The 115343-nt window shown below is 72.9% G+C and carries 74 protein-coding genes and 2 pseudogenes (1 of these 76 running past the window's edge); 33 read left to right on the forward strand and 43 right to left on the reverse strand.

All coding sequences use genetic code 11. The annotated features are described in order from the left end of the window. Positions 1-99 precede the first annotated feature (99 nt). From ACWEQL_RS01340 to ACWEQL_RS01380, 9 genes are all read right to left on the reverse strand, one after another. Positions 100-2289, reverse strand: a complete 2190-nt coding sequence (locus ACWEQL_RS01340) for a bi-domain-containing oxidoreductase (RefSeq protein ID WP_452148059.1) — start codon at positions 2287-2289, stop codon at positions 100-102. Between the two features lie 152 nt (positions 2290-2441). Then, positions 2442-4376, reverse strand: coding sequence for an asparagine synthase (glutamine-hydrolyzing) (asnB, locus tag ACWEQL_RS01345; protein WP_452148060.1), 1935 nt, complete (start codon positions 4374-4376; stop codon positions 2442-2444). A gap of 3 nt (positions 4377-4379) precedes the next feature. After that, positions 4380-5906: a Wzz/FepE/Etk N-terminal domain-containing protein gene (locus ACWEQL_RS01350; RefSeq protein ID WP_452148061.1), complete on the reverse strand. Its 1527-nt coding sequence runs from the start codon at positions 5904-5906 to the stop codon at positions 4380-4382. Further along, on the reverse strand, positions 5903-7270 hold the full coding sequence (locus ACWEQL_RS01355) for a Wzz/FepE/Etk N-terminal domain-containing protein (RefSeq protein WP_452148062.1): 1368 nt from the start codon (positions 7268-7270) through the stop codon (positions 5903-5905). The genes ACWEQL_RS01350 and ACWEQL_RS01355 overlap by 4 nt, the downstream gene beginning before the upstream one ends. Next, positions 7267-8487, reverse strand: a complete 1221-nt coding sequence (locus tag ACWEQL_RS01360; protein ID WP_452148141.1) for a glycosyltransferase family 4 protein — start codon at positions 8485-8487, stop codon at positions 7267-7269. Before ACWEQL_RS01360 ends, ACWEQL_RS01355 begins: the two co-directional genes overlap by 4 nt. 109 nt (positions 8488-8596) lie before the next feature. Beyond that, a complete protein-coding gene (locus ACWEQL_RS01365; protein WP_452148063.1) occupies positions 8597-9913 on the reverse strand; it encodes a nucleotide sugar dehydrogenase in 1317 nt (438 codons plus the stop codon). Positions 9914-9986: 73 nt separating this feature from the next. Further along, a complete protein-coding gene (locus ACWEQL_RS01370) occupies positions 9987-11516 on the reverse strand; it encodes a sugar transferase (protein ID WP_452148064.1) in 1530 nt (509 codons plus the stop codon). Positions 11517-12629: 1113 nt separating this feature from the next. Beyond that, complete coding sequence (locus ACWEQL_RS01375) at positions 12630-13127, reverse strand: GNAT family N-acetyltransferase (protein ID WP_452148065.1); 498 nt, start codon at positions 13125-13127, stop codon at positions 12630-12632. After that, positions 13124-14476, reverse strand: a complete 1353-nt coding sequence (locus ACWEQL_RS01380; RefSeq protein WP_452148066.1) for a DUF6271 family protein — start codon at positions 14474-14476, stop codon at positions 13124-13126. Before ACWEQL_RS01380 ends, ACWEQL_RS01375 begins: the two co-directional genes overlap by 4 nt. 621 nt (positions 14477-15097) lie before the next feature. On the opposite strand from ACWEQL_RS01380, the gene ACWEQL_RS01385 reads away from it, so the two are divergent. The 3 genes from ACWEQL_RS01385 to ACWEQL_RS01395 are packed head-to-tail and all read left to right on the forward strand — an operon-like array spanning position 15098 to position 17812. Then, on the forward strand, positions 15098-15499 hold the full coding sequence (locus ACWEQL_RS01385) for a WXG100 family type VII secretion target (protein WP_452148067.1): 402 nt from the start codon (positions 15098-15100) through the stop codon (positions 15497-15499). A gap of 4 nt (positions 15500-15503) precedes the next feature. Next, on the forward strand, positions 15504-17252 hold the full coding sequence (locus ACWEQL_RS01390) for an alpha/beta hydrolase (protein WP_452148068.1): 1749 nt from the start codon (positions 15504-15506) through the stop codon (positions 17250-17252). Next, a complete protein-coding gene (locus ACWEQL_RS01395) occupies positions 17249-17812 on the forward strand; it encodes a hypothetical protein (RefSeq protein ID WP_452148069.1) in 564 nt (187 codons plus the stop codon). The genes ACWEQL_RS01390 and ACWEQL_RS01395 overlap by 4 nt, the downstream gene beginning before the upstream one ends. A 64-nt stretch (positions 17813-17876) precedes the next feature. Here the strand turns inward: ACWEQL_RS01395 and ACWEQL_RS01400 are convergent. Next, positions 17877-18008 (reverse strand): annotated as a pseudogene (locus tag ACWEQL_RS01400) (exodeoxyribonuclease III); the annotation flags it as partial. A gap of 184 nt (positions 18009-18192) precedes the next feature. Here ACWEQL_RS01400 and ACWEQL_RS01405 point away from each other — a divergent pair. Next, positions 18193-18954: a zinc ribbon domain-containing protein gene (locus tag ACWEQL_RS01405; RefSeq protein WP_452148070.1), complete on the forward strand. Its 762-nt coding sequence runs from the start codon at positions 18193-18195 to the stop codon at positions 18952-18954. Positions 18955-19205: 251 nt separating this feature from the next. Here the strand turns inward: ACWEQL_RS01405 and ACWEQL_RS01410 are convergent, their stop codons facing one another. Beyond that, a complete protein-coding gene (locus tag ACWEQL_RS01410; RefSeq protein WP_452148071.1) occupies positions 19206-20024 on the reverse strand; it encodes an MBL fold metallo-hydrolase in 819 nt (272 codons plus the stop codon). A 78-nt stretch (positions 20025-20102) separates the two neighbouring features. On the opposite strand from ACWEQL_RS01410, the gene ACWEQL_RS01415 reads away from it, so the two are divergent. The 3 genes from ACWEQL_RS01415 (at position 20103) to ACWEQL_RS01425 (ending at position 25553) form a co-directional block, all read left to right on the forward strand. Next, on the forward strand, positions 20103-20747 hold the full coding sequence (locus tag ACWEQL_RS01415) for a helix-turn-helix domain-containing protein (protein ID WP_452148072.1): 645 nt from the start codon (positions 20103-20105) through the stop codon (positions 20745-20747). Positions 20748-21004: 257 nt separating this feature from the next. Then, a complete protein-coding gene (locus ACWEQL_RS01420) occupies positions 21005-21328 on the forward strand; it encodes a trypco2 family protein (protein WP_452148073.1) in 324 nt (107 codons plus the stop codon). A gap of 4 nt (positions 21329-21332) precedes the next feature. After that, entirely contained in the window at positions 21333-25553 is a 4221-nt protein-coding gene (locus ACWEQL_RS01425) for a trypsin-like peptidase domain-containing protein (RefSeq protein ID WP_452148074.1), read from the forward strand. Positions 25554-26598: 1045 nt separating this feature from the next. On the opposite strand, the pseudogene ACWEQL_RS01430 reads toward ACWEQL_RS01425, so the two are convergent. The 3 genes and pseudogenes from ACWEQL_RS01430 to ACWEQL_RS01440 all read right to left on the reverse strand — a co-directional run. After that, positions 26599-27165: pseudogene (locus tag ACWEQL_RS01430) on the reverse strand (ATP-binding protein); the annotation flags it as partial. Between the two features lie 95 nt (positions 27166-27260). Continuing rightward, a complete protein-coding gene (locus ACWEQL_RS01435; RefSeq protein WP_452148075.1) occupies positions 27261-30905 on the reverse strand; it encodes a WGR and DUF4132 domain-containing protein in 3645 nt (1214 codons plus the stop codon). Positions 30906-31129: 224 nt separating this feature from the next. Continuing rightward, complete coding sequence (locus ACWEQL_RS01440) at positions 31130-31279, reverse strand: hypothetical protein (RefSeq protein WP_452148076.1); 150 nt, start codon at positions 31277-31279, stop codon at positions 31130-31132. A gap of 110 nt (positions 31280-31389) precedes the next feature. Between ACWEQL_RS01440 and ACWEQL_RS01445 the strand changes: the two genes are divergently transcribed. After that, positions 31390-32115 (forward strand): SMI1/KNR4 family protein, encoded by a 726-nt coding sequence (locus tag ACWEQL_RS01445; protein ID WP_452148077.1) that lies wholly within the window; start codon positions 31390-31392, stop codon positions 32113-32115. 31 nt (positions 32116-32146) lie between these two features. On the opposite strand, the gene ACWEQL_RS01450 is transcribed toward ACWEQL_RS01445, so the two are convergent. From ACWEQL_RS01450 to ACWEQL_RS01465, 4 genes are all read right to left on the reverse strand, one after another. After that, entirely contained in the window at positions 32147-32545 is a 399-nt protein-coding gene (locus tag ACWEQL_RS01450; protein ID WP_452148078.1) for a hypothetical protein, read from the reverse strand. Beyond that, positions 32542-33390 carry an IS5 family transposase gene (locus tag ACWEQL_RS01455; RefSeq protein WP_452148079.1) on the reverse strand — a complete coding sequence of 283 codons (849 nt, stop codon included), beginning with the start codon at positions 33388-33390 and terminating at the stop codon, positions 32542-32544. The genes ACWEQL_RS01450 and ACWEQL_RS01455 overlap by 4 nt, the downstream gene beginning before the upstream one ends. A gap of 329 nt (positions 33391-33719) precedes the next feature. Next, positions 33720-35177, reverse strand: a complete 1458-nt coding sequence (locus ACWEQL_RS01460) for a UvrD-helicase domain-containing protein (protein WP_452148080.1) — start codon at positions 35175-35177, stop codon at positions 33720-33722. 7 nt (positions 35178-35184) lie between these two features. Continuing rightward, positions 35185-37182 carry an AAA family ATPase gene (locus ACWEQL_RS01465; RefSeq protein ID WP_452148081.1) on the reverse strand — a complete coding sequence of 666 codons (1998 nt, stop codon included), beginning with the start codon at positions 37180-37182 and terminating at the stop codon, positions 35185-35187. 723 nt (positions 37183-37905) lie between these two features. On the opposite strand from ACWEQL_RS01465, the gene ACWEQL_RS01470 reads away from it, so the two are divergent. The 5 genes from ACWEQL_RS01470 (at position 37906) to ACWEQL_RS01490 (ending at position 49471) form a co-directional block, all read left to right on the forward strand. After that, complete coding sequence (locus ACWEQL_RS01470; protein ID WP_452148082.1) at positions 37906-41388, forward strand: hypothetical protein; 3483 nt, start codon at positions 37906-37908, stop codon at positions 41386-41388. Positions 41389-41676: 288 nt separating this feature from the next. After that, on the forward strand, positions 41677-43080 hold the full coding sequence (locus ACWEQL_RS01475; protein WP_452148083.1) for a hypothetical protein: 1404 nt from the start codon (positions 41677-41679) through the stop codon (positions 43078-43080). Next, positions 43077-43874 carry a hypothetical protein gene (locus ACWEQL_RS01480; RefSeq protein WP_452148084.1) on the forward strand — a complete coding sequence of 266 codons (798 nt, stop codon included), beginning with the start codon at positions 43077-43079 and terminating at the stop codon, positions 43872-43874. Before ACWEQL_RS01475 ends, ACWEQL_RS01480 begins: the two co-directional genes overlap by 4 nt. Before the next feature lie 9 nt (positions 43875-43883). Then, complete coding sequence (locus tag ACWEQL_RS01485) at positions 43884-48395, forward strand: hypothetical protein (protein WP_452148085.1); 4512 nt, start codon at positions 43884-43886, stop codon at positions 48393-48395. Positions 48396-48400: 5 nt separating this feature from the next. Next, positions 48401-49471, forward strand: a complete 1071-nt coding sequence (locus ACWEQL_RS01490; RefSeq protein WP_452148086.1) for a Wadjet anti-phage system protein JetD domain-containing protein — start codon at positions 48401-48403, stop codon at positions 49469-49471. A gap of 233 nt (positions 49472-49704) precedes the next feature. On the opposite strand, the gene ACWEQL_RS01495 is transcribed toward ACWEQL_RS01490, so the two are convergent. After that, positions 49705-50508 carry an exodeoxyribonuclease III gene (locus tag ACWEQL_RS01495; protein WP_452148087.1) on the reverse strand — a complete coding sequence of 268 codons (804 nt, stop codon included), beginning with the start codon at positions 50506-50508 and terminating at the stop codon, positions 49705-49707. 280 nt (positions 50509-50788) lie between these two features. Here ACWEQL_RS01495 and ACWEQL_RS01500 point away from each other — a divergent pair, with 280 nt between their 5' ends. Then, positions 50789-51562: a GntR family transcriptional regulator gene (locus tag ACWEQL_RS01500; RefSeq protein WP_452148088.1), complete on the forward strand. Its 774-nt coding sequence runs from the start codon at positions 50789-50791 to the stop codon at positions 51560-51562. A 125-nt stretch (positions 51563-51687) separates the two neighbouring features. Here the strand turns inward: ACWEQL_RS01500 and ACWEQL_RS01505 are convergent, their stop codons facing one another. After that, entirely contained in the window at positions 51688-54456 is a 2769-nt protein-coding gene (locus ACWEQL_RS01505; protein ID WP_452148089.1) for a helix-turn-helix transcriptional regulator, read from the reverse strand. 207 nt (positions 54457-54663) lie between these two features. Here ACWEQL_RS01505 and ACWEQL_RS01510 point away from each other — a divergent pair, with 207 nt between their 5' ends. Next, a complete protein-coding gene (locus ACWEQL_RS01510; RefSeq protein ID WP_452148090.1) occupies positions 54664-55158 on the forward strand; it encodes a GNAT family N-acetyltransferase in 495 nt (164 codons plus the stop codon). Between the two features lie 87 nt (positions 55159-55245). On the opposite strand, the gene ACWEQL_RS01515 is transcribed toward ACWEQL_RS01510, so the two are convergent. Beyond that, positions 55246-56421: an ROK family protein gene (locus ACWEQL_RS01515; protein WP_452148091.1), complete on the reverse strand. Its 1176-nt coding sequence runs from the start codon at positions 56419-56421 to the stop codon at positions 55246-55248. Positions 56422-56996: 575 nt separating this feature from the next. Here ACWEQL_RS01515 and ACWEQL_RS01520 point away from each other — a divergent pair. Then, positions 56997-57620, forward strand: a complete 624-nt coding sequence (locus tag ACWEQL_RS01520) for a class I SAM-dependent methyltransferase (RefSeq protein WP_452148092.1) — start codon at positions 56997-56999, stop codon at positions 57618-57620. Between the two features lie 101 nt (positions 57621-57721). Then, entirely contained in the window at positions 57722-58189 is a 468-nt protein-coding gene (locus ACWEQL_RS01525) for a GNAT family N-acetyltransferase (protein ID WP_452148093.1), read from the forward strand. A gap of 31 nt (positions 58190-58220) precedes the next feature. On the opposite strand, the gene ACWEQL_RS01530 is transcribed toward ACWEQL_RS01525, so the two are convergent. The 5 genes from ACWEQL_RS01530 to bioB form a co-directional block, all read right to left on the reverse strand. Continuing rightward, positions 58221-59930 carry a hypothetical protein gene (locus ACWEQL_RS01530; RefSeq protein WP_452148094.1) on the reverse strand — a complete coding sequence of 570 codons (1710 nt, stop codon included), beginning with the start codon at positions 59928-59930 and terminating at the stop codon, positions 58221-58223. A 165-nt stretch (positions 59931-60095) separates the two neighbouring features. Continuing rightward, positions 60096-60470, reverse strand: a complete 375-nt coding sequence (gene cutA / locus ACWEQL_RS01535; RefSeq protein WP_452148095.1) for a divalent-cation tolerance protein CutA — start codon at positions 60468-60470, stop codon at positions 60096-60098. Between the two features lie 64 nt (positions 60471-60534). Then, positions 60535-61278, reverse strand: coding sequence for a dethiobiotin synthase (gene bioD / locus ACWEQL_RS01540; RefSeq protein WP_452148096.1), 744 nt, complete (start codon positions 61276-61278; stop codon positions 60535-60537). Continuing rightward, on the reverse strand, positions 61275-62576 hold the full coding sequence (locus tag ACWEQL_RS01545; RefSeq protein ID WP_452148097.1) for an adenosylmethionine--8-amino-7-oxononanoate transaminase: 1302 nt from the start codon (positions 62574-62576) through the stop codon (positions 61275-61277). Before ACWEQL_RS01545 ends, bioD begins: the two co-directional genes overlap by 4 nt. A 26-nt stretch (positions 62577-62602) precedes the next feature. After that, on the reverse strand, positions 62603-63883 hold the full coding sequence (gene bioB / locus ACWEQL_RS01550; protein WP_452148098.1) for a biotin synthase BioB: 1281 nt from the start codon (positions 63881-63883) through the stop codon (positions 62603-62605). Between the two features lie 260 nt (positions 63884-64143). Between bioB and ACWEQL_RS01555 the strand changes: the two genes are divergently transcribed. Beyond that, complete coding sequence (locus ACWEQL_RS01555; RefSeq protein ID WP_452148099.1) at positions 64144-65013, forward strand: hypothetical protein; 870 nt, start codon at positions 64144-64146, stop codon at positions 65011-65013. 376 nt (positions 65014-65389) lie between these two features. Here the strand turns inward: ACWEQL_RS01555 and ACWEQL_RS01560 are convergent, their stop codons facing one another. After that, positions 65390-67882 carry a DEAD/DEAH box helicase gene (locus ACWEQL_RS01560; RefSeq protein ID WP_452148142.1) on the reverse strand — a complete coding sequence of 831 codons (2493 nt, stop codon included), beginning with the start codon at positions 67880-67882 and terminating at the stop codon, positions 65390-65392. Positions 67883-68216: 334 nt separating this feature from the next. Between ACWEQL_RS01560 and ACWEQL_RS01565 the strand changes: the two genes are divergently transcribed. The 3 genes from ACWEQL_RS01565 to ACWEQL_RS01575 all read left to right on the forward strand — a co-directional run bounded on the left by ACWEQL_RS01565 (position 68217) and on the right by ACWEQL_RS01575 (position 70601). Continuing rightward, complete coding sequence (locus ACWEQL_RS01565) at positions 68217-69416, forward strand: 8-amino-7-oxononanoate synthase (protein ID WP_452148100.1); 1200 nt, start codon at positions 68217-68219, stop codon at positions 69414-69416. A gap of 247 nt (positions 69417-69663) precedes the next feature. After that, positions 69664-69999, forward strand: coding sequence for a hypothetical protein (locus ACWEQL_RS01570; RefSeq protein WP_452148101.1), 336 nt, complete (start codon positions 69664-69666; stop codon positions 69997-69999). Further along, positions 69996-70601, forward strand: a complete 606-nt coding sequence (locus ACWEQL_RS01575; protein ID WP_452148102.1) for a hypothetical protein — start codon at positions 69996-69998, stop codon at positions 70599-70601. The genes ACWEQL_RS01570 and ACWEQL_RS01575 overlap by 4 nt, the downstream gene beginning before the upstream one ends. A 73-nt stretch (positions 70602-70674) precedes the next feature. On the opposite strand, the gene ACWEQL_RS01580 is transcribed toward ACWEQL_RS01575, so the two are convergent. From ACWEQL_RS01580 to ligD, 3 genes are all read right to left on the reverse strand, one after another. After that, entirely contained in the window at positions 70675-71547 is an 873-nt protein-coding gene (locus ACWEQL_RS01580) for an aminoglycoside phosphotransferase family protein (protein WP_452148103.1), read from the reverse strand. Positions 71548-71824: 277 nt separating this feature from the next. Beyond that, positions 71825-72475: a GNAT family N-acetyltransferase gene (locus ACWEQL_RS01585; RefSeq protein ID WP_452148104.1), complete on the reverse strand. Its 651-nt coding sequence runs from the start codon at positions 72473-72475 to the stop codon at positions 71825-71827. Between the two features lie 185 nt (positions 72476-72660). Next, positions 72661-73668 carry a non-homologous end-joining DNA ligase gene (gene ligD / locus ACWEQL_RS01590; RefSeq protein WP_452148105.1) on the reverse strand — a complete coding sequence of 336 codons (1008 nt, stop codon included), beginning with the start codon at positions 73666-73668 and terminating at the stop codon, positions 72661-72663. A gap of 181 nt (positions 73669-73849) precedes the next feature. Between ligD and ACWEQL_RS01595 the strand changes: the two genes are divergently transcribed. The 4 genes from ACWEQL_RS01595 (at position 73850) to ACWEQL_RS01610 (ending at position 87884) form a co-directional block, all read left to right on the forward strand. After that, positions 73850-74911, forward strand: coding sequence for an ATP-dependent DNA ligase (locus ACWEQL_RS01595; RefSeq protein WP_452148106.1), 1062 nt, complete (start codon positions 73850-73852; stop codon positions 74909-74911). Between the two features lie 457 nt (positions 74912-75368). Then, positions 75369-78671: a non-ribosomal peptide synthetase gene (locus ACWEQL_RS01600; RefSeq protein WP_452148107.1), complete on the forward strand. Its 3303-nt coding sequence runs from the start codon at positions 75369-75371 to the stop codon at positions 78669-78671. A 301-nt stretch (positions 78672-78972) separates the two neighbouring features. Further along, entirely contained in the window at positions 78973-84639 is a 5667-nt protein-coding gene (locus tag ACWEQL_RS01605) for an amino acid adenylation domain-containing protein (RefSeq protein WP_452148108.1), read from the forward strand. Then, positions 84636-87884, forward strand: coding sequence for an amino acid adenylation domain-containing protein (locus ACWEQL_RS01610; RefSeq protein WP_452148109.1), 3249 nt, complete (start codon positions 84636-84638; stop codon positions 87882-87884). The genes ACWEQL_RS01605 and ACWEQL_RS01610 overlap by 4 nt, the downstream gene beginning before the upstream one ends. Positions 87885-88005: 121 nt before the next feature. On the opposite strand, the gene ACWEQL_RS01615 is transcribed toward ACWEQL_RS01610, so the two are convergent. Both ACWEQL_RS01615 and ACWEQL_RS01620 read right to left on the reverse strand, forming a co-directional pair. Next, positions 88006-89355 carry a serine hydrolase domain-containing protein gene (locus ACWEQL_RS01615; protein ID WP_452148110.1) on the reverse strand — a complete coding sequence of 450 codons (1350 nt, stop codon included), beginning with the start codon at positions 89353-89355 and terminating at the stop codon, positions 88006-88008. Positions 89356-89465: 110 nt separating this feature from the next. Beyond that, positions 89466-92963 (reverse strand): AMP-binding protein, encoded by a 3498-nt coding sequence (locus ACWEQL_RS01620; RefSeq protein ID WP_452148111.1) that lies wholly within the window; start codon positions 92961-92963, stop codon positions 89466-89468. Positions 92964-93473: 510 nt separating this feature from the next. Between ACWEQL_RS01620 and tdh the strand changes: the two genes are divergently transcribed. The 3 genes from tdh (at position 93474) to ACWEQL_RS01635 (ending at position 97050) form a co-directional block, all read left to right on the forward strand. Next, positions 93474-94502: an L-threonine 3-dehydrogenase gene (tdh, locus tag ACWEQL_RS01625; protein ID WP_452148112.1), complete on the forward strand. Its 1029-nt coding sequence runs from the start codon at positions 93474-93476 to the stop codon at positions 94500-94502. Between the two features lie 60 nt (positions 94503-94562). Next, positions 94563-95756: a glycine C-acetyltransferase gene (locus ACWEQL_RS01630; protein ID WP_452148113.1), complete on the forward strand. Its 1194-nt coding sequence runs from the start codon at positions 94563-94565 to the stop codon at positions 95754-95756. A gap of 382 nt (positions 95757-96138) precedes the next feature. After that, complete coding sequence (locus ACWEQL_RS01635; RefSeq protein WP_452148114.1) at positions 96139-97050, forward strand: LysR family transcriptional regulator; 912 nt, start codon at positions 96139-96141, stop codon at positions 97048-97050. A gap of 60 nt (positions 97051-97110) precedes the next feature. Here the strand turns inward: ACWEQL_RS01635 and ACWEQL_RS01640 are convergent, their stop codons facing one another. The 4 genes from ACWEQL_RS01640 to ACWEQL_RS01655 form a co-directional block, all read right to left on the reverse strand. Further along, a complete protein-coding gene (locus ACWEQL_RS01640) occupies positions 97111-97791 on the reverse strand; it encodes an HAD family hydrolase (RefSeq protein ID WP_452148115.1) in 681 nt (226 codons plus the stop codon). A gap of 73 nt (positions 97792-97864) precedes the next feature. Continuing rightward, on the reverse strand, positions 97865-98344 hold the full coding sequence (locus ACWEQL_RS01645; RefSeq protein WP_452148116.1) for a DUF5709 domain-containing protein: 480 nt from the start codon (positions 98342-98344) through the stop codon (positions 97865-97867). Between the two features lie 88 nt (positions 98345-98432). Beyond that, a complete protein-coding gene (locus tag ACWEQL_RS01650; RefSeq protein WP_452148117.1) occupies positions 98433-98780 on the reverse strand; it encodes a hypothetical protein in 348 nt (115 codons plus the stop codon). 106 nt (positions 98781-98886) lie between these two features. Then, a complete protein-coding gene (locus ACWEQL_RS01655; RefSeq protein WP_452148118.1) occupies positions 98887-99867 on the reverse strand; it encodes an SDR family NAD(P)-dependent oxidoreductase in 981 nt (326 codons plus the stop codon). 415 nt (positions 99868-100282) lie between these two features. On the opposite strand from ACWEQL_RS01655, the gene ACWEQL_RS01660 reads away from it, so the two are divergent. Next, positions 100283-101050, forward strand: a complete 768-nt coding sequence (locus ACWEQL_RS01660; protein ID WP_452148119.1) for a YhjD/YihY/BrkB family envelope integrity protein — start codon at positions 100283-100285, stop codon at positions 101048-101050. A gap of 164 nt (positions 101051-101214) precedes the next feature. Here ACWEQL_RS01660 and ACWEQL_RS01665 read toward each other — a convergent pair whose 3' ends face one another. The 3 genes from ACWEQL_RS01665 to ACWEQL_RS01675 form a co-directional block, all read right to left on the reverse strand. Continuing rightward, positions 101215-102483, reverse strand: coding sequence for a sugar ABC transporter permease (locus tag ACWEQL_RS01665; RefSeq protein ID WP_452148143.1), 1269 nt, complete (start codon positions 102481-102483; stop codon positions 101215-101217). A 53-nt stretch (positions 102484-102536) separates the two neighbouring features. Next, complete coding sequence (locus ACWEQL_RS01670; protein ID WP_452148120.1) at positions 102537-103316, reverse strand: ATP-binding cassette domain-containing protein; 780 nt, start codon at positions 103314-103316, stop codon at positions 102537-102539. Between the two features lie 128 nt (positions 103317-103444). Next, positions 103445-104560 carry a substrate-binding domain-containing protein gene (locus tag ACWEQL_RS01675; protein ID WP_452148121.1) on the reverse strand — a complete coding sequence of 372 codons (1116 nt, stop codon included), beginning with the start codon at positions 104558-104560 and terminating at the stop codon, positions 103445-103447. 445 nt (positions 104561-105005) lie between these two features. On the opposite strand from ACWEQL_RS01675, the gene ACWEQL_RS01680 reads away from it, so the two are divergent. Then, positions 105006-105140, forward strand: coding sequence for a hypothetical protein (locus tag ACWEQL_RS01680; RefSeq protein ID WP_452148122.1), 135 nt, complete (start codon positions 105006-105008; stop codon positions 105138-105140). Positions 105141-105650: 510 nt separating this feature from the next. Here the strand turns inward: ACWEQL_RS01680 and ACWEQL_RS01685 are convergent. From ACWEQL_RS01685 to ACWEQL_RS01700, 4 genes are all read right to left on the reverse strand, one after another. Continuing rightward, positions 105651-108620 (reverse strand): poly(A) polymerase, encoded by a 2970-nt coding sequence (locus ACWEQL_RS01685; RefSeq protein ID WP_452148123.1) that lies wholly within the window; start codon positions 108618-108620, stop codon positions 105651-105653. Beyond that, positions 108620-110425, reverse strand: a complete 1806-nt coding sequence (locus ACWEQL_RS01690) for an RNA ligase family protein (protein WP_452148124.1) — start codon at positions 110423-110425, stop codon at positions 108620-108622. Before ACWEQL_RS01690 ends, ACWEQL_RS01685 begins: the two co-directional genes overlap by 1 nt. Before the next feature lie 182 nt (positions 110426-110607). Further along, positions 110608-112434 (reverse strand): vWA domain-containing protein, encoded by a 1827-nt coding sequence (locus tag ACWEQL_RS01695; RefSeq protein ID WP_452148125.1) that lies wholly within the window; start codon positions 112432-112434, stop codon positions 110608-110610. After that, complete coding sequence (locus ACWEQL_RS01700) at positions 112431-113495, reverse strand: ATP-binding protein (RefSeq protein WP_452148126.1); 1065 nt, start codon at positions 113493-113495, stop codon at positions 112431-112433. The genes ACWEQL_RS01695 and ACWEQL_RS01700 overlap by 4 nt, the downstream gene beginning before the upstream one ends. 287 nt (positions 113496-113782) lie before the next feature. Between ACWEQL_RS01700 and ACWEQL_RS01705 the strand changes: the two genes are divergently transcribed. The 3 genes from ACWEQL_RS01705 to ACWEQL_RS01715 all read left to right on the forward strand — a co-directional run. Continuing rightward, complete coding sequence (locus ACWEQL_RS01705; RefSeq protein ID WP_452148127.1) at positions 113783-114208, forward strand: VOC family protein; 426 nt, start codon at positions 113783-113785, stop codon at positions 114206-114208. After that, positions 114208-114621, forward strand: a complete 414-nt coding sequence (locus ACWEQL_RS01710) for a hypothetical protein (RefSeq protein ID WP_452148128.1) — start codon at positions 114208-114210, stop codon at positions 114619-114621. The genes ACWEQL_RS01705 and ACWEQL_RS01710 overlap by 1 nt, the downstream gene beginning before the upstream one ends. 196 nt (positions 114622-114817) lie before the next feature. Continuing rightward, positions 114818-115343: the 5' portion of a LysR family transcriptional regulator gene (locus tag ACWEQL_RS01715; protein ID WP_452148129.1), read on the forward strand. It continues 365 nt past the right edge of the window; 526 of the gene's 891 nt are visible here — the first part of the coding sequence; its start codon is at positions 114818-114820; its stop codon lies off the right edge, out of view.

The following is a 115343-nucleotide window of genomic DNA, read 5'->3' on the forward strand; positions in this document are numbered from 1 at the left end:
GGCCGGCCAGGGTCAGGAAGCTGTAGAGGAAGTTCGCCCCGAAGAGCATGTCGAGGCCGAAGGAGATCCCGAGGACGATCAGCCAGAACGGCTTGCCCATCACGGCCTCGCCAGCGTCACCGGCGCGCCGCCGGCCAGGGAGGCCTGCACCGCGAGGGTGGCCGCCGTGGTGGCGACCAGCGACTCCAGCGGCACCGGCATCGGCCCGCCGGTGCGCACGGCCCTGACGAACGCCGCCAGTTCGGCGCACTGGCCCTTGTCCCGGGCCTTGGGCAGCCGTGAACTGACCCACCGCTTCGGGCCGTGCACCGAGGCGCGGACGAAGTCGTCGAGCTTCAGCACCTTGCCGTCCGCGAGGAGGTCCAGCGTCTCCTTGGGGAAGCCCGGCGCGCCGGTGGTGACGTAGCTGATGGTGGCGGTGGAGCCGTCCGGGTAGCGCAGCACCACCTGGAGGTCGTCGTTGCCGGGCGAGGCGACCGCGTACACCGAGACCGGGTCGGCCTCCAGCAGCCAGCTCGCCGTGTCGACGAAGTGCCCGCCCTCGCCCTCGAACCGGGTGCCCTCGGTGCCCTGGCGCAGGTACCAGCTGCCGTCCTGCAGCCGGCCCGCGTTGACCAGGTAGCGCAGGCTCGCCGGGCCGGTCCGGACGCCGAGGCGGGTCTTCGCCTCCCGCAGCAGCGGCGCGAACCGGCGGTTGAAGCCCACCTGCAACCGGTCGTTGCCGGACTCCTCCACCGCCGCGAGCACGCCGGCCAGTTCGTCCTCGGTGAGGGCCAGCGGCTTCTCCACGAACACCGCCTTGCCTGCGAGCAGCGCCCGGCGGGTCAGTTCGGCGTGCGAGCTGTGCCGGGTGACCACGAACACCGCGTCCACCGAGGGGTCCCCGAGAACGGAGTCCAGATCGGTGGTCGCCCGGGCGAAGCCGAACTTCCGCTGCGCGTTGGCCGCGGACAGCGCCGTCGTGGTGACCACCGCGGACAGCGCGACCCCGTCGCGCCCCGACAGGTGCGGCAGCAGCATCGACGTCGCGTAGTTCCCCGCGCCGACGAACGCCAGCCGCACGGGCGACGTGACGGACCGGGCCGGGGCCGGCGTCGCGGTGCCGCGCCGCACCTGGGGCACCGCGATCTCCGGGGCGCTCCGTTCCGTCTCCGTCTCCCCGGCGGGCCCGGGGTAGCGGAACAGCACGGCCACGGCCTTCAGGTCACCGTCCTTCAGCCGCTGGTACGTCTCGACGGCGTCGTCGAAGTCGGCGACGTGGGAGACCAGCGGCTCCACGTCGACGCGGCCGCGGGCGAGGAGGTCGAGGAAGCACGCCAGGTTGCGGCGCTCCGTCCAGCGCACGTAGCCGATCGGGTAGTCGCGCCCCTCCAGCTCGTACTCCGGGTCGTAGCGCCCGGGGCCGTACGAACGGGAGAACCGGACGTCGAGCTCCTTCTCGTAGTACGCGTTCCACGGCAGGTCCAGGCGGCACTTGCCGATGTCGACGACCCGGCCGCGGTCCCGGCTCAGCCGGGCGGCCAGCTCGACGGGCTGGTTGCTGCCGCCGCCGGCGGCCAGGTACACCTGGTCCGCGCCGTGTCCGTCGGTGAGTTCGGCGACGGCGGCCTCCACGGCCGTGGAGCCGGGATCGCCGCAGGCCACCGCCCCCAGGCGCTCGGCGAGCCGGCAGCGCTCCGGGTCGGGGTCGGCCCCGACCACGCGGACCCCCGCGGCGGTGAGGAGCTGCACCACCAGCTGGCCGATCAGCCCGAGTCCGATGACCAGCGCCACCTCGCCGAGCTGCGGCTCGCCCTGGCGGACGCCCTGCAACGCGATCGACCCGACGGTGCCGAACGCCGCGTGCCGCGGCGCGAGGCCCTCCGGCACCCGGGTGTAGAGGTTCTTCGGCACCCAGTTCAGCTCGGCGTGCAGGGCGTGCTCATTGCCGGCGCAGGCCAGCAGGTCGCCGACCTTCACGTCGTCGACCCCGGCGCCGACCTGCTCGACCACCCCGCACAGCGAGTAGCCCAGCGGTGTGTACGAGTCCAGCTTGCCCATCACCTTGCGGTAGGTCGCGGGCAGCCCGTTGGTGGCCACGCTCTGCATGACCTTGGCCACCTGGTCCGGACGCGAGCGGGCCTTGCCCAGCATCGACATGCCGGCCTCGGACACCTTCATCAGCTCGGTCCCGGTGGATATCAGCGAGAAGGCGGTGCGGACCAGTACGCCGCCCGGCTTGCACCCCGGCACGGGCACGTCGAGCACCGCCAGCTCGCCGCTCTTGTAGTTCTGTACGACCTGTTTCACCGAAATCCCCTTGTTTCCGAGCCGTCTTCTACGCCGCCGAGCGGGTGCCCCGGCCGGTCCTACGCCGCCGAGCGGGTGCCCCGGCCGGTCCTACGCCGCCGAGCGGGTGCCCCGGCCGGTCCTACGCCGCCGAGCGGGTGCCCCCGCCGGTCCTACGCCGCCGAGCCGGTGCCCCGGCCGGACCCGGAGGTCGCGTCGCGGTACCAGTACTCGAGGGTCAGTACGTGCCAGAGGTGCTTGGAGAAGTCCTGCTGCCCGGCGGCGTCCTCGGCGACCATGCGGGCGAGCGCCTCGCGGCGCAGGAGCCCGGAGTTGACGAGCACGCCGTCGTGCACCACCTCGCGCACCAGCGGTGCCAGGTCCCGGCTCATCCAGGCCCGCAACGGGGCGCTGAACAGGCCCTTGGGCCGGTACACGATCTCCCGGGGCAGGACCGAGGTCGCCGCCTCCTTGAGGACGGCCTTGCCCTGGCGTCCGACGATCTTGCGGTCCCCGGGCACGGCGAACGCCGCCCGGACCACCTCGACGTCCACGTACGGCACCCGGACCTCGGTCGACGCGGCCATGCTCGACCGGTCGGTGTACGCGAGGTTCAGGCCCGGCAGGAACATCCGGGCGTCGCCCAGGCACATCCGGTTGACGAAGTCGTCGAGGTCGTTGTCCCGGTAGACGTCCGCGTGCTCGGTCAGCACGTCGTCGACGGTCCCGGCCAGGTCCGGATCGACCAGGGCGAGCAGGTCGTCCCGGTCGTACATGGTGTAGCTGCGCCGGAACGCGGTCTCCTCCGGCAGGTCGGCGAAGGAGAGGAACCGCTTCGCGAACCGCACCGACCGCAGCCCCCGGCGGGCCGTGGCGACCGGCATCCGGTCCACGGCCGCGGACAGGCCGCGCCGCAGCGGCCGCGGGACACGCTGGTAACGCAGCGCCAACCGGTTGGCCAGGTGCTTGCGGTACCCGGCGAAGAGCTCGTCGGCGCCCATCCCCGAGAGCAGCACCTTGACCCCGGCCTCCCGGGCGGCCGAGCAGATCAGGAAGGTGTTGATCGCGGCGGGGTCGCCGATCGGCTCGTCCAGGTGGTACGTCATCCGCGGGAGCAGGTCGAGGACGTCCGGGGCGATCTCGATCTCGTGCAGGTCGACGCCGAACCGCCCGGCCACCTGCCGGGCGTAGCGCAGGTCGTCCGGCATCGCCTCGAACCTGGCGTCCTCGGCGCGGAACCCGATCGTGTAGGCCGAGATCCCCGGGTGCTCGCGGGCCGCCAGCGCGGTCAGGTAGCTGGAGTCCAGCCCGCCCGACAGGAAGGTCGCCACGGGTACGTCGGCCAGCAGGTGACGCCTGGTCGACTCCTCGACCACGGCGGCGATGTCCGGCAGCTCCCCGGCCCGGGCCCGCTCCCGGCCCTCGGCGGCGACCTCCCGCAGATGCCAGAACCGGCCGCTCTCCACCCGCCCGTCGGGCCGGCACCGCAGCCAGCTGCCCGGCGGCAGCTTCTGCGCCTCGCGGAACGCGCAGCGCGAGTCCGGCACCCAGTAGTACAGCAGCGAGGCCACCAGCGCCGCGTGGTCCACCTCCAGCGACCCGCCGGTCGCGGCGGCCAGCGCCTTGAGCTCGGAGGCGAACACCAGGCCCTCACCGCGCCGGATCAGGAAGAGCGGCTTGATGCCGAGCTGGTCGCGGGCCAGCACCAGCTCGCCGGTCCGCTCGTCGAAGATCCCGAACGCGAACATGCCGCGCAGCCGGGGCAGGCAGTCCGTGCCCCAGCGCCGCCAGGCCTCCAGCAGCACCTCGGTGTCGGAGGTGCCGCGGAAGCGCACCCCGGCGGCCGACAGCTCGGCCCGCAGCTCCGGGGCGTTGTACAGCTCGCCGTTGTACGTCAGGACGAGGCCGTCCGAGGCCATCGGCTGGGCGCCGGTCTCGGACAGGTCGATGATGGCCAGCCGGCGGTGCCCCAGGTGCACCTCGCCGTCGCCGACGGCGTGGCAGTACCGCCCGGCCCCGTCCGGGCCCCGGTGGGCGAGGGTGTCGGTGAGCAGGTCGGTCACGACCTTCCCGTCCGGCCATCGGTACGCGCCTGCGATGCCACACATGTGCTACCGCACCTCCTGGTCACTGCCCGGGGCCCGTGCGGTCCCCATCGGTCGTCGTTCCGTCCGCCACCGGCCCGTCCCGTTGCGCAGGGCCGCCTCCCCGCCCCGGCCGCGCGCCGGTGTGCGCGGCCCGTCCCACAGCGTGCCGTCGGTGCGGTCCCGCGGATCGGGGTCGATCAGCACCACACCGATCACCTGGACGTCCTGGTCGGCGAGTTGCCGCGCCACGGTGTGCAGCCACGCCGTGCTGCCGTGCCCGGCCCGGACGACGAGCACCGTCCGGGTGCCGAGGTGCCGCAGGTCGGTCCAGGCCGTACCCGGCGCCACCGAACCGATGCCGAGCCGGCGCTCCGGGCCCTCCGCCGCCGCGGGCCCGCCGCCGGCCACGGCCGGCTCACCCGCCTTCGGGCCGCGCCCGGCGAACCGGGGGACGGGCAACTCGTCGACGAGGACCACCGGCCCCTCCTCCTCCCACGCCTTCGCGAGGTCCCGGGCGATCGAACCCGTGCTGCGCGCACAGCCCAGCTCCAGCAGCGACACCGGCTCCGCGGAGCCGCGCACGGTCCGGGCCAGGGTCGTGGTGAGCCTCGCCCGCGCCGCCCGGGCCCGTCGGCCCCGCCACCGGCCGGCCGGTCCGCCGGGCACCCGGCGCAGCTCCGCGATGACCGAGGCGCCGAGCCCCTCCGCGACGTCCCGGCGCAGCACGGGGCGGTCCGCCACCACGCTGCCGACCGCGGCCACCACGAGCCCGACGACCAGGCCGAGGACGAACCCCATCCCGGCGTCGGTGGCGACGGTCACGATCCGGGACTGCCGCACCGCGCGCGGGGCGTCCACGATCTGCGTGCCGGCCACGAGCCGGGGCATGCCGACCCGCGCCTCCGCGGCGCGCTGCCCGAAGTCGGTGATCCGCGAGGTGAGTTCGGCCCGGCTCGCGAAGAGCGACTCCAGGCTCGCCGGCGCCTTCGACCCGCTCGGCGCGGCGCCGTCGCCGATCGCCTGGTTGACCTGGGCGAGCTCCTCCCGCAGACGGTCCCGCTGGTCGAGCAGGGCCTTGGCCTGGGCCTCCGCGGTCTCCCGGATCCGCCGCACGTGGTCCGCGATGAACGCCTCGGCCAGCGCCTCGGCCCGGGCCACCGCGTCCTTCTCACTGCGAGCCGTCACCGTGATCTGCAGCACCGTGTTGGTCAGGCCGAGGCCCGTGTAGTCCTTCAGGAAGTCCTCCGGCCTGTCCGTGGACCCGACGGACTGCAGCGCCTTGCCGGCGATCCCCGTGGTCTGCAGCAGGGCGACATCGGTGCGGATCAGCGTTCCGGGGTCGTTCGGCTGGTCCTCCTGATGCGCGACCAGCACCTTGACCACCGCGGTCGGCGGTGGCGGCTGGAGGACCGCCAGCGCGGTGCCGGCCAGCAGCCCGAGCACCGCCAGCGCGGACCAGAGGCGGCGGCGCCTGCGCACCGCGACCACCAGCGCCTGCAGGTCCACCAGCGGCGCGGCCGCCGGCACCTGCGCAGTCGTACGCGTCGTCACCCCGTCGCACTCCTCGCGTCGTCGTCGCCCACCGGCACCGGCCCGGCGCCGTCCGGACCACCGTCGGCCGACCGCTTCCGACCGGCCCGGACCACGCCGGCGACAACGGCGCCGACGACCTCGTGCCCCGCGTCCGCACACGCCTCCGCGATGCCGGCGAGCTCCGCCGCCGTCCAACTGCCCGCACTGAGCACGACCAGCGCACCGGACTCGCCGTCGCGGTCCGGCACCAGCGGCCGGGACATCGAAACCCCCACCACCCGCAGCAGCGGATCGCCCCCCGCCTCGGCGACGAGCCGCTCGGCCGCCCGGCCCGCCGTCTCGTCGCCGTCCGGGACGACGGCCAACAGCGGCCGGGGGGCCGGCAGCCCGTCCCGGAGCCGCTCGCACACCCGCCGGTAGCGGACCCGCCGACCGGCCTCGTCACCGGCCGCGCGCGGGGCCGGCAGGTCCCACCGGACGTCGGTGCCCAGCAGCCGGTGCACCAGCGCCATCGGGCCACGGCCCCGGGGCCGCCGCGCGGGCCCTTCACCGGGCACGTCGACGGTGCCGAGCAGCACCGAACCCAGCGCCGCGGCGATCTCCGGTTCGGTACGCGGCCGGCGGCTCATCCGCGCGGCCGTGAGATGACCGATCACCCCGAGCAGGAGGAACGCCGCCGCCCCGCCCGCGACGAGCTGCGTCCTCGTCGGCGGCGCCTCGCCGGCCGGCCGGACCGCCGGACCCATGACGACCAGGTTGACCGCCTTGGTCGCGGCCGGGTCGACCTGGTCCAGCTTCTTGACGGCGTCCTGCAGCGCGGTGCGCAGCTTCACCAGCTCGGTACGGGTCTGCACGCCCTCCACGCTCTGCCCCGGAGCGGCCGCGTCGGCCAGCTCCGTGATCCGGCGGCTGACCTGGAGCACCATCTGCCGCAGCGCCTCGGGCTGCGCCGCCGCGGGGTCGGTGCCGTCGCCCGAGATCCGCGCGGCGAACGCGACGAACTGCCGGGCCACCTGGTCGGAGAGCTGCTGCGCGCGCTCCGGGGTCTCGGCCGTACCCGAGATCTTGATGATGTTCCCGTCCGCGGCCGCGGCACTCACCCGCTCCCGCAGCTCGTCACCGCCGACACCGCTCCAGCCCAGCGCGGCGGCCGTACGGTCGATCACCACCGAACTGGTCGCGATCTCCGCCTGGGTCATCAGCTCGCGGTCCTGCCACGCCCCCGGCAGCAGCACCGAGGCCGACGTCGTGTACCGCGGCGGAGCCAGCACGGAGACGCCGAGACCGAGGAGCGCGCCCACCACGGTGAGGAGGGTGAGCAGCCGCCAGCGCCGACGGAGGATCCGGCCGACCGTGACCAGGCGTATCGTGTCGTCGCTCAACGGCGCGGCCTTCTCCCCGCCCGGCCCCGGACGCCCGCCGCCACCGGAGCGCGGTCACGGCAGGCGGCCTCGTAGGCGGCGAGCAGCGACCGCTGCGAGTTGCGCCAGGAGAGCGGCCCGCCGATCCGCTCCTGGCCGAGCTTGCCCATCCAGGCCCGCTTCTCCGGATCGTCCATCAGCTGCGCCACGAGCGCGGCGAACGCCGACTCGTCGTCGGCCGGCGCGTAGACGGCCGCGTCACCGGCGGACACCCGCGCCTCCCGGAGATCGAACGAGACGATCGGCCGGCCCATCACCATGTACTCCAGGACCTTGTTCATGGTCGACACGTCGTTGAGCGGATTGCGCGGGTCGGGGGAGAGGCACACGTCCGCGGTGGACAGGTAGCGCACCAGGTCGGCGTCCGGAACGCGCCCGGTGAACTCGACCTGCTCCGAGAGCCCGAGCCGCCGGGACAGCTCCACCATCGCGTCGAAGGTGTCGCCGCCGCCGACGAACACCGCGTGCCAGTCGGTCCGCCCGAGCTCATCGCGCAGCTTCGCCAGCGACCGCAGGGCGTAGTCGACGCCGTCCTGCGGGCCCATCACCCCGAGGTAGCACAGCAGATGGGGCTTGCCGCGCTTCAGCTCCGGCTCCGGCGGCACCGGCCGGAACCGGTCGGTGTCCGGCGCGCTGCGCACCACGAAGACGTCCTGTGCCCGCCGGCCGCCACGGCGCAGCGCGACGTCCCGGTAGCTCTCGTTCGTGGCGAGCACCACGTCCGCGGCCCGGTAGGTCATCCGTTCCAGCGCGCACACGGCGCGGTAGAGCAGGTCCTCACCGCGGTCGAACCGGGAGAGGTACAGCTCGGGCACCAGATCGTGCTGGTCGAAGACGAACCGCGCACCGCGCCGCTTCAGCCACAGCGCCGGCAGGAACAGCAGGTCCGGCGGGTTGCAGGCGTGGACCACGTCGACCGGACCGACCCTGCGGGCCAGCCGGGCCGTGTGCCACAACGCCGATCCGTACTCCCGCAGGTAGCCGGCCGGCCCGCCGGTGGCCGCGCGCAACGGGTAGCGGTGGATCCGCACCCCGTCGATCACCGCCTCCGCCTCGGTGTCCCGCTTGCTCCCCCGCGGACAGATGACGTCGACCGTCCAACCCGCGTCGCGCAGCGTCGTGCACTCCTGCCACACCCGCCGGTCGAACGGCACCGACAGGTTCTCCACCAGGATCAGCGCGCGACGTTCCCGCCCGTCGCCGCCGGCCGTGTCCTTGACCGCCGTGTCACCGACCGACGTGTCCTTGTTCGCCGTGTCACCGGACTCCGTGTCATCGAACGACGTGTCACCAGGCAAGGCCCATGTACCCCGGTTCGGTCCGGCGCGCCTCGGCGTCGGGAAGGCGGACGAGATCGACGATCACCGGGCCGTCACCCTGGGGCAACGCCGACAGCACGGCCGGGTCCCTGGTCCCGATCACGCACACCTCGGCGTGGTCGAGCACCTCGTCGGCGGAGTCCGCGAGCAGCTGCGCCAGGTGCGGCAGCCGGGTCTCGATGTACTCGCGGTTCGCGCCGAGCAGCCGGGAGAGGTTCACATTGGGGTCGTAGATCCGCAGGTCGTACCCCTTGCCGTGGAGCCGCTCCGCCAGTTCGACGAGCGGGCTCTCCCGGAGGTCGTCGGTGCCGGGCTTGAAGGACAGGCCGAACAGGCCCACCCGGCGCCGGCCGGCACGCTCGACCAGATCCACCGCGCGCTGCAGGTGGTCGGAGTTGGAGGGCAGCACGTGGGAGAGGATGGGCACCGAGACGTTGGCCTGCCGCGCCGCGTGGACCAGACCGCGCAGGTCCTTGGGCAGGCAGGAGCCGCCGAAGGCGAAGCCGGGCCGCAGGTAGGCGGGGCTGATGTTCAGCTTCCGGTCGGCCAGGAACACGTCCATCACCTGGTGCGAGTCCACCCCGAGCGCCTGGCACACCGCGCCCAGCTCGTTCGCGAAGCCGATCTTGAGGCCGTGGAACGCGTTGTCCGCGTACTTGATCGCCTCGGCCGTCGGCACCGGCACCCGGAACACCTCTCCGGGCAACCCCTCGTACAGCGCCGCGACCACATCGCCGCTCGCCGGGTCGAGCTCGCCGATGACGGTCTTCGGCGGGTCGAAGAAGTCCCGCACGCTCGTGCCCTCGCGCAGGAACTCCGGGTTCACCGCCACCCCGAAGTCCACCCCGGCCGTGCCGCCCGCGTACTTCTCCAGGATCGGCACCAGCAGGTTCAGACAGGTGCCGGGGAGCATGGTGCTGCGGAACACGACGGTCTGCCGACCGCCCCGCTCGGCCACCGCGGCACCGATCTCCTCGGTGACCCGCTCCAGGTAGGTGGTGCACAGGCTGCCGTTGGACTCCGACGGCGTGCCCACGCAGACCAGCGACACGTCGCTGCCCGTGATCGCCTCGCGGACGTCGGTCGTGGCACGCAGCGCACCGGTCCGCACGACCTCGGCGATGAGCTCGCCGATCCGCTCCTCGACCACCGGGGCCCTGCCCTCGTTGACCAGGTCGACCTTCACCTGGTTCACGTCCACCCCGATGACCTCGTGACCCAGGCTGGCCAGGCACGCGGCCGACACGCAGCCCACGTAGCCGAGCCCCAGGACACTGACCCTCATGACCCGTTCCTCCCCTCGGACCGGCCCTTCCGGCCGGCCGTCCGCGCGCCGATCACACGACGCCCCCCACGCATCAGTAGGCCCCCTGCCCCTGAAGCACCGCACGCAAGGTCTTCCACAAGATCACCGTGTCCAGGGCGAGCGACCAGTCCTCCACATACCGCAGGTCCAGCCGGACCGCCTCCTCCCACGGCAGGTCGCTGCGCCCGCTGATCTGCCACAGGCCCGTGAGCCCCGGCTTGACGAGCAGCCTCCGCCGGATGTCCGGGTTGTACGCCGCGGACTCCTCCGGCAGCGGCGGACGCGGACCGACCAGCGACATCGAGCCGGTGAGCACGTTCAGGAGCTGCGGGAGCTCGTCGAGCGAGTACCGGCGCAGCACGCCCCCCACCCGGGTCACCCGCGGATCCCGGCGGAGCTTGAACAGCGGGCCCGCGCCCTCGTTGCGGTCGGCCAGCTCGGCCCGGGCCAGGTCGGCCCCGACGACCATGGTGCGGAACTTGACCAGGGTGAACTCACGGCCGTCCTTACCGACCCTGCGCTGCAGGTAGAACGCCCCGCCCGGACTGTCCGCCAGCACCAGCAGCCCGACGGCCACCATCAGCGGCGCCGACACGAGCAGCAGGAACGCCGCACCCAGCCGGTCGACGACCTCCTTGACCACCCGGCGGCCCCCGGTGAAGGTCGGCATGCTGACCCGCAGCATCGGGATCCCGAGCACCGCGTCGACGTGCAGCCGCGGGCCGGCCACCTCCATCAGCACCGGGGCCACGACCATCTCGGCGTCGCCGCCCTCGAGGTTCCAGGCCAGCCGCTGCAGCCGGTCCGGTGACCAGTGCTGGTCCGGTGTGATCGCGACGACCCGGTAGCCGTCGCGGCGGACGTGGTTGGCGACGTCCGTCAGCCGGCCGACGACCGGCACCCCGTCGAGCCGGTCACGGCCGTGCCCGAGCCCGTACGGCGTGCACACCGCCTCCACCCGCCAGCCGAGGTGCGGGAACTTGCGGGTCCGGGCGATCAGGTCGCGCACGGTGGCCGGGCTCCCGGCGGCGAGCACCGGGCGCAGGCACCGCCCGTCCTTGCGCTGCTTGTGCAGCCACAGCCGCAGCAGATACCGCTCGGTCATGGTGACCAGCGTGATCGCGGGGATCGCGACGAAGATCCAGAGCTTGATGTTGTGCGAGGTCAGGGCGATCCCGCCGAGCGCCAGCACGACGGCCGCCGTGAACAGCGAGCGTCCGAGCCGGCGGAACTCCTCGGCCCCCTGGCCGAGCACGGCCGGAGCCCACGACCGGGTCATCGCCAACGCCCCCAGCACCAGCAGCTCGGTGAAGAAGGCGAGAATTCCCCATTTCTCGTGCCAGTCGGCCGCGTCCCGAACCCCGAAGAAACGGCCTATCGCCCCCACCACGAAAGCGGTGGCCACGGTATCGCTGAAGATCACAATACGGCGGTACTGCTGCTCCCAATCACTCGCGGGACGCCTGATCCTTCCGTCCACCGGACGCCCCCGCGCCGGCAGGAACGGGCTGACCAGCTCTCCCTCCCCCTGCTTCACGGCCCCCTCCAGGTCGGCAGTGGGTTCGACGTGCTCGCTCCACACGGTTCCTCCCCCCGGGAGGCCTGCGCCTCCCGCACTCTTCCTCCCCTCGGGAGGCCCCGCCTCCCGTGCCGCGCTGTTCCCACCTCCCCGGGGCCCGCCCCCGCGCATGGCAAAACCGGCCCCTGCAGCGCTACGTGAACATCCCACCCCGGGTGTCGGCCGACCCGTACGTCCCGCCGGAGTCCCGAGGTGCGTGGGAAACCGTCGACGGTCGCTCTCCACACTCGAGGCCCCGGCTCGGGTGCCGAGAAATCGATCACCCTCACATCCGCGGCCGGGAACACGCTTTCTGGCCGGCCGCAGCGTCGGACCTGTCGATCCTGATTCGCCGCCTCGCACCCAACTGTGGTGTGCGAAGCGGAAATCAATCTAGAGCATCGGGGCCGTTCCGAGGGGACGATGTGTGAAACGCGTGCTCGATATTTGGACTTGATCCGCCGAACCGTTTCGGAGTGGGATTTCTGGGGCGGAGGGTGTGCATTGTGGCGTGTGATGCGGGAGTTTTCCGGGCTGCCGGTACCGGCGATCCCGAGGCGTCCCACCAGCGCCGGCCGGGCGGTGGCCGGGCTGTGGGTGGGGTACGGCCGGGCTGTGGGCGGGGCGCAGACGAAGCACCTGTCCGCCGAGGCCGCGGGACAAGGGTGCGTGCGGGGCGGCGCGGGATCCGGCGAACCGCACCGCGCAGACCCCGGGGGCGCCCCGGAGCGGCCGCGGCGGGCCGCCCCGGGGCGGTGCCCTGTCCGAAAACGTTCACCCGTCCGAGCGCGGACGGCGCGGGCGGGGTCGCCTGCCTGGGCCGAGGTGCCGCCGGCGGCGAAGTGGACGCGAGGGCTCCAGCGGCCGACATCCTCACCTGCGCGGGCAGGTACCTGACGAACTCGGTGCTCTCGTCGATGAGTTGGCAACCGGTCGGCGGTGTTCGGCGCGGGGGAGGGCGGGTCGGGGTGGCCGGGTCGGCGCCGGGCGAGCGGCGCGCCTCCGGCCGGGCGGCTCGCCTTCGGCCGGGGGCGCGCAGGGGACGCGTACGGCCGGTGCCGCGGACGCGTACGCCGGGGGCGCCGTGTCACCGGCGCACCCCGGCTCGGTGGCGATCCGTCCAGGCGCCCCCGGAGGTCAGCGCACCGGCATCGACATGTAGACCGCGCGCCGCCCGTAGGACGCGGGGACGGCCACCTCCCGGTGCGCGCGGTAGCCGATGAGCCGCAGCAGGATGTCCGCCCCGCGCACCGCGACCATCGAGATCCGCTCGAAGCCCAGCTCCTGCGCCCGCACCCGGAAGTACCGCATGAACTCCAGCGCGACCTCCCGGCCGCGCAGGTCCTCGGCGATCACCAGGTCGTGCACGTGCAGGTTGCCCGACTCGAACGCGGCGTCCTCCGCCCGGGCGAGGTCCGGGCAGCGCAGCGGCGGGTACGGCAGGCTCAGCAGGTAGCCGCGGACCGTGCCGCGCTGCTCCAGCACGAAGCAGGTCCCCGGCGAGCCGAGGGCGCGGGACTGCAGTGCCTCCCGGCCCTCGGACAGGCCGTCGGCCGCGTAGGCGTCGTGTTCCAGCGCGACCACGGCGTCCCAGTCGTCGTCGGCCAGCTGCCGTATCAGGAGGTCCTCGTTCATCCGGCCGCCCTGACCGTCCCGTCCGCGCCGTCCGGCCCGTCCGCGCCGGGGTGCAGGCCCTCCGCGCGGGCGGCGGCCACCATCCCCGCCCAGGCCTCCACCAGCACCGCCCAGCGCTCGGCGTCCTGCCGCGCCTCGTCCAGGAGCCGCTGCCGCTGCCCGGCCACCACGTCCGCGAGCTCGGTGTACTTGCCGCCCAGCTTGCGGTAGGAGCGGTCCAGGACGTCCAGGCAGTGCTCGTTCCCGGCCCGGTCCCGGTCGACGCTGCCCCGCACCAGGCCGAGGATCGGCTCGACCCTCAGCCCGTGCCGCTCGTCCAGCAGCCCGCGACCCAGGTCGATCATGCCGCCGTAGACCGGGTACAGGTACAGCATCGAGAGCAGGAACTTGACGAACCGCATCTGGTAGGAGAGGAAGCCGGCGCCGGTGCGGCGTTCGGGCGTGTAGTAGTTGACGATGTGGCGGTTGTGGACGACGCCGGGCAGCCGGGAGTGGACCAGGGCGTGCAGCAGGGCGTAGTCGCTGCCGATGGTCTCGGTCGAGGGCAGCAGCGGCAGCACCTCGTAGGCCCGGTGGTCCAGGGCGATGTTGCACATGTAGACGTCCCAGATGTCGGGTACGCCGATGACGGATTCGTCGGTGCCGAACGGCTCGGAGCCGGCGCCCTTGAAGGACACGTCCACCATCGCGTCCCTCTCCTCCTCCGACCACACCGGCGGGGTCCACAGACGCACCACGTCGCGGTAGACGGCCGGGTCCAGCTCGTGGATCTCGCCGATGTCCACGTTGAGTTCGCCGATGAAGGAACCGCTGACCAGCATCACCGGCTTGTCCGCGTCGGCCGGGTCGAGCTCGGAGCGGGACACACCGGCCACCGCCTCGCCGGCCGGGCGGCCGATCGAGAGCAGCTCGTGGTGGATCGGGAAGACCTTCCGGCCGTCGACGACCTGGAAGTCGGCGTCGTCGTTGCGCAGGTGCGCCGAGGTGCAGCCCAGGGCGGCCGCGCCCAGGAAGAGCCGGTTGACGCAGGACCCGTACGCGACGGCCCGGGGGAGCATCAGGTCGAGCAGCAGCTCGGGATCGTCGGCCCCGGAACGCTCGGCCACCCGGCGCAGGAACTCCCGCTGCCGCGTCTCGCCGAGGTGGTGGACGAACACGCCGGGAGTGGGGGCCAGTGAGGCCACGGCCGCCGCGTTCTTCGCGAACCCGGCGTCGCCGGTGGTGTCGAGGACGAGGAGGTGCACCTCGACCCCGAAGTGCTCGACGGCGTAGGCCGCCTCCTCGGCGAGGTCCACGATGGTGCCGGGGCAGGGGCGCATGGTGGGCAGGGCGAGGCAGACTCGTTGCATGGTGTGCGATTCTCCGTCGGATCGTCAGATGTGTTGTCGTGCTCGTTGGTTGAGCGATCGGCCGATGTCCTGAGCGGCGGCTCCGACCGGCCCGTCGCGCCACATCGGGCCCGCCCGGCCGGTCGGCGGGGCCGGACGGATCCCGCGCGTGCGCAGGCTCCGATCGATCGTCGGATCCATGCGCCCGTGCGGGATCAGGGCATGCCAAGGCCGTACGGATCGCTCAAAGCCGCAGTGGAGTCGTCGAGTTGAGGGGATGGCGGTGTCCGTTCCGGGTCCGCCGCACTCCGCCGGACTCCTGTGGATCACCTTGCTCCACCACGGTGGACTAGACCAACTTCGGTGTCAACGGCGTGCTTTCAGGGATCGGCCGGCGCCCGTCGACACTGCCCGATCGGGCAGGCGCCCCTGCCCTCGCGCGGACTTCGCCGCGCTCGCCGCCCGCGTCCCGGTCGGCGACGGCGGCTCACCTGCGCGTCCGGCCACCCGGTCGAGGGGTGACGCTCACCGCGCCCCCGCGCGTCGGACGATCTTCCTCCACATCGCATCCGTTAGCATGCATGTTCGGTATTCGGACACGCGGGCCGGCCGATGGCCGGTTCGAACGCATGGGGGGCATGCATGGCAGATCCTGACGCCGGCTTGCAGTTCAAGGTCAATCCGGCCGAACTGGACGGCTGCGGACAGAGCGCGCAGCACATCGGGGGTCTGATACCGGGTGAGACGTCGAAGCTCGCGGAGCCGTGCAACCAGGCCGCCGGCACCCTGCGGGGCTGGCTGACGGCCGCCGCGGTGCGCGACTGCGGCGCCAACTGGAAGACGCTGCTGGACAAGCTCGCCGGTGACATGGGCGACGTCGGCACCAAGCTCGCCACGACGGCCACCTACTACCGTCAGGTCGAGAAGGACATCCACCAGAGCTTCCGGAACCCGGCCGCGCCGCTCCCGGACGCGCCGGACCCGTTCGGCACGACGTTCGTCCCGGGCCCGGTGAAGCCGGCCGGCGCGAAGGCGGCGGAGTAGCCCGGTGGACATCAAGACCCTGTACGACGCGAACGTCATCAACATCATCACCGCGAAGAACGCGTTCGACGCGCTCCACTCGGCCTTCGGCCGGCACATCGAGTCCTGGCAGCACGAGGTCTCCGACCGGCTCGTCAACTCGCACTGGACCGGCACCGCGTCCGACCACGCCCAGGCCCGCATCCGCTTCCTGGGCACCGAACTCCAGTCCGCGAAGCAGGAACTGGGCCTGGTCAGCAAGGCCCTGCAGGACGCCTTCGACGGCTTCGCCGCCGCCCAGGCGCACCTGATCGGCGCCCTCGACGACGCCAAGGCCCAGAAGCTGACCGTGGCCGCCGACGGCGGGATCACCTGGGATAACGACCCGGGCTCCGCGAACTTCGCCGGCACCGGCGCCGAGGGCCGGGCCAAGCAGATCCAGGCCCGGATCACCGCCGCGCTCAACGAGGCCGACCACGCGGACCGGACCATCAGCGCCCGGCTCGCCCACCTCGCCACCAACGCGAGCAACGGCACCGGCCTCGACTCCGCCACCGCGAAGGCCGACACGGACGCCGCCGACGCGCTCCAGCGGATCCCCGCCGCCGGCACCGACCCGAACGGCGTCAAGGCCTGGTGGAACGGCCTGACCGAGGCCCAGCAGCAGCGGATGGTCCTCAACCACCCGGAGCAGCTCGGCAACCTCGACGGCATCCCCGCCGCCGCCCGCGACCAGGCCAACCGGACCAACCTCAAGAACCTGATCCGGGAGCGCCAGCGCCAGATCGACGCCCTCGGCCCCGAGCCGAAGCGGTACCTGGGGTACTTCAGGGGCGAGCCCGTCATCAACCCCGAGTACGAGAAGTGGAAGGACAGGCGCGAGGCCCTGAAGGAGAAGCTCGCCGGCTTCCAGACCATCCAGGACCGGCTCGACGGCAAGCTGGACGGTGGTGCGGGCGGGCCGGGCTCCAACCCGCCGCTGCTGTTGCTCGGGATCGGCGAGCAGGGGCAGGGCCGCGCGATCGTGTCCTGGGGCGACCCGGACAAGGCGCGGAACGTCTCGTCCCTGGTGCCCGGGCTGAACAGCACCGTGTCCGGCGCCGCAGGGGGCGACACCATGACGGCGAAGCGCATCTACGACGCCGCGGTGAAGAGCGCGGGGGACAACAAGGAGACGCCGAGCGTCGCCTCCGTGTTCTGGCTGGGGTACGACGCGCCGCAGCTGGACGGCCCCTCGGTGCTCATGCAGGACCGGGCGGAGGAGGGCGGGGCCGCGTACAACAAGTTCCTCACCGGACTCCGGGCCACCCACGAGGGCGCGCCGGCCCATATGACCGCGCAGGGCCACAGCTACGGCTCCCTGGTGGTCGGGAAGGCGACCCAGCAGCCCGGCGGCCTGCCCGTCGACGACATCGTCCTGGTCGGCAGCCCGGGCGTCGGGGTGGAGAAGGCGAAGCAGCTCGGGATCGGTGCTGACCACGTGTACGTCGGCACCGCCAAGAACGACCCCGTCGCGGCCGCGCCGTCCCCCGGGATGCTCATCCCCGGCTGGGCCGCGGTCGAGGCGATCACGAATCCCGACGGGTCGTGGCACGGCACGGACCCGGCGAGCGAGAGCTTCGGCGGGCAGCGCTTCTCGGTGGCGGACGGGACCATGGGCGACTCCCACGACAACTACTTCGGGAAGCACGGCAAGGGCGGCGACTCGCTCTCCAACATCGGGAAGATCGTGAGCGGCCACGGGTCCACGATCACCAGGGAGGACCCGAGGTGAGGGCCGCCGTCCGGCGCACGGCCGTGCCGGCGGTGCTGCTGGCGCTCCTGGCCGGCTGGTACGCCTGGCCGGAGCCCGAGGAGCCCACCGTGCCGGTCGAGCAGGCGCAGCACCGGATCGAGGCCGAGCTCGCCGACGTCGCCGGGGCCTTCCACCCGGGGCTCCAGTGGGCCGCGCCGCGGTACGGGAGCGACCCGGAGCTGACCGGACTCTGCGGCACGTCCGGGTGCAGGAGGACGGGCCGGTCGGAGATGAACGCCAAACAGGCGGCCCGGGTCCGGATCACCTCCGGGCGTGATCAGGAGCCGCTCGACATCGTCCAGGCACTCTGGACGGGCAAGGGCTACCCGGTCGCCCGCAACAAGGGCTCGGTGGAGGTGAAGGGCCAGGGGTTCACCCTCTGGTTCGCCGTGGGTGTGAACGGGTGCGCCGAGGTGTGGGCCTCGGTGTTCAACGTCACCGACATCGGCGATGACAACCGGCACGGCGGGTTCGGCCAAGGACCGCCGGACCACTCCGCCCAGTGCGCGACGGCCGACGACCCCTACTGGTCGCACTGACACCGGGCGCCCGCCCCGCCCGACCCCCTCGGGCCGGGCGGGCGCCGGGCCACGGGGTCGGGACTCAGCGCTCGTAGTGCACCGTCACCGGGGCGTGGTCGGACCAGCGCTCGGGGTGGGTCTCGGCGCGTTCGACGTAGGCCTCGGTGGCGAGGGCGGCGAGGCCGGGGGTGGCGACCTGGAGGTCGATGCGCCAGCGGATAGACGTCTTTTGTAAAAGGTCCACCCGTTCGAGTGCAGGTTGTTCGAGGGTGCCCGCTGGCCCGGGCGGTAGGGGACCTCCTGTGAGCATCATGACGTCGTTGGTGCCTGTTCGGGCGGTGGTGGGTTCGCGTGTTTCGGATACGCACGGGGACGAGGGCAAGGTCTCGCCGGCGACGATGGGCCTGAAGCTGACCGGCCGCTCGGTGAGGGCGCGCAAGGTCGCCCGGGACGCGAAGGGCCTGCCGATCCGGAGGGCCAAGCCGCTGTTCACCGAGGAGGAACGGGCGGCGGTCCAGGTGGCGATGGACGAGCGCGCGATCACGACGGAACGCTCGAACGGCGCCTCGCCCTGGCTCGGCGTTGCGCACTGCGACCGCTGCGGCGACCGGTTCTACCGGCAGGTGAACCTCGCCAAGAACGGCAAGGTCTACGAGTACTACCGGTGCGCGAAGACGGCCGGCAAGCCAGCCTGCAAGGGCCGGTCCGTCAAGGGCGAGCGCGTCACCGCGGTGATCGCCGCCCTGGCGGAGCGCCTTGCCGGGCTGGCGATGACGGTACGCAGGTTCATCCCCGGCGAGGACCACACCGAGCAGCTCAACCATGTCACCCAGGCCATGAAGGATCTCCGCGAGGAGAAGCGCCGGAACCTGTTCGACTACCCCGGCGGCGACGACGAGTACGCCGAAGCTCTCGAAGTCCTCGGCGACGAACGCCGCCGCCTCGCCGCCCTCCCACAGCGCCCCTCCGCCTGGGTCGAGGTCGAGACCGGCCAGACCTTCGTTGACGCCTGGGCCCAGGCCGACCAGGAAAGGCGCCGCCAGCTCCTCCTCGGCCTCAAGGCCCGCCTCTACATGACACCCACCGTCGAAGGCTGGTACCTGCCCGCCGAACTCGAAGCGCGGGTTGGACGGCTGGAACGCGCTGGCAGTACGGCGTAGGTCGGGCGCGCCGCGATCGATTGGACGGCCTGCCTACAAGCCCGCCGCTCCAGCAGCCAGGGAGACCGGGAAGCGGGCCCGCCTCCTCGCGTCAACCCCACTCCGGGCACGCCGCCGCACGGGTGACCAACCACCCGTCACCGCCCGGCCACCGTGACCCCCGCGGCGGGTGCGGGGAAGACTGCCAGCCCTCCAACGGCAAGGTCTCCATCGACGGCTGACCCCCGCTTGCGCGGGGAGGGCGGGATCGGTCAGCCGATCGGTGGTGCGAGGTACTCCAGCGCGTAGCCGTCGCCGGAGGGGGTCACGCGGGCGATGCCGGGTGAGTCGAGGTGGGCGCCGGCTACGTAGTGGTGGGGTCGGGTCAGTTGTTCGAGGAGGGCCGCTCGCGCGGTGCGGGCCTGGGTCTGGTTGCCGTCGAGCTCCCAGGACACGTTCGGCTGGTCGAATTGGAGCGTGGGGACGTGGACGGTGTCGCCCCACGCGAGGAGGTGGCCGGTGCTGCTCCTGATGTGGTAGACGGTGTGGCCGGGAGTGTGGCCGGGGGTCGGGACCGCGGTGGTCCAGTCGTTGATCGCGACCTTCTGCGATACCGGTACGACCCGGTCGCGAATCGGCGCGAGCCGCCCGGTGAACACCGAGGTGTCGCCCTCGCCGATCCATACGCGCTCGAGTTCGGCGAACGCCTCCGAACCGTCCGGCGTGATCAGCCCGCTCACGTGGTCTGGGTGGTTGTGGGTGATGGCCACATCGGTGATACGCGCGGGGTCGATTCCCGCTTCGTCGAGCGCCTCGTAGATCAGTCCCATGGTCGGGTCGTGCCAGTTGTCGGACGCGCCGGTGTCGATGAGGACCGACCGCGTGCCGTCGGTGACGAAGAAGGCGTTGACCGACAGCCGCAGGTTGCCGCCGACCAGCGGGACGGCGGCCGGCAGCACATCCAGCGCGCACCCGTCCTCGTCGCGCAGCCGTGTCGGCGGCATGTCGATGTACCCGTCTCGCAACGAGACCACCTGCAGGTCGCCGAATTCGAACGTGGCATGGTGCCGGCCACTCGATATCAAACGCATGAACCGCTCCGTGGTGTTGGGCGCACGCCGCGCGTCTCTGATAGAAGATCAAATCTTCTTTAGGAGAAACCTTACACTGTGGGCAGCGAGGCACACATCGATTTGAGGAGCACGGTGGTCGGGCAAGACGGAAGAGCGGCCGAACCGCGGGGCGGTGACGACCTGGCCGGCGCATTCGGCGGCAACGTGCGGCGACGCCGTGAGGAGGCGGGCCTGACGCTGGAGCAGCTGTCCGCACAGTCGTCGGTCAGCCGGGCGATGCTGTCCAAGGTCGAACGCGGCGAGAAGAGCCCGACGATCGGCGTCGCGTCCAGGATCGCCCACGCGCTCGACGCGTCGCTCTCGGAGCTGGTCGGTGCGCCGGCTGCTGCCACGTCCGGTGTGGCCATCGCCATGCGCAAGAACGACCGCCCCGTCTTCCGTGACCCGGAAACCGGTTTCGAGCGGCACATCGTGTCGGCGGCCCCGGGCGCGGGACGAGCCGAGATGGTCGTCCACTACCTCCCCGCGCAGGTCTCCACCGGGCTGCTGCCCGCGTACCCGCCGGGTACGGAGAAACAACTCGTGGTGCTGAAAGGCACCCTCACCGTGGCGATCGGCGGGATCACCGAGACCCTGGGCACAGGCGACTCCCTGTTCTTCCAGGCCGATGCGGACCACGGCTTCGCCAACCGGACGAATGCTCCCTGCGAATACATCATGGTCATCTCGCGCAGGACCTGATCGGCCGCCTGACGCTGCCGCGACAGGCGGAGGCGCTCCCGCGCCGGGCGGCCACCGGCCGACGGCGCGGCTCTGCCTGAGGTGGCACGACGGAACGGCACGGGCGCGGTGCGTCCTGCGGATCGTCGGCCCGGGGGCCGAACTGGCGGGTGAGCACCACCGATGACGCGCCACGGGGGCACTCCGCAGGCCCGCAGCGCCCTCGGTAGGATCCCCTTAGCGGCATCGGTAGCAGTGCAGATGAACGAGGGGGATACGTGATCGAGTTGGCCGAGATGATCGCAGCACTGCGGGGCGAGCTCAATGCCGCGATCGCGGGCGGCGACGGGCAGGCGGTGCGCTTTGAGCTCGGCACGATCGAGATCGAGGCGACCGTGGCCGTGGAGAAGGCGGCTGGCGCTAACGGCAAGGTCCGCTTCTGGGTTGCCGAGGCAGGCGCCGACGGCAAGCTGACGCACACCCGGACCCAGAAGATCACCCTCACCTTGCAGCCCGCCCTGGTCTCCGGCGGCGCCCCGGCCCCAGGCGGCGTCCGGGTTCCGGTGATGATCTCCGGCGCTGAGGTGGATCGGGAGCGCTAGGTAGATGACGGGGCTTCAAGTCGAGCGGGTCGCCGAGGTCATCGTTGAGCTCACCGGTGGTGCTCGTCGGCGCGGCTCGGGATACTTGGTTGCCCCTAGAAAGGTCCTCACGGCCGCGCACGTTGTCGTGGACGCCACCTGCGTCGAGGTGCGGTTCGACGCCGACCGCCCCGACGAGCGGACGATTGAGGCACGGACGGTCTTCGCCCACTGGGGCATCGACCTCGCCGTACTGACACTCGCGGAACCCGGCGGCGACGGCACGGTGTCCTACGGCCGGGTCGGCGAGCACGACGCACCCCTGTACTGCAGCGCGGCGGGCTTCCCCCGCTTCAAGCTCCGCAGGGACCCCGACGGCACCGGCTACCGCGACCTGGAACACGTCCAGGCGATCTGCTCCCCACTCGCCAACCGCCGCGAAGGCACCCTCGACCTACGGGTGGCAGCCCCCGCCGCCACCCCGGACGGCTCCCCCTGGGAGGGCATGTCCGGGGCCGCCGTCCTCAGCAACGGGCTCCTCGTCGGGATCGTCCGCGAGCACCACCTGAGCGACGGCCGAGGGCGGCTCGCCGCCAGCCGGGTGGACCGCTGGGTCGAACACCTCGGTGCGAGTGAACTCGACGCCCTGTCCGGGCTCCTGGGCGCCGCGATCGACCCCCTCCAGCTGCCTGACGCGAGCCACGCGGCCGTGGCGGGTCGACCCGCCGCCGGCCTGCGCGCCCTGCTCCACGACCTGGTCCCGGACCGACTCGACGACCGGGCCGCCGAACTCGCCGAACTCGTCGACTTCTGCGCCGGCGCCGAACCGTACCGCTGGCTTCAAGGACCGCCTTGGTCCGGCAAGACCACGCTCGCCGCCTGGTTCGCGCTGTACCCGCCGCCAGGCGTCGTCCCGGTCTGCTTCTTCGTCACCTCTCGGCAAGTTGGCCAGACTGACAGCGCCGACTTTACCGAGCAGATGATCCGTCAACTCACGCCACTCACCGGTCAGAATGCCGATCCGGGTAGCGCGCCGGTCGACCGCGACTGGCAGCGCCGGCAGCTACTCCGCGACGCGGCGGCGCGCCTGGCTCGCGACGGCGCCACCCTTCTGCTGGTCGTTGACGGTCTCGACGAGGACCGGTCCGCGCGGTCCAGCATCGCCGCACTGCTCCCAGAGCGCCCGCCTGCGAACGTCCGCGTTCTGGTAACCAGTCGCTCCAGCCCCGGCCTTCCCTCCGACGTCCCCGGCGGCCACCCACTGCGGCACTGCCCAGTCACCCGGCTCGTCGCCACCGCCTCCGCCCTCGGCGTCGAGCACGACGCGCGCCACGAACTCGGCCAGGCGCTGGCAGGCGACACCGTGGACCGCGAGATCCTCGGTCTGCTGACCGCCGCCCGCGGCACCCTGACCATCGCCGACCTGCGCGAGCTGACGGGGCGTGAGCAGTTCGTGGTGCGCGCGCGGCTGGACAGCCCGTTCGGCCGGATCCTGCGCGAACGCGGCGAGCGGGCCGGGGACTCCTTCGTGCGCGGATACATGTTCGCGCACGAGACGCTGTTCGCCGCTGCCCTCGACACCTTCGGGCCGGACCTCGAGCCCTACCGCGAGCGGATCCACGCCTGGGCCGAGCGCTACCGCGCCGCAGGCTGGCCGCCGCAGAGCCCCTGGTATCTGCTGCGCCAGTACGGCCGCTTGGCTGTCAGCGAGCAGGACGCGCCGCTGGCCACCGACCTCGCCACCGACCCACGCCGCCACGACCGGCTGCGCGCGGTGACCGGCAGCGACCAGCCAGCTCTTGCGGAGATCGCCGCGGTGCGGCAGCTGATTGGCCGCCAGGTCACGCCGGACCTGGTGAGGCTGGCCGCTCTCGCCGCCGCTCACGGGCTGGTGTCCCGTCGCAACAGCGCGACGCCACCCGAGGTGCCCGTGATGGTCGCTCGCCTGGGGCAGCCGCGCCGTGCGGAGGGTCTGGCGCGCAGCATGACCGGTCCGGGGCGGCTGGACGCACTGGTCGGTGTGGCGCAGGTGCTGGCCGAGGCCGGCGACGGACGGGTGGGCGAGTTGGTCCGTGAGGTCCAGCGGCTGGCTGCGGACGTGGGGCCCTACGACCCGCCGTCCGAGGCCCTCTACCGGCGCGACCTGCTCGCCGCGGGTGCCGTCGCACTGGCCACCGCGGGCGAGGGAGTGGCGGCCTTCGCGCTCGTGGCGGCGGCGGAGGAGGAGGTGTTCCCGTGGAGCGAGTACGAGTCCGAGGAGGAGGCCGAGCACCTGGTGCCCGGGCTCAAGCTGCGGCGGGGGGATTTCAGAACCGCGCTGTCCCTGACCGCTGTGGCCAAGGCTCTTCGACCGTTCGATCCATGTCTCGCCGAGCAGGCGCTGGCCATCGCCGAGGCCACGCTCGAGGACAAGCCGGTGGTCGCCCGGATCCGCCTCCTGGCGGCCCTGGCCACTGCCCATGCCGAGGCCGATCCGGCGCGCGCCACGCAGCTGACGGAGCGTATCGACCAGGAGGTCGCGCTGGCTCTCGACACAGCGCTCCTTCAGCACAGCCCGTCGTTCGACCTCGCGTGGGCAGCCGACGCTCTCCTCGCGACACATCCGGTGGCCGCCGCCCGACTGGCCCGCGCCGCGGCCGAGCTCGCGACGGCGTCGCTCCAGCCGTCGGACGTGTTCGACAGTGACCGTATGCTGTCCTTCCTGAAGACGCTGATCCGCACCGGTCAGGTCGCCGAAGCCGAAGAACTCGTGGGCCGGATCGCTACCGACGAACTGCTCACCGAGCGGGTTCGCCGGGCGGAGGGAACAGGCTCCTATTCTCTGACGCACTGGCTGGCGCCGATGTGGGCATTGGTCGCCGAAGGCTGGGCTTGGGCGGGTGTGCGAGAGCGAGCCCAGACGGTGGTCAAGAACGCTTTCGCGCCCGGCCAAGCACCAGCGGAGGTCCTCGCCCAGGTCAGCCGAGCCTTCGCAGAATCCGGGGACCTCCGGGAAGCCAGCCGCTGGGCCGAGCTGATCCCGGACCCCAGGCAACGGGCGAGGGCGCTCTGTGCGATGGCGGAGCACACCCTCGTCCAGGACTGGGAGCAGGCGCTGCGACTCGCGGAGGAGGCGCTTCAGGCGTCCTCTCGGACAGCATCCCGCGATCACGACCGGCTGGCCGATCAACGGCAGGCGGCACTGACGGACGCGCTGGCCTCCTGCGGAGACTTCACCGCAGCCCGCCGTGAAGCTCAGTCGATCGCCGGTCCGTTCGAGCGGGCTTGGGCACATGCGGCGGTGGCGGTCCGGCTCCACGAGAGCGGTGACGACTCAGGCGCCGACGAACTCGTCGGCCAGGCCTGGCGAGACCTTGAGGACGACACCAACGGGTCCGGCGGGAGGAAGCGTGCCGAGGCGCTGATGACGGTGGGGGAGGCCCTTGCACACCTCGGGCCGTCGACCCGGCTGACCACGGTCCTGGACCTGTTGGCGGGGGGCGAGCACTGGGCTTCCCGCGGGTTCGTTGCGGCGCTCCGGTCCCACGATCCCGATCGGGCCCGCGCCCTCCTGGACGGCTACGAACACCAGATCGGGGAAGCCGAGGATCCCGGAGTCGAGATCGCCCGCTGCGTCGATTTCCTCGCAACGGTAGGGCGGCTCGACCCGCCGCGAACGCAACGCGTGCTGGACATGCTGTGGCAGGCCGCCGATGACGGTGATCCGATCTTCGGCCTTGCGCTCTGGCGACTGTCCGACCCCTGCTACCTGGCACTGGCCGGTCTGCTCCTGCAGCGCGACTTCCCGCAGCGGGCGCGCCGACTGCAGGAGCACGTCGACGAGTACTTGTCCGGCTGCGGGGCGGACAGCTTCGAGCCGCAGTTGTTCGGGACACTGGCCCTCACCCATGCCGCACACGGGCATTGGGCTCAGGCCGAGGACTGGGTCGAGAAGGTGTGGGAGGCTCCCGAAGACTGGGCCGCCACTAGGTGCGCGCTGGCGGTGACCATCGGTGGGCTCCGCGGGTCGGCGCTGACGACCCCGTTGATGGCCGACGGCTGGCTCAAGCAGGTCCGGTTCTGCATAGAGGCGTTCGCACCCCTGTCCCCGGTGGACGACACCTGCCTGGCCCGCGCCCGGAGCCTGCTGACGGACGTAATGCTCAGCGACCACTGGCACCATGCCCTGCCCGCCCTAGTCGATCTGGTCCCCGAGGCAGTCCTGGCTGTCCGCGACGTCGTCCTTGACCACCGCAGCCGGGCCTGAGAAGAGCGGTGCGCACGTCGCCCAGACCATGAAGGATCTCCGGCAGGAGAAGCGCCGAGGCCTGTTCGACTACCTCGGTGGCGATGAGTACTCCGCAGCCCTCGAAGTCCTCGTCTGTGAACGCCGGGCGGGGTCTTCGCCGACCTGGGTGCGAGCCGATCAGGAACGCCGCCGCCAACTGCTGATCGGCCTCCACAGTCTGGCTCTACATGACGCCGGCCATCGAAGGCCGGTACCGACCCTTGAGCTCGAGCATCGGCGGGACGAGAGTGGGCGGAAATTGGCAAAGTCTCACGGCACAAGCTGTGTACGGACTGCTGAGGCTCCGGCTCGGCTGTCCGATCCGATGTCGCCAGGCACCTCGTCGCGATGGCTCAGGCGCACGCGAAGCGCGAGGGCAGGGGTTGCTGGTCATCCGCTCCTGGTCCTCGAACGGCCCGTCGATGGCGAGTGGTTCACTGACTGGGGCCGGCCCTTTGCGTGATCTTCCGCGTGGCCATCCGTCGCTGCAGGCGCTTGACACGAAGGCTGAGCAGGCCGGTCTCGGCAGGGCCGAGATCGGTACGTGGCGCGCCGCGGTCAGTCTCTACGTGCTGCCGTGGCGCGTCGCGGAACAGGAGACGCGTGCCGCTGTGGTCGAGCGTCTCGGGCTGCTGCCTGCTGCCTGCTGCCTGCTGCAGCGGAGGCGGTGGTGCTGGCCTTGCGCAACGCCGTGGCAGAGCACGCTGACGCCAACGCGGCAACCAGCCGGCCAGAGACGGCAGGGCTGAGCCGAACGGGCATCGGCCGAATCGTGACGGAGGTCGCGGAGACCATCGACCGCACTTCGCTGGAGGAGGCGCTAGCCGAGGGGCTCTGTGAGCCGGTGGACTTCGACCGGCCGCTGCAGTCGGCCGGATTCTACGAAGGTGTCGATGTGCAACCCGATCACATCGCCGCCGGGCTGCCCGCGCCGAGACTGGGGCCAACCGGGCAGGTCACGGCAGCGGTGGACCGAGGCCAGAGCGTGCTCGTGACCGGTCCTGCGCCACGTCCGCGCAGTCCTTCGCCGACCGGCGGTGGCGATCACGTTGAAGCCCCGCTCGGCGAAGACCATGCCCTCCGGTCCGTCCAGTTCGGGGATCGCGACCACCCGCTCGGAGAGCAGGGACAGCAGCGAGTCCTGCACCTCCAGCGAGCAGCGGGTGATCTCCTCGAACCTGACCAGCCGGCCCTCGGCCATGCCGCGCAGCATCGGCGCGGGCACCAGCGAACGGGTGGAGGGGCCCTCCGAGACGAGCAGGGCGTAGTTCCACGAGTGCTTGATCTGGTCCTCGGTGGTCGCCACACCGCCCTGCACGGTCAGCCGGTACGTGCCGCTGACCGCCGCCGCGATCAGCTCCGACAGCAGGGACTTCGCGGTGCCCGGCTCACCGACCAGCAGCAGGCCGCGGTTGGTGGCCAGGGTCACCAACGCGCGCTCGACCAGGGCCGGGTCGCCGACGACCTTGCGGGCGATGCCGGCCGTCCCGTCGCCGACGATGAACCGGCGGGCCGCGCGCAGGCTCGGCTCTCAGCTCGGCGGGTGGTGGTCGCGGTCCTCGGCGCGCAGCGCGGCCGGCTCCTCGGCGATTCAGACCTCGGCGGGCGGTCGCCGGCGATCCTCCTCGGGGGTGGTCGTGGTCACGGCAGCCAATCCCACGTGGTCGTCGGAGAGGTGGCGAGGGGTCACAGCGTGGTCAGTTCGGTGAGGTCGGCGATCACCTCGGAGGCGATCACCGGGTCGAGCTCGGCGAAGGTCGGGAAGGTGCGGTTGTGGGTCCAGTAGTCGCCCGGGCGCCTGTCGAGCCACACCGTTTCCAGCCGCTGCTCGGGGTAGGAGTCGAACATGCCGACGGCGATGCCCTCCTCCGGGGCGATCACCACGTAGAGATCGGGCCCGACCCGGCGGGACAGCCAGCGCTCGACGCCGTTGTCCTCGGCCTCGCCGCGCCGCCAGCCGAGCCGTTCCATGCCGACCAGCCGGACGGTGGGCAGCACCGGACCGTTCTCGAAGCGGGTCAGGCGGTGGCCGGCCCGCTCCTCGTCGGTCAGCGCGTACACCGGGCGGCCGAGCTGATGGAACGGCTGCAGGATCTCGTAGTCGGCGAACAGCTCCGACCAGTCGGCGAGGCCGTCGTCGAGCAGGAGCGGGTGCGCCAGCCGGACGGAGGCCGTGGCCGGCAGCGCGAACGCCTCGTCCCGGACGTCCGCCAGGGTGCGGTCCTCGGCGACGCGGAACGCCGTCACCGTGCCGGCCGTCTCGGACAGCCACACCAGGCGGCGCACCAGGTGCCACAGCAGCGGATGCCCGACGAAGAGCTGGTCGAACTCCTGCGCCGTCCACGAGCGTCGGGTGACCATCGCCTCCTCCAGGCGGCGGATCTGGTCCCCCGCCACCGTGCGGACGTCCTTCTTGAGCGCGGCGAAGCGCTTGCGCTCGGCAGGCGCCAGCTCGGCGTCGTCCCGCGCCCCCGGGGCGGGCAGGTCCTTGCGGCGGGCGCCGTCCGCGTCCAGCACGTACGGCTTGAGCTGCTCGTCGAAGCCGACCGTGAACGTCCGGGTGCCGTAGTCGATGACGGTGGTCCCATCAGCGTCCAGCCCGAAGTCCGGAACCAGGCGGTCTGACAGCTGATCCCCGGTCAGGCCGAGACCGGCCGCCACCTCGGAGATCTTCTCCTGGGCCCGGGTCTTGAGCGCCTTGAACTTCACTCGCTGTGCGATGCCGTGCAGGTGCAGCAGGGCCACGTCGGTGCCGATGACGGCCAGCACCTCCAGGCCGTCCACCGCCCGGTGGTGCGCCCCCTCGCCCGGCCAGGCGCGGAGCACCGGCGTCAGTCGGCGGACCGTATCGTCGTCACCGAACCGGCCGAGCGCGTGCAGTGCCCAGCCGTCCTGGGCCGGCATGCCGGCCAGCCGCCACTGCTCGAACACCGCCCAGCAGAACTCCGTCAACGACCGCGGCTCGCACAGCAGGGCCACCTCGTCGAGGCCCGGGTAGAACGCCTTGGGCGCGGACAGCGCGAGCATGGTGAGTACGTGCCGCACCGCGTCGGCGGGCAGGGCGCCCTCGCCGCCGCGCAGCAGCAGTTGCGGCAGCATCACCGGTTCCGTCCAGTCGCAGGGCGGGGACAGCTTCGCCGGGAGCGCGGTCACCAGCGGGTCGGCCGACAGCAGTGCACCCACGGCCTCCTCCGCCTTCGGCCCGTACTCGGCGGCCACCACGCGCACCGCCGCCGCGCCGTGTGCCTCGGCGATCACCCGCAGGGCCTGCTCGGCGCCGTGCCGGGCCGTCCCGGCCTTCCCGAGCGCGGAGGGCACCAGCAGCCGGGCCGCGTCCATTCCGTGCCGGGTGAACCAGGAACGCGCGGTGCTCCTAGCCGACTTGAGGCGCACCAGCCAGTCCGCCATGGCCTCGGCCACCCGGGCGTCCAGGTACGGAAGCAGCAGGGGCGCGTGCGTGGCAGGGTTCCCCATCGCTGCGGCCCGGATCGGTTCGACGGCGTCCGTCCCGAAGCGGGCGGCGACCCGGCGCAGGGAGTCCCCGGAGTGCCAGATGCGCTCACCGGCGCGCCACTGCGCGAGCAGGGGCCGGGCCAACTCCTCGTCGCCGTACGCGAACAGTGCGAGCTCGGCGTGCTGTCCGCCGCGCAGCCGCGCGTCGTGGGGTTGCCCGATCCTGGCCCGGATCGTGGCCGCGATCCGCTGCCAGTCGTCGTCAGACCAGCTCGTGTACCAGGACTCGGAGGTCGCCGCCCACGTCTCGCGCTCACCCGGCAGCCACCGCATCTGCGGTTCCCGAGGCGCGCTGAGGCCGGTCAACACGCGGGGCTTGCCGGCGGAGCGCGGCCGCGTCCACGGCGGGCTGGTGAACAGCTCCGGCAGCGAGTCGGGGCCGACCTCCGGCACCCGCTCGCCGAGGTCGGTGAGCGGCTCAACCAGGGCCGCCTGCTCCGGCGTCAGCTCCGGCAGCAGTTCGAGCGCGGTCGCGCGGTGGACGGCGACGTGGCCGGTGAGGAGCTGCCGGGCGAGCTGCTGCGCGGCCGGGTCGGTGGAGGCCGCCGCGGCCTCGGCGAGCAGGCGCAGGGCACGCCGGGGGAAGCGGCGCAGACCGGCCATGAGGGCGGCGCGGGTGGACTTGATGCCGTCCTGCTGGGCCAGTAGCCCCCGGAAGCCCTCGTCGGAGGGGAGCTCGGCGAGCGCGTCCAGGATCCGCTTCTTGCCGTCCTTGTGGTGGTAGCTGGTGGTCAGGTCGTGCAGCATCACCGGTGCTGCGTCGCCGCCGAGGCCCTCCGCCACGGTCGCGATGATCTCGGTGGACCAACCGTCATAGCCCAGGCTCGGCAGCGGGGGGAGCTTCTCCAACGGTTCCGCCGAGGAGAGCGAGCACAGCAACATCGACCACTCGACGGCGGCCAGACGGGAGCTCGACGCGACGCACTCCTCGACCCAGGCGGTCTCGGACGGCACCAGGTACGCCGCCACCACCAGGCGGGTCAGGCTGTTGCGGCAGCCCGCCAGGGCCTCGACCGCCGCGCGGTGGGTCTCCTCGTCGCAGGCCGCCAGCAGCGACCGGACCCGGTCCGCGGCGGGACGGTACCCGCCGTGCCTCTGGTCGGCCCCGCGCCGGACGCGGGGGTGGACGGACCTCTGGTGGATCCAGTCGGTCTCGACAGCCGTCGTGAACAGCTCGACGGTCGCCCTGGCCGCGAACGGCAGGCCGAACTCCGCCACCCAGGCGTCCACGGCCACGCGGACCCCGTTGTTGCTGCGGTACGAGAACACGGAGGCGAGCACCGCCGCACCGAGCGGGTCCCGGCTGCCGGACTGGTGGGCGCGGGCGGCCGCGACCAGCTCCGGGTCACTGCGCTCCGAGGTGAGCGCCTGCTCCAGCCAGTCACCCATCTGCCGTAGCCCGTCGCGGTACGAGGTCACCGGCTCCTTCCCCAGCGCGGACGGCTTCCGGGGAATGCCGCCCCGGCGCGGGATCAGGGCCCGACGCCAGGCGTCCGGCATGACGAAGACGTCCTCGTCCTCGGGACCGGCGGCCTCGGCCGTGGGCGCGGACACGCCGGGCTGCGCCAAGGGCACAGGATCCGCCGCCGCACCCGGCTCCGTACCCGCCCCCGCACCGATCTCGCGGTAGCCCTTGCGCTCCTTCTCGGCGATCACCTTGGCGAAGTGCGCCTGCGCCTCCTCCACGGTCGGGAACGCCTTGACCTGCTCCCGCCCGTTCGTACCGGACCGCCCGTACCGCACGGTCACCGCGACACCGTCGACCGCGGCCTCCCAGAACTTGTCCGAGCCGCCCTCGACGAACTCCCAGCGCCGCACAGCCCCGCCCCTCTCCTCGCACTGATGATCAGGAGGCGAACGTTAGCGAGTCCCACCGACAAGTCCCCGGCCGACCACCCCCGCACTCACCTTCCGCCGAAGTCACCGTGTGCCGGCGCCTCGTGCCTCAGCGAGCGACGTACACGCCCTGAACGTATCGCCGGCGTCGATCAGTGACTGAAGCCACGTCTCGGCGTCGTCCTCCCGCGCGTCGGGGGCGTGGCTCAGGTAGAGGGCGTGGAACGCGGCCCGTACGCCGGGGCCATACGGGCGCCATCGCCGCAGACGTAGACCTGGGCCCCGGCTTCGAGCAGGGACCAGACCTCCTCGCCCTCCGCCGCGATGCGGTCCTGGACGAAGTGTGCGCCCGTCACCTAGGGGTCGAAGTAGGGAGGCAGGGGCTCGCAGGGAGCTCCTGAGACCCTTGATCACTCCCGTTATGAGAGGGCGGTTCGTGAGCCTTTGAGTGTTCTGTCGTCGCCTGATGGTGTGGGTGCGGGCGGAATCCGATGGCCCGCGGCCGGTGGCCCGATGGGGTTGCCCGCTTCGCTCCCACCCGTTCCGGCTCCGTCTTCACTGTCGGAGAGAACTCGTAGGCTGGTCAGCACACCAAACGACCGGAGGTTCTGTGTCCAGCCACCCTGGCGTACGCGCGCTGTCAGGCCTGCTCGCGCCATGCAGGCAAAGCAGCGAAGGAGCCCCTCATGATGTGGCCGGAGTAGCAGAAGCTGAACGGCGGCTCGGGATACGGCTGCCCTCGGACTACATCGCCTTCATAGAGACCTACGGAGCTGGCGGGATTGGCGGAGACCCGCTGTGGATACCCCCGCCATACCGCGCATCCGGAGGCGACAGTGTGGTCGACATGGCCGAACTCTTCTGGGAACAGGCCCCCGAGTTCTACTCCCGTTGGCTACCTGCCGAAGTAAGTGCCGACATGCTGCTGCGGTGGGGCTTCATAGAGGATGGCACTCACCTGTTCTGGCTGATGACAGGCAACGACAGTGACGCCTGGCCCATCGCCGACCTCTACGAGGACGGCGGCCCCCTCACCGTCCACGAAGACGGGTTCGCCGCCTACGTGCGACGCTGGTGCACCCCTGCCGCCGGCCTCACCGAGGAAGCGATGCAATTCATACATTGGCGCGAATACAACCACCTCATGGACCAGGGCCTCAACCCCTCTACAGGTCTCCCCTGGGCTATCTGAACGGGATTGCTGCGTCGCGAAATTCGGCTGGCTACTGCTTCCTGGTGAAGCTGCCGGTGTCGGCCTCGGTGAGGATGTCGAGCTTGACCAGGCGTTTCAGCTTGGCGCGGGTGCCTTCGATGTTCTTCGGCAGCGGATCGTGGTCGAGGGCCTCGCAGACGTCGGGGGCCCGTAACGGTCCGGTGGCCTCGTTGAAGGCGGCGAGGATGCCGCGGTAGTCCGGGTGCTCGGGCAGGTCCGGCGGGGCGGCCGGGAGCCGGTCCGCGAGTGCGGTGACGGTCTTCCGTGTGATCGCGAGGTGTTCGAGGTGGATCTCGGCCTCCCGCAGCCGGCCTTGCAGTTCATCGATCTGCGTGCGGAGGTCGTCGGCCAGGGCCTGGGCGGCGTGTTCTTGGATGTCGAGTGCGTCGAGCAGGGGCTGGAGGTTCACGCCGTCACCGCTTGGAGTTCGCGCCAGGTGGGCGTGCTCGCGCCGGTGAGGCGCCGGGCCATCACCTGGGTCATCGCCCAGTGGACGCGGGAAGCGGAGGAAGACGGGCGGTGCTCGTAGTCGCGGACCAGGCCCCGGTGCAGTATCAGGATCCCGTAGGTCTGCTCGACCCTCCAGCGTTTCGGCTGCGGGACGAACCCCGTCTGGTGCGGGTTGCGTTCGACGATCTCGACGTCGATGCCCAGGGTGGCACCGTACGCGACGACCTGCTTCTTGAAGCCCTGATCGACCAGGGCCTTCTCGACGGTGCCGCCGGTGTTCTCGGCGACCTGCTCCAGCAGGGCGATGCCCGCGGCGTTGTCGTGCGTGTTCGCGGCCAGGACGACGACGGCGATGACCAGGCCCAGCACGTCCACGGCCAGGCCCCGCTTACGGCCCGGCACCCGCTTCGCCGGCTCCCGTCCGGTCGTGGAAGCGGGCACCCCGGCGGCCACGTGGACACTCTGCGTGTCCAGCACCACCAGGGTCGGGTCCTCTAATCGGCGGGCCCGCTCACGGACCTGGCAGCGCAGGACTTCATGGATGACCTGGTCGGTTCCGTCGTCCCGCCACGCGGCGAAGTAGTAGTACGTCGCGCTCTTCGGCGGTAGATCGTGCGGGAGGTAGGCCCACTGGCAGCCGGTCCTGCTCTGGTAGAGGATCGCGTTCACGATCTCCCGCATCGCATAGGAACCCTGGTGGCCGCTCACCGAGCGATGGCGGTCCTTCCACACTGTGAGCACCGGCTCGATCAACGACCACTGCTCGTCCGACAAGTCGCTCGGGTACGGCTTGCGTTCACTCACCCCACCACCCCAACAGACCACCGGCCCCGAGCGGGTGGACTCCGCCCCAGCCCACACCATCAGGTGACAACAGAACCGGTTAAATACTCACGAACCTCCCTCTGAAGACTGGGCCAGCGCCCGATGTCGAGTGGCGCTATTGTCATCCTCACGGCCTGCCTGTATCTCGCCGCAGCGATTGGCTGACCCCACACGTGCACGGAGGAGATCGCCATTCGCATCCACCTCGCAGATTCCGGCTGTTCCCAGCGCGGGCGGACGGGCTGGCTGAAGCTGCCGCTATGACTCCCGTGCCGGACCGTGAGTAGCAGGGAGGTTCCTCGTGCGAGTCATACGCCGAGGGTTCGATGGCGCGCCCGTGTGAGTGCCACGTACAGCTTGCGGTGGTCCTCGTTGTCGTGGTCCAGGCCGCTGTGTAGGGCCCGCGCGTCGCTTTGGTCGAGACTCACCGCGACGGTATCCCATTCACGGCCCTTTGCCTGATGGGTGGTCAGGCCCAGGATAAGCTGCCCGGATGGGTGGGAGAGGCGTGCGCGGAGGTGCCGGAGGCGGTCGATGTGGTCGGGATGCCTACGGGGCATTGTCACCAACGACTCGCTGGCGATCGCAGCTGTGAGGCTCTTGAGCACGGCGGGGAGGTCATCGGTACTGGCGAGGGCGGAGAGTACATTGTCCAAGCGTGGTTCCAGACGGGCGCGCGCTCTGTCGTCAAGTCGAAGCGTGGCAGCGGCGTCGCTGGCGTAGGTGGCGCGTTCACCGAAGGCGCTGCGGGTGAGTTGATTGAGCAGCAGAGTGGAGGCGGCCTCCTGGGGGTTGCCGCTGGCGGAGCGGAAGGCTAGGGGTAGCACGCGAGAATCGGTGTCCCACAGAGGCTTCCACTGGCGAGCGAGGACGGCATCTACGCCGTCCAGCGCCCCGCCAGGCACGGCGGTGGAGGCACCCTGGCGCAGCCTGGTGGCTAGGCGCCCCTGCTCGGGGGTGCGCCACCGGAAAGAGGCGGTCAACTCTAGGGCGGTCAGACCGGCTGTCTGGATGAGGATGGGGACCAGGTCGGGGCGCGCTCCGCGGAAACCGTACAGCGCCTGCCAGGGGTCGCCGACGACGGTGATGTGCAGGCCAGCGCGGGCGGCGAGTTCGACCACGGCCAGGTCCAGGCTGTTGGCGTCGAAGATCTCGTCGACAATCAGGGCTCGCGTTGTTTTGGCGAAGTAGTCGACCAGGCGGTCGGCCACTTCCGGGATACCAAGGGCCAGTTCGAGGATGGTGCGCACGTTGCCGTGGGTGCACCGGCCCTGGTGGACGGCGGTGTCGAAGTCTTCTTGAGTGAGGTGGTTACCACGGCTCGGCCGGTAGGTGTATGCGGTGACGACGTGGTCGCTGTCCAGTTCCACGACCGGTTCGCGGGTGGTGTAGCGGGTGACGTAGTGAGCCTTCCAGGTGTCCAGGACCTCTAAGTCGGTATGGCCCGAGGGCCAGTACAGCGTCTTGCTACGTAGGAGGTGGGCAAGCAGGTCGTAGATGATGGTATCGAGGGTGACGATGCGGTGCGGGGGGTTGATTGCGGCTCGGCCCCAGGTAGCGAGGACCCGGGCGCGCAGTTCCGAGGTTGCGGAGCGAGTGAAACTGACCGCGACCACGGCGCGTGGGTCACCTGTGACAGTGAAGCGCTGCCCGCCGAAGCGGTATGCGGACACGGTGGTCTTGCCAGAGCCGGGGGCGGCTTCGATGTAGATGCGCGGCAACGGCGTACCTGCGGCGATGAGCTGTTCGTGGGTCAGCGCGTCCACGCCCGCGTCAGCCACGGCGGTCGCCCAGCTCGTGGGGGCCGCCACGCGGTGGGGTCTGCCAGAAGTTGTCCGGGGGCATCCGGATGTCGCCCCCGAAGTCCGTGCCCTTGGGCGGAGTGTTGTCGCCCGCAGCCGGCGGCGTGTCCTGCGGGGCTGGGGGTGCTGGGTACAGGAAATCGAACATTGCATGAAGGTGCTCCGGGACTGCCGGGGGTGTCGCGCTGGAGTTGGCATCGGCCAACTGCTGGGCGAGCGCGAGGGCGAACTCCGCCTTGCGCTTGGCCCCGGCGCCGGCGGGGGTGGCGGGGATGTCGCCATTGGCTTTGCGGGCGCTGCGGAACAGGGCGTTGACGGTCTCGGGGGTGAGCTGGTCGGGCGTGGGGATGCCGATGTCGTCCAGGGCTGCGGCGATCAGCTTCTCATTGCCGTTGGTGATGGCCGGCTCAAGAGTGGGGTGGCTGATGAAGGCCGCAGCGACGTCGGGGTCGTGCGCGTTGATCCAGTCCGGAGAGGTGGGGGTGGCGTCGAAGGCCTTGTCGCTGTCGCGCAGGACGGCGAGCTTGGTGCAAAGTTCCTCGCCGCGGGTCGCCAGCAGCCGCACGGCCCAAGGACCGACCTTGGTGCCCATAGCGACGATGCTCAGCGCGTCGACGAAGGCCTGTTTGTCCAGGTCCGGTCCAGCCCACGCCTTAGCGAACTCGCGCAGGACCGCCACCTCGGTGACGCCTTCGACCAGCACGAGGCGTTCCGCAAACAGGGCCGCGGACCGGCTGGTGTCCAGGTGGAGCCGGGCCATCCGCAGTGTCTTGTCGCGCTCGACCATCTGCAATGTGGCGATGGAGCGGCAGACCCGGCGTCCCTCCGCAGTCCGGCGCAGCACGACGATCTCCTCGGGGCGGGCGGAGGTGATGACGTCGGTGGCGTGGCTGGACAGCACAATCTGCAGTTCGGGCCGCTGTGTTGTGACATTGCGCAGGTAGCGGACCAGGGCATGCTGCAGCTGCGGATGCAGATGAGCCTCGGGCTCCTCGATGACCACGGTGGCGTGGAAGGGGTCTGGGGGGAAGAAGGAGTCCTCGGCGGAGTCTGCCTCGGCCTTGGCCTGGACGAGCCGGGCGCGGGCCTGGCGGGCGGCGGCCTCCTGGGCCGCCGGGTCGGTGGCGTCCTCAGGTTCGGCGGACGCGGTGTCAGTATTGGGGGCGCCGGTGGCGCGCTTCGCCGGGTCCGGGATCGCAGCCAGGGTCACGGCGATATGCAGGAGGTTGACGTATCCCAGCCCGGAGACCTCCAGCGGGCGGGCGTGGCCGCGACCCTCGATCACGGCGAGCATGAGTTCGAGAACACGCGCCAGGTAGGTGTCGTCGACGACCTGACCGCGTACGTAGGGCCACTGGTGGCTGACGCCGGCCGACAGCGCTGAGAGGTGCGCGCCTATACGTTCCTCGACGGCCGCGATGATGCCGTCCTTGGCAAGGTCCTCCAGCAGGTGCGAGGCGCGGGCACGCAGCGGTACCAGGCTCCGGCTGCCGTCCAGGCGCTCCTGCTGGGCGCGCAGCAGTTCGATGAGTATCCGCACTTCGCGTCGCGCGAGTTCGTCCAGCGGGTTTCGCCAGGCGGGCAGGTAGAGAAGTTTGAACGGGTCGAGCTTGTCGAGCGGTCCTTGGATCTGTTTGGTCTGCGCACTGACAGTACCGAGGCTTCGGCTCAGGGAGGAACTCCACCGCTGTGTAACGCTACCGGGCGACCCGTTATGTATGTGGTGCAGTTGCCGCCCGAGGGCGCCTTCGGCGGTCAGGTCGTCGGCCAGGGTGTACTCGACATTGATCTCACGCTCGCCACCGCCGAGCGTGGTCGCACTCATACGCGGAAGGAAGGGGAAGCGGCTGGGGTGGGCCAGGTAGAGTGCGTCGGTCAGTGTGGTCTTCCCTGCACCGTTCGCGCCGATCAGCACGCTGAAGCGGCCGGGCAGTTCACAGTCGATCTCCGAGTCGGCGCTGGCGCGCATCCCCCTGACTCTCACCCGGCTCAGATACACGCGGGGCGCTCCTCTCCTTGTAGACCCAGCAGTCTGTCCTATCATCATGGGCCGTACTGACAATCAAGATACGAATGCTCGTGCCGAGCGTCGCTCGGCCGTCGAGGGCCGGCTGAGCGGGTTCCGCCAAGGCGAAGCGGGCGTCCAGCCCCTTGCGTTCGAGCATGGCCCGCAACGGGCAGGTGGCGGTGGGACCGCTGATCTGTCCGCGCCGATGCCCGGGCAGGGGCGCTCCCGCTCACTGCCCGGGCATCCCCGGGTACGGCGCATGACCGGAGCAGCGTCGGGGGAGAGGACGAAGTCAGTGCGTACGGGTCCACCACTGGACCACTACCAGGACGATGGAGCCGCTTGAGCCAGCCAGGCTGAGGACGGCGCGGCGTACGGCTTCGCTCCATGCTGACGGGCGGTGGAAGGGGTGGGCCCGGGCCCGGGCGCGGGTACGGGCTTGGGGCGGTCGGCGGTGATCATCCACGGCGGAACTCCTCTGACAACGTACGGAGATGACTTGCCGGGCCCGGCGTGGGGTCAACAGTGCCGTCGATCGGGTGGATGTCCGGATGGTTCCGGGCGGAACGGGTGTGACCGCGTACTACGCTGCTGGTCAGCGAGCAGGTTAGACGGGTGCGTTCCCGCCCGTTCCGGGCGGGAACGAGCCGGGCGGGCGGGGTTTTGGAAAGGGGGCCAGCTGTCGTGGGATCGCAGCGCCAGCAGTTGTACGACCGGTTGAGGGGGCTGCGCGAGCGGGCGGAATCGGCCCGACGCGCGGCGGGGGAACAGGGCACCCAGACCGATGCGCAGAGTTGCGTGCGACGCTCGCGCAGGCCGGGCGCCGAACGGTTCTCAGGCAAGCGGATCAGCGACTGGGCACCGAAGACGTCCGACGGCTTCAACGTTCCCCAGTCCGGCACGGACGATCAGGTGCTGGCGCTGATCTCCGTGTGGTCACAGTGGGCCGGTGAGCCGTGGAACGAGCGCAACTGGCGCGACCACCTGGAACGCGCCCGTGACGAACAGGTGCAGGGGCGGCGCGACCAGCTTCAGGGCTCGACCTCCACGCAGGATGATCCGTCGCCGGCGTTTCAGGGTGCAACGGTGGAACAGCTCCAACCCTCCGCTCTGGAGATCCACGGAGCCGCGGTTCCCGTCTCAGCAGTCGGGACCTACCCGTGGTTGACCCCCTACCTCCCTCGCGAGCACGACGCAGTACTGCGCCAGGTGATGGCCCCGACACTCGACGGTGGCCCCTCGGTGCTGGTGATGCTGACCGGCGGTTCTTCCACGGGCAAGACGCGTGCTCTCTACGAGGCGCTCGGCGACCTCGCTCCCAATAGGCCGCTCCTGCGCCCGTCGACGGCAGCCGATCTGCTCGCGATCGCGGAGAGAAGGCTGATCACAGCCGGGGCGGTGCTGTGGCTCAACGAGACCCAGCGCTTCCTAGACGGCGACGAGGGAGAGGCAGCTGCGGCCCGTCTGCGAGTACTCCTCGAACAGCAGCCCGGCATCGTGGCACTTGGAACGATGTGGCGGCAACCTCACTGGGAGAAGCTCGTTCAGCAAGGTCTGCCGGGAGACCCGCACGGCCAGGCTAGGGCACTTCTCAAGGGCGGATCCATTCGGCGGATCCAGGTCCCGGGCGAGTTGTCGAAGCGAGACCAGGAACGCTGGAGCGACCTTGCTCAGCGACATGGTGACCTGAGGATGACTCATGCGCTGAGGGCCGGAGCTGCCGATGGTCTCGTGGTCCAGCACCTCAGCGGCGGACCGGAGCTTCTGGATGCATACCTGCAAGGTCCTGATGCCACCTTCAGTCACCAGGATCACGCACTGGTCACCGCCGCGCTCGACGCCCGGCGCCTTGGCCACCACATGCCCCTTCCCGCTGGTCTGCTCAGGGACGCGGCAGACGGAGCCCTAACCGCCCGACAGCGAAGCTCCGACCCGCACTGGGGCCTCCGCGCCCTTCACACGCTGAGCACCGGCGAACGGGCAGACGGCAGCCGCATCGACGTGCGTGCCCCCCTTACCCCGCTCGTCGCCCTACGTGCCCGGTCGGGAGCCGCCGCCCTCTTCACGCCAGCCGACTTCCTCGACCAGCACACCCGGGCCGCACGCGTCGAGCAACTCGGTACGCGATCGCTCTGGGCGGCCCTGGCCGCCCACACGACCCACCCCGACGACCTCGACCGCCTCTTCGAGGCCGCATGGCGACGCGGACTGTACAAGCAGGCCATCGCGCTGGGACGAAAGGCCGTTTTGGCCGGGCGATCGCGGGTGCCGGCCACCCTGGCCCTTCGGCTCGACGGCCCGCTCGATCCTGATCGACGCGGCGCTCTGTGGATCGCGATGCATGCGGACACCGAAAACGTGGGAGGCGTACGAGAGCTGCTGGTCGCGCTCCGGCGGACGTCTACGGAGGCCTTCGACCTGCTGGCCAGCCGGGCCGTCAGCCATACCGACACGGGGAACGTCAAGGCAGTAGCGGAGCTCGTCTCGGTGCTCCGGATGGTCGAAGCCTGGCCCGCCATGGATGAACTGGCCGAACGATGCGGAACCGACGCCGGGCTCGTCAGCGACCCGGGGATCCTCGGGAAACTTGTCGAGGAACTGAAGGACGCGAGCCGTGCGGTGACGGCAGAAAGGCTCGCAAACCACGCCGCCGCACATGCCGACCTCACCGACCTGCAGGCTGCCGGTGATCTGCTGCGGTCCGCGAGGACCGTCGGCGCGGATGGGGCCGCCGCCGTCCTGGCCGATCGCCTTGCCGCACACGCGCGCCTGGTCGACCCCGCGCTCCTCCCACACCTGCTGCGGGACCTCTGGGACGCTGGCGAAGAACGGGCCGCCAGGGAACTGCTGGCACGCGATCCAGGCGGACATGTCGACATCACGGACACCCCCGCTCTGGTCGCCCTCCTGGACGTGCTCTACGCCATGGGGGCGGTCCAGCAGCTCGCGGCACTGCTTGGCCGTGATCCGGTCACTCGCGCAGACCTAGGCGATCCGGCTTCCGTGGAAGGCCTGTGGACGGTCCTCCGAAAGGTCGGGGCGGAGCCGGCCCTGGCCATACTGGCCCGGCGCTCGGCCGAAGAGGTCGACATCAACGACGTCGTCGCCGTCACCCGCCTCCTCTCCGAACTGTGCGAAACCCCCTCGAAGCCCGGGTTGGACGTCCTCCTGGCGCGCTCTCCCGCCGCGCACGTCGACCTCGCCGCAAGCGACGACCCCTACGAGGTCGACGACCTGCTGAGGACGTTGAAGCGGGCCGGGGCGATGGCGGACGTCGACACCCTGGCACGACGGATGGTCGCTGACGCCGACCTCGAAGACCCGGACGAGGTCAGCTGCGTCTCGGCGACGCTGCGCGAGGTCGGCGCAGAGCGCGCTCACGACGCCTTGGTCGACAGAGTCGTCGGCGTCCTGCAGACGAACGGCCCCTTCTACCAGCTGTTGAACCTGAAGAACATCGGCTCGAAGCAGACCATCGACAGGGTCGCCCTCCACGTGGCCGCCCACGCGGACCTCTCCGACCCGGAGGCTGCCTACCTGCCCACCATGTTGTGGGACCTCGACGCCCAGGACGCTTTGCACATCCTGCTGGCCCGAGGGCCGGCCGACCACGTCGAACTCGACGGGCCCGATGCCGTCGAGCGCGTCTCCGAGCTGATGAGAGTCCTCGATGCGCTCGGGCACACGGACGCGGCCCACACGCTCGCCAACCGGGCCTGCGAACGACTGGACCCGACAGAGGCCTTTCCTGTAGCCGAGGCCTTGAGCGTGATGCGTGAGATCGGCGCTGAGCCGGCCGCCCATGCACTGGCCCGCCGTGCCGCCCGGCAATCCGACCTGCGCTGGGCGTTCGGCACCGCGAGCCTGCTCGACGAAATGGATGATCTCGACGCGGACGAAGCAGTCCAGGACCTGCTTCGGCGCGACCCGGCACACCAGGCCGAGCTCAACGTCAATCACCACCACGAAGAGTGGTCGACCGTGAAGTCACTGCACGAGACCCTGAGGTATTTGGGGACCGACGCTGCCGCGGACGTCCTCGAACGCCGGGCTTCGAACGCAGGCCTCGCGCCCCCCAACAGTTGGTCGGTCTACGGCCGCGAGACCGACGGACTGCCCGCGGCTCCCTGGACGTGGGACGACATCGCCCCCCAAGGCGAGGGGTGAGCCTTCTGCGGCACCGGTCACGATCCCGGAGCGGACCCGCGCGGGCTTCCGCTGGCGAGGCGTGGGCGCCCTTTTCTAGCCACGGGATGCCTGTTTCAGGTCCGGGATTCGCCGAACGACCGGCAGCTTGTTGGTGCCAGGGGCTACCGTCTGAGCGTGGCTGCTGGACAGGCGCTCTTGGATAATGGGTTCGCGCACCGCATGAAGGCGTTGGCGTGCACTGCACCTCTACATGATCTCGATGGGCGGAAGTCGGCAGTTCAGGCTGCTGACTTTACGGTCTATCAGATGAGCGAGCTGGCTCTGCACGCGATCGATCTTGTAACCCTCGCGATGGACTTCGATGCTGGCGCTTCCCCGGAGCGCGTCGTTGCAGACTTGTCGACATTCGCGGCCAGGCAGGTCCCGGAGCGCCCGACGGGCGAACACGCGCGGGTCGCTCGATGGGTGCTTGAGAACCTGATCAATGTCGGCTCGGCCGACCGTGGCTTTCGTGCCGTCTACGGCCTGACCGGAGCGGATGGCCACTACGAACGTCGAGACTTCGACTTCAAGCTGCTGGAGGAGGTCCCGGGGGCAGACGGTGACATCTACTTGCGGGCCTCAAACGAGGCAGTCAACGTCCTCGTCGGCGCGCTCGAGATCGACATCGAGTCCGCGCAGATTGCGGCGGACATACGCCTGGAAACGTTGATTCGCCGCGGTCGGCTGTCCGACGCGCAGGCTGCTGCGCAGGCCGCTCGCTATCGCACGATCCAGTACGGCGAGATGCTGCGCCAGCGGCTCGAGGCAACCAGCCGCGACGTCCGCTCTGTGGACTGGCTGGCCAGCATGCCGGACTTCATCGCAGAGGCACTGGAACACATCGAGGCGCGATACAAAGCCGAGAACGCCGTCTTGGTGAACATCACAGATGTGCGCGACACTGCTGAAACTCCCCTGCGAAAGCAGCAAGCCGCAGCGCTGGTAGAGATTGTGCGTGACTGCCTCCGACGCCATGAGCAACTCCAGGCCGGACTGCAGAACGCTGGGCGGCGGTTCCGAGCAGAGCAGGACCGCCAGACGTTCGCGCCGCAGTCCACACGGGCTGACATCGATCTGCACGCCCAGTTGCTCCAGCCTGTCCTGGCATTGCCGGTACACGATGCCGACGGCGTGTTGAGCACGTTCTTCACCCGCGAGGCCGGCCTGACGATACCGCTGGCGCTACGCCTGGTCGACCTCTTCACCGCATTGGTGACACCACCGATCGAGCGGGAACTGCTGGGCGGGGAGATCGAGGAGCCGGAACTGTCCGACGAGCCGGAGCCTCCGGCCTTTCCGGATGAGTGCTATGACCATCTGGAGGGAATCCTGGACCTGGACCCGGAGGCGCCGCGGCGTCTGTCCGGCCTGCTGGAGGAGGCCCGAGAACTGCACCCAGAACTGCCGCTCCTCCTGGTAGTTCGGGTGCTGGCGCTCGCGGCGCAGGAGATCGGCCCAGCGAGGCGGCACGGCGCAGAATCGGTCCTCATTGCTGTCGACGACGGCACGGTCTTGGAGGACGACGAGTTCGCAGGCACTGACCTACTCGTCGCTCGAGCCGTCCTGGGACCGCCCCGGGATCTGGAGGAGCACTCTCACATGGGCGGAGCCCGGGCAGACGATCCGAGACTCTCCCTCCCCTCGATGCGTGAAAGGGGTGCGGCATGAGTAGTACTGAGACGACCGCTGACGCCAACCGTCTCTTAGCGTTTGGCTTGCGGCCCAAGATGGTTCCATCGCGGGACGAAGAGTACCGGCGACTCGTGCAGCGATTCCGTACTGACGACGAGTTCGCGGCCGTGACGGCTGCTGCCGCCAACGGACTGGGTCTGGTCATTCTTGAAGTGACCGAGCGCACTGGGATCGTGGCCGCGTCGCTGGACGACAGCGTCTTTGCTGTCCGGATGGGCGAATATGCGCGCCGAACCGGTGGCGAGGGCAAGGCACATGAGCGAGTCCTGCACGCACTGGCGCACTTGGGCGCCGCTACGCTGGCCTTCCCTCGTCCAGCCGACCTTGCCGACGATTCATACCTGGGACGAGTCACGGTCGAAGGCGTCGAAGCATTCGTGCGCGAGGCGGCGAACCGGCTCGCGGAGAAAGCAGTTGAAGAGGGCGAGAACACCGACCCCTCCAGTGGCCGCCCAGGGCTGGAGGCGGTGTGGCGAGTCTACGTGCGCCGGGCCCGTACCGGGGCAACCGGAGACAGGCGCAAGCTGTACAGCTCGACGACCGGCATCGTCGGAAAGGCGCTCACCTTTCTGGCAGATCAAGGCCTTCTGGTCCGCACCGGAGATGACCGTGGAGGCACCTACCGGACCACTCCGCGCTATCGGGCACAAGTGCGGGAGGCTGGCGCGGTCATGTTCGGTGAGTTGCTGGAACTGGGTATCACTGAAGTCACCGACGGAACAGGAAGCTTGGCTGTCGAGTGGGCTCCTGAAGACGTAACGAGGCTGTGAGAGGGCGCTGTGTACGAGCTGAACCGGGTCCGACTGTTCGGCATGGGACCGCGAGGAGCGCGCTTCGGTGACGTCGTGCTGGACCTGTCCGGAGTGGGAGCGCCGATCGGCAGCGGAAGCCTGTTCGAGGCGCCGCCGCGCCGGCCGAGTCCCTACAGCCTGCTGATGCTTGAGAACGGTGGGGGCAAGAGCGTTCTACTGAAGCTGGTGTTCTCAGTGATGCTGCCTGGCAAGCGCAACACGCTGGGGGGTTCGTCCGATGTGCTCGAGAAGTTCGTCGTCGGCGAGGAGGCTGGGCACGTCGTTCTGGAGTGGATGCACGTGAAGTCGGCCGAGCGGGTGATCACGGGAAAGACGTATCAGTGGCGGCGGACGAGTAACCGTGACGGTAGCAAGTTGGGTGAAGCCTGGTGGTCACTGCGCCCTGGGACCGACGTCGAGTTGGACACGCTGCCATTCACCCGCGATGGACGTCGGCTTCGGATGGACGGCTTCAAAGAAGCACTGGAGGAAGTCGACCGCGTACACCCGGCGACGCAGCTGGCTTGGCTTGGCAGCAATCAGGGCGAGTGGGTCGATCATCTGCGCAGCCTTGGCATCGAGCCCGACCTGTTCTCCATCCAGCGACGGATGAACGCCGACGAGGGCGATGCCGCGAATGCATTCCAGTTTAAGAGCAGCAAGGAGTTCGTCGACTGGCTGCTGATGGTTGTGCTGGACCCAGCGGACGCGGTCAGCGTCGCCGAGAACTTTGACAGCTACACCGTCAACATCGGCGACCGGGCAGCCATGCTGCTGGAGAGGGAGTTCACCGAGGGTGCAGTTTCGGCCTTGCGGCCTGCCGGTGAGGCACACAGCAAGACGGTCACGGCACGGGCGAAATTGGAGCAAACAGAGCTCGCCGCAAGGGACTTTGTCGCCGCGGTCACTGCACGGCGCCTCGCAGAGCAGGACGAGGCCCAAGCGCTCGGAACCGCGCATTCATCGGCTGCCACGGAGGCCAGTGCGCGCGAGAGCGATCGCGACCGGGCACGAGACGCGGTCAATGAGATCCGCAGGCAAACACTGAGCCTGGCGCTCGCGCTCGCCGAGGACGACCACGAGACCGCGGGGCGAGAGCAGGCTGCGGTCGACAGGGAGCTTGCTGCCTGGGCCGCATGTGAGGCAGTTCAGGTACGAGATCAGGCAGTCGCGGACGCACAAGCACTGGCCCAGCGCTTGGCTGATGCAGAAGAGGGCGCGCGGCCGGCCCTTGCCGCGCGTGATGCTGCTGCCGCGGGGCTTCTGGCGAAGCTGCACGATGAGGTGGACAAGGCTCGAACTGACGCCATGGCGCAGGACAGAGCCGCCGCGCAGTTCAAGAAGGATGCCAAGCGGGCAGATCAGGACCGCACTGACGCCTTGGTGGCTGAAGAACGGGCTCGCAGCGGGCGGAAGTCCGCCCTGGAGGAGGTCGCTGAGATCGGCCGGGAGGTCGAGCGAGCCACGATCGACGGACTCCTGTCCGCTGGTGAGGACGTGCCCACGGCAGCAGCCGCAGCGCGCGCAGAGGCCACCAGGCTCGCCACGGCACTCACGACTGCGGAGACGGACAGTAACACCCTCGTCAGCAGCCTCGAGTCAGCAGACGCTCTCGCCCGCCGGACCACCATCGAAGTGGCGCGCCTCGAGCAGCAGCGGGACGGGAAGGCCCAACAGCTACAGGACGTGACTGATCGAGCGATACGCCTGGGCGCCGACGATGTCATCCTTGCCGCACTCGCAGCCGCCACGGTTGACGCAAACACACTGGACGCTTCCGCGGACGCACTCGCAAGCCAGCTTGCTGACGACATTGCCACACGTGAGGAGCGTCTGGACGCGCTTCGCGCTGAGCAACGCGAGGACCAGAGGGTGCTCAACGCCCTTGGCAACGGTGGATTGCTGCCGGCCCGAGCGGAAGTGGACGCCGCCGTCGAGGTCCTGCACGCAGCTGGGATCGCTGCGCATCCAGGCTGGCGCTACCTGGCGCAGAACGCGCCCACAGGCGAGCGCGCCACCCTGGTGGCAACCCACCCCGAGCTCGCCGATGGGATCGTCCTCATCGACTCCGCTCAGCTGCCAAAGGCGCGCGTCGTACTGGAGACCGCGCGACTGCTCCCGACGGCCGCCATCACCGTTGACTCTGGCGCGACGTTGCTCATCGGAACCGAGCAAGCAAGCAGCCGCTACGTAATCGAGCCGAACCCAGCCATGTTCGACGAGGACGCCGCCGAGCTGCGCCGACTCGAGCTACGGGAGGGCATGGCTCGCCGCGGTGACCAGATCACGCCGATGACGAAAGCCCTGCTCCGTACCCGTGACGTCGTGGCCGAGCTGGCCGCCTGGCGGCGAGCTTGCCCAGCAGGCAAGCTCGCCGAACTGGCCGAAGAGGTTACGACCTCGGAAGCCCTCGTCGAGACCGCCAAAGAACAGCAAGCCACAGCGGAAACCGAGGCCAGCACCCTGCGGGAACGCATCTCTGAGAGCACGACCCTCACCACCGCGCTGCGCGCCGCAGAGCGAGCAGCCGCAGAGACGGCAAACGCTCTCGAACAGCTCGCCGCCCGGGTAGAGCGTGCCACCATCGCGCAACGCCGCGCCACCGAGCACCAGCAGACCGCAGAGGCGTCCCACCGCAAGGCCACTGACGCGAAAGCGGTGTGGGAACGCGCGTTGGAACAAGCGGAAGAGGCGGCTCGGGCCGCGGAAAACTCGCGCGACCGCGCCTCGCGGTACCTCGCTGCGGCGGAAGAAGTCGTCACCTCCAGTGGCGAAGTGAGCTCGACAGTGCCGAGCGAGAACCTGTTGACGCTACGACAGGTCTACGCCGCTGCCACTGATGCCTACCGCAAGGTCGAGGTCGGCCACGATCTCCGCGCAGAGGCCGAACGGGCTGCCACCGAGGCCGCCCGCCGTCGCGGCGAAGCCGAACGCCTCCCGCCCGACCTGCTGACCGAAGCCGAACAGCTGCTCGCCACTGCAGCCGGCGCCGACCGCGCCGGCCGGGAAGCAGCCATCGCAAGGGCCAACCGAGAGAAGGAGCGGCTCCGGACGGTACTCAGCACCGCAGCCGAACGAGTCGGACAACTGACCAGTGAGCTAAGCCAAGCGAGCCCCGCTGACCGAGACCGCAACGTATGGATCGTCCTACCAGATGAGCGCCGGCCCACCACGGTGCAGCACGGCTATCAGCTACTGGAGGAAGCGCAGGCCCAGCAACGTGACGCGCAGGAGGCCCTCGACAATGCAGTGCGGCACACCGCTGACCTGCATGACAAGGCGCAGAAAGCCGGAGATTCTGCCCGAGACTTCCGGGAATCGCTCGTCGCCCTCGAGGCCGGCCTCGACGACAGCGCAGCCCACCCGACACGCCAAGCCGCTACGACAGAGAAGGCCACCGACACGGTCGCGCCCTACGACAAGTCTGTGGAGACCGCACGAGAGCAAGCCCAACACCTCAGGAGCTCCCTACGCGATGCACGTGCCGCAGAGGCAGCTGCCACACGAGAGCTCCACAGCCTCATTGACGCGGTGGTCCGCTACGCCAGCGAGCCGCGCTTCGAAGCAATGACGAACGCAGCCCGACGGGCAATCATCAGCCTCGGGCGGGAGCACCTGGGCGTCCGTGTCGCTGAATTCGCCGACCAGCTCGCGCAACGCCTCGCCACACTGGACACGGACCTCGACAGCGCAAGCAAGCACCGCAAGCTCATCGTTGACCGGCTCGCCGCACTGACCGAAGGCGCCCTGAAGACGCTGCGCACAGCATCACGACTGTCCCGCCTGCCCTCCGGCATGGGCGAATGGGAGGGAAAGGAGTTCCTCCGCGTCCGCTTCGCGGACCCAGATCCAAGCCTGCTCGTTGCACGCATCGGTGAGCTCGTCGACGAACTCGGCGCCGCCACGGCGAACCGGAAGCTCGGCAACCGCGGCAGCGCCTCGAAGCGTGACGGCATGACTCTGCTCTTGCGATCGGCCGAGGCAGCCGTGCCCAAGGGATTCACCGTCGACGTGCTCAAGCCGGACGCCGTACTGCGGGACGAACGGGTGGCGGTCGAGCAAATGAATGACGTGTTCTCCGGAGGGCAAGAGCTCACTGCCGCCATCATCCTCTACTGCACCATGGCGGCACTTCGAGCCAACGAGCGAGGCCAGATGCGGACCCGTCACTCCGGTGTTCTCTTCCTCGACAACCCAATCGGCAAGGCGAGCGCCACCTATCTCCTGGACTTGCAGCAAGGCGTGGCCGCCGCGTTGGGCGTCCAGCTCGTCTACACGACTGGACTGTCCGACGACAGGGCCCTCGCGGCCTTCCCCTTGTGGATCCGCATGCGCAATGACGCCGACCTGCGCGCCGGACTGAAGTACATCCGGGTCGCTGAGATCGTCCGTGCTCAACTGCCAGACCCCTTTGACGCCCCCGACGTCGGCAGCCCGACATCAGCACCAGGAACCATCACAGCCGCCCGGGTCTACCGCCGGATGGCGACCACAGAATGAGCAGCGTGATCGCCGGAACCGACCATTCAGACCCACTACCTGCCAGAGCAGTTCGGCTTGCAGCTGCGCTGGAGGAGTGGCCACGACGCACCGTTACCCTCGCCGAGGTGTGGGATCTGTACGCAACAGCCGACCCCGCTTCAGCCATGCGCCCAACCCGACGTGCCGAACTCGCCACCACTCTCGAGGCGCTCACCGCGGCCCGTTTGATCACTTGCTCGCGAACCCGCGACACCTCAGCGACGCCAGCGCTGCCGACCAGGCTCACCCTGCCGAGCGCGCAACCGTCGCCGACGGCCGCAGTACTGGCACGCACCATCGCCTGGCGTCCGGAACTCGCCTGGGCTACCACAGCGAGGCTGACACTCGGACAAGTCGAGGTGTTGCGAGCGGTAAACGTCTGGCTACGCGACCGCGGCGGCGACGACGACAACGCGCCGCTGCGGGAACGCTCCCTCGAAGTGTTCGGATACGAGAAACGCCTTGACACACTGCTAGGTACGTCGCTGTTCGCCCCAGATCGACTCAGTCTGACTCTGCTACGCACATTCCGGTCCCGTCCACCGCTGTCGACCCGCCGCGTTGGAGACGGCCCGGTCATGCTGGTTGTGGAGAACGCGGACACCTTCGACACGCTGAGCCGGGTGCTGACTGACGCACCTTGCGAGGTGGGATGGATCGCATGGGGAGCAGGCGCGGCCTTCGAGGCCTCGGTGGCCTCGATCGCCGACCTGACCGAGGTGAGGCACGTCGCCTACTTTGGTGACATCGATGCGGACGGACTACGCATCCCGACCAGCGCGAGCGCGACCGCCGCGCGAGATGAACTGCCCCCAGTTCGGCCAGCAACAGGGCTTTACCAATTACTCCTTCAGGAAGGTGTGCCGCAACCCGGACAATCACGGCTCTCCCAGGACAAGGCCACGGAATTGGCCAGTTGGCTCGGCGAGCCACATGCGAGCCAATCCGCCGCGCTCCTTACCCGAGGGTGCCGGCTTGCCCAAGAGACAGTCGGCAAACGGCTCCTTCTGACTGCTCCACAGTGGCGCGACGGGCTGCACTGGCCCGCTCCGTAACCGTGTGACCGTTCCCGTTGGATGCCTTCCTTGGGGTGGCTGCCGAAACCGCATCCTCCTGAGCTGACCACACCCTCCGTCACCACCGATTACGGAACAGAGCCGTTCAATGGACAGACCCCAGTAGGTTGATCCCGTAGGCGCGCCCAGAGGCCTTCCTTCGCCAAGGCCGTGACGGTCGAGACGTCTGGGCGGAGCTCCCAGCTCCTGAGGAGCCCCGCCGTGGAGAGCTGTCAGAACTGGTGGTCGAATACCACGGTCACCGGTGCGTGGTCGCTCCAGCGCTCGGCGTGGGATGCGGCGCGTTCGACGTAGGCCTCGACAGCCCTGTCGGCCAGGACTTTTGTACAAACACTTAGGTCAATCCTCCAGCCCGAGTCGTTGTCGAAGGCGCGGCCGCGGTAGGACCACCAGGTGTAGGGGCCGGTGCGGTCGGGGTGGAGGGCGCGGACGACGTCGACGTAGCCGGCCTCGTCGTAGAGCTCGGTGAGCCAGGCACGCTCCTCGGGGAGGAAGCCGGCGGCCTTCTGGTTGGCCTTCCAGTTCTTGAGGTCCTCGGGGCGGTGGGCGATGTTCCAGTCGCCGCAGACCACGACCTCGCGGCCGTCGGCGGCGGCGCGCGCACGGAGTTCGCGGAGGTGGACCAGGAACTCGGCCATGAAGCGTTCCTTCTCCTCCTGGCGTTCGGTGCCGACTTCGCCGGAAGGGAGGTAAAGGCTGGCGACGGTGAGTCCGGGAAGGTCGATTTCGGCATATCTGCCCGAATTGTCGAATTCCTCGGAGCCGAATCCGATCGCCGAACGCGAGGGTTCCTGCCGGGAGAGGACGGCGACGCCGGCCCGGCCCTTGGTGGCGGCCGGGGCCCACAGGGTGTGCCAGCCGTCGAGGTCGCGCAGCTCCACGGGCAGCTGGGCGGGCTCCGAACGGACCTCCTGGAGGCAGATGACGTCCGCCTCGGTGGCGGCCAGCCACTCCAGGAAGCCCTTCTTGGCGGCGGCCCGGATTCCGTTCACGTTCACACTCGTCACCACGATCACCCGGGCAGCCTACCGAGGCCGGGTGGCGTGCCCGGGTGCGACGCGGCGGCGTGTCCGGGGTATGGACTGTCGTGAACGTGACATGAATCCCCGGGGATCGCCGGGAACCCGTGTCATTGGTCTTGACCATCTCCCGATAGAGCCCCTAGGGTCACTTACTGCAAGGACCTTTAATAAAGAAGGACGGATAAAGTCCGCTCTCCCACCTGCCGCAACAGCGGACAGCGGGTCGGCTCCGCCCTCCTTTCGGCACGGCGGACGATTCAGGGTGGAGGACACGGTGGGGACGACAGGACAACTCACGGCCGTACCGGAGCCGAAGTACTGGCACCTGCGCACGGTGCTGCTCCGCGCCATCGACACGGAGTTCTCCACCGGTCAGGTGCTCCCCAACGAGCGTGAGCTCTCCGCCCGCTTCGGCGTCGCCCGGGCGACCCTGCGCCAGGCCCTCGACCAGCTGGAGCTGGAGGGCCGGCTGGTCCGCCGCCGCGGCATCGGCACCCTGATCGCCGCCCCCCGGGTCGGCGTGCCCGTCAGCCGCCACGACGAGGGCTGGCCGGGCACCGCCCGCAGCCAGTCCTGGCGCACCGTGGACTGCACCACCGCCCCCGCCACCCCGCAGCTGGCCCGTACCCTGGGCGTCGGCGAGGGCGCGACCGTGCACACCGTCCGCCGGGTGCGGATGGTCCAGGGCGTCAACATGGCCACCGAGTCCCTGCACGTGCCCGCCTCCGCGCTGCCGCACCTGCCGGGCTTCCGCGCCGAGAGCGACCGCGCCCGCTCGGTGCTGCGCCAGCTGGAGCGCCTGGAGGTCGACGGCGAGTCCCGCTCGGTCGAGCTGGGCGTCGCCGAGGCCGCCGAGGCCGCCCTGCTGGAGCGCCCCCCGGGCTCGCCCGTCCTGGTGATGACCACCCAGTACGCGTCCGCCGGCCGCCTGGTGGCCGTCGCGGTCTCCACCTACCGGGCCGACACCTGCAAGCTCACCTTCGGCGAGACCGGCCTGGTCGAGGTCACTCCGGTCGGTGCCGACGCCCCGGTGCGCAGCGCCTCCTGAGCGGAACCCCTTCGAGCCACTCCGGAAACCCCTCCGGTACGGGCCCGGGCACTCCTCGCGAGTGCCCGGGCCCTCGCCGTTCCCGGGTGGGCCCTCGCCGTTCCCGGACGGGGAAGCGGGTGGCGTCAGGGGGCGAGCGCCCCGGCGAGCTGGTCGCGGGAGGTGACGCCGAGCTTGGGGAACGCCCGGTACAGGTGGTGCCCGATCGTGCGGGGGCTGAGGAAGAGCTGCGCGGCGATCTCCCGGTTGCTGTGACCGGCCGCGGCCAGCCGGACCACCTCGCGCTCCTGCGGGGTGAGCCGGCCCAGCGGGGTGCCGGTGGCGCTGGTCGCGTCGATCACCTCGCCGGTGCCGCGCAGTTCGGCGCGGGCGCGCTCCGCCCACGGGCGCGCCCCGATCCTCTCGAAGGCCTCCAGGGCCTCCCGCAGCACCCGCCGGGCGTCGGACCGGCGACGGCGGCGGCGCAGCCACTCCCCGTACAGCAGCCGGGTCCGGGCGAGTTCGAGGCCGCCGCCGGCGCGCTCGCCGTGGGCGACGGCGGCCTCGAAACGCTCCTCGGCGTGCTCGTCCGGACCGGTCAGGGCCCGGCAACGGGCCGCCAGGGCGAGGGCGGCGGGGCCGCCGGCCAGGCCGGCCCACCGCTCGACGCGTTCGACGGTGCCGGGTCGGGCCGCGCCGGTACGGGCGGCGGCCTCGACCAGGTCGGGCAGCAGGAAGGCGGGCAGTACGGCCGGCCCGTCCGGGTGCCGGTCGGCCCGGTCGAGCCGGTCGAGGGCCGCGGCCGACTCGCCGGCGCCCAGGTGGGCGAGGGCGAGGGAACGGTGCGCGTGGGCGGCGGCCGCGCCGAGGTCGTGCCGTCGCGCGTGGTCGAGCGAGGCCTCGGCCAGTTCGCGGCAGCGCTCCTCGTCGCCGTCGACGGCCGCGCAGGCGGCGAGGGTCGCGCGCAGGTAGCACGCGCGGTGGTCCAGGTCCGCGTAGACGGCGATCCGCAGGCCCTCCGCGGCGGCGGCGGCCGCCGGTTCGAGCGCGCCGAGCGCGAGGTGGGACTCGGCGAGCAGGTGCAGGCAGGTCGCCTGCCAGCCGAGCAGGCCGTGGGAGCGGCAGTGGGCGAGCAGCAGTTCGGCGAGCTCACGGGCGAGCGCGTGCTCGCCGAGGGTGAGCACGGCGTGGGCGGCCAGGAAGCGCTCGCTGAACAGCGCACCGGGATCGCGCGCCGCCCGTTCGAAGCGGTCCGCCGCGACGGGCTCGTCGCCGTACAGGGCGGTCAGGGCGGTCAGGGTGGTCAGGGCGGTGAGGGTGCCGGAGTCACCGTCGGGCGGGGTGGCGGCCGGGATCCGGGCGCGGACGCGTCCGATCAGGGCCGGGTCGCCCGCGGACTGGGCGGCGTGGAACGCCTCGACGAGGATCGCGTGACCGGCGCCGTCCGCCGCGAGCAGGGCATCGCCGTCCGCCGCGAGCAGGACCTCGACGGCCCGCTCCGCCGAGCCCGCGTTGAGCTCCAACGCGGCCCGCACCCGGGCCAGTTCGGCGATCCCGCCGCCCGGCCCGCCGGCCCCGGGGGCCAGCGCGCCGGAGTCCTCGCCGCGGCGCAGCAGCGCGGCGACCCGCTGGAACTGGCCGGCGTCCGCGGCCGCCTGGGCCGCGGCGACCAGACGGCGCCGGCGGGCGGCCGGCTCCGGGCTCAGCTGGGCGGCGCGCTCATGGGCGGCCGAGGCGCTCGCCATGCCCTGCCGGCCGGTGGCGCGTTCGGCGGCGAGGTCGAGCTCCCGGGCCACCGCCTCGTCCGGGCCGGTGGCGGCCGCCGCGCGGTGCCAGGTCCGGCGGTCGGCGTGCCCCGGGCCGGCCAGGGTGTCCGCCAGGGCCCGGTGGGCGGCGATCCTGCGGACGAGCGGGGCACTGCGGTACGCGGCCGCGCGCACCAGCGGGTGGCGGAACGTCAGGGAGCTGCCGTCCAGGCGTATCAGCCCCGCGGTCTCGGCGGCCTCCAGGACGGCGGGGTCGAGGACGGCGGTACCGAGGGCGGCGGCGTCGGAGGTGGGGGCCTGCGCCGCGCGCAGCACGACCGCCAGCTCACCCGTGTCGTCGGCGGCGGCGACCAGCAGCGCCGCCCGGGTCCGCTCCGGCAGCAGCTCGATCCGGGCACCGAAGGCGGCCCGCACCCGGGCGGAGGGCGTGGGGTCACCGGGCCCGGCCGGCAGCGGGCCGAGCAGCCCGGCGCGCTGCTCCTCGCTGAGCGACCGGGGCAGCTCGATCAGCGCCAGCGGGTTGCCGCCCGCCTCGGCCGCGACCCGGTCCCGTACGTGCGGGGGCAGACCGGCACCCGTGTGCCCGTCGAGCAGCGCGGTCACGGCGGCCCCGTCCAGGGCGTCGAGCCGCAGTTCCGGCAGGCCGAGCGGACGCGGCTCGCGCATCGCGAAGAGCATCACCACGCCCTCCGCGTCCAGCCGGCGGGCGGCGAAGGTCAGCGCGTCCAGCGACGCCTGGTCCACCCACTGGGCGTCGTCGACCAGGCAGAGCACCGGGTCCTCGCCCGCGTACTCCGACAGCAGCGTCAGAACGGCGAGTCCGGTCAGGAAACGGTCCTGCCCGGCCGGCGCGGCCAGCCCGAACGCCGCCCGCAGCGCGGCGGCCTGAGGCTCCGGCAGCCGGGCGAGCCGGTCCAGCGCGGGACGCAGCAGCAGGTGCAGGGCGGCGAAGGGGAGTTCGCTCTCCGCCTCGATGCCGGTGGTGCGCAGCACCCGGGCCGCTCCCGGGTCGCCCGCCAACTCGTCCAGCAGCGCCGTCTTGCCGATACCGGCCTCGCCGTGGATCACCAGCGCCCCGCTGGTACCCTCCACCGCGCGCAGGAGAAGGCTTCTGAGCTGGCCGGATTCCGCGGCCCGACCGTAGAGCATCCGGCGAGTCTAGCGGCGCGGCCGTACACGTCCGAACGCCCCCGTCCACCGCGACCTGCGAGCGCGGCCACCCGCGATGACGTACGGCCCGCCGGTCGCGTTGGGTCATGATGACCGATTCGCGGACGGCGGCCCCGCGCCTACTGTCGTACCCGTTCGCCCCGGCCGGCACCGGCGGGGCGCCGACGACCCTGGTACGGAGTGGATATGACCTCGTTCAGCATCGACGCGGCCCGGCTGCGACTGCGCCCCTACACCCCCGAGGAGGCCGGGCGGGTGGCCGCCGGCACCGAGCGGGCGGGCGACTGGAGCCCCGGGTTCCCGCGGGAGGACGACCGCGACGTGGCGCGGATGTACCTCGCGGCACCGGACGGCGAGCCGCTGTTCGGCCCGCTGCAGATCGTGCTGCTCGGCAACGACCTGGTGATCGGCGGCATCGGGTTCTTCGGCCCGCCGGACGAGGAGGGCACCGTGGGCCTCGGCTACGGCGTCGCGCCCGAGGTGGAGGGCCGCGGCTACGCCACGGAGGCGCTGCGGGCCCTGCTGCAGCGGGGGTTCGCCACGGGCCGGGTCCGGCGGGCGATCGCCGACACCGACCACGACAACCTCGCCTCGCAGCGGGTCCTGGAGAAGGCGGGCCTGGCCCGGGTCTCCTCCGACGAGCGCCTCCACCACTACGCCCTCACCCACGAGGGCCGCTGAAGCCGACGCACCCGGGAGGGCGGGCGGGCCTGCGGCGCAAGCCCCCAGGCGGCCGGTGTGTGGACGAACGGGCCAGCGGCGGCCGGACTACCGGCCGCCGCCCGCCGGCGGGTCGACCGCGAACAGCTGCTCCTCCACGTGGTCCAGCGCCACCCGCAGCGCTCCCATCGCCACCACCTCGGTGCCGAGCGCGGCCAGCGCGACCTCCGGCGCGCGCAGGGTGAACCGGGCGAGGCGCTCGCGCAGCGGCTCCAGCACGCCGTCCAGACCGGCCGCCCAGCCGCCGACCACCACCAACTGCGGGTCTATCGCCAGCACCAGCGCCGCCACGTCGTGCACCAGCCGGGCCAGGAAGCGGTCCATCGCCACCCGGGCGACCTCGTCCCCCTCGCGGGCGAGGCGCAGCACCCGGGCCACCGCCGCCTCGTCCAGCGGGTCGAGCGGCTTGCCGGTGGTGGACAGCAGCCGCTCGGGGGAAACCTCCTGGCCGAGCAGGTGCAGGGCGCCGATCTCGCCGGCCGCGCCGCCGTACCCGCGGTGCAGCCGGCCGTTGATCAGCGAGCCGGCGCCGGGGCTGAGCCCGGCCATCACGAACACCACGTCGTCCGCGCCGACCGCCGCGCCCTGCCAGTGCTCGGCGATGGCGGCCAGGTTGGCGTCGTTCTCGATGAGCACCGGGCAGCGGAACGAGCGCCGCAGCCGGGCGCCCAGGTCCAGGCCGGTCCAGCCGGGCATCGCGGTGCCGAGCTGGACGGTGCCGTCCCGGTCGACGATGCCGGGGGTGCCGACGCCCACCGCCCACAGGTTGTCGCGCGAGATGCCGGCCTTGCGCAGCACCTCGGCGACCACGGCGCGGACCGCGGACAGCCGCTCCTCCGCGTCCAGGGTCTCCTCCACCGGCTTGAAGTGAGTGCCCACCACCTCACCCGTCAGGTCGGCGAGGATCACCCGGACGTCATGCACGTTGATCTCGATGCCCAGGATGTGCCCGGCCTCCGCGCGGAACCGGAACCACCGGGCCGGCCGCCCGCGCCGCCCGGTGCCGCCCGCCCCGCCGCCGTTCTGCGGCTGCTCCACCTCGGCGACCAGGCCGGTCTCGACCAGACCCTCGATCACGCCCTCGACCGTCGGCCGGGACAGTCCGGTGTCCCCGACCAGCTGAGTGAGGGTCACCGACTGGCCGGCCCGCAACGCCCGGAGCGTGACCGCCGCGTTGATCCGCCGCAGCAGTGAGGAGTCTCCTCCGGTGAGCCGATCCGCCAAGACGCTGCCCTTCGCCGTTCGCGCGACAGCTCTGGCGCGCGGTCCGATGCCGCGGACGCCGCCGGAGGACGTGCCCGGTGCGCCGAGTGCACCACACTGGGCACACCCTGACGCACCCGCCGCCCCGGAGGGCCCGCGAGAGTCCGCCGCCCGGAACGCGGCACGGCAGCGCTGGACCGCCTGGGCCGTGGCCGGGGGCATGCCGGATGCTACCCGGGCCCGGGCCCGGCGGGCGAGCATCTTCGCAGCTCACCCCGGCTTCGGTATCGAAATGGTACGCGGCGGGTGGCAGTGCGTGATCCGGGGTGCAATCCGCCGAAATCGACCAGGTACGGAGGACCCGTGAGCGGCCGTGGAATCGGGCGCCACGGCGGGCCGCGGGACGGCCCCAGGGGCGGCCGGGGTGCGGTCGGGGACAGCTGGGGGGACGGGCGGAGCAGGGCGGGCGGAGGGGAGACCGGAGGGGAGACCGGAGGGAGGCGGAACGGCTGCCGGAATCGGTCTATGCTGCGGGCATGCCGAGTGATGTTCGTACCCTTCGTCCTGGCTCAACCGTATTGTCGGACAAGGACTTTGTGCACGGGAGCACCCGCCTGGCCGCCGTGCCGTTCGTCCCCGAGGTCCGGCTGCACATGGCGGAGGACGCGATCGCCCTCTGGGAGACCACCGAGTCCGAACGCGGCGAGATCGGCCTGCCGCCGCCGTTCTGGGCCTTCCCGTGGGCCGGCGGCATGGCCGTCACCCGCTACGTCCTGGACCACCCCGACCTGGTCGCCGGCCGCAGCGTGCTCGACCTGGCGGCCGGCTCCGGACTGGTCGGCATCGCGGCGGCCCTGCGCGGCGCCGCCTCCGTACGGGCCGCCGAGATCGACGCCTACGCGGTGGCCGCCATCGCCATCAACGCCGAGGCCAACGACGTCCGCGTCGACGCCGAGGTCGCGGACCTGCTCGACGGCGACGGCGCCCCCGCCGAGGTCGTGCTGGCCGGGGACGTGTTCTACGAGCGCGAGATGGCCGCCCGCTTCCTGCCGTTCCTCCGGCGGGCGCAGGCGCGCGGCGCCACGGTGATCGTCGGCGACCCGGGCCGGGCGTACCTGCCGCGCGAACGGTTCACCGCGCTGGCGGTGTACGAGGTGCCGACGGTGGCCGACCTGGAGGACGCCGACCGCAAGCGCACCACGGTGTGGCGTCTGAGCTGAGCCGTCGTCGGTGGCTGCGGCCTGTCGCCTGTGGCCTGTGGCCGTTTCGACGGGTGAAATTCCCGGCGGGCCCGGCGGCGCCGCTGGTAGACAACCGGGGCATGAGCGAACGCATCACGCTGCGCCCCGCGCGCGCCGACGAGATCCCCGCCGTACTCGCCTTCTGGGCGTCCTCGGCCACCGGCACCAGCATCACCGACGACGCCGAGGGGGTGGCCGCGCTGCTGGCGCGCGACCCGCAGGCGCTGATCCTCGCTGAGCTGACGACGGCGGAGGCGAGAGAAGACCCGGGTGCCGGGGCCACGCTCGTCGGCACGGTCATCGCCGGCTGGGACGGCTGGCGCTGCCACCTCTACCGCCTCGCCGTCGACCCCGGCCACCGCCGCCTGGGCATCGGGCGCGCCCTGCTGGCCGCCGCCGAGGAACGGTTCGCCGCCCTCGGCGGCCGGCGGGCGGACGCCATGGTGCTCGACGACAACGAGGTGGGCCGCGGCACCTGGCGGGCCGTCGGGTACGGGCCGCAGCCCCAGTGGACGCGCTGGGTCAAGCCGCTGCCGGAGCACGGCTGACGTCCTGGAGCCGACGGCCCGGCGGGGACTTCTAGGGGGAGGCCGCGCCCGTGCCCGTGGACGTCGGTGAGACCGGTGACGAGGTGGGTGAGGCCGGCGTGGGCGAGGGTGACGCGGGCTTCGGCCCGACCTGGAGGCCGATGACATGTCCGTCGGCCGTCAGGAAGTACTGCAGTCCGGCGTAGCCCGGGGTGACCAGGATGCCCTGGGTCATCTTCGGGAACTGGCTGGAGCGGGCGAGCTCGTCGCCGCTCGCGGCGTCGCGCCACACCACCTGTTCCGTCTCGTACTTCTTGAGCCCCTGGAAGAACTTCACCGGGATGTCCGTCCCGATCAGGACCCGCTGGTCCTTCGGCCCGATCAGAGTGGTGAAGCTGAGCGTCGTCTGGTCCTGCGTCCACGCGACCGACAGCGTGCCGTCGGTGAGGTCGATCCCGGCGAGCTTGCCCGCGCCGGCGTCCATCGCGTACACCCGGTTGTTCTCCGGGTCGACCGAGACCATCGACGGGATGAAGCTGTTCTTGGTGCCGCTGGTGGCGAACGGCTGGACGTTCGCCACCTTGGACGAGTCCGCCTGGTCCACCGCGACCACGCTCATCGGGGTCGGGGTGGGCTTCCCGCCGTTGGTCATCGTGACGACGTAGTCGTTGATCACGGCCATCGCGGACGCCGCCGTCTGCCCGTCCTGCAGGTAGGGCACCGGTCCCCAGCCGGGGTCGGCGGCGAAGGTGCCGCCCTGGTAGGTGTAGCGGTAGAGCTTGGTCGCGCCGGGCAGATAGATGGCCGGGGTGCCGTTGAGGACCGTCGTGGTGACGCGGCCGCCCATCATCTCGGGCAGCGTCACCTGGGACAGCACCTGGAGGGTCTTCGGGTCGATCGCCACCATCACCGACGGCGGCACGGCCGTCGGATCGGGGCAGTTCAGGAAGGCGCTGAACCCCTGCTCGGTGCAGCCGGGCTGCCGGTTCACCGTCTTGGCGATGATGGTGCCGTCGGGCAGCGCGTCGTAGCCGTTGTAGGCGGTGTCCCGCGGGGCCGACAGGCCGGTGGGCAGCGTCGTCCGGGCGAGGACGGTGCCGGTGGCCGGGTCGATCCGGGCGATGTGGTAGCCGTAGACCACCACCAGGCTGCCGTCCGCGAGGGTGTTCAGCACGCCCGGGTAGTTCCACTCGTCGGTCGCGTCGGTGTTGATGAGCACCCGCCGCCACACCTCGTTGAAGGTGCCGGGCTCCACCCGGGAGACGAACGAGCCGGACGCCGCCGGGTCGTCGCCGTAGCCGCCGCCGTAGACGTAGAGCTCATCCGGCCCGCGGTCCACGATGTTGTACGGCGTGACGTAGACCTGGTCCGAACCGTGCGCGAAGACCTGGTTGTCCGACGACGCGCCCAGGAAGTGCGCGCAGGCGTACAGGTGCGTGCGGGCGGAGTCGTGCACCTCGAAGGCGGCGATGGTGGGGAACCACGGGGCGTTGCCCTCCGCCGTGGCGCAGGACTGCTCGCCGGGGATCAGCGAGGGGTCGCCGACCAGCGGGCCGCCTGCGGCCGACTCGTCGGCGGGCACCGAGGCACTGGAGCGGGAGGTGACCGGGCCCTTGCCGGAGTCCGAGCCGGAGCAGCCGGCCAGGGCGAGGAACAGGGCCGTCATCACCGCCGCCGGTCGGCGGAGGGGCAGCCCGTGGACGGGCAGCCGGAGGGCGTGCGGTCGGCGGACGGGTAGCCGGAGAACGGGCAACCGGGGCATCGGCGGCTTCCTCACGTCGCGCGGGGCACCGGCGAGCGGACCGACCGGCACCTGATCGACGGACAGCCTGACAGCGCCGCCCCGGCCCGCCCGGGCTGACGCGCCGGACGGCCCGGCCGACGGGACGGCGGGTCACCCGGGTGGGCGCCGGCCCCCGGACCGGGGCTACGCCGGGCCGGGCCGCGCCGGGCCGGTGTCCGCCGGACCGGTCTCCGCGGCGACCCAGGCGAGGTAGTCCGGGGAACCCGCGATGACCGGCACGGCGACCACCTCGGGCGTGTCGTAGTCGTGGCGCTCGCTCAGGAAAGCGGTCAGCGGACCGGTGAGCTCGGCCCGGGTCTTGAGGTCGACCCGCCACTCCGCCTCGTCCCGGACCTCGCCCTCCCACCAGTACACCGACCGCACCGGGTAGCACTGGGCGCACGCCGCCAGTCGCTCCCGTACCGCGGCACCGGCCAGCTCGCGGGCCTTGGCCTCGCTCTCGTGCGTCGTGGTCACCACCACGAACTCGGCCCCGGTCCGTGACTCGCGCTTCGTCATGCCCGTGAGCCTATCCGCGCCGGTGCCGCGTCGGGCGGGGCGTGCGGTGACGGAGGCGGCCGCGTCAGGCGGGGTGCGCCGCGGCGAAGGCGGCCGCGTCCCAGTGGCCGTGCAGGGCCGGGGCCAGCGAGGCCAGCGCCAGGGCGGGGAAGTCGGCCGCGCCGGCCGCGCCCTCCGGCAGGGCGCCCAGCAGCGGGGCGCCGGCGGCCTCGGGCAGGTCGGCGAGGTTGCAGCGGGAGGCGAGGTCCGCGGCGGCGGGCCAGGAGCCCACGATCACGCCCCACAGGTCGAGCTTCCGGGCGTGCAGCGCCTCCGCGGTCAGTGTGGTGGTGTTGAGCGTGCCCAGTCCGGCCGAGGCGACCAGCAGGAACCGCGCGTCCAGCCCGGCGTCCAGCACGGCCCGGGCCTGGTCGGCCAGCGTCCGGCCCCGGTCGTCGTAGCGGACCAGCAGCCCGCCGGCGCCCTCGACCAGCACCAGGTCGTGACCGGCCGCGAGCCGGATGACCTCGGCGGACACCTCGTCGGGGGACAGGAACGGGAGCCCCGAGCGCCGGGCGGCCCTCTCCGGGGCCAACGGCTCCGGGTAACGGGCCAGCTCGCTGACGGTCAGCCGGCCGGTGGGCCCGCCCGCGTCGGCGAGCCGGACGACCTCCGCGGCGTCCCCGGCCTCGCCCGGGCCCATCCCGGTCTGCCCGGGCTTCAGCACGGCGACCCGCAGGCCCGCCCGCAGCGCGGCCGCGGCCACGGCGGCCGTGGCCACCGTCTTGCCGACCTCGGTCCCGGTGCCGGTCACGAACAGGACGCTCATCCGGCCACCGCCGCCGCCGTCACACCGGCGCAGATCCGCGCCACGTCCTCGTCGCCGCTGACGTACGGCGGCATGGTGTAGATCAGGTCGCGGAACGGGCGCAGCCACACGCCCTGCTCCGCCGCCGCGTGGGTCGCGGCCTCCATCGACACCGGGTGGTCCAGCTGCACCACGCCGATCGCGCCGAGCACCCGGACGTCCCGGACCCCCGGCAGCTCGGCCGCGCCCGCCAGCCCGTCCCGCAGACCGGCCTCGACGCGCTTGACCTCCAGCGTCCAGTCCTGGCCGAGCAGCAGCTCGATCGAGGCGTTGGCGACCGCCGCGGCCAGCGGATTGCCCATGAACGTCGGCCCGTGCGCCAGGACCGGCATCTCGCCGCGGCTGATCCCGTCCGCGACCTCGGCGGTGCACAGCGTCGCCGCCATCGTCAGGTAGCCGCCGGTCAGCGACTTGCCCAGGCACATCACGTCCGGCGAGACGCCCGCGTGGTCGGCGGCGAACAGCGCGCCGCTGCGCCCGAACCCGGTGGCGATCTCGTCGAAGATCAGCAACACGCCGTGCCGGTCGCACAGTTCGCGCAGCATCCGCAGGTAGGCGGGGGAGTGGAAGCGCATCCCGCCCGCGCCCTGGACCACCGGCTCGACGATCACGGCGGCCAGCTCGTCCGCGTGCCGCTCCATCAGTTCGTCGAACCGCGCGGCGTACTCCTCGTCGAGCGGCGCGTCGAAGCCGGCCGGCGGCTGCGGCGCGAACAGCTGCCCCGGCAGCACCCCGCCCCACAGGTGGTGCATGCCGCCCTGCGGGTCGCACACCGACATCGGGTGGAAGGTGTCACCGTGGTAGCCGCCGCGCCAGGTCAGCAGCCGGCGCTTCTCCGGGCGGCCCACCGACTGCCAGTACTGCAGGCACATCTTCATCGCGACCTCGACGGCCACCGACCCCGAGTCGCCCAGGAACACGTGCCGCAGCGGCTCGGGGGTGATGTCCACCAGCGTCTTCGCCAGCCGGACGGCGGGCTCGTGGGTGAGCCCGCCGAACATCACATGGCTCATCCGGCCCAGCTGGTCCCGCACCGCCTCGTCCAGGACGGGGTGCCCGTACCCGTGGATCGCCGCCCACCAGGACGACATCCCGTCGACCAGTTCACGGTGCCCGGCGACCGGCTCGGCGAGCCGCAGCCGCACCCCGGACGCGGACTCCACCACGAACGGGGCCACGGTGCCGGGCATCGGGCCGTACGGGTGCCAGACGTGCGCCCGGTCGAGGGCGAGCAGGGACTGCGGGGACAGCTGGGCCATCGTGCGTGCTCCTCCGGTCGGTTCCGTCAGGCGTTCGGGGCCAGCTCGGTGCCGGCACCGCGGCGGCGGACCCGGACCAGGTCACTGCGCAGCTCGTCGTTGTCGTGGGTCACCGGGGCGAGGGCCGGTCCGCCGCAGGGGCCGCAGCCGCCCGCGCCGTGGCCGGTGGTCTCGGCCCCCGCGTCCGTGCCCGCCTCGTCGTCGGAGCCGGAGTGTCCGCCGCAGGGGCCGCAGCCGCCCGCGCCGTGGCCGGTGCTGGTGTCGGCGCCGGTGCCGCACCCGCCGGCCGTGGCCGCGACGTCGGCCCGGTGCCGGGGCAGGGTGGCCTCGCCGGCGCCCTCGACCTCGAAGCCCGCGTCCTTGATCATGTCGAGGTCGGCCTGGCCGGCCTGGCCCTCGCTGGTCAGGTAGTCACCCAGGAAGATCGAGTTGGCGATGTGCAGGCCCAGCGGCTGGAGGGAGCGCAGGTGCACCTCGCGCCCGCCCGCGATCCGCACCTCGGTGTCCGGGTTGACGAAGCGGACCATCGCCAGGATGCGCAGGCAGCGCTGCGGGGTGAGGTTCCACTCCTGGGCCAGCGGGGTGCCCTCGAACGGGATCAGGAAGTTGACCGGCACCGAGTCCGAACCCAGCTCGCGCAGCGCGAACACCACGTCGACGAGGTCCTCGTCGCTCTCGCCCATGCCCGCGATCAGGCCGGAGCAGGCGGACAGGCCCGCGCCGTGCGCCTTCTGCACGGTGTCCACACGGTCCGCGTAGGTGTGGGTGGTGGCGATGTCGCCGTAGGTGCCCTCGGAGGTGTTCAGGTTGTGGTTGTACGCGTCGACACCGGCCGCCCGCAGACGCTCGGCCTGGTTGTCGGAGAGCAGGCCCAGGCAGGCGCAGATCTCGACGGCCGGGTCGGCGTCCTTGATGGCGGCCACCGTGTCGGAGACCCGGTCGATGTCCCGGTCCGTCGGGCCGCGGCCGCTGGCGACCAGGCAGACCCGCTTGGCGCCGCCGGCGACACCCGCCCGGGCGGCCTCGGCGGCCTGGTCCGGCTTCAGCCAGGTGTACTTGAGGATCTCGGCCTTGGAACCCAGCCGCTGCGAACAGTACGAGCAGTCCTCCGGGCAGAGCCCGCTCTTCAGGTTCACCAGGTAGTTGAGCTTCACCCGGCGGCCGAACCACTGCCGGCGAACCCGCCCGGCGGCCGCGACCACGTCCAGCAGGTCGTCGTCGGTGGTGGCCAGGACGGCCAGCGCTTCCTCCCGGGTGGGGATTTCGCCACGCAGGCCCTTGGCGGTGAGGGTATCGAGCAGATCCATGCGCCCGATCCTGCCTGCTGCCCGTCCACCGGCGCCAGAGGGAACCCGCCAGAAGATCCGCCGGAGGATGTGCGAGTTGTCACAGTGTCGCCGCAGACCGTAGTGGCGCAGGTCACGTCCCAGGTCACGCGTGCCGCGGGGCCGCTCCCGGCGTGCGGGAGGGGGTGGCGGCGGGTCGTCGTTCCGGGGCGGCGGGCGGTGATCGTTCCGGGGTGGCCCACGTGATCCGGGCCACCCGTTCGCTGCATAGAATCTCCGCCATGACGACGCAGGGGGACCGCACCCCGCCACCGGCTGACCAGGGCACCGACGAGCCGTCCGGGGCGTACGAGCCGTCCGGGGCGTACCGGCCCAGGAGGATCGGCCGCCCCCGACGGACCGTCGCCTGGCTGGTCGTGGTCGGCGTGGTCGCGGCCGGCGGCTGGATCATCACCCGCCCGCACCCCGGCGACTGGATACCCGGGCTCGGCCCGTCCAGCAAGGACGCCGCCAAGACGCCCCTGGTGATCGGCACCCCGCCGCCGCGGACCGTCACCGAACCCGAGAGCCTCAACGTCGACGCCTACTTCCCCGCCCAGCGGCTGATCGAGGTCGGCGCCTACAAGGGCAAGCGCTCCGGCGCCCGCCAGGGCCAGGACTGCGCCGAGGCCCTCCAGGACCGCAACCAGGACCCGCTGCGCGACAGCGGCTGCCAGGGCTACCTCTCCGTCAGCTTCACCGGCGTGGACAAGCCGGTGCTCAGCAGTGTCACCGTGCTGCGGTTCGCCGACGAGACCGCCGCCGCCAAGGCCGCCGAGGCGCTCAAGGCCAAGCCCGGTTCGGTCGCCTTCATCCTCCCGGACGCCACGCCGGCCCCCGCGCCGAGCGCCGGTGCCACCGCCAAGCCCGGGACGGCGCCGCGGATCGAGGCCGTCCGGCACTACGTGACCGTCGCCAGCTCGCGCTTCGCCGAGAACCAGGCGAGCCCGAGTGCCGGCGCCACCACCGCCCCGGCCACCCCGGCTGCCCCGGGCACCCCGACCACTCCGCTCGCCGTCCCGCCCAGCCCCCCTGCCGCACCCGAGCAGCCGCTGGAGGACGCCACCCGTGCGCTCTCGTACTCGGCGGGGGCTCCGTTCATCTGGACGTGAGGGGTGCGCGGGTGCGGGTGCGGGACGTGAATGGTGGCGGGTGCGTGAGCGTTCACTGATCCGTGAATGGTGCTGTTCGGGCAAATGGTGATGTTTGGGTGAATAGTCCTGGATCGGTGAATGGTCTCGGATTGGTGAATGGTGGCGTGGCCGTGAGCGTTCGTCGAGGCGTGAGCGTTCGCCGACGTGTGAACGGTGCCGGGAGCGTGAGCGATACCGGAAGCGTGAACGGCGCCTGATACGCGAGTGATACGCGAGCGTGGACAGGCGCGTGAACGGCGACAGGTACGCGAACGGCGAGGCGGCCCCGGTCATCCGGGGCCGCCTCGCCGTTTCGGTGTCGGTGCCGTTTCGGTGTCGGCGCGCCTGGGAGGGCTCAGCCGCCGAGGCGGTCCACCGCGGTGACCCGCACGACCGCGCGGCCCTCCTCGTCCGAGCCGTACAGGTCGACCTCGGCGCTGATGCCCCAGTCGTGGTCGCCCTCCGGGTCGTCGAAGATCTGCCGGACCCGCCAGGCGGAGTCCTCCTCCTCGATGATCAGCATCTTCGGGCCGCGCGCGTTCGGACCGGTGCCCAGGTCGTCGTACTCCTCCCAGTACCCGTCCATGGCGTCCGCCCAGCGGTCCGCATCCCAGCCGTACTCGCCGTCCAGCTCGGCGAGCGCGTCGTAGTGCTCCAGCGCGCACAGCTCCACCCGGCGGAACATCTCGTTGCGCACCAGCACCCGGAACGCCCGCGCGTTGGCCGTCACCGGCGCCGGCTTCGCGTCCAGCGTCACCTCGGCGGCCTGCGGCTCGGTCGGGTTGGCCAGCTGCTCCCACTCGTCCAGCAGGCTGGAGTCGACCTGGCGGACCAGTTCGCCCAGCCAGGCGATGACGTCCTTGAGGTCGTCCGTCTTCACGTCCTCGGGGACGGTCTGCTCCAGCGCCTTGTACGCGCTCGCCAGGTAGCGCAGCACGATGCCCTCGGTGCGCGCCAGCTCGTAGAAGCCCACGTAGTCGGTGAAGGTCATCGCGCGCTCGTACAGGTCGCGGATCACCGACTTCGGCGCCAGCTGGTGGTCGCCGATCCACGGGTGCGCCCGCCGGTAGACCTCGTACGCGTGGGTGAGCAGCTCCTCCAGCGGCTTCGGGTACGTGATCTCCTGGAGCCGCTCCATCCGCTCCTCGTACTCGATGCCGTCGCGCTTCATCTCGCCGACGGCCTCGCCGCGCGCCTTGTTCTGCTGCGAGGCGAGGATCTGGCGCGGGTCGTCGAGGGTCGCCTCGACCACCGAGACCACGTCCATCGCGTACGAGGGCGAGGTCGGGTCGAGCAGCTCGAACGCGGCCAGCGCGAAGGTGGAGAGCGGCTGGTTGAGCGCGAAGTTCTCCTGGAGGTCCAGGGTCAGGCGCACGATCCGGCCCTCGGAGTCCGGCTCCGGGAGCCGTTCGACGATGCCGCCCTCCAGCAGCGAGCGGTAGATGGCGATCGCGGAGCGGATGTGCCGGCGCTGCGCCGCGCGGTCCTCGTGGTTGTCGGTGAGCAGCTTGCGCATCGCCTCGAAGGCGTTGCCGGGCCGCCCGATCACCGACAGCAGCATCGCGTGGCTCACCTTGAACCGGGAGACCAGCGGCTCCGGGTCGGCGGCGATCAGCTTCTCGAAGCCCTCCTCCGTCCAGCCGACGAAGCCCTCCGGGGCCTTCTTCCGGACGATCTTGCGCTTCTTCTTCGGGTCGTCACCGGCCTTGGCGACGGCCTTCTCGTTCTCGATGACGTGCTCGGGCGCCTGGGCGACCACCTGGCCGACGGTGTCGAAACCGGCCCGGCCCGCGCGGCCCGCGATCTGGTGGAACTCCCGGGCGCGCAGCGTGCGCACCTTCACCCCGTCGTACTTGGACAGGGCGGTGAACAGCACCGTGCGGATCGGCACGTTGACGCCGACGCCCAGCGTGTCCGTCCCGCAGATCACCTTCAACAGACCTGCCTGGGCGAGCCGTTCGACCAGCCGTCGGTACTTGGGCAGCATGCCCGCGTGGTGCACGCCGATGCCGTGGCGCACGTAACGGGACAGGTTGCGGCCGAACTTGGTGGTGAAGCGGAAGTTGCCGATCAGAGCGGCGATGGCGTCCTTCTCCGTCTTCGAGCACATGTTGATGCTCATCAGCGACTGCGCCCGCTCCACCGCCTCCTTCTGGGTGAAGTGCACGACGTAGACCGGTGCCTGACCGGTCTTCAGCAGCTCCTCCAGGGTGTCGTGCAGCGTGGTGCGGCGGTACTCGTAGAACAGCGGCACCGGGCGGGTCGCCGAACGGACCACGGTGGTGGGCCGGTCGGTACGACGCGTCAGGTCCTCCTCGAACCGGCGGACGTCGCCCAGCGTCGCCGACATCAGCAGGAACTGCACCTGCGGCAGCTCCAGCAGCGGGATCTGCCAGGCCCAGCCGCGGTCCGGCTCGGCGTAGAAGTGGAACTCGTCCATCACGACCTGGCCGATGTCGGCCCGGTCGCCGTCCCGCAGCGCGATCTGTGCCAGCACCTCGGCCGTGCAGCAGATGATGGGCGCGGTCGGGTTGACCGACGCGTCACCCGTCATCATGCCGACCTGCTCGGTGCCGAACACCTTGCACAGGTCGAAGAACTTCTCCGACACCAGCGCCTTGATCGGCGCGGTGTAGAAGGTCCGCTTGCCCTCGGCCAGCGCCGCGAAGTGCGCGCCGGCCGCCACCAGGCTCTTGCCGGAGCCGGTCGGCGTCGCCAGGATCACGTTGTTCCCGGAGACCAGCTCGATCAGCGCCTCCTCCTGCGCCGGGTACAGCGTGATGCCGCGCTCCTCCGCCCAGGCGGCGAACGTCTCGTACAACGCGTCGGGAGTGGCGGGCTTCGGCATCAGGTCAAGGAGGGTCACCTGCCCATCTTGCCTGCTCCCGCACACCCCGGGCAAAGCTGGGGGCGGCCGCCGGGACGCCGGGGGGCGGTGGGGGGTGGTGCGTCCGGGGTGGCTCGGGGCTGTTCGGGGCGCTCGGCTTGCTCGGGACTGCTCGGGGCCGGGCCGGGGTTGCTCGGGGTTGTCCGGGGCTGCTCGGCGGGTGACCACCCGTGCCGGGTGGCGTTTCGAACCGGTCGTCCCGGGCAGCGGCTCGGAACACGACGAAACAGCGTGATCGAGTGTGTGCGCAGCCGCACATTGCCCGGCCGGTGCGGGGCGTGCCAGAGTGCGGACCATGGCCCACAGCACCGCTCCCGGTACGTCGTCGCAGCACACCACCGCCCCGGAGGCCGTCTTCGACTGGCTCGACGAGGCCGCCGAGCTGCGGGCCGGGGCCGGCCTCACCCGGACCCTGCGCAGCCGTCCCGCCGAGGACCCGGTGCTGGACCTGGCGAGCAACGACTACCTCGGTCTGACCCGGCACCCGGCCGTGACCCGGGCCGCCGCCGACGCCGCCCTGCGCTGGGGCGGCGGCGCCACCGGCTCCCGCCTGGTCACCGGGACCACCGCGCTGCACACCGAACTGGAGCAGGAACTCGCCGAGTTCTGCGGCGTCGAGGCCGCCCTCGTCTTCTCCTCCGGGTACGCCGCCAACCTGGCCGCGCTCACCGCGCTCACCGACCCCGACACGCTCATCGTCTCGGACGCCTACAACCACGCCTCGCTCATCGACGGCTGCCGACTCGCCCGCGCCGACGTCCACCGGGCCCCGCACGCCGACCCCGGCGCCGTACGGCACACCCTCGCCGAGCGCGCCCAGCGACGGGCCCTGGTGGTCAGCGACTCGGTGTTCTCCGTCGACGGCAACGCCGCACCCCTCGCCGCACTCGCCGACGCCGCCCGGGCCCACGGCGCCGCACTCCTGGTGGACGACGCGCACGGGCTCGGCGTCCTCGGCCCCGGCGGCTCGGGCGCCCTCGCCGCGGCCGGACTGACCGGACACCCCGACGTCGTCGCCACCGTCACCCTCTCCAAGTCGCTGGGCTCCCAGGGCGGCGCCGTCCTCGGACCGCGCCGGGTCGTCCGCCACCTCGTCGAGACCGCCCGCACCTTCATCTTCGACACCGGCCTCGCACCCGCCGCCGCCGGCGCCGCCCTCGGCGCGCTGCGCCTGCTGCGCGCCGAACCGCACCGCGCCGACCGCGCCCGCGAGGTGGCCCGCCTCCTCTCCGAGCGCCTCACCGCCGCCGGACTGCGCGCCAGCACCCCGGACGCCGCCGTGGTCTCGGTCCTCGCCCCCGGCCCCGAGGCCGCCGTCACCTGGGCCGCCGACTGCCGCCGCGCCGGGCTCGCCGTCGGCTGCTTCCGCCCGCCGTCGGTGCCGGACGGCATCTCCCGGCTGCGGCTCACCGCGCGCGGCGACCTGACGGACGCTCAGATCTCCGAGGCGGTAAGGATCCTGGCGGCCACCGCGCCGGTCGGTGGAACGGCCTGAGCCGCGCCGGCCGGCGTGCGCCCGTCCGACCGGGTGGCCCATGCGGGCCCGTTCGACGGGTTGACGGCGCGGGCCCGTTCGAATGGCTGACCTGAGCGGGCTGCCTGACGGATCGACCGGCGCGGGCGGGTGAGGGTGCGCCGGTCCGGGGGCGTGAATGCCCCCGGTCGAAACCGCCCGTCGGTGTCGCGCGTCCCACCGGGTGGTAGGTGACGGGCGGCGACACGCGTGACGGCGGGGGTGGCTGATGGACCCGGACATCCGGCGGGCACTGGTGGTGGCACTCGGCCTCCTGACGGGTGGGCTGCTCCTCTGCGGCCTGGGCGGCTGGGGCGCGGTGGCCGCCGGTGAACGGCTCTGGTACACGGCCGGCCCGCTCGGCACCCGACTGTTCCAGGGCGCTCTGGCCCTGGGTTCCCTCGCGGTCGCCGCGACGGGCGGCTACCTCGTCCTCGCCCTGGCCCGCCCCGTCACCCGGACCGCCCGGCCCGAGAACATCGCCGTCGGCACCGCGATCACCCTGGCCGGCTGCGCCCTGCTCGCCCTCGTCGCCGCACTGATCAGCTCCGGGCTCGGCCGGTGACCGCGGCCACCGCGGTGCGGATCGTACGGTTCACCCGGTCGGCCGTGCTGGCCGCCGCGGCGCTGGTCTGCCTGGCCCTCGTGGTCCCGGTCGTGCTGGGCGCCGGCGCCGACCTCCCCCACACCACCCGGCTGGTGGGGACCCCGGGACTGATGAGCGTGGAGCAGTGTGCCCCGGACCGGTCCGGCACACCGGCCGGGGAGTGCGCGGGTGGCTTCCGACCCGACGAACCCTGGGTGGGGGAGACGGTTGCCGCCTTCGTGTACGTCGAGCTCGTGCACGCCGAGCTCGTGCACGTCGATCCGCGGGTCGAGGTCGGCGCGCGGATACCGGTGCAGTGTGAGGGCGCGTACTGCCACCGGGTCGGACCGGGCGGACCGGGCGGGACGGCTCGGGCGCTGATGCTGCCGACGCTGTGCCTGGCGCTGGTGTCGGTGGGCGCGATCCTGTCAGGCCTGGCGTCCCGGGGTTTTGCCTTCGGGCGGGTCACGGCCTTCCGGGCGAGGGCCCGGGGCGCGGGTGGGCTCTGTCTGCTGCTGGGGCTGTTCGGGCCGATCGTGCTCGGGCTGCTGGGCGCGCTGCTCCTGAGCGTCGGGTGGTGAACGTCGGGTGGTGAACGTCGGGTGGTGAACGTCGGGTGTGTGGGCGGCAGGCCGGTGCCGGGTGGGGCCGGCCCTAGCCCTCCAGGCCGGCCAGTTCCCACAGGAACCCCGTCCGCTCGTCCCGGCGGCCGGCGGCCGCGCGCGGGACGGCGACCACGGGCGCCAGGGCGCGGCACCAGGCGAGCACCCGGTCCGGGTCGGCGCCGGGGACGAGCGCGCACAGCTCCGCGATGCGACGGTCGAGGGCATCGCGGCCGGCGATGCCCTCGATGGCCCAGTCGACCAGGTCGAAGTCCGGGTCGCCGAGCGCCGGGCGCGGGTCGATGGCCACCGGACCGGCCGGGCCGGCGAGGACGTTGGCCGGGTGGAGGTCGCCGTGCACCAGCGCGAGCGGACCGGAGTCCGCCAGCTCCAGCGCGAACGCGCGGACGCGGGCGGGCACCCGGCCCGGTGCGCGGCGCTCGGTGAGCCCGTACAGGAAGTCGACCCGCTCGCGCAGTGGTCGCAGGATCGTGGAGTCGGCCGGCGGGGTGGCGGCGCGAAGGTCGGTCAGCAGGTCGCCGAGGTCGGCGGGCTGCCAGCCGCGCTCGCGCAGCAGCGTGCCGGGGCGGACGTCCGCGAGCAGCAGCGCGCCGGCCTCCGGCTCGTACCCGAGCAGGCCGACCACGGAGGGTAGTCCGGCCCACGTTCCGAGGGCGGTCGCCTTTTCCGCGGCCACCGTGGCGTCCGGGGTCAGCTTCAGCCAGGCGGCGGTGCCGTCCACCCGCGCGCAACGGAACACCTGGGCCGTCCCGCCGCCGCCGGACGCCAGCACGGTGAGGCCCCAACGGTCGGCGAGGCCGGCGACCAGCTCGGGCAGGGCGTCGCACCACGCTTCGGCGGACGGGCCGAAGCGTACGGCCAGGCGGGTGCGGACGTCGGCGGGGACAACGAGGTCGATGTTCACGCTTGGGCTTCCATTCACGCTTGCGTTGCCGTTCACGCTTGCGTTGCCGTTCATGCCTGCGTTGACGTTCACGTTCGCGTCATCGTTCACGTGAATGCTCATGTTGGTGTGATCGTGAATGTTGCCGTTCACGTGAATGCTTCCATGGCCATGAACATTCGCGTGATCATGAACGCTCGCATCCCGTCCCCGTCCTCGTTCCCGCCGGTGCCTCCGTTGCGGCTCCCGCTCCCGCTCCCGCCCCGGCTCCCGCTCCCGTCCCCGCTCCCGCCCACAGTCACGGCCGCCCTGCCACGAGCTGGACCTCGGCGCCGACCGGGCGGAACCCGGCGACCTGGAAGGCCCGGACGCTGGTGGCGTTGCCCGGTGCCTGCTGCGACCAGATCCAGTCGCCGTCCGGCAGGACGTGCCGGGAGCTGAGGGCCAGGGCCCGGCCGAGTCCCCGGCCCCGCGCCTGCGGGTCGACCTCGATCGAGCACTCCCAGCGGCCGGCCACCCCGCGGCCCAGCGCCAGGACACCGCCGGGCACCGCCCAGGCACGGACGTCGTCCCGGTAACGCAGCGCACGGGCGATCCGCGGGTGCTCCGGGTCCTCGATCGGCTCCAATGCCAGCGGCGGGTCGCCGGGCAGCCGTCCGGCGACGGTGACCATGTCGATGTTGCCGACGGTACGCCCGGTGCGCGCGCCGAAGGCGGTCAGGAACGGGAGACAGAGCGGCGCCGCGAGCGGGTCCGACGGCACGACGGCCAGCGTGGTGCGTACCCACTCCGGGTCCTCGTCGGTGAAGACCACGGCGTGCGCCGAGAACGACATCACCCCGACGTCCCGCGCCGACGGCTGTGGCACCACGGTCACGGTCCCGTCAGCCGGCGGGTACAGCCCGCCCGCCGCGTCCAGGAGTATCTCCCGCAGTCCGCGCTCGCTCATCCCCGTGCCCCCGGTCCCCGCCGCTCCCGCGCGCAAGTTCGCGCAAGATCGATTCTGCCCGAGAGTCTAGGCGGGCCGCCCGCGCTCGACGCGCCCGGGCCACCTCTCCACCCGGACCCCGCCTCTCCACCCAGGTCACCCCCTCCACCCAGGTCACCCCCTCCACCCGGGCCTCCCCCACCGGCTCACGTCCTGCGGGCCCGGCTCGGCTGGACGCGGGCCGGTTCGCCGGCAGCCTTGGGGTGGTCGGGCGGGTAGGGGAGTTCGCCGAGGCCCTCGTCGTGGGTCTGGCGTTCGTACAGCTCCAGCAGCGCTTCCAGGCCGAACGCCTCGCCGTCCATCCCGGCCTGCAGGTCGCCGACCTCGGCGAAGCGGGCGGGGACGGTGCGCAGGTCGAAGTCCTCGGGCGAGGCGTCGTCGAGTTCCTCCCAGTGCAGCGGTGTGGAGGCGGTGGCGCGCGGTCGGGCGCGCAGCGAGTAGGCGGAGGCGATGGTGCGGTCGCGGGCCATCTGGTTGTAGTCGACGAAGATCCGTTCGCCGCGCTCCTCCTTCCACCACGCCGTGGTGACCTTGTCGGGCATCCGCTGTTCCAGTACCCGGCCGAGTGCGATCACGGCGTGGCGGGCGTCGGTGAAGGTCCAGCGCGGTTCGAGCGGGACGTAGACGTGCAGGCCGCGCCCGCCGGACGTCTTCGGCCAGCCGCGCAGCCCGAATTCGTCGAGCACGGCGCGCAGTTCGTGGGCGGCGCGGACGGCGTCGTGGAAGTCGGTGCCGGGCTGCGGGTCGAGGTCGATGCGCAGCTCGTCCGGGTGGTCGGTGTCGTCGCGGCGGACCGGCCAGGGGTGGAAGGTGAGGCAGCCGAGGTTGGCCGCCCACAGCACGGCGGCCGGTTCGGTGGGGCAGATCTCGTCGGCGGAGCGTCCGCTGGGGAAGGCGATCCGGGCGGTCGGCAGCCAGTCGGGCAGGCCCTTGGGCGCCCGCTTCTGGTAGAAGAACTCGCCCTCCACGCCGTCCGGGAAGCGTTGAAGTGTGGTCGGCCGGTCGCGCAGCCCGCGCAGCACGCCCTCGGCGACGGCCAGGTAGTACTGCGCGACGTCGAGCTTGGTGAAGCCGCGCTCGGGGTAGTAGATCTTGTCCGGGTTCGACAGCCGTACGCTGCGCCCGGCGACATCCAGTTCCACGGCCGATCCCATGCCTCTCACGCTAAGCGTGTCGCGCCCGCCGTGCGCCCCGGCATCCGCCGAGCGAGCCGTGTGCGCCCCGGCATCCGCCGAGCCCGGCGTGCGCTCCGGCGCCGCACAGGCTCCCGCCCCGGTACTCGCTCGCCGCGCGCCCCGGCGCCGTGCGGGTGAGGATCGGAGCCATGGAGGAGCCATGGACCTGCCCGTGATGCCGCCGGTCTCCCCGATGCTGGCCAAGTCGGTGGCCGAGATCCCGCCCGGTATGCAGTACGAGGCCAAATGGGACGGCTTCCGGAGCATCGTCTTCCGTGACGGGGACGAGGTGGAGCTCGGCAGCCGCACCGGCAAGCCGCTGACCAGGTACTTCCCCGAGCTGGTCGAGGCGTTCCGGCGGGAGCTGCCGGAGCGCTGCGTGCTGGACGGCGAGGTGGTGATCGCCCGGGACGGCCGACTGCGCTTCGAGGAGCTGCTGGAGCGCATCCACCCGGCGGCGTCCCGGGTGCGCACCCTGGCGGAGCGTACGCCGGCCTCCTTCGTGGCCTTCGACCTGCTCGCGCTCGGCGACACCTCGCTCCTGGAGGAGCCGCTGTCGGCGCGTCGCCCGGCTCTGGTGGAGGCCCTCGCGGGCGCGGGCGACCCGGTGTTCACCGCGTCCGCCTCCACGGACCGCGAGCTCGCGCGGACCTGGTTCGAGCAGTACGAGGGCGCCGGGCTGGACGGGATCGTGGCCAAGCCGCTGGACCAGCCGTACCGGCCGGGGGAGCGGACCATGTTCAAGGTCAAGCACGGGCGCACCGCCGACTGCGTGGTGGCCGGCTACCGTGAGCACAAGAGCGGTCCGGTGGTCGGTTCGCTGCTGCTGGGCATCAACGACGACTCGGGCCGGCTGCAGCACGTGGGCGTGTGCGCCGCGTTCTCGATGGCCCGTCGCCGTGAACTCGTCGAGGAGCTGGCGCCGTTGCGGATGGACGACGTGTCGGGACACCCGTGGGCCGCCTGGGCGGAGGAGTCGGCGCACGCGGACGCCCGGCTGCCCGGTGCGCAGAGCCGCTGGACCGGCGGCAAGGACCTCTCCTGGGTGGCGCTGCGCCCCGAGCGGGTCTGCGAGGTGGCGTACGACCACATGGAGGGGAGCCGGTTCCGGCACACCGCGCAGTTCCGCCGCTGGCGGCCGGACCGGACGCCGGGAAGCTGCACCTACGCGCAGCTGGAGGAGCCGGTTTCGTACGATCTGGCCGAGGTGTTCGGGCGTTGACGAACTGTCAGAACCGTCACGGATGATCACGGTTGGGGTGGATCGGGCCGGGCGTCCTCGCAGGTTGGGCGCGTACATGGCGATCGATCGCCGCGGGTGGAGAAGCCTTGACGGGGCATGGGGGTTGTGCGAACCTCTCGGCAGGTCTGGACCAATGGCCTCCGTTCGCGGGGGCCCCGGCCGGCGAGGCGCGTCAGGGGGGTGAACCTGGGGCGCCCGGCGGCGCCGGGCCGTCGCGGCCGTCGGCCGGCCACGGGGGAGGGCCGGAGTCCTCCCGTCGGCCCTCGCAGTCACCGAACCCGGTTGCCGCGGCCCGCCGTCAGCGCCCGAACCCCGGTGCGAGGCGACGAACCCCGTGTGCGGCGAACGGTGCCCGCCGACCCAGGGCGGCCACGCGCGTCCCGTCCCGCCGCACGCCCCCGCCCGCATCCCCTCCGACGTCCGAAGCGAGCCGCAGATGCCCGAAGTCCTTCCCGCGTCCGACCCCGTCCCGGCCTCACCCGCCCAGCAGGGGATCTGGCTGACCGAGCGGCTGGGCCTCGCCCGTGAGGCGTTCCACATGCCGCTGCGGATCACCTTCGAGCGGGTGGACGCCGACGTACTGGCCGATGCCGTACGGATGGTGACCGAACGTCATCAAGCCTTGTCCGCGCGGCTGGTGGAGCGCGAAGGCCGGGTGTGGCAGGAGCCGGCCGACCGGCGACCCGAGCTGCTGGTGCTCGAAGCGCACGACCGGGGCGAACAGTTGGAGAAGGTGCTGGAGGAGGAGGCGGCCCGGCCGTTCGACCTGGAGAACGGGCCGCTCGCCCGCTTCACGCTGTACCTCGGGCCCGACGGCTCGGCCGAACTGCTGGCCGTCGTGCACCACGCCGTGTTCGACGGCAACTCCAAGGACGTCCTGGTGCGGGACCTCGCCACCGCCTACCGGGGGCTGCCCCTGCGTCCGCCCGCCCTCGGGTCCACGGCCGCCCCCGACCCGCGGGTCGTCCGGGCCGCCGCCGACCACTTCGGCCCCCGCTGGGCCGCCGCCACCGCGCCCGTCCTGCCCGGCGTCGCCCGCACCCCCACCGCCGCGGGGCCGGGCGAGAGCGTCGACCGGCGCCTGACCGGTCCCGAGTACCGGGCCCTGGTCGCGGCCGCCGAACGCACCGGCGTCACCGTCTTCGAGTTCCTGCTCGCCGCGCTGCACGGACTGCTGCGCCGCTACGGCGGCGAATCGGTGCCGGTCTCCGTCCCCTTCTCCACCCGGTCTCCCGAACTCGCCGACGAGATCGGCGTGTTCGTCAACGAGTTGCCCGTCCACCCGCCCGCCGCGACAATCGCCACGAAGACCTCCGCGACGGACGTCGCGACGGACGACGAGGTGACCTTCGCCGCCTTCGCCACCGCCGTACGGGCCGAACTGCGCGCCGGTTACCCGTACCGTGCCGTGCCCTTCGGTACGGCCGTCGGCGGGCTCGAACCCCGGGTCGGGCTGGCCCCCGTCTCGCTCGGCTACCGCCGGCGCGGCCCGGTACCCCGCTTCACCGGCCCCGGCGGGGGAACGGCCGGGGTCCACTGGGCCGTTCACAACCGCACCGCCCGCAACACCCTCCACCTCCAGGTGGTCGACACCGGCGACGCCCTCGACCTCGGCCTCCAGTACGACCCGGCCGTCCTCGCGCCCGACGCCGCCCGCCGGACCGCCGGCCACTTCGCCAACCTGCTGGCCGGCGCGATCGCCGCGCCCGACACCCCGCTGGCCGACCTCCCGCTGCTGGACGCCGCCGAGTTGCGCGCCGTCACGGTCGTGCCGAACGCCACCGTCCGCGCCTACCCGGCCGGGCTCACCGTCCTCGACCTGGTCCGCGAGCAGGCCGCCGCCACACCCGGGGCGATCGCCGTCAGCGCGGCCGACCGTCGGTACACCTACCGCGAACTGGTGTCCCGTGCGGACGAGTTGGCCGGCGTCCTGCGCGCCGGCGGGATCCGTCCCGGTGACCTGGTCGCGTTGCACCTCGACCGGACCGCCGAGCTCCCGGCCGCCCTGCTCGCCGTCCTCGCCGCCGGCGCCGCCTACCTGCCGCTCGACCCCGGCTACCCGGCGCAGCGGCTCGCCCTGGTGCTGGAGGACTCCGGCGCCGTCCTGCTGCTGGCCGACCGAGAACCCGCGCCCGGGGTCGCCGCCGTCGCGCCCGCCGTGCTGCGGCTGCCCGGGGCGGCGGACCGTGCCGCCGAGCACCCGGCCACCGCCGAGCCCCCGGTCACCCGGACCGATCCGGGCCCCGGGGACACCGCGTACGTCCTCTACACCTCCGGTTCCACCGGCCGCCCCAAGGGCGTCGTGGTCGGCCACCGGGCACTGGTCAACCTGCTCACCTCCTTCGCCGACCGCCTCGGCTCCGGTCCGCAGGACGTCTGGCTCGGCCTGACCTCGCTCTCCTTCGACATCTCCGCGCTGGAGATCTACCTCCCGCTGATCACCGGCGGCCGTCTGGTGATCGCCCCGGACGGGCTCGCCGTCGACGGTCCCGGCCTGCTCGCGCTGATCGCCGAGGAGGGCGTCACCCACGCCCAGGCCACCCCGTCCGGCTGGCGGGTGCCGCTCACGGCGGCCGGCACACCCGCCCCCCGGAACGGCCCGCGGGACGCCCCGCAGGACGGTGTGGGGTCCGGTCCGGCGGACGCCCTGGCCGGGGTGACCGCCCTGGTCGGCGGCGAGGCACTGCCGCTGCCGCTCGCCCGCGAGCTGCGCGCCCGTACCGCCCGGCTGTTCAACGTCTACGGGCCCACCGAGACCACCATCTGGTCCACCTGCTCCGAGGTCCCGCCCGCCCCGAACCGCGTCGGCATCGGCCGGCCGATCTCCAACACCCGCGCCTACATCGTCGACGCACGCTCGCGGCCGACCCCGCTCGGCATCCCCGGCGAGCTCCTGCTCGGCGGCGACGGCGTCGCCCAGGGCTACCTCGGCCGGCCCGAGCTGACCGCCGAGCGCTTCGTCCCCGACCCGTACGGGCCGCCCGGCGCCCGGCTGTACCGCACCGGCGACCGGGCCGTCTGGACGCCCGAGGGGGAGCTCGACTTCCTCGGCCGGATCGACGACCAGGTCAAGATCCGGGGCCACCGGATCGAACTCGGCGAGATCGAAGCCGCCCTGCTGGGGCACCCGGCCCTCGCCCAGGCCGCCGTGGCGGTCCGCGAGGAGGGCGACGGGGAGCCCTTCCTGGCCGGCTACCTCGTGCCCGCCCCGGGCTCCGCCGCGCCGGCCGCCGCCGAGCTGCGCGAGTACCTGCGCCGCACCCTGCCCTCGGCGATGGTGCCGCAGCGCTACCAGGTGCTGGACCGGCTGCCGCTCACCCCGAACGGCAAGCTGGACCGCCGGGCGCTGCCCGTACCGCCGCGCGAGACCCCGGCCACCGCACCGCGCGAGACCCCGGCCGCCGCGCCGCAAGCCACCCCGGCCGCGGCCACGGTGGCGACGGACGCGGTCCCGCACTCGACCGGCACCGCCCCGATGGTGCAGGAGGTCCCCGCACCGCCGGGCGCCACCGGGGACGACGGGATCACCGAGACGGTGCGGCAGATCTGGGCCGAGATCCTCGACCTGCCCGAGATCGGCCCCGAGGACGACCTGTTCGACCTCGGCGGCCACTCGCTGACCATCATCCGGATCGCCGCCCGGATCCGTGACGCGCTCGGCGTCGAGCTGGACTTCGACCTGTTCTTCGACGTCCCGACGCCCGCCGGTATCGCCGCAGCCGTCCGCGAGCGCCTCTGACACCGTCCGGACCGGCGGTCACCGGCCTCCCGGAGCCCGGAGCCCGGTGGCCGCCGGTCCGGCCCCGCGCCCGACCTCGACCTCGCCCCGCTCACCCGGGGCGGGGCAAGGCCGGCCAGCACCCGCATCCGTGGGCCCGGACCCATGCCGGTCCCGCAAGCATCCCGGTCCCGCAACCATCCCGATCCCGCCGCCGCCCCGGGCGCGCCCGTCCCCGGCCCGCACCCGCCGCCCGGAGCGGCCACCGCCCCGGGCCGCCACCCGCCCGCCTCCCCTCCCGTCCGCCCCGAACAGGAAACCGATGACGGATATCCAGGACCCGCCCGCCGACTGGTCCGCCACCAAGCGCGCGCTGCTCGCCCAGCGGCTGCGCGGGGCCACCGCGCCCGCCCGGGTGGTCGAGCCCCGCCCGTCCGGCAGCCGTCCGCCGCTCTCCAGCGGCCAGGAACGGCTCTGGTTCATGGACCAGTTCTCGCCCGGCAGCACCGCCTACGCGCTGGCCCCGGCCCGCCGGATGCGCGGCCCGCTGGACCGCGCCGCCCTGGACGCCGCGCTCACCGACCTGGTGGCCCGCCACGAGGGCCTGCGGATGACCTTCCGCACCACCGAGGGCGGCACCGCCGAGGTGCGCGTCGCCGACCCCGCGCCCTTCCCCGCCCGCTTCCTGGACGTCTCCGCCGGCCCGGACCCGCAGCGGCGGGCCGCCGACGAACTCGGCGCCGTGCTCGCCGAACCCTTCGACCTGGCCGAGGGGCCGCTGCTGCGCGCCCTGCTGATCCGGATCGCCGAGGACGACCACGTCCTCGCCCTGGTGATGCACCACATCATCTGCGACGGCTGGTCCATCGACATCCTCAACCGCGAACTGGACCTCCGCTACGCCCATCACGCGCACGGCACCCCTGGCGAACTGCCTCCCTTGGAGGTGCAGTTCGGCGACTACGCGCGCTGGCAGCGGGAGCGCCTGGAGAGCGGAGCGCTGGCCGCCTCGCGCGCCCACTGGCAGACCGAGCTGGACGGCGTCCCCGCCCTGGAGCTGCCCACCGACCGGCCCCGGCCGCCGCTGCTCACCTTCGACGGCGCCGCCACCGAGTTCCACTGGGACGCCGAACTGGCCGCCCGTGTCACCGAGTCGGCCCGCGCGCACGGGGCGTCCCCGTACATGGTGCTGATGGCCGCCTTCCAACTGCTGCTCGGGCGGCACGCCGGGCAGCGGGACTTCGCCGTCGGGTCCGCCGTGGCCGGCCGACTCCACCGCGAACTGGAGGGCGTGGTCGGCGCGTTCGTCAACATGCTGCCCATCCGGGCCCGGCTCTGCGCCGACCTGACCTTCGGCCGCCTGGTCGGCCGGGTCCGCGAGACCACGCTCGACGCCTACGCGCACCAGGAGGTGCCGTTCGAGCAGATGGTGGGCGACCTCGCGGTGGAGCGCGACGTCAGCCGCTCCGCCGTCTTCCAGACCACCTTCGCCTTCCAGAACTACGGCGACCGTTCCGCGACCACCGTCCCGGACGCGGGCGTACCCGAATCGGAGGGCTTCGGCTACCGGGCCACCACCACCCACGCCGACCTCGCCCTCTACATGCGGGAGAAGAAGGACGGCGGCCTCTACGGCCTCCTCACCTACCGCACCGACCTCTTCGACGACGCCACCGTCGAGCACCTTGCCGAGCGGTTCCGGCTGTTGACGGCCGCCGCGGTCGCCGACCCCGACCGGCCGATCGACGAGCTCCCGCTGCTCACCGCCGAGGAGCGCACCGCCGTCCTGGAGACCTGGGCCACCGGCCCGGCGCTGCCCGTCGACGGCCCGGCCACCCTGACCCGGCTGCTCGCCGACACCGCCGCCCGCACACCCGGCGCGCCCGCGCTGGTCTTCGAGGGACGGACCCTGACGTACGGCGAACTCGACCGCCGGGCGGGCGTCCTGGCCCGCCGGCTGCGGGCCCTCGGGGTCGGCCCGGACGCCCGGGTCGCGGTCTGCCTGGAGCAGTCCCCGGAACTCGCCGTCACCCTGGTCGCGGTGCTCAAGGCCGGCGGCGGCTACCTGCCGCTCGACCCCGAGCAGCCGCCCGCCCGGCTGACCCGCCTGGTCACCGACGCCGGCGCCACCGTTCTCGTCACCGACGCCGAACTGCGTGGCCGCTTCGGCGAGTTGCCCGCGGCGACGATCCTCGACGCGGCCGCGGTCCTGGCCGATCCATCCGGTCCGGACGCCGACGACGGCCCGCTCGACGAGCTCTCCGGCCCCGACCACCTCGCGTACGTCATCTACACCTCCGGCTCCACCGGCGCCCCCAAGGGGGTCGCCGTCCAGCACCGCCAGATCCTCAACTACCTGGCCGGGGTGCGCGAACGGCTGCGGATCGTGGACGGCGCGAGCTACGCCCTGCTGCAGTCGCTCTCCTTCGACTTCAGCATCACCATGCTCTACCTGGCGCTCACCACCGGCGGGCAGGTCCACCTGCTGCCCCGCCGGATCGCCGGCGCGGACCTCGCCGAGCAGCTCGAACGCGTCGGCGTGGACTACCTCAAGATGACCCCCTCCCACCTCGCCGCGCTCACCGCCGACGCGCCCGTGGAGCGCCTGCTGCCGCGCCGCGCACTGGTCCTCGGCGGCGAGGCGAGCGGCTGGTCGTGGGCGGCCGGCCTCGCCGCGCTCGGACGCTGCGCGGTGTTCAACCACTACGGCCCGACCGAGGCGACCGTCGGCATCACCGTCCACGAGGTCACCGCCGCGGGCGCCGACGAGCCCGGCAACACCCCGATCGGCACCCCGCTGGCCGGCGCCCGCTGCTACGTCCTGGACGAGCGGCTGCGGCCCGTCCCGCCCGGCGTCACCGGCGAGCTGTACCTCGGCGGCGACCGGCTGGCCCGCGGCTACCTCGGCCGGCCCGACCTGACCGCCGAGCGCTTCCTGGACGACCCCTTCGCCCCGGCCCCGGCCCCGGCCCCGGCCCCGGCCCCGACTCCGGCCCCGGCCCCGACTCCGGCCCCGGCCCCGACTCCGGCCCCGACTCCGACTCCGGCCCCGACTCCGGCGGAGCCTCCGGCAGAGTCCCCGGCCCCCGGCGCCTCCCAGGCCGGCGAGCGCCCCCGGATGTACCGCACCGGCGACCTCGCCCGCTGGCGGTCCGACGGCTCGCTCGACTACCTCGGCCGCGCCGACCAGCAGATCAAGGTCCGCGGCTACCGGGTCGAGCCCGGCGAGATCGAGGCCGCGCTCACCGCGCTGCCCGGCATCGGCCAGGCGCTGGTCCTGGCCCGCGGCGAGGGCCTGAAGCAGAACCTGGTCGCCTATCTGGAACACCCCGGCGACACACCCGCGCCCACCGCCGCCGAGCTGCGCACGGCCCTGCTCGACGTGCTGCCCGACTACATGATCCCGGCCCGCTACGTCGTCCTCGACCGGCTTCCGCTGCTCGCCCACGGCAAGGTCGACCGGGCCGCCCTGCCCGAGCCGGAGGACGGCCCGGCCACCGGTGCCCACGTCGAACCCGAGGGCGACACCGAGCGGTTGATCGCCGACATGTGGGCCGAACTGCTCGACGTCCCCCGGGTCGGCGCGCTGGACGACTTCTTCGAGCTCGGCGGCCACTCGCTGCTCGCCACCCAGGTGGTCGCCCGGCTGCGCCGGGCGTTCCCCGAACTCGCCACCCCCGTCGGCGTGATGGACCTCTTCAAGTACCCGACGGTGCGCCGCCTCGCCGAACTGGTCGCCACCCCGGAGGCCGACCGCGGCCCGCGCCGGCTGCTGCACCGCCTCACCCCCGAACGCCGCCGCACCGCCGCCAGCGTGGTCTGCGCCCCGTACGGCGGCGGCAGCGCACTGATCTACAAGCCGCTCGCCGACGCGATGCCCGAGGACTGGGCACTGCACTCGATCGCCGTCCCCGGCCACGAGTTGGGCGAGGAGGCGATGGACATCGACGAGGTCGCCCGGCTCTGCGCCGAGGAGATCGTCGCCGACGTCCACGGCCCGCTGGTGCTGTACGGGCACTGCGGGGTCGGCGTACGGCTCACCGTGGAGATCGCCCGCCGGGTGGAGGCCGCGGGCCGCGAGATCGACGCCGTGCACCTGGGCGGGATCTTCCCGTTCGCCCGCCCCCGCGGCCGCGGTTCCGCCGTCGCCGAGCGCTTCGCCGAACTGGCCGACCGCTGGCGCAGCGACCAGGGCATGATCAACGCCCTGGCGGCGGCCGGACTGGACACCGACGAGGTGGACGAGGAGCAGCTGCGGCTGATCGTGCGCAACCGCCGGGTCGGCACCAAGGAGGCCGAGCGGTATTTCGGAGAGCTGTTCGAGGGCGAGGACGGCCGGCTGAACGCGCCGGTCATCGCGGTCTGCGGCGACCGGGACCCGGCGACCGAGTTCCACCAGGAGCGCTACCGCGAGTGGCACCGGCTCACCGACACCGCCGCCGTGGTCGTCCTGGACGAGGCCGGCCACTTCTACCTCAAGTACCGCGCCGAGGAGTTGGCCGGCATCCTGACCGGGGTGCACCGCTCGATCGCCGCCGGTGAGGAGGAGCGCCATCGCCGTGACCCGGACGCCACCTGGTGGCTGGCCGGCCTCTCCCGGCAGGACGGCGCCGCCGCCGAGGAGCCGCCGAGCGCGGCGAAGCCCGTACGCCCCTCGATGGCCCGCTTCCTGACCGTCGCCACCGGCCAGCAGGTCTCGATGATCGGCTCGGCGCTCACCGAGTTCGCCCTGCCGATCTGGATCTACCTGCGGACCGGCTCGCTCGCCCAGTTCGGCCTGCTCGCCGCGTTCGCCCTGGTGCCCGGCATCCTGGCCGCCCCGCTGGCCGGCGCCGTCGTCGACCGTGGCGACCGCCGCCGGATCATGCTGTACGGCGACCTCGCGGCCGGCGGCACCCAGGCCGCCCTGCTGGTGCTGTACCTCAGCGGCTCGCTGGAGGTGTGGCACTGCTACGCGCTGATCGCGGTGCTCTCCGCCGCACTGTCCTTCCAACGCGTCGCCTGGGGCTCGGCGGTGCCGCAGCTGGTGCCCAAGCGCTTCCTCGGCCGCGCCAACGGCGTGGTGCAGATGGCGCTCGGCCTCGCCCAGTTCCTGGTGCCGCTGATCGCGGTCGGCGTGCTGGACGCGATCGGCCTCGGCGGCATCCTCGCCTTCGACGTCGCCAGCTACGTGGTCGCCACCGGGATCACCCTCGCCGTGCGCTTCCCCGACGTGATGCCCGCCAGCCGGCGCGAGAGCGTCGCCGCCGAGATCCGGGAGGGCTTCCGGCGGGCCCTCGGCAACCGGCACTTCCGGGCCATGCTGTTCTTCTTCGCGGTGCTCAACATCTTCCTGTCGCCGCTGTTCCTGCTGGTCACTCCGCTGGTGCTGTCCTTCGCCCCGCTGTCGGCGGCCGGCTGGGTGTCCACCGCCGCGGGCCTCGGCGCCGTCCTCGGCGGGCTCACCCTGCTGGTCTGGGGCGGACCGCGCCGGCTGCGGCTGCGCGGGGTGCTGCTGGCCACCCTCGGCCTCGCCGCCGCCTGCCTGTTCACCGGCCTGCGGCCCTCGCTCACGGTGGTCGCCCTCGGTGCCTTCGGCATGACCTTCGGGCTCGCCCTGGTCAACGGCGTCTACGCGACGATCATCCAGACCAAGGTGCCGCTGCGCTTCCACGGCCGGGTGATCGCCGTCAACACCATGGTCGCCTGGTCCACCCTGCCGGTCGGCTTCGCCCTGGTCGCCCCGACCGGCCCCGCCCTGCTGCAACCCCTGATGGACGAGGGCGGCGCACTCGCCGGCACCGTCGGCGCGCTGATCGGCACCGGAGAGGGCCGCGGCATCGGCCTGCTCTACGTCCTGTTCGGGCTCGCGATGGCCGCGCTCGCCCTGATCAGCCTCTGCATCCCGGTGCTGGCCCGGTTCGACCGGGACGTGCCCGACGCCCAGTCCGACGACCAGGTCGGCCTGGAGACCCTGCAAGCCCGCGCGACGAACGAGATGGCCCGATGACCCCCGCCCCCCGCCCCACGACCGCCGCCCCCGGTCCCATGACCGCCGCGCCCGCCCCGGTCGCCGTCCACCCGCTGACCGACGAGCAGCGCCGGCTCTGGTTCCTCCAGCAACTCCACCCGCTGGACGCCGGGTTCAACATGTACCTCAACCGGCGCTGGAGCGGCCCGCTGGACGCGCGGGCGCTGGGCGCCGCGCTCACCCGGCTCGTCGCCCGGCACGAGGTCCTGCGCACCCGCTTCGCGCTGGACGGCGAACAGCCCGTGCAGCTCGTCGAACCCGCCGCTCCCGTACCGCTGGTCCGCCGTGAGATCGCCGAACCGGACGAGGGCGCCTTCACCACGGCCTGCGCCCCCTTCGTCAACGCCCCCTTCGACCTCGCCGAGCGGCCCCCGCTACGGGCCGTCCTGATCAGCGCGGGGGAGCGCGAGCACGCGCTCTGCCTGGTCGTCCACCACATCGTCTCGGACGGCTGGTCCTTCACCGTCCTCTGGCGCGAGCTCCTCGCCCTCTACCGCGACGAACTCGGTGAGGCCCCCGCCCAGCTGCACGAACTCAGCCTCCAGTACGGCGACTTCGCCCGCGCCGAACGCGCCCGACTGGACGGCGGGGCGGCCGAGGCGGCGCTGCGCCACTGGACCGCACGACTGAACGGCGTCACCGGGCTACGGCTGCCGCTCGACCACCCCCGCCCCGCCGAACCGGCCCACCCCGCCGGCTTCGCCGACCTCGCCCTCGGCACCGAACTCACCACCGCCGTCGACCGGCTGGCCCGCGAGCAGCGCTGCACCCCGTTCATGGTGCTGCTCGCGGCCTACCAGTGCGTCCTGGCCCGCTGGACCGGCAGCCACGACTTCGCCGTCGGCACCCCGCTCGCCGGACGCAACGAGACCGCCCACGAGGCCCTGCTCGGCTACTTCACCCGCACCGCCGTGATCCGCGCCGACCTCACCGGCGAACCCGACTTCCGTACCGTGCTGCGCCGGGTCCGCTCCGCCACCCTCGACGCCCTCGCCCACCAGGACGTGCCCGTCGAACGGGTGGCCGCCGAACTCGGACTGCCGGTCCTGCCCGGCGTCGCCCCGCTGATCCAGGCGGTCTTCGTCCACCAGAGTCAGTACGATCTCGCCGACACCGGCGAGCGCGCCCCGCTGCCCGCCGGCGTGCGCACCGCGAGCATGAACTCCGGCTTCGACCGCGCCAAGACCGACCTCCTGCTGGACAGTTGGCGCACCGACGGCGGCGGCATGACGCTGTCGTTCACCTTCGACCGCGAGCTCTTCGAGCCCGCCACCGTCGAGGCCCTGGCCGGGCGGATCCGCGACCTGCTCGCGGCCGCCGCCGAGGACGTCGAACTCCCCCTCCACGGCGACTGGTTGATCCGGCCGGACGAGCGCGCCGCGCTGCTCGCCCTCGGCGCCGGACCCGAACTGCCCGAGACCGTACGCCCGGTGCTGGCCGGATTCGCCGAACAGGTCGCCACCCGGCCCGGTGCACCCGCCCTGGAGTGCGCCGGCGAGACCCTCTCGTACGCCGAACTGGACCGCCGTTCGGACGAGTTGGCCGGCCTGCTCGGGGATGTCGCCGGACGGGTGGTGGCCGTCCGCATCGCGCCCTCCTTCGAGCTGATCACCGCGCTGCTGGCGATCTGGAAGGCCGGCGCCGGCTACCTGCCGCTCGACCCGGCCCATCCCGAGGAACGCCAACGGCTGATGCTCCGCGAGGCCGAGGCCGCGCTGCTGCTGTCCGCGCGGGAGAGGCCCGAGTTGGGCGTTCCGGTCCTCGACCTCGCCCTTGGGGAGCACAACGGCGGCACCTCGGCCACGGCGGTCGCCGTCCCCCCGCCCGCGTCAGCACTGCCCGCGCCGAACCCGGCCGGACTCGCCTACGTCCTCTACACCTCCGGCTCCACCGGCACCCCCAAGGGCGTCGCCGTCGACCATCGCGCCCTCGCCGAACGCGTCCACTGGATGGCCGGCCCCGACGGCTACGACCTGCGGCCCGCCGACCGGATCGTCCAGTTCGCCTCCATCGGCTTCGACACCCACGCCGAGGAGATCTGGCCCGCCCTCACCGCCGGCGCGTGCGTCGTCCTGCTGCCCGGCGGCGGCCGGATGCTCCCCGACCTGCTGCGCGGCCCGCACGGCCCGTCCGTCACCGTGCTCGACCTGCCCACCGCCTACTGGCAGGAACTGGTCTCCCTCGACGACCAGGCACCCTGGCCCGCCGCCCTGCGCCTGGTGATCCTCGGCGGCTCCGAGGCCCGCGCCGACACCCTGGCCCGCTGGCGCGAACGCCACGGCGACACCGTCCGCCTGGTCAACACCTACGGCCCCACCGAGGCCACCGTCATCGTCACCGCCGGCGACCTCGGCGCCCCCGACACTCTGCGCCGACCCCCGCTCGGCCGACCGCTGCCCGGGGTGCGGCTCTACGTCCTGGACGAGCGCGGCGCCCTGCTCCCGGCCGGTTCGGAGGGCGAACTGCACCTCGGCGGCGGCGGCCTCGCCCGCGGCTACCTCGCCCGGCCCGGACTCACCGCCGAGGCCTTCGTCCCCGACCCCTTCACCGGCGGACGGATGTACCGCACCGGCGACCGCGCCCGCTGGCACGCCGACGGACGACTGGAGTTCCTGGGCCGCGCCGACGCCCAGGTGAAGATCCGCGGCTACCGGATCGAACCCGCCGAGATCGAGGCCGCCCTGACCGCCCACCCGGCCGTCGCGGGAGCCGCGGTGGTGGTCCGCGACGGCCGGCGGCTGCTCGGCTACGCCGTCCCGCGCCCCGGCGCCACCGCCCGGCCCGCCGAACTGCGCGAGCACCTGGCGCTGCGGCTGCCGGTCTTCATGGTCCCGGACGCGGTGGTGCTGCTCGACGCCCTCCCGCTCACCGCCAACGGCAAGTTGGACACCGCCGCCCTGCCCGACCCCGACCCGGCCACCGCCGCGGGCCACGAGTACCTCGCGCCCCGCACCGACGCCGAGACGCTGGTCGCCGAGCTGTGGCAGGAGGTCCTGGGCCTGGACAAGGTCGGCGCCCTCGACGACTTCTTCGACCTCGGCGGCGACTCCCTCCTCGTCACCCGCGTCGCCGCCCGCATCCGTGCCACGGTCGGCCTGGACATCACCATCCGCGAGGTCTTCGAGAGCCCCACCGTGGCCGCCCTGGCCGCGCTGGTGGAGGAACTGCTGATCGCGGAGATCGACGCCATGACGGAGGAGGAGGCCGCCGGACGGCTCTCGTAGACGGGCGCCCTCCCGGCCCGCGCCGGCCTCGACACCCGGCACGGCCCGTGCCGACTTCGACACCTGGGACGTGCGCCGGACAGCGAGGGCGACGGGGCGGGGAGGGTCAGACCGTGGAGAGTCAGACCGTGGAGGGCGGTGAGACCGCGGGCGACCGCTCGCCGGTGCCGGTGCCGCTGTTGGTGCCGGCACCGGACCCGGTGGCCGGCGCGGTGGGCGAGGCGGTGGCGGAGGCGGCCGGGAAGTCGTACACGTTGTCCGGCGAGACGATCTCGGTGATCGCCCTGGCCAGCAGGGTGGACGGCTCCGAACCCTGGTAGGCGATGTCGGTGTTGCTGATGATGACCAGCGTGGCCTGCGCCGCCGGCAGGTAGACCGCCACGGTCTGGTAGCCGGGCAGCGAGCCGTTGTGGCCGACCCAGCCGTGGTTGATGAAGATGCCGAGGCCGTACGAGGTGTCCGGGACGCCGGTCGGCGGCCAGGTGGTGCGTTCGGCCTGGGTGGCCGGGGTGAGCAGGGTGCCGGTGGCCATGACCCGGGCCCAGGACTTGAGGTCCTCCAGGTCGGAGATCATCGCGCCGGCGGCCCAACCCCAGGACGGGTCCCAGTCGGTGGCGTCGGTGACCGCCCCGCTGGGCGTCTGGTTGGTGTAGCCGTGCGCGTGCGGGTCGGGGAACTCGGCGGCGACCGGGAACAGCGTGCGGTCCAGCCCGGCCGGCTCCGACACCTCCCGCGCGATCACGTCCCGCAGCGGCTGCCCGGTCACCTTCTCCACGACCAGCCCCAGCAGCACGGTGTTGGTGTTGGAGTACTCGAACTGCGCCCCCGGCTCGAAGTCCACCGGATGCCGGAAGCTGTACGGCAGCAACTCCTGCGGGCTCCAAGGCCGGTTGGGGTCGGCCAGCAGCTGGTTCACGAACTCCTCGTCCGAGGTGTACGGGAACAGCCCGCTGCGCATCCCGGCGAGCTGGCGCAGGGTGATCCGGTCGCCGTTGGGCACGCCCTCGATGTACTTGCCGATGGGGTCGTCCAGGCCCACCTTGCCCTGGTCGACCAGCCGCAGGAGGGCGGTGACGGTGAAGGTCTTGGTCACGCTGCCCATCCGGGTGTTGAGCCCGGTCGACATCTGCTCGCCGGTGGCCTTGTCGGCGATCCCGAAGGCCTTCTCGTACCGGCTGTCCGGCGTGCTGACCGAGACGATCACGCCCGGGACGCCGGCCTGGCCCATCACCTGCTGGATCGCCGCGTCCAGCCGGCTCGTCACCTGGTCGAGCGGCACCAGTGTCCCGCTCCCGCCCGCCGCCGGGCTGCCCGGCGACGGGGACGGGCTGTCCACCGCCGGCACCGCCGTCACCGGGGCCGGGCCGGTGGCACTCGGCGGGGCTCCGGAGCAGCCGGCCAGCAGACCGGCCAGCAGTCCGGCCAGCGCGAGGGCCGGTACGGTCGTCCGCGACCACCGGTTCCTGGTCATATGGGGGCGAACCTCTCTGACGGGCGGACGGCCCCGGAGCCACGCTCCACGGGGCCTTGTGGGGGTCGATCGCCAACGTAGACCGCTCCCCACCGGTACGCCCGGTGAGCTCACCTGTTCGTGGGGTCACCGCCCGAACCCGCTCCGTCCGGTGCCCGAACCGCACCCGCGGCGGTGCCCTGTGCCGTGGTTGTTCCGGTGCCCATCGCCGCGGCCGCTGTGGTGCCCGCTGCCTCGGTCAGGGCCGTCTCGAACCGCTGCGCCAGAGCCGCGATCACCTCGGAGGTGAAGGCCAGCTCGTTGTGGCGCAGCCAGCAGCGCAGCGAACCGTCCGGCTGCTCGGCCGCCATCAGCTCGGGCACGTGCCGGTCGCCGCCCGGCATCGGCCACGGCTGGGTGACGTTGCGCGGCAGCTCCCACTCGGTACAGGCCAGACCCGGCAGCTGCGCCGGGGCGTTCCAGCTCTCGTAACGCACCCAGGCGGCGAACGGCACACTCGGGCTGAACTCGGCGAACGGGTACAGCTGGTGGTCCAGGGCGGCCGTGGAGGCGGCGCGCACCCGCGTCAGCAGCTCGGCGAAGCCGGGGGAACCGCTCGCGTCCACCCGCACCAGCAGTGACTGGACGAAGCAGCCGACCGCCCGCTCCGCCTCCGGGCGGGTCCGGCCCGGCACCGGGGTCATCAGCACCAGGTCCCTCGCGCCGCTGTGCGCGGCCAGTACCCCGCTCCATACCGCCGCGAGCGCGAGGAACGGCGTCGCGCCGAGCGCGGCGGCCCGCGCCCCCAATGCCGCGACCCGCTCGGCGGGGACGGTGAAGCGGTGCGCGCCGATCAGGGCCGTCTCGACCTCGTTCCGGCCCGGGAACGGGTGCACCGCCTCCGGCGCGCCCGCCAGCGACCGGGCGAAATGCGCGCGCGAGGCCGGCCAGTGGGCGTTGGACCAGGCCACCAGTTCCCCGTACGCCGGGCCCGGCCGGGGCGGCGGCGCCGGTCGGCCCCGGCGCAGCGCCGAGTACAGCACGCCGAGCTCCTGGAGCAGGACGCCGGCCGACCAGCCGTCGGAGACCAGGTGGTGCACGGCCAGCAGGACGATGTGCTCCTCGGGGCCGCGGCTGATCACCACCAGACGGGTCATCGGGTCGCGGGCCAGGTCGGTGGGGCGGTCGCGTTCGGCGATCAGCCGCTCCGAGATCCGCTCGTCGCTCCAGCCGGCACCGTCCAGCGCCAGAACGGCGGTCCGTGGCTCCTCGTCCACGACCGCGCGCAGTACCCCGGGCGCGGCGCCGGGGACCGGCTCGAACCGGGTGCGCAGCGCCGGGTGGCGCCGGACGGCCTCGGTCAGGGCCCGGTCGAGCACATCGGTCCGCAGCCGGTCGGCCACCCGGAACACCACCGGGATCACCCCGATGTTGCGGCCCGGCGCCTCGGCCGTCCAGCGCAGGAAGTTCTCCTGCTGGGAGGTGAGCGGCACCCCGTGGTCCTGGGCGCGCAGTTCGGTGAGGAAGGGGGAGACCTCGGCGGCGTTCACGGTTTCGTGAATATTCGTGAAGGCTTGAGCGTTAACGTTGACGCGGATGTTCATGTTCTCGTGAACATTGGCTGTGCCGTGAATGCCGATGTGACCGTGAACGTGAGTGCCACCGTCATCGCTCACGTTCTCGTGAACGCTCACGCCTCGGTGATCGTCCGCACTTCCGTGAATGCCCGCGCCCCGTGCCCGCCCCCGGGTTGCCGCCACCGCCGCACCCAGCCACGCGGCCTGTGCCCGCAGCGACGGCCGCTCGAAGACCAGCGCCGTCCCGGCCGTCACCCCGAACTCGGCGGAGATCGCGGCGGCCAGCTGCACCGCCCGGAAGGAGTCCCCGCCGAGCGCGAAGAACTCCTCCTCGACCGCCCGGACCGGCCGGCCCAGTACCCGCCGCCACAGCGCCGCCAGGCTCAGCTCCGGTTCGCCCGCCGGCGGGGTGCCCGGCGAGCCGGCCGCCGCCGGTTCCTCGAAGCGGGCCCGCAGCAGCGGCTTGAGCACCTTGCCGCTGGGGTTGCGCGGCAGCGCGTCGACGACCAGGATCCGCACCGGCAGCTCGGGCCGGGCGAGGCGCTCGCCGAGGAACAGCCGCAGCGCGTCCAGGTCCAGCCCGCCGGCCGCCGGGACGACGGCGGCCACCGGAACGCTGCCCATCACCGGGTGCGGCACGCCCAGCGCGGCGGCGTCGGCGACCTGCGGGTGCTCGTGCAGCACCTCCTCGATCCGCAGCGTGGAGACCTTCAGCGCGCCGGACTTGACGATGTCGCTCTCCCGGTCGACCAGGTGCAGGTAGCCGTCCTCGTCCAGCCGTCCCAGGTCACCCATCCGCACCCAGCCGTCCCGGAACACCGCGCCGCTGCGCTCCGGGTCACCGAGGTAGCCGCGCGGCGGTCCGGGCTGGCGCAGCCAGATCTCGCCGGTGTCCCCGGGCGGCACGGGTGCGCCGTCGGCGCCGAGGATCCGCAGGTCACCGGGGTCGGCCGGGCGGCCCACCGAACCGGGCCTGGCCGGGTCGACGATCGCGGAGATCTGCGCGGGGGAGGCCTCGGCGGAGGTGTAGGTGTTGACCAGGGTCGCCTTCGGCAGTACCCGGGCGAGTCCGGTGGCGACCGCGCCCGGCAGGGCGGCGGCGGAGCAGCTGACCAGCAGCACACCGGAGAGGTCGTGGCGTTCGGCGATCCCGGAGTTCAGCAGCTCGACGGCCATCGAGGGCACCAGGAACACCGTCCCGACGCCGTACCCGGCCACCGCCCGCCCGAACTCCTCGGCGTCGAAGCGCGGCAGGCAGACGGTGGCGGGCTGTCCGGTGAGCGCGCTCACCAGCACCACCTGGGCGGCGTTGGTGCCGATCGGGAAGGCGTGCACGGCGTACTTCGAGTGGGCGTACGGGCGGGGGCGCGGGTTGAGCCGCAGCCCGGCGGTCAGGCTGGCGTGCGCGGCGTGGACGGCCTTGGGCGCACCGGTGGTGCCGGAGGTGCCGATGATCTGGGCCAGGTCCCCGGGCTCCGGACGGTGCGGCGGCTCCTCCGGCTCCAGCGGCCCCGCAGGCCCGGCAGGCCCCGCCGTACCCGCAGGCCCTTCCGTGCCGGATCCCTCATGGCCGATCAGCCCCTCCAGATCGATGCCCGCGAGCCCCGCCCGGCCGCCGTCGTGGACGGTCAGCCCGGCCCCGGCCAGCCCGGCCAGGTGTTCGGCGTCCGACTCGGTGAGGTCCTCCCGGATCACCAGCGCGGCGGCGCCCGCGTAGTGCGCGGCGAGGAAGGCGACGGCGTACCGGTCCCACCGGGCGTTGGTGAACCGCAGCGCCACCCGGTCGCCGGGCCGTACCCCCGCCCGGACCAGCCCGTGCGCCGCCCGGACGGCCTGCCGCCGCCACTGCCCGTACGTGAGCCCGGTACCGCCCGGCACCACCAGCGCGAGCCGCTCGGGGTGCGCCGCGGCCCGGTGGTCCAGCAGATCGGGCAGCGTGAGTCGCTCCGGACCGCCGCCACCACCCCCGGCGCCCCCGCCGCCCCCGGCACGCGCACCACCCGCGCCGAGCCCCCCGCCCGCGATACCGCCCCCGGCGCCCCCCACGCTCACGCGCCCCCCGCCGCCACCCGCACGCCCCCCGCCGGCGATACCACCCCCGCCGCCGACGGCGTCGCTCGCGGCGTTTCCGGCGGTGCTGCTCTTGGCGTTGATGACGACTCCAGGTCGGCCGGTGGGGCGCGCCGGCGGGCCCCAGAGCCCCCGGCCGCGTAAGTGGTCCAGACCATATCGGAGCGGCCGCGGCGGGCGCCACAGCTTCCGGCGATCATCGTACGAAGCGTCAAGGGTCATCGCGTGCGGCGGAGTTCACCCCCGGCGTGGTGCTCCGAACGGGTGGCCTCCGGCACGCCGCGACCGGCCGCGGGCCCGGCTCGGGCACGATCGTTTAGCCCAGCTGTGGTGGTCCTTAAGAATTCCTCGATGGACCGCACCCGCTCCCACCAGGCAGATTGCTCCGTGCCCGGGGACGAGGCGGCGAGGACCGGCCGCCCACCGGGCCACGCCGGCCTGCCCACCCCAGGCCGCCCCTCCGTTCTCCGTTCCCGTCAGGAGCCGTTCGCAGTGAAGGCACTCGTCAAGCACAAGGCCGAGCCCGGGCTCTGGCTGATGGACGTCCCCAAGCCTGTCATCGGCCCCGGCGAGGTGCTGATCAAGGTGCTGCGCACCGGCATCTGCGGCACCGACCTGCACATCCGCAACTGGGACGGCTGGGCGCAGCAGACCATCACCACCCCGCTGGTGCTGGGTCACGAGTTCGTCGGCGAGGTCGCCGAGATCGGCGCCGCCGTGACCGACATCGCCGTGGGCGACCTGGTCAGCGGCGAGGGCCACCTGGTCTGCGGCAAGTGCCGCAACTGTCTGGCCGGCCGCCGCCACCTGTGCCGCAACACCATCGGCCTGGGCGTCGGCCGCGACGGCGCGTTCGCCGAGTACGTCGCCCTGCCGGCGAGCAACGTCTGGGTGCACCGGGTGCCCGTCGACCTGGACGTCGCCGCGATCTTCGACCCGTTCGGCAACGCCGTGCACACCGCGCTGTCCTTCCCCCTGGTCGGCGAGGACGTGCTGATCACCGGTGCCGGCCCGATCGGCATCATGGCCGCCGCCGTCGCCAAGCACGCCGGCGCCCGCAACGTCATGATCACCGACGTCTCCCAGTACCGCCTCGACCTGGCCCGCGAGGTCGGCGTCACGCTCGCGCTGAACGTCGCCGAGCACACCATCGAGGAGGGCCAGCAGAAGCTCGGCCTGCGCGAGGGCTTCGACGTCGGTCTGGAGATGTCCGGCCGCCCCGAGGCGCTCCAGTCGATGATCGCCAACATGACCCACGGCGGGAAGATCGCCATGCTCGGTCTGCCCGCCGAGCAGTTCCCGGTCGACTGGGCCTCCGTCGTCACCTCGATGATCACCATCAAGGGCATCTACGGCCGTGAGATGTTCGAGACCTGGTACGCCATGTCCGTCCTGCTGGAGGGCGGCCTCGACCTCAGCCCGGTGATCACCGGCCGCTACCCCGTGAGCGACTTCCGGTCCGCGTTCGAGGACGCCGCCAGCGGCCGCTGCGGCAAGGTCATCCTCGACTGGACCGTCTGACATTCCGCTGGACCGTCTGACACCCCGCTGGACCGTCCGACATCCCGCCAAGGAGCTGCTGTGTTCGACAACGTGCGCGACGACCTCGCCGCCACCCTCGCCGAGATCCGCGAGGCCGGCCTCTTCAAGCCCGAGCGGGTGATCGGCACCCCGCAGAGCGCCGCCGTCACCGTCACCGGGGGTGGACGCCCCGGTGAGGTGCTGAACTTCTGCGCCAACAACTACCTCGGCCTCGCCGACCACCCCGAGGTGCTCGACGCCGCCAAGGACGCCCTGGACCGCTGGGGCTACGGCATGGCCTCGGTCCGCTTCATCTGCGGCACCCAGGACGTGCACAAGGAGCTGGAGAACCGCCTCTCGGCCTTCCTCGGCCAGGAGGACACGATCCTCTACTCCTCCTGCTTCGACGCCAACGGCGGCGTCTTCGAGACCCTGCTCGACGAGCGCGACGCGGTCATCTCCGACGCCCTCAACCACGCGAGCATCATCGACGGCATCCGCCTGTGCAAGGCCCGCCGCCACCGCTACGCCAACCGCGACATGGCCGACCTGGAGCGCCAGCTCAAGGAGACCCAGGACGCCCGCCGCCGCCTCATCGTCACCGACGGCGTCTTCTCCATGGACGGCTACGTCGCCCCGCTGCGCGAGATCTGCGACCTCGCCGAGCGCTACGACGCCATGGTCATGGTCGACGACTCGCACGCCGTCGGCTTCGTCGGCCAGGGCGGTCGCGGCACCCCCGAGCTGCACGGCGTGATGGACCGCGTGGACATCATCACCGGCACCCTCGGCAAGGCCCTCGGCGGCGCCTCCGGCGGCTACGTCGCCGCCCGCCGCGAGATCGTCGCCCTGCTGCGCCAGCGCTCGCGCCCGTACCTGTTCTCCAACTCGCTGGCGCCGGTGATCGCCGCCGCCTCGCTCAAGGTGCTGGACCTGGTCGAGCGCTCCACCGACCTGCGCGAGAAGCTGGCCGCCAACACGGCGCTGTTCCGCTCGAAGATGACCGAGGCCGGCTTCGAGATCCTGCCGGGCGACCACCCGATCGCCCCGGTGATGATCGGCGACGCGGCCAAGGCCGGCCGGCTCGCCGAGCTGCTGCTGGAGCGCGGGGTGTACGTGATCGGGTTCTCCTTCCCGGTCGTCCCGCACGGCCAGGCCCGGATCCGGGTGCAGCTGTCCGCCGCGCACTCGACCGAGGACGTCGAGCGCGCCGTGGCCGCCTTCGTGGACGCCCGCGCCGCCCTGGGCGAGTAACCTCCCGGCCCCCGCGCCACCGGGCCCGGTCCCCCCGGGCCCGGTACCTCCCGGCCGTACGCGGAACCGGACCCCGGCCGTACCCCGGGAGCCCGGGACCCTGTGCCCGCGGCTGCACTCCACTGCGCGGCACCGCGCCACGCCACGCCGTACCGCACGGCCCCCAGAACCACCTGCCCCACCCTCCCGCCCGGGAGTGGGAGGCCGGCCCCCGCCCGCCTCCCACTCCCGACCGCGGACACCCCGGCACGGACACCCCGACCGCGGACACCCGGCGTGGACGACGCCGGCATGGACGACCCGCACCCCGGCCCGGGCCCCCGCCCACCTCCGGCCCTCCGGTCCGGCCCGCCCGCCCCCTCCCCGCTGGCAGAATTGCCCTGTGATCGACGCAAGACGGCTGCGGACCCTGCGGGCCGTGGCGGACCACCGCACCGTGACCGCCGCGGCGGCCGCCCTCTACCTGACCCCCTCCGCGGTCTCCCAGCAGCTGGCCGCGCTGGAGCAGGAGACCGGCCACCACCTGCTGGCCCGCGAGGGCCGGGGCGTGCGGCTCACCGCCGCCGGGGAGATCCTGCTCGGCCACGCCGACGCCGTCCTCGCCCAGCTCGAACGCGCCGAGGCCGATCTGGCCGCCTACAGCGCCGGCGTCTCCGGTGAGGTCACCGTCGCCGCCTTCGCCACCGGCATCGCCCTGGTGGTCGCCCCCGCCATCGGCACCCTCGCCGGCCGGGCCCCCGGCGTACGGCTGAAGGTGCTGGACGCCGAGGGCGACGCCAGCCTCCCGATGGTCCTGGACGGCCGCGCCGACCTGGCCGTCGCCGTCGAGTACCGCGGGGCCCCGCGGGCCGACGACGCCCGGCTGACCCGCGTCCCGCTGTACGCCGAGCCCTTCGAGGCCGTGCTGCCGCTGGGCCACCCGCTGGCCGCCGGGGACGGTCCGATCGCCGTCGCCGACCTCGCCGACGAGCCCTGGATCGGCCCCTACCCGGGCAACCCCTGCCACGACGTGGTGCTGCTGGCCTGCGAGTACGCCGGCTTCCAGCCGCGCCTGGTGCACTCCTCGGACGACTTCCGGGCCGTGGTCGCCCTCGCCTCGGCCGGCGCCGGGGTGGCCCTGGTGCCGCGTTCGGCGCTGCGCGGCACCGACCTGGCCGAGGTGGCCGTCCGCCCGGTGGACAGCGCGCTCGCCACCCGCCGCGTCTTCGCCGCCGTACGGGCCGGCGCGGACGGCCACCCGCTCATCCGGCCCGTCCTGGACGCCCTGGCCCGGGCGGCCACCGCCGCGGGCTGACCGGACGCGGCCGCCGCTAGGGCCGCCGTACGGGCGGGCGTCCGGCAGACGGGTGTCCGCTCAGCCGAACGCCCGGGGCCGCGCCAGCACGCTGTCGTCGAGCCCGGCGAGGAGGTCCGCGGCCGCCGGATGCACCTCCAGGGCCCCGGAACCGAGCAGTTCGGCCGCGGAGAACCCGCCCGACTCCAGGCCGACGCAGGGCACGCCCGCCGTCCGGCACGCCCGGACGTCCCACACCGTGTCGCCCACGAACACCGCGTGCTCGGGATCGCCGTCCACCAGCGAGAGCGCGGCGTGCACCAGATCGGGGGCCGGCTTGCTGGCCGGCACGTCGTCGGCGTGGGTGGCCGCGGTGATCGCGTCGTCGGCGTCGAGCACCCGGCGCAGCCGGGCCAGCTCGCGCGAGGAGGCGGAGGTGGCCAGGACGACCGTCCAACCGCGGGCCGCGCACTCCCGGAGGAGGTCCCGGGCGCCGTCGAGGGGTTCCAGTACGGATCCGAAGCGGCCGAACAGGGCGCCGTGGGCGGCCGCCAGTACGGAGTCCTCGTCCCGGTCGCGGTCCGGACCCAGCAGATGCCCGAGCAGCTGGTCGGCGCCCATGCCCACGGACCGGTGGATCCGGGCCATCGGCACCCGGTGGCCGTACTGGCGCAGCGCCTCCCACCAGGCGAGCGTGTGCAGGTAGTTGGTGTCGACGAGTGTCCCGTCGACGTCGAACAGTGCGGTGCGGACGGGTGTCACGTCGGTTCCTCCTCGACGGTGCGGCACATGGGATCCGGGGTCCGGGACGGCGGCGGGCGGACGGGTGGAGGGGTCAGGACCCCTCCACACCGCCCGGGGGTTCGTCGGCCGGGGGTTCGCCGTCCTCGTACCGGACCCGGACCGCCTCCTCCTCGGCCGACAGGCCGGCGTCGTCCCCGGGGGCCTCGGCGTGCAGGTCGGCGTGCGGATCGGTCAGGGCGATCCGTCCGGCGGCCTCCTCCGGCGGGCCGGAGACGGCCTTGAGCGGATCCGGCTCGGGCTCCTCCTGGGCCAGCCGATCCGCCAGCGACTCGCCGGCCGCCTGTTCGGCGCCCGTCGTGCCGAAGGACTCGGCCGCGGCCGGTGCGTCGCCCGGGACGGCCTGTCGCTCGGGATCGTTCGACCACTGCTGGGCGGGAGAGCCGTCCTGGAGGTCCGGGATGCCCTCGTCCTCCGGCTCGGCGCCGGGGTCGTGCCCACCCGCTTCGGGCCGGTCCTGCTGTTCGAGTGGCTCTTCGAGGTGCAGCGGACGGTTCGTGCGATGGCTGCTCATGACGGTCCTCCTCGGCCCGCGTCCACCCCCTTGCCGTTGGCTTCCCGGCCCGCGTCCACCCCCTTGCCGTTGGCTTCCCGGCCCGCGTCTACCCCGTTGCCCGGGGGCCACGCCCGGCGGGCGACCTGCCCCGCGCTCCGCGGTCCCGCCCTGCGCTCCGGTGTCCCGCCGTGACCGGCAGCCGCCCGGCCGTGCCCGACAGGCAGAGCAGTGCGATGGGGACGCAGAGCAGGCCGACCGCGCCCAGCGCCGGCCACACGCTCGGCAGTCCTACGGCGAGCAGGCCGAGCGCCGCCGCGGAAGCGGCGGCCAGCCGGTACCGGCGGCGCCCGCAGGCGGCCTCCCAGCAGAGCAGCCGCAGCCCCGGCACCAGCCGGCGCACGGCCGTGACGGGCGGCCGGAGCCCGTCCGGCCGTGCCTGGTGAACGGCGATCACGACGCACCTCTCCTTCCGCCCCGTCCTTCCACGCCCCGTCGCGCGGCGGCTTCCCCGGGGGCGGCGGAGGAAACCGGCACCGCGGGCGGCACACCACCGGCGGGTGTCAGCCGGTGGTGTGCCGCCAGTGGGCCGGGGGTTCGTTGAGGCGCGCGCCGGCGCGGGTGCCGAGGGCGGTGAGGCGCTCCAGCGGGCCGTCCGCGCGGAAGTGCGCGGCCGCGTCGGCGCCGGTCACGGCGTGCTGCGGGCGGTGTCCGGCGCCCGGGAGGAGGCGCGCGGTGGCGGCCAGCAGCCGGCCGGTGGTGGCCGGCGCCAGACCGTACGCCCGGACGGCGAGCTTGGCGAAGGGCGTCAGCACCAGTTCGGGCCGGCCCCACTCGACGGCGCGGACGATCGCCCGGGCCGCCCGCCCGGCGTCCATCGACAGCAGCGGCAGGGACGCGGCCGTCGCGAACCAGGCGTACTCGCGCTCGGGCCGGCCGGCGAAGGAGGCGGCGTTGTGCGAGCCGGTGCGCATCAGCCCGGGCAGGACGGTGGTGACCCGTACGCCCGTGCCGGAGAGCTCGGCCCGCAGGGCGGAGGAGAACCCGGTGGCCGCGAACTTGGCCATCACGTACGGGAGCAGGTGCGGGGCCGGGATGCGGCCGCCGATCGAGCTGACGGTGACGATCGCGCCGTCGCGGCGGGCGCGCATCTCGGGCAGGACGGCGAGCGCCAGGCGCAGCGGGGCCATCGCCATGCCCTCCCAGGCGGTCCGGTAGTCCTGCTCGGTGAGCGCGGACCACGGCCCGACCTGGATCACTCCGGCGTTGTTGACCAGGATGTCCACCGGCCCGCCGTAGCAGCGCCGTACGGCCTCGACCAGCAGGGCGGGGGCGTCCGGGGTGAGCAGGTCGCAGGCGGTGGAGGCGACCGGACCGCGGCGTCCGGCGAGCAGTTGTTCGGCGCGGGCCAGTTCGCTGCCGGGGCGGGCGCAGAGCATCACCCGGCAGCCGCGGTCGGCGAGCTCGCCGGCGATCAGCAGGCCCAGGCCGCGCGAGGAGCCGGTGACCAGTGCGACGCGGCCGGCCAGTTCATGCCGTGGCACGGTCGCCTCCGGTGTCCGGACCCGCGCCGCTCCGCCCGGCGGCACCGGTGGCGGACGGCAACCTCACCGCCCCGCCCTGCCCGTGGTTCCAGGTCACCGTTCTCATGGCCGCTCCTCCGCCGTACGGTCGCTCTCCCCGGGCGTCTGCGCGGCGGGCGCGCTCCGAAACCGACCGGGCCCGGGTGGCGGCAACCGACCGGGCCCGGGTGGCGGCGCGCGTGCCGCGGGGGAGGCGCGCGGGAGACGGGTGAAGCGCGCATGAGGCGGAGGCGCCGGGGTAGCCGCTCCCTTGTCGGTCCCACGCCCCGGTCCCACGCCCGCTGGACGGCCCACGATGACTTCCCGGCACCCCGTCGAGCCCCTGAAGGGGGTGGCCGGGCATGCCCGGGGCCATCCGGTGCGTCGGCTGAGGGCCGTGGTGGCGGGGGTGTGGCGGCGGGGCCGCGAGGTGGAGCTGCTGCACCGTTCGATGGCGTTCGGCGCGCTCTGCTTCGTGACGCTGGTCCCGCTGCTGGTGGTGATCGCGGCGGCCTCGCCGACCGGCGGCAGCGGCATCGCGGACTGGGTGACCGACGGGCTCGGTCTGGATCCCGCGGGTGCGCGGGCGGTGAACGAGCTGTTCGCCTCCCGGCGGGAGGTGCTGAGCACCACCACGGCCTTCGGTCTCGCCCTGCTGGCGGTCTTCGGGGTCACCCTGATGGGCTCGGTCCAGAACGCCTTCGAGCGGATCTGGCAGCTGCGCGCCGGCGCGTGGCGCGGGGTGTGGCGGCAGGCCCTCGCGCTGGTCGGGCTCGTCGGCTACGTGCTGGTCGCCGCCTGGAGCGGGGTGCCGTGGCCGGGCAGCCCCGTCTGGTCGGCGCTGCGCGTGGTGGTGACGCTCGGCGGCGGGCTGGTGCTGTTCTGCTGGCTGCCGTGGCTGCTGCTCGGCGGCCGGATCGCCTGGCGGCGGCTGCTGCCCGGCGCGGTGGTCACGGTGATGGCGCTGGCGGGGTTGCGGGTGTTCTCGCGTCTGGTGTTCGCGCCGCTGGTGGTGTCCAACGCGGTCTCGTACGGGCCGGTCGGCACGGTGCTGGTGGTGCTGTCCTGGCTGATCGGCGTGGGCTACACGGTGTACGCGGGGGCCCTGGTGGGCCGGGCGCTGGACGCGGTGGCCCGGACGCCACGCCGGCGGGGGCCGCGCTGACCGGGGCCGCGTCGGGCCGGGCCGGCGCCATGGTCGGGCGGGACCCACGCCGGGGGCAGCGTGCGGCCCCCGGCCCCGCAGCGCCGGGGAGGACGCGCGCGGGAGGCCGGGGACCGGTTGGGGCCGGCGGGCCAGCCGGAGGCCGGCCCGGGCGTCCGCCGGGTTCAGGCGCGGCCGGCGGCCCGCTGGGTGCGCCGGGCTAGGGAGTCGACGACCACCGCGGCCAGCAGCACCAGACCGGTGATCATGAACTGGATGGCGTTGCTGAGGCCCTGGATGTTCATCCCGGACTGGATCGAGCCGATGACCAGCGCACCGAGCAGCGCCGACCAGGTGCTGCCGCGTCCGCCGAAGAGGCTGGTGCCGCCGATGACGGCCGCCGCGATGGCGTTCATCAGCAGGTTGCCGCCGCCGGAGGTCTGGCTGGCCGACTGGATCTGCGCGGCCAGGAAGAGACCGCCGATGGCCGCCATGGTGGAGCAGATGGTGAAGACGCTGATCCGGATCCACGGCACGTTGATGCCGGCACGCCGGGCGCCCTCGATGTTGCCGCCGAGCGCGAAGACCTGCCGGCCGTACGAGGTGCGGCGCAGCACGAAGTCCAGCACCACGATGAAGATCAGGAAGATCAGCAGGGCCAGCGGCAGCCCCTTGTACTGGTTGAGGGTGTACGCGGCCAGGAAGGCGATGATCGCGAGCAGGGCGGTCCGCAGCGCGATGTCCGTGATCGGGCGGGACGGCACGCCGGCGGCCTGGCGGCGCCGGGAGTCCAGCAGCGAGGCGCCGAGGAAGAGCAGCACACCGATCGCGGCCGCGCCGTACGCGGCGATCTGCTGGCTGTAGATGGTGCTGTACAGCTGGGAGACGATGTCGTTGCCGGAGAGGTTGACGGTGCCGCTGGCGCCCAGGATCTGGAGCATCAGGCCGTTCCAGCCGAGGTTACCGGCGAGGGTGACGACGAAGGCGGGCACGCCGACCTTGGCGAAGAAGAAGCCCTGGATGAAGCCGACGACCGCGCCGCCGGCGATGGCGGAGAACAGCGCCACCCACTCGTTCACGCCGTTGGTGACGTTGAGGACGGCGAAGATGGCGGCGCACAGACCGCTGACCGAGCCGACCGAGAGGTCGATCTCGCCGAGCAGCAGCACGAACACCACGCCGATGGCGATCATGCCGGTGCCGACGATCTGCTGGGAGAGGTTGGAGAGGTTCTGGGCGGAGAGGAAGGCGCTGTTCAGGCTGCCGAAGACGGCCCAGATCACGATGAGCGCCAGCACCACCGGGACGGAGCCGAGCTCACCGCTGGTGATCCGGCGGCGGAACTCGCCGAGGTAGCCCTTGATGCCCTCCTGCCGCACGATCAGCCGGGGGTCGATCGCCGGGGTGGCCTCGGGGGCGACCGGCACGGGGGCGTTGACGCCGCCCTTGGGCATGCTGTCCTCGGGCAGCGGGCGGTGGTGGCGCTCGCCGCCGGGTGTCTGGTCGGTCACTGGGAGCCCTCCGAACCACGGGCCTTCCGACGGGTCACCGCGTTGTCCGTGGCGCCGGTGATGGCCGAGATGATCTCTTCCTGGTTGGTGTAGCGCTTGTCGAAGACGCCGTTGTTGCGGCCCAGGCGCAGCACCGCGACGGTGTCCGCTACGGCCATCACGTCGGCCATGTTGTGGCTGATCAGGATCACGCCGAGGTCCTGGTCGCGCAGCCGCTCGACCAGGTCGAGCACCTGGGCGGTCTGCTCGACGCCGAGGGCGGCGGTGGGCTCGTCCAGCATCACGACCTTGGGCGAGCCGATCAGCGCGCGGGCGATCGCCACCACCTGGCGCTGACCGCCGGAGAGCGAGGCGACCGGGATCCGTACGCTGGGGATGCGGATGGAGAGGGTGTCCAGCAGCGCGCGCGAGCGCTTCTCCATCGCGACCTCGTCGAGGATGGTGAAGCGCCGGATCTCGCGGCCGAGGAAGAGGTTCCCGACCACGTCGAGGTTGTCGCAGAGCGCGAGGTCCTGGTAGACGGTGGCGATGCCCAGGTGCTGGGCCTCCTGCGGACGGTGGATGGTGGTCGGGCGGCCCTGCCACTCGATCACGCCGTCGTCCGGCTGGTGCACCCCGGCGATGGACTTCACCAGGGTGGACTTCCCGGCGCCGTTGTCGCCGACCAGGGCGACCACCTCGCCGGCGTGCACTTCCAACTCGATGTCGGTGAGCGCCTGGACGGCGCCGAACCGTTTGGAGACCCCGCGCAGGGCCAGTACGGTCTCGCCTGGCATGACCTTCTCCTCCGCCCCGCCTCGACGGTGGAGGCGGGGCGCGTCCGGCTGGGCCCGGTCGGCCACAGCTGTTCGGCTACGGTTCTTCGGCCAGGCCCGTTCGGTGACCGAGGGCTGGGCCCGTTCGGCTACTGGAGGCCGGCGGCCTGACAGGCTGCGGCGTAGTCCGGGGTGCAGATCTGCGGGACGGTGTAGAGGCCGTCGGCCACCACGGTGGTCTTGATGTTGTCCTTGGTCAGCACGATCGGGGTGATCAGGTTGGCGGCCGCCTTGTGGCCGCTGCCGTTGGTGACGGTGGTGGGCACCAGCGCGGCGTCCGGGGTCTTGCCCTGGGCGTAGGCCACGGCCATCGCCGCCGCGGTGTCGGTCTCCGGCTTGAACGGCTTGTAGATCGACATCGTCTGGGTGCCCGCCAGGATCCGCTGCACGGCGTCCAGCTGGGCGTCCTGCCCGGTGAGGGGCACGCTCAGGCCGGCAGCCTTGAGGGCGGTGGCGATGCCGGCGGCCATGCCGTCGTTGGCGGAGTAGACGCCGACCACATTGGGTCCGCCGATGGCGGTGATCGCCGCCGAGGCCTCCTGGTTGGCGTTGTTCGGGTCCCAGTTGGGGGTGTCGTACTCCTTGCCGATCTTCAGCTTGCCGTCGATGGCGCTGTGCGCGCCGGCCTTGAAGTCGGCGGCGTTGGGGTCGGTGGGGGAGCCGTTGATCATGATGATCGACCCGGCGCCCGCCTTGTCGCCGACCGCGGCGACCAGCGCCTGCCCCTGCAGCTCGCCGACCTTCTTGTTGTCGAACGACACGTACGAGTCGACCGGCCCCTGCGCCAGGCGGTCGTAGGAGACCACCTTCACGCCGGCGTCGTGCGCCTTCTGCACGGAGGACTGGATCGACTTGGAGTCCACGGCGTCCAGGATCAGGACCTGGTCGCCCTTGGTGAGGGCGGTGTCGACCTGGGTCTGCTGGGTGGTGGCGTTCTCGTTGGCGTTGTAGTAGTCGATCTGCGCCTGCGGTGCCAGCTCCTTGATCTTCTGCTCGATCAGCGGCCGGTCGAACTGCTCGTAGCGCGTCGTCTTGGTCTCCGGCAGCAGCAGCCCGATCCGGATCGCGCCGGCCGTGCCGCCGGCCGCGGTTCCGGTGGACCCGCCACCTCCGGAGGATTCTTTGGCACTGCCGCAGGACGCCAGTCCGAGACCGAGGGTGACCACTGCGGCCGCCGCGACCGCGCGGCGTAGGCCGTTGCTCATGAGGATGCCTCTCCGGTTGAGTCCACCCCCGGTTGTTCCACCCCCGCCTCCGAGTGTGGGAACTGCGGACCGTCACGACGATCCGGGATGGGCCGAACGGGTACCCGGGATTCCCGGTCCGGAACGCGCGGGGCGTTCGGGACCTCTCGGGACCCGCTCGGACGTACTCGACGAGCGGTGAACCCGTGGGCCCGGGCCGGAGTGGCCGGAGGGCGCGGCTGGCGGAGGTCCCCGGGATGCGGTCCCGTCGCGTACGGGTTCGGCTCGCCCTCCGAGAGTACGCCTACGAACGGTCCGCCCCTGTCCGTGAAGGTGTGGGCGCCGCCCTCGATCCGGCCGATCGGGCCGTGGGGCCACTCCCCTCGTTGTCGGCGCCTCGCTGTCGGCGCCTCGTTGGCGGCCGAGTGGGCCTGGCGCGGCGGCGTGAGGTCTGCGCCCGGCGGACGTGGAGCGGCTGCTCGGGCTGCTGGACCGCCCGGTGGGTGGCGGCCGGGTGGTCTTCGAGGGGGCCCCCGCCGACCTGGTCGCCGCCCGCCCCACCCTTACAAACGAGCGCCTCGCGGACTACGTCGGGGCCTGAGGGGCGCGGACGGGTGCCCGGGGTTCTCCGGGTTCCCGTTCCCCGCTCTCCGGCCGCGCGGTCGCGGTGCGGGTGCCGGGTCGCGGGAGGGGCCGGGATCCGGTCGGCGCGAAGTGGCCGGGACGGTGCGAGTTTCCGTCCGGCGGTAGCGTTACGTGGAACTGGCATGTACGCTGCGTGTCGCAGGTTGAAAAGGATGCGGGCCTGGTCGCGCTTCGTGGGGGAAGTCACGTCCAGGCCCGGGCCGTCAGTGAGGGGCCCGGTCGCGCTCGTGGGGGAGCTTCGGCCGGGTCCCTCGACGGGCTACCGATGGTATGCCCGGCCTGACGGTGTTTCAGTCATGCCAAGTCCCGCGCGACGGTGGAGATTCGGTAACGCCCCTCCCGTAGGGCGTGTTCGCCCTGGTCAGCGCGGTGCCGGAGCCCACCGGGGCCGTCCGGCGGGATGCGGCGGGATACGGAGGCCGGCGTTCCCGGGCCGCCCCCGCCCGGTTGCGATCGGCTGCCGTGCTCAGTCGAGGGTCGGTACGCCGCCCCCGTCCACCAGTTCCAGCCGGACGCCCGGCAGCCCCCGGCACCAGCCGGCGGCGATCCTGGCGAATGCGTCCGCGTCCGGTGCCGTACGGCCGAGGCCTATCGCCAAGCCGGCCGCGCCCGGGGAGGCTTCGAACGGCCGGGGCCAGGCGTGGGCGTCCGTCACCCCGGCGTCCTCCAGGGCGGTGAGCAGGGCCCTGATGCGGCCGCGTACGGCGCCCAGGGTCTCCTCGAAGCCCTCCGGCCGGCTCCCCGGCGGGACGGTGACCACGGCCCAGGCCGGGTGCCGGTCGTGCAGCGGGGGAGGGGTGAGCAGATCGGGCCAGGGATCGCCGCCGGCGGCCTCCGCCTCCGCCACGATCTCCCACGCCCGGTACAGCTCCTCGGCGAGCAGACGGGCACCGCCCGCGCCGACCTGGGTGGTGCAGGAGCGGACCGGCGCGGACGGGGTCAGCACGGTCACCGGGTCCGCGGCCATCACCGTGTCCGTGGCCGGGGCCGACACCAGGCCCGTCACCGGGTCCGACGACGGCCCGTGCGGCGGACGGCCGGGCAGGCTCACGGGTGTGCGCCAGTCCCAGGCGGCCCAGGTCTCCAGGAACCGCCGGAACAGGGCCTCCGGGGCGAGGCCGTCCGCCTCCAGGACGGTCCGGGCGGCCAGCACCGACCAGGCGATCGAGGGCAGTTGGCCGAACGGCGCGGAGTCCAGGCCGCGCGCCCGCGCCCAGGCCCTCACCTCCCGCGACAGCCGGGCGAACCGCTCGTGACGGCCGTCGAGCACGGCGAGGAGCGCCTCGGCGTCCCCGACCGCGCTCAGCGCGACCGCCGCCGCCGCGCCGAGCTCCTCCCGCCGCCCCACCGCCTCGGCGGGGGCCGGGCCGGGCGGGGCCCCGGGCGCGCCGGTGAAGACCACGACCAGGTCGACGTCCAGCCCCTCCGCCTCCAGTCGCAGCCCGGGCACCCGGGCGCCGCGCACCTCGCGGACCCGCCGGGCACCCGGGAGGGCCGCCGTGACGAGGGCGCGGACCCGGGACAGATCGGCCTCGCCGGGCAGCACCGCCACCAGGTCCAGGTCGGCGCCGGCGCTCGCGCAGCCCAGCCGGCGCGATCCGACCAGGTGCACCACGCCCTCCGTCGGCGCGCCCGCAAGCGCGCCCGCCACCCGTTCGGTCACCCGCCGGGCCGCCGCCGCTTCGTCCGGCCTGACCTGCCGGACCGAGGGCGGCGGGACCACCGGCTCCTCGGGGATCCGACGCACCTCGCCCGTGCCCAGGGCGATCACCGCGCGCGGACGCATCGGCTCCTCGCCCCGGCGTGACAGCAGCACCAGCTCGCCCACCCGGGCCGACACCCCGTTCAGCCGCGCCGCGCAGTCGGCCGCCGCCCGCCGGGGGTCGTCGCTGCGCCCCAGGGTCAGGTGCGGGGTGTACCCCTGCGCCCGGCCGCGGCACCCGGGGAAGCGCCGCTCCAGCGCCCGGCGCAGCGCCGCCCACGGGGCCGGCGATCCGGCGGCGGGATCCAGCCACACCGTGGCGTCCTCGCGGTGGCCGAAGGTGTGCACGCCCTCCAGCCGGGCCGTGAACGGCGCCACCTCGGCGGCGGCCGCGCCCAGCAGCGGCAGCGCCCGCTCGAACTCGGCCTCCGGGACGAACCCGAACAGCAGGTTGACGTGCGGCGGCCAGCGGCGCAGCCCGGGGTCGTACACCGCGCGCAGTTCCTGGACCGGCGGCCACAGCTCCTCGGGCGGCAGCCAGGCCACGGCGGTGCGGGCGGTCGGGGCCGCGTCGAGCGACTCCTGCGGCGCGGGCCCGCCGAGGGTGAGGCCGACGGCGACGCCGAAGTGGTCGGACGGGTACAGCCCGTCCGCGGCCGGGCGGTCGCCGTGCAGGACGGCGGCGGTGACCCGGGCGTCCGGCGCGCGGTGCAGCACGCGGTCCAGCCGGGAGGCCCGGCCGGAGAGCGAGGACACCGCGGCGAGCGGGTTGGCGGCCGGGTCGAAGGTGGGGGTGTCGTCGGCCGCGCCGTGGTACTCGCTCCAGGCGTCCCGCAGTCCGAGCGCGGCGGCCGGGCCCTCGGCGCCGGAGCGGCCGTCGTTGAAGTCGCCGAGCAGCAGCACGTCGCCCTCGACGCCGGCCAGCCCTTCGGCCAGCCGGGTGAGTTCGGCCAGCCGGCGGCCGGCGCCGTCCGCCGAGTGGTCGCTGCTGAGGTGGACGGCGCCGGCCGTCAGCGGCGCCCCCGCGGTCGCCACGGTGACGGCGGTGACGGCCTTGTGCGGGCCGAGCACGTGCCGGGCCGCCTCCAGCACCGGCAGCCGGCTGAGCAGCAGCAGCCCGTACGCGTCGACGTCCCGTCCGCGCGGGTCGGTGCCGAGCGTGTACCCGGCCCGGACCCAGGGCGCCTCCAGCAGCATGGCCAGCAGGGCGGGCTCGACCTCCTGGAGGGCGATGAGGTCGGCGTCGGCGGCCTCCAGGGCGGCGAGCAGCAGGGGCCGGCGGCGGGCGGTGTCGATCCGTTCGGCGTCGTAGCGGTCCCACAGGGTGTTCCAGGTGAGCACGCGCAGCTCGGTCGTGGCGGGGGCGGCGGTTGCGGCGGACGGCCCGGCGGTGCCCGGCGCCGGCGCGTCCGCGGGCCGCCAGCCCCCGTCGGGCCGCCAGGCGTACGGGGTCAGCGCGGTGAAGAACGGCGCCCGCAGCCGGCGCGGGTCGGCGCGTCGGCCGGCCCGCGCGCTGTCGAGGAGGTCCACCCCGGCGGCGCGGTCCCACAACACCTCCCCGTCGGCCTCGACGTGCCGGACCCGGTGCCAGGGGATGTCGCCCGAGGCGAGGAAGGCCTCCAGCGGCACCCGCTCGATCCGGTCGTCGCGGGTGCGCACGCCCAGCAGGAACCGGGCCGGGTCGAAGCGGGCGTCCCAGCGGACGCGGTGGCAGATCTGTTCGACGGGGCGCATCAGATGTCCTCTCCGTGGAGCGTGCCGGCGGTGTCCTCGACCTGCCCGCCCGCCCCGACGTACCGGGTGCGGTGCGCCTGGCCGGGGTAGGGCGGGTTGAACCGGCGCAGCTGCGCGGTGAGGACCTCCGGCGGTACCGGGTGCGGCCGGACGGCGTTGCGGCGCACCAGCTCCGCCTCGTCGACCAGCAGCACCACCTGGGTGACCAGGGCGTCGCGGCGCTGCGCGACGCCCCGCACCAGCGCGCGCTGGTGCGGGTTGAGCGAGGTGGCGTCCCAGAGCACCGTGGCGTCGCCGGTCAGGGCGGTGTCCAGCCGGTCGAGGCCGTCCCGCAGCACCTCGGCGTTGTCCCGCTGGTCCGCCCGGCAGCCGCGGGCCTCGCGCAGCTCGTCCAGGCCGATCCTGGTGGCGCCGGTCGCGGCGGCGAGGGAGGCGGCGAAGGTGCTCTTGCCGCTGCCCGACGGCCCGACCAGGTGGACCAACCGGGGGAAGCGACCGTCCCGCCAGCGCCAGGAGGCCGCGACCGCCTCCTCCACGGTGGCGATCCGGCTGAGCGCGTACGCCTCGCGGGCCTGCGCCCAGCAGCGGTCGGCCGCGTCGGGGCCGAGCCCGGCGAGGGCCTCGCGCAGTCCCTCGCGCAGCCAGCCGAGCGGTGCCTCGCCCAGCAGGCCGGCGTCCTCGGCGTGCAGGGCGGACCACGCCACCTGTTCGCGGGCCTCGGCCGGGCCGATGTCGGCCGCGGTGCCGGCGGCGGCCGCGGCGACGGCGTGCAGCACCCCGAGGTCGGTGCCGAAGGACAGCCGGACCAGGCCGGTGCGGCGTTCCTCGTCCGGGTACGGTCGGTGCAGGCCGGGGTGACGGCCGACCAGGTCGGCGACCCGCCGGGCCAGCGGCAGGCCGAGCGGGGCTGCCAGGCGTGGGCCCAGCCACTCCCGCCGGGCCGACCGCAGCACGGTGGCGAGCACGCCGGCCAGCCGGGCGTCGCCGCCGCGGCCGAGCTCGTCGAGCCGCGCGGACACCTCGGCCACGGCCGGGTCCTCGGCGGGCACCGGCACCCCGGCCGGAGAGTCCGGGCCCGGCGTGTGCGGACCCGGCGGGTGCGGACCCGGAGCGTCCAGGCCCAGCGCGGCCAGCAGTGCCGGTACGTCCGGTGACGCCCCGGAGCGTACGGCCCAGAGCGCGGCCCGCGGGCCGAGACCGTTCTCCACGACGGCGGCGTGCATCCAGTGCGTGTCGGTGCGCACGTGCCGGGGGCGGACCCACTTGGCGGCCCGTCGGCCGAAGTCCGCCCGGTGGAAGCCCTCGGCCGTCCGGACCACGAAGCCCTCCTGCCGCTCGGTGTCCAACCGCAGGGCCCGCAGGGCCCGTTCGTCGTAACGGCCCCGCCAGAGCACCCGCGGGGCGGGCACGCCCAGGCGCCGCAGGAAGCGCACGGTGTCGTCCCAGTCGAGGCAGCGGTCGTCGGCGTCCCAGACCGAGAAGCCGTAGAACCAGCTCTCCAGGTCGGTGTACGGGATCGAGTGGCGGGCGAAGAGGTTCTCCCCGCAGACCCGCCAGCCGGCCGGGATCCGCCCGCCGATCCGGCCCTGCAGCCCCTTCACCCAGGCCCGTGAGGGGTGGTGCGCCGAGTCCGGTGACCGGGCGTGCAGCCCGTCCGGGTAGAGGGTGGTGTTCTCGCCGTCGAGCTTCTCGGTGACGACGACCTCCGCACCCCGCAGGCCCGAGGGGTCGCCGGTCCGCACGTCGTCCGCCGTCGCCCCCGGTGACCAGGGCAGGTGCGGCGTCCGCGGGTAGTGCACGCGCATGGCCGCCCCCTGACGTCGTCGTCGATCGGAGCGCACGCCGCCGATCCGCGCACACTCTAGGAGCGGGCACCGACGACGGGCCACCGATTTATCCGTGGGCGTCACCTTGCGCCGGGTTGCGGGCGATTTGGGCCCGCCCGCGGCCGGCGCAGGTGGAGACCGGCCCACCTGCGGTCGGCCGGTCAGCGCAGGTGGAAGACCGGCCCGCGCGGGGTGAACGGCAGCGTCGCGCCGCGCGGCACCAGGTACGCGTGCTCGCGGCGCACCCGCAGCACGTCGCACTCGCCGTCCGTGATGATCAGCAGCGGCGCGCCACGCGGGAAGTCCTCGGCCCGGTCGAGCAGGTCCAGGCCCGGCTGCAGCACGGTGCCGCCGCGCCCGCGCAGCCGTACCCGGCCGGCGAGTTCCTCCGGCGGCAGGAAGCCCAGGTCGTGCGGCGCCGCGTCGCAGCACACCAGCCGGGCGGCGGGCACGTCCCGGGCGGCCGCGTACGAGGCGATCGCGCCGAGCGCCTTGCCGAGCAGCACCCGGTCCATCGAGCCGGAGGTGTCCAGCAGCACGCCGAAGGTGCAGCGGGCCAGCTCCTCCGGCGGGTGGTGGCGTCCGGCGCGGGGGATGTTCGGGGTGGCGGACTGCCGCCGGGCCGGGCGCGACCACGTCCGCACCGGCTCGGGCGTCGGCACGAACTCGTCGAACCAGCGGGCGAGCCGGGCGTCCCAGGGCAGCGGCGGGTGGGCCAGCGCGCGGATCTCCTCGACCAGCCCGGCGGGCAGCAGCCCGCGGTCGCGCCCGTGCATCTCGAAGCCCTGCTGGAGGCCGCGCCGGTAGAAGTCGTCCAGGTCGACGTAGTCGCTGCGACCCCGGTCGAGCGGCCGGTCCAGGATGTCCGGCCGGTTCTTGCCGCCCAGGGTGGCGAGCCGGCGCAGCCGCCGTTGGTCGCCGACGATCCGGTCGTACACCTCCTCGGCCGACAGTCCCTTCAACTGCGGGTCGTGCAGCAGGCCTTCGGGCATCTCGCCGACGCCCATCTCCAGCAGCCAGCCGTTGATGACGTAGTCGGCGGCCACGTTGAACAGGTACGGGTCGCGGGCGCCGCACCGTTCGCCGTGCCGCAGCGCGGCGTGCAGCATCTCGTGGCCGAGGATGAAGCGCCACTCCTCGTCGCTGTAGTGGAGCAGCGGGTTGAGGTAGATCTCGCCGGCCTCGGCGTTGACCGCGGCGATGGCGATCCCCTGGGCGCGGGCGAGTTCGGCGTCGGCGACCAGGGTGAGGCCGGCCGCGATCCCGCCGAGCAGCGGGTAGGAGGAGATGAACCAGCCGAGCGCCCGGTGCCAGGGCCGCTCGGGCATCCGCTCGCCGGTGGTCTCGTCGACGCGCCCGCCCGCCAGGTCCATCGCGGCGGACATGGTCCGGGTGAGCGCCGCGGCGAAGGCGGTGGTCCAGTCGTCCGGGTCGTCCCAGTCCGGGCAGGGCACCAGCAGTTGGTCGGGCTGCGCCCCGGCCGTCCCGGGCACCGGCGGGGGCGGGCCCTCCCGGCGCCAGCGCTCGGCCAGCTCGTCCTCGTCGCCCTTGGGGTGCTCGTGCGGCAGGGCGAACGGCGACCGGCCCATCGGGAAGGTCGCCAGGAACCGGTTGACCACCGCGCAGCGCGCGGCCGTCTCGTACGCGTCGGGCTGCACCCGGCGGCCCTTGGCCGACGGGACGTGCCCGAAGCCCAGGTGCAGTAGGCAGTGCGCCAACACCCAGGCCCACTCGGCGGGTTCGGCCCGCCTGCGGGGGTCCACGTGCACCGTGCCGACCGAGTCGACCACGGCCCAGCCGTCGGCCGGACGGACCTCGCAGTCCTCGTCGCGGCAGATGCCCGGCCGCAGCGAGGCGAAGGCGGTGTTGCGGTACAGCATCTCCAGGCCCTGGGTGAAGGCCTCGGCGGCGGGATCGGGCCTGTTCTGCTCCTGCTGGGCGCCGGCCTTGCGCCGCGCCTGCGACCCGCGCCGGGTAGCGGCGCTCACCGGCGCGCCTCCACCAGTCGCGGCATGTCGCGGGCGGCCTCGATCAGGAACCACGCCGGCAGCACCGGGTTGCCGTCCGGCCCGTCCGCGATCACCGTCTGGGCGACCTCCACCGAGATCTCCGCCAGTTGCACCAGCAGCGACTTGGCCCGGTACGCGGTCTGCCGCAGCGCCCCGGAGGCCTGCTCCTTGCGCGCCGGCAGCTCCTTGACCAGCCGGCCGCGGAAGGCGTCGGCCAGGTAGTAGAGCAGGTCGCGGTCCTCCAGCCGGTGCGGCCAGCGGGCGTCGCCCTTGAGGATCGCCTCCAGCCCGTACGAGTTGCGGACGATCTTGGCGTACCCGCAGAAGGCCACCGCGTGCTGCGGCGTCAACAGCCCGTACGAGAGCACCTTCAGGGTGTCTTCCTCCAGGGTCGGCCCGAAGGAGTGCAGCGCGTCGGAGAGCATGTGCCAGGCGCGCGGGGTGGAGAACGGCTCCTCGGTCTTCGGCGGCGGCGACCACAGGTGGTCCGGACGGTCGGTCAGGTAGTCGATCACCCACGGGTGGATGCCCGCCCCGGCCGCCCACGCCAGCCAGTCCGTGGCGCTCGCCCGCAGGTGCACGTGGACCAGCCGGTTGACCAGCGCGGACGCCATCGGCCGGGCCAGCGCGCCGTCGGTGGCCCGGTTGCCCGCGCCGATCACGATGGAGCCCGGCGGCAGCTCGTACGAGCCGATCCGGCGGTCCAGGATCAGCGAGTAGAACGCCTTCTGCACGTCCGGCGAGGCCGCGTTGAGCTCGTCCAGGAACAGGCAGTACGGCTCGTCACGGGCGATGTGCTCCGGCGGGCAGAACCGCGAACGGCCCTCCGGGGTCAGCTGCGGAACGCCGATGAGGTCCTCCGGCGCGAGCTGGGTGCCGACCAGGCTGACGCACTCCAGGCCCAGCGAATCGGCGAACGCCCGTACCAGCGAGGACTTCCCGATCCCCGGCGCGCCCCACAGGAAGACCGGCCTGACGGTGGCCAGGCCCAGCAGCAGCTCGGGGATCTGGGCGGGCGAAACGGCGACTGCACCCTGCACGGGGCTCCTTGGTTCTCGGGGAGGGCCGGCCCGCTCGTGGGGCGGCGACCGGCCCAGTCTTGCCGCAGCGGGCCGTCGGCGCACCCGGATTTTCCGGCGGCCGCGGTTCGTGAGGCCCGGCTCGGGATCGTTCGGCCGCGGTTCGTGAAGCCCGGCTTAACGATCGTTGCGGCTTCGGCCGTTGTTCGGCCTCCCTCGACGCGTACATGCTGGTCCGGTCCCCAGAGCGTCGAGCACCGAGGAGTGCCCGCCATGTCCGTTCCCGACGGCGCAGCGTCACGGCCGCGATGAACGTCCTCACCGCCACCGTGTCGGTGAGCGTCACCGACCCGGCCGCCTCCGCCCGGTTCCTCACCACGCACCTCGGCTACCGGGAGGTGCTCGCGGACGAGGAGTTCGTCCACCTCTCCCGTGACGACCCGGCCCCGGACGTCCTGCTGTGCCGGCGCGACCTCGAACTCCCGCCCGCCCGCGGGCCCGTGGACGTCCTGCTGTCCTTCGCCGTCACCGACGTCACCGCCGAGTACGCGCGGCTGAGCCGCGAGGGCGCCCCCGTCACCGTCCCGCTGCGCGACGAGCCGTGGGGCGAGCGGATGCTCGAACTCACCGATCCCAACGGGATCGTGATCCAGCTGGTGGAGTGGATCCCGCCCGCCGGGGCCAGGCGCCGCGGCAGGTTCGTTCCCTCCTGTTCCCCCGTCGAGAGGTACTGATGCACCCCCGATCCACCCGCCGCGGACCGCTCCTGCTCGCCCTGTGCCCCGGCGCCATGGTGCTGGCCGTCGACGTCCTGACGATCGGCACGCCGATCCCGCCGCTGGGCGCGGACCTCAACACCGCCGCCCGCGAGATCCCCTGGCTCCTCGCCGCGCTCGACGACACCGCCTGGGCCAGGGCGGCCCACGAGGCCGCCGGCGTGCTGCTGTCCTCGCCCTCGGCGGTCGGCGCGGCGAGCGTGCTGGCCGCGGCCGTCCTCGCCGCCCTCCTGCTGCCCGCCCTCCTGCTTCCCGCCCGCCGGACCGCACCCGGCCCTCGCCCTGGCCTCGGTGCCGGTGCCGGTGCCGGTGTCGGTGTCGGCGCCGGCACCGTCCCCGACACCGAGGAGCTCGTCGGCGCACCGCGCTGACACCACCCCGCCCGCGGCCCGCCCCCTCCGTCCGCCCCGATCACCGGCGCCCCGGCATACCCCCGTGAACTGGGCCTTTGCCACCGGGGCAAGGCCGTTGCGGACCCCCGCCGTCTTTGCCACCGCCACCCGGGCGTGCCACTCTTGCTCGCGCCCGTCCGCGTCCGGGCAGGGGCCGAACGGCAAGGGGGGACGCATGGAACTGCGCGACATCGAGATCTTCCTGACGCTCGCCGAGGAGTTGCACTTCGGGCGGACCGCCCAACGCCTGTACGTGTCGGTCGCCCGGGTCAGCCAGGCCATCAAGAAGCAGGAACGCGGCATCGGCGCCGAGCTGTTCCACCGCGACAGCCGCAACGTCCGGCTGACACCCGTCGGCGAACAGCTGCGCGCCGACCTGACGCCGGTCTACCGCGGCCTGCGCGAGAGCATGGAACGGGCCAGGCTCGCCGCCCAGGGCAAGACCGACGTGCTGCGCGTCGGCATGATCCCCGCCAACGCCCACGACCTGCGCCACTACTGGGACACCTTCCGCACCCGCCACCCCCAGTGGGGCCTGCGACTGCGGCACGCGCCCTTCATGGACCCCTTCGCCGGGCTGCGCCGCGGGGACATCGACGTCCTGGTCACCTGGGTGCCCGTCCTGGAGCCCGACCTCGTCGTGGGCCCGACGCTGTTCGCCGAGCGGCGGGTGCTGGCGGTCTCCGTCGACCACGAGCTCG

Source organism: Kitasatospora sp. NPDC004240 (assembly GCF_053603215.1).

Excerpts from the sequence above, each read along its gene's own strand:
- asnB (WP_452148060.1), bottom strand. The coding sequence starts at position 4,376 with ATGTGTGGCATCGCAGGCGCGTACCGATGGCCGGACGGGAAGGTCGTG.
- ACWEQL_RS01365 (WP_452148063.1), bottom strand. The coding sequence starts at position 9,913 with ATGAGGGTCAGTGTCCTGGGGCTCGGCTACGTGGGCTGCGTGTCGGCC.
- ACWEQL_RS01375 (WP_452148065.1), bottom strand. The coding sequence starts at position 13,127 with ATGAACGAGGACCTCCTGATACGGCAGCTGGCCGACGACGACTGGGAC.
- ACWEQL_RS01380 (WP_452148066.1), bottom strand. The coding sequence starts at position 14,476 with ATGCAACGAGTCTGCCTCGCCCTGCCCACCATGCGCCCCTGCCCCGGC.
- ACWEQL_RS01385 (WP_452148067.1), top strand. The coding sequence starts at position 15,098 with ATGGCAGATCCTGACGCCGGCTTGCAGTTCAAGGTCAATCCGGCCGAA.
- ACWEQL_RS01405 (WP_452148070.1), top strand. The coding sequence starts at position 18,193 with ATGGGCCTGAAGCTGACCGGCCGCTCGGTGAGGGCGCGCAAGGTCGCC.
- ACWEQL_RS01410 (WP_452148071.1), bottom strand. The coding sequence starts at position 20,024 with ATGCGTTTGATATCGAGTGGCCGGCACCATGCCACGTTCGAATTCGGC.
- ACWEQL_RS01425 (WP_452148074.1), top strand. The coding sequence starts at position 21,333 with ATGACGGGGCTTCAAGTCGAGCGGGTCGCCGAGGTCATCGTTGAGCTC.
- ACWEQL_RS01445 (WP_452148077.1), top strand. The coding sequence starts at position 31,390 with ATGGTGTGGGTGCGGGCGGAATCCGATGGCCCGCGGCCGGTGGCCCGA.
- ACWEQL_RS01465 (WP_452148081.1), bottom strand. The coding sequence starts at position 37,182 with ATGCGCGCCAGCGCCGACTCGGAGATCGACTGTGAACTGCCCGGCCGC.
- ACWEQL_RS01475 (WP_452148083.1), top strand. The coding sequence starts at position 41,677 with ATGAGCGAGCTGGCTCTGCACGCGATCGATCTTGTAACCCTCGCGATG.
- ACWEQL_RS01480 (WP_452148084.1), top strand. The coding sequence starts at position 43,077 with ATGAGTAGTACTGAGACGACCGCTGACGCCAACCGTCTCTTAGCGTTT.
- ACWEQL_RS01505 (WP_452148089.1), bottom strand. The coding sequence starts at position 54,456 with ATGCTCTACGGTCGGGCCGCGGAATCCGGCCAGCTCAGAAGCCTTCTC.
- ACWEQL_RS01510 (WP_452148090.1), top strand. The coding sequence starts at position 54,664 with ATGACCTCGTTCAGCATCGACGCGGCCCGGCTGCGACTGCGCCCCTAC.
- ACWEQL_RS01525 (WP_452148093.1), top strand. The coding sequence starts at position 57,722 with ATGAGCGAACGCATCACGCTGCGCCCCGCGCGCGCCGACGAGATCCCC.
- ACWEQL_RS01530 (WP_452148094.1), bottom strand. The coding sequence starts at position 59,930 with ATGCCCCGGTTGCCCGTTCTCCGGCTACCCGTCCGCCGACCGCACGCC.
- cutA (WP_452148095.1), bottom strand. The coding sequence starts at position 60,470 with ATGACGAAGCGCGAGTCACGGACCGGGGCCGAGTTCGTGGTGGTGACC.
- bioD (WP_452148096.1), bottom strand. The coding sequence starts at position 61,278 with ATGAGCGTCCTGTTCGTGACCGGCACCGGGACCGAGGTCGGCAAGACG.
- ACWEQL_RS01545 (WP_452148097.1), bottom strand. The coding sequence starts at position 62,576 with ATGGCCCAGCTGTCCCCGCAGTCCCTGCTCGCCCTCGACCGGGCGCAC.
- bioB (WP_452148098.1), bottom strand. The coding sequence starts at position 63,883 with ATGGATCTGCTCGATACCCTCACCGCCAAGGGCCTGCGTGGCGAAATC.
- ACWEQL_RS01555 (WP_452148099.1), top strand. The coding sequence starts at position 64,144 with ATGACGACGCAGGGGGACCGCACCCCGCCACCGGCTGACCAGGGCACC.
- ACWEQL_RS01560 (WP_452148142.1), bottom strand. The coding sequence starts at position 67,882 with ATGCCGAAGCCCGCCACTCCCGACGCGTTGTACGAGACGTTCGCCGCC.
- ACWEQL_RS01565 (WP_452148100.1), top strand. The coding sequence starts at position 68,217 with ATGGCCCACAGCACCGCTCCCGGTACGTCGTCGCAGCACACCACCGCC.
- ACWEQL_RS01570 (WP_452148101.1), top strand. The coding sequence starts at position 69,664 with ATGGACCCGGACATCCGGCGGGCACTGGTGGTGGCACTCGGCCTCCTG.
- ACWEQL_RS01585 (WP_452148104.1), bottom strand. The coding sequence starts at position 72,475 with ATGAGCGAGCGCGGACTGCGGGAGATACTCCTGGACGCGGCGGGCGGG.
- ligD (WP_452148105.1), bottom strand. The coding sequence starts at position 73,668 with ATGGGATCGGCCGTGGAACTGGATGTCGCCGGGCGCAGCGTACGGCTG.
- ACWEQL_RS01595 (WP_452148106.1), top strand. The coding sequence starts at position 73,850 with ATGGACCTGCCCGTGATGCCGCCGGTCTCCCCGATGCTGGCCAAGTCG.
- ACWEQL_RS01600 (WP_452148107.1), top strand. The coding sequence starts at position 75,369 with ATGCCCGAAGTCCTTCCCGCGTCCGACCCCGTCCCGGCCTCACCCGCC.
- ACWEQL_RS01605 (WP_452148108.1), top strand. The coding sequence starts at position 78,973 with ATGACGGATATCCAGGACCCGCCCGCCGACTGGTCCGCCACCAAGCGC.
- ACWEQL_RS01610 (WP_452148109.1), top strand. The coding sequence starts at position 84,636 with ATGACCCCCGCCCCCCGCCCCACGACCGCCGCCCCCGGTCCCATGACC.
- ACWEQL_RS01615 (WP_452148110.1), bottom strand. The coding sequence starts at position 89,355 with ATGACCAGGAACCGGTGGTCGCGGACGACCGTACCGGCCCTCGCGCTG.
- ACWEQL_RS01645 (WP_452148116.1), bottom strand. The coding sequence starts at position 98,344 with ATGAGCAGCCATCGCACGAACCGTCCGCTGCACCTCGAAGAGCCACTC.
- ACWEQL_RS01665 (WP_452148143.1), bottom strand. The coding sequence starts at position 102,483 with ATGCCCAAGGGCGGCGTCAACGCCCCCGTGCCGGTCGCCCCCGAGGCC.
- ACWEQL_RS01670 (WP_452148120.1), bottom strand. The coding sequence starts at position 103,316 with ATGCCAGGCGAGACCGTACTGGCCCTGCGCGGGGTCTCCAAACGGTTC.
- ACWEQL_RS01675 (WP_452148121.1), bottom strand. The coding sequence starts at position 104,560 with ATGAGCAACGGCCTACGCCGCGCGGTCGCGGCGGCCGCAGTGGTCACC.
- ACWEQL_RS01685 (WP_452148123.1), bottom strand. The coding sequence starts at position 108,620 with ATGCGCCCCGTCGAACAGATCTGCCACCGCGTCCGCTGGGACGCCCGC.
- ACWEQL_RS01690 (WP_452148124.1), bottom strand. The coding sequence starts at position 110,425 with ATGCGCGTGCACTACCCGCGGACGCCGCACCTGCCCTGGTCACCGGGG.
- ACWEQL_RS01705 (WP_452148127.1), top strand. The coding sequence starts at position 113,783 with ATGAACGTCCTCACCGCCACCGTGTCGGTGAGCGTCACCGACCCGGCC.
- ACWEQL_RS01710 (WP_452148128.1), top strand. The coding sequence starts at position 114,208 with ATGCACCCCCGATCCACCCGCCGCGGACCGCTCCTGCTCGCCCTGTGC.